Below are 112,116 nucleotides of genomic sequence, written 5' to 3'. Positions count from 1 at the left end.
GGCTTGCGTCGGGTCATGCCTCCAGAATGCCAGGTGGGACGGGGAGTCCGGGTAGGATCACCGGCGGGGAGCGAGGGGAGCGCATGACCGCCGAACGCACTGGCGCCGACGATGTCGACCGGACGCTCGCGCTGCTCTGGCGCGCCCGCGGCGGCGCGGCCGAGCCGACCCGGGGCCGCCGCCCGACGCTGACGATCGAGCGGATCGTCGCCGCGGCGATCGCGGTCGCGGACGCCGACGGGCTGGCGGCCGCGTCGATGCACCGCGTCGCCAAGGAGCTCGGCGCCGGCACCATGACGCTCTACACGTACGTCCCCGGCAAGGCCGAGCTGGTCGACCTGATGGTCGACGACGTGCTCGTCGAGCGCCGGCTGCCGGGGCCGGGCGAGCCGCGGCCCGCGGACTGGCGCGCGCAGGTGGCGCTGTACGCGGAGCGGACGCGCGAGGCGTACCGCACCCACCCGTGGCTGTGCGAGGTGTCGCGGGTCCGGCCGCCGCTGGGGCCCGGCCAGCTGGCGGGCCAGGAGTACCTGCTGTCCATCATGGACGGGCTGGGCCTGCCGCCGCGGCAGGCCGTCGCGGCGGCCAACGGGATCGGCACGTACGTCGACGCGAACGCGGCGCTGGGCGCGGAGAACACCCGCCTCGAGCGCAGCACCGGGCAGTCGACCGAAGCCTGGTGGCACCAGCGCTCGTCGTTCTGGGAGAACTACTTCGTGGTCGACGCGCACCCGGCGATGAACCGGATCTGGCTCGGCGGCGGGTTCGACGAGAGCGCGAAGGGCCAGGGGGAAGCGGCGTTCGAGTTCGGCCTCAACCGCATGCTCGACGGCATCCAGGCGCTGGTCGGCTAGCGCCGGGCGCGCCACCTCGAGCGGCGCCGTTCCTGCCGCGGCACCGACGGCTCGGCCGGCGCGTCGCGCAGGACGTCCCGGCAGACCGGGTCGAAGCGGCCGGGCGCCTCGATCATCGGCGCCGCCAGCACCACGTGCCCGCACACCGCGCGGAACCGGCCGTCGTGCCGGCCCGCCGCGAACTCGTCCTCGGTGACGGCGTGGGTGTAGCCGTCGGTGTCGCAGCGGATGTGCACCAGGAACGGCTCCACGGGGCTCAGCCCGTCGGGCTGGTCGTGGTGGACTCGGTCGGCGTGCTCGCCGAGTCGGCGGCGGTGCTGGTCGGCGCCGCGCTGCTGGTCGTCGGCGTGGTGGACGTCGTCTCCGGCGGCGGCGTGGTGGACGAGGGCGGCGGGGTCGTCGTCGGGGTGCTCGTCGGCGTGCTCGGCTTGGTGGTCGTCGGGGTGGACGACGACGGCGTGGTGGCCGGCGGCGTCGTCGTGACCGGGAGCGAGCCCGGCGGCTGGGCCACCGGCGGCGCCGGCGGGGCGGGCGCGCCGACCGGGCCACCCGCGGCGGCCGCGTCGGGCGCGTTCGGCGTGCCGATCGGGACTTGGCTGTCGGGCAGCTGGGCCACGCCGCCGCGGTAGGCCGCGGCCCACGCCATCACTGTGTCCACATAGGACTGGGAGTTGTTGTAGCGGCGGACGGCCAGGCGCTGGCCCGCGTCCGTCGAGAGGTCCAGCCCGCCCGAGCACAGGTAGCGCGCGGTGGCCAGTGCCTCGTCGTAGATGTTGTTCGGGTTCGACACGCCGTCGCCGTTGCCGTCGGAGGCGTAGCCGCGCCACGTCGACGGGATGAACTGCGTCGGGCCGACCGCGCGGTCCCAGACCGGGTCGCCGTCGTACTTGCCGCCGTCGGTGTCCGGGATCGCGGCGAACGCGCCGGCGCCGTTGAGCACCGGGCCGAGGATCGGCTCCAGGGTGTCGCCGTTGGCGTTGACGTACCCGCCGCGGGCGTGGTTCGACTCGATCCGGCCGATGCTCGCGATGAGTGCCCAGTCGAGGTGGCAGTTGGGCTGTTCCTTGGCCAGGATCGCGGCGGCGTTCTGGTAGGCCTTGAGCATGCTGGCCGGGATGCCGAGCGGCCCGGAGATGCCCGCGGAGCCCGCGCGCCCGCCGGGCACGACGAGCGGGGTGGGCAGCGGCGGCTGCGGGAGGCTGCCGTCGACGGCGACGGGCGGCATGACGATGGCGGGCTGCTGCAGCGGGGCGGCCTGGTCCGGCAGCGCGTCCCCGGCGTTGGCGACGACGACCGGCGTGGGCAGGCCGGTGGTCAGCGTCGGCAGCACGACGAGCGCCCCGCCCGCGAGCGCGGCCGCGGCCCGGCGGACCGCCCGCGAGCTCTTGCGACGTGGCCGGTGCTTCGGCATGGTCGTCCCCGCTTCCCTCGATCTTCGCTGATCGCCTCACCCGATCGGCCTCACCCACCGGTACTGACCGGTAGGAGCAAGCTATCCGATGGAACCAAACTTTGGCGAATAGCACAGCGAAATCCGGGCGGCGGAGCGAAGTTCGTCCTGATGGCACAAAACCTTCGTAGGGAATCTGTCACATTCACCAGGACTTAACGAGGTCCTCAGGAGAGTTTGTCCTGGAGGACGCCCGGAAGGGCGATCCCGCGGTGCCTTACGTCCGCGGAAAACCGCCGGACGAGTGGATCCGACGGTGTCGCGGTGAACGTGACGACCTCCCGGTGCAGAGCGGGCTTCAGCCGCCGCAGGGCGCCGGCGAACGTGCGGGTCAGCGCGGTCGTCGGGACCAGTGCCACGCCCAGGCCGGCCGCGGCGAGCTGCGCCGCCGTCGCCGCCTGCTTCGTCCGCATCACCGCGCTCAGCACGGTTCCGCGCCGCGCCGCCTCCTCGTCGAGCCAGGCCCCGAGGCCGTTGTCCGGGTGGTAGTGCACCACCGGCAGGCCGGCCAGCTCGGCCAGCGGGACCGCCGCCCGGGTGGCGAGCGGGTGGTCGGCGGCCAGTGCGACGACGACCTCCTCGCGGCCCACCACCTCCGCGTGCCCGGTCCAGTGGCTCGGCCGCGGCCCGGCCGCTACGTCCGCCTCGCCCGCGTCCAGGGCCGCTACCAGCGCGTTCGCGCTCGTCGTCTCGGTCAGCGTGATCAGCACCCCGGGGCGGTGCCGGTGCCAGGCCCGCAGCACGGGCGCGAGCAGCCCGGCGGTCATGCTCTCCGCGCACGCGATCCGCAGCGTCCCCTCGCCGCCGCCGGCCACCGCGCGGCCGGTCCGGACCACGCGGTCCGCGGCGGCCAGCGCCGCCCGCGCGTCGGCCAGTACCGCGCGCCCGGTCGCGGTCGGGCGGACCCCGCGCGGCAGCCGTTCGAGCACCGGCGTGCCCAGTTCCCGTTCGAGCGCGCCGATCTGGTGGGACAGCGCGGGCTGCGACAGGTGCAGCCGCGCGGCCGCCTCGGTGATCGACCCGGCGTCCAGCACCGCGACCAGGCACTCGAGGGCGCGCAGCGTAGGCATTCGCTGATTCTATCGCAGCCATCGAAAAGATTCGGATCGCGATGGGATGGTTCCGGCGGTGTTCCGCGCTGACTCCGGTGTGCGAAACGGAAGGAGCACGGAAATGTCGTTCGAAGGAAAGCGGCTGGTCGTCGTCGGCGGGGGTTCGGGCATCGCGCGCCGGATCGCCGCGGACGCGCATGCGGCGGGCGCGGAAGTCGTCTTGGCCGGACGGGACCCGGCGCGGATCGGCGTTCCCGGTATTCGCGCCGCATTCGCGGACTTCGGCGAAGAATCGTCGCTGAAAGCGCTTGCCGACGAGGTCGGCGAACTCGATTACCTCGTCACACTCGCGGCGGCGCCGGCGAACGGGCCCGTCTCGGCGCTTTCGCGGGACGCGGTCCTCCGGGCCTTCGACGCCAAGGTGATCGGGCCCTTGCTGCTGGCCCGGCAGTTCGCGCCGAGGTTCCGGGACGGCGGCGCGATCGCGTTGTTCTCCGGGGTCGCGGCGTGGCGCCCGGCGCGAGAGCGGGTCGTGATGGCCACGACGAACGGCGCGGTCGCGTTCCTCGCGGAAGCGCTCGCGGTCGAGCTCGCGCCGATCCGGGTCAACGCCGTCTCCCCGGGCATCGTCGACTCCGGCGCGTGGGACCGCCTCGGTGCCGGGAAGGACGATTTCTTCCGCCGCACCGCGGAAGCGATTCCGGCGCGCCGGGTGGGCCACCCGGCGGATGTCGCGGCGGCGACGCTGCAGGTGCTGGCGAATCCGTTCGTCACGGGCACGGTGCTGCACGTGGACGGGGGCGGCAGACTGGCCTGAAAACGCTGGGTGAACGAGCCTTTACAGGGGCCGGAACCATTCCTATGATCGGCCGTCCGGACGCAGTTGCCCGCGTCCGGTCGGCCCAGGTGGAGGGTTTGATGGCACGCAGGGCTCCGCGCGGCGACGCGGTCACGGTCGCCGAGCTGCTGGTCCGGTCCGCGGCGGACGGTCGTCACGGCGAGCCTGCGCGGCACCGCGAAAAACCGCAGGCGCTGCGGTCGCTGGCCCGGTTGCGGGTGTTGTCCGTGGTCGCGGGCGCGCTGGCGCTGACCGGCGGCGTCGCCACGGCGGTGTCGATGCCGGTCGAGCGCGGCGCGGGAGCGTCGTGGCCGCCGGCCGGGCTGGAACCGCCCGCGGCCCCGCTGGTGCCGTTCCCGGCGGACGTCGTCGTGCCCCCGGCCGCGCCGGCTCCGAAATCCGTTCCGGCGGTCGGTACTCCTGACGAAGCCGCCCCGCCGGTCGCGCAGCCGGTTTCGAATTCCGTAAGTGTGCCTGCCCATCGCGGCGACCTGGCGAAGGCGGTCAAGATCGTCGGAAAAGTGAAGCCGCAGAAGGTTTTGAAGGCCCCGGCGAAGAAGGCGGCGCCGGTGCGGCACGAGATCCCGGACTTCTCGGCGTGGTGGCGCGGGTGGGCGGCGCAGCAGCCGCCGTCCCACGGCCACCACGGCTGCGGGCGCCATCGCCGGTGACGTCAGAGCGGGATCTGGTACTGCATGAAGCCTTTGTCGAGCGCGACCCGGTCGTAGAGCCGCCGCGCGGTCGTGTTCGACGTTTGGGTGTGCCAGTAGACGCGGACGCAGCCCTGCGCCCGCGCCCAGCCGGCGACGGCGTCGATGAGGGCCCGGCCGGCCCCGCGGCCGCGGGCCTTGGCGTCGGTGAACAGGTCCTGCAGGTAGCAGACGTCGGCGGAGGTGGTGCTCGGGTGCGTGAAGAAGTGCGCGATGCCGACGAGTTCGCCGTCGAGCCACGCGCCGAGCGCGTGCATCCGTTCGCCGCTTTCGAACTCCCGCCAGGCGCGGTCGACGAGTTCGGGTGCGAGCGTCCTGCCGTAGAACGTGTTGTAGCCGGCGAACAGGTTTTCCCAGGCGGGACGGTCTGCCGCGGTGAGGCCCCCAGTGGTGATCATGCCCCGAGGCTAACGCGATCCGGTGGACACGCCGGACACAACTGGTCAGTAAGGTGACGAACCCGAATCAGATTCATAGAATCGTCAGCCACCAGGTCCCGATCCCGCGGAGGTTACCGATGGCGCGCACGGCGCACCGTGCCAGTGGCAGGCCCGTGACGGTGGGGGAGCTGATGCTCCGCCCGGACGTCCACGGCAGACGCCGGCCCGAGGATCTGGAGGTGCTCGAGCTGGCGTACCGGATGCGCCGCCGGGTGGGTCCGGAACCGGTGGTCGCGCAGCCGCCGCGCTCCCGGGCACTGGCGGTGGTGACGGGCCTTTGGCGGCGTAAGGGCAGGTAGGTTCACCCGGCGCGTGGCTTGCGTTCTCGCCACTCGCCTCCCGCACGGTTTTGCGGTGTAGGGGTGAGAGGCCCGCCCGGCTCTTCCTGGGGCTCGGCCAGGTCTCCCTCGGCTCCGCCGCACCTTTCCTTGCAGGCCACCCTCTCCGAGGGTGGTCTTTTTCGTGCCCGGCGGCTGCTGCCCCTCCTTGCTTCCGTTGCGCGCAGCTATCCCCGCGAGTGCGCGAAACTGCTTGAAGACGCGGTTGACGATGCACAAAACTGCACTTACCGTGTCACCTGTTGCGCACAACCGGCACAGAGGGGGAGTTCATGAGCGGAAGCTTCATGGCGGCCGAGGTCGCCAGCCAGCCCGGCTGCTGGCGCCAGGCCGGCGCGCTCGCCGCCGCGAACGCCGCGCACCTGCCGGCGCCCGGGGCGCGGGTGGCGATCGTCGGCTGCGGGACGTCGTGGTTCGTCGGGCAGGCCTACGCCGTGCTGCGCGAGGTCGCCGGGCTCGGGGAGACCGATGCCTTCGCCGCCTCCGAGTTCCCCATCGGCCGCGGCTACGACCACGTTCTCGCCCTGACCCGCTCCGGCACCACCACGGAGGTGCACACCCTCCTCGCGCGGCTGCGGACGAAGACGACCGCGATCACCGGGGTGCCGTCCGCGATCGGCGGCGCCGCCGACGCCGTCGTCGACCTCTCCGCGGTGGACGAACGCTCCGTCGTGCAGACCCGGTTCGCCACCACCGCTCTCGCCATGCTGCGCGCGCACCTCGGGGAGGACCTGGCCGAGGTCGTCGCGCAGGCGGAAAAGGTGCTGGCCGAGCCGTTGCCCCGGGAACTCGTCGACGCGGAGCAGTTCAGCTTCCTCGGCACCGGCTGGTCGGTCGGGATCGCGAACGAAGCCGCGCTCAAGTTCCGCGAAGCGTGTCTGCTGTGGACGGAGTCCTACCCGGCGTGGGACTACCGGCACGGCCCGATCAGCATCAGCGAGCCCGGCCGCGTCACGTGGATGTTCGGCCGTGCGCCGGACGGGCTCGCCGACGACGTCCGCCGCGCGGGCGGCACCTTCGTCGAGAGCGGTCTGGACCCGCTCGCCGACCTCGTCCGCGCCCAGCTCGTGGCCGGCGCGATCGCCCGGCGCAAGGGGCTGGACCCGGACCGGCCGCGCGGGCTCACGCGATCCGTCGTCCTCGCATGATCGTCACCGTGACGCCGAACACGGCCCTCGACGTCACCTACACTGTGGACAGTCTGGTGCCGGGCACCGTGCACCGGGCGCGTGACGTCCGGCGCCGCGCGGGTGGCAAGGGCGTGAACGTCGCCCGGGTGCTGCGGGCGCTCGGCGCCGACGTCCGGGCCGTCGCCACCGCGGGTGGCGCCACCGGCGCCGAGGTCGCGGCCGACCTTCGCGCCGCCGGGGTGCCCGCGGACCTGGTCGCGATCGAGGGCGAGACGCGCCGGACGACGACGGTGCTGTCCGCTGTGGACGGTTCGGTGACGCTGCTCAACGAGCCGGGGCCGCGGGTGACGGCGGCCGAGTGGCGGTCGCTGGAGGAGCGTGTCCGGCTGTCCGCTCCGGAAGTGCTGGTCTGTTCGGGCAGTCTGCCGCCGGGTGCGCCTCCGGATGGTTACGCGCGGCTGGTTGCCGGCAGAGTGTCTATTTTGGACACTTCAGGTGCGGCGCTGGTGGCTGGACTGGCCGGGCGGCCGACGGTCGTGAAGCCCAATCTGGACGAACTGCGTGAGGTCACCGGTCTCGGCCATCCGGTGGCCGCGGCGTCGCGGCTGCGTCAGGCCGGGGCGGAGGCGGTCGTCGTGTCGCTCGGTGCCGAGGGGTTGCTCGCGGTCACGGCCTCGGGCACGTGGCGGGCGACGCCGTCGAGCGCGTTGACCGGCAACAGCACGGGCGCGGGTGACGCGGCGGTCGCGGCGCTGGCGCTGGGGTTGTGTCGCGGCGAGCCGTGGCCGGAGCTGCTCCGCCGGGCGGTCGCACTGTCGGGCGCGGCGGTGCTCGGGCCGTTGGCCGGCGACGTCGACCTGGCGCACTACCACCGGGAGCTGGGCGCGGTGCGCGTCCGGCCGGAAGGGGAGTCCTGATGCCTCTGGTGAGCACGGGGGAGATCGTCGCGGAGGCGGCGTCGGCCCGGCGGGGCTGCGGCGCGTTCAACGCGATCCAGCTGGAGCACATCACGGCGATCATCGAGGGAGCGGCGCTGGCGGACGCACCGGTGATCGTGCAGCTGAGCCAGAACGCGGTGCGGTACCACGGGGCGCTGGCCCCGATCGGCGGCGCGGCCCTGGCGGCGGCCCGCGCGGCGGAGGCGCGGGTGGCGGTCCACCTCGACCACGCGGAGTCCCGCGAGCTGGTCCGCGAGGCGGTAGAGCTGGGGTTCGGTTCGGTGATGTTCGACGCGTCCAAATTGGACTACGAGGACAACGTGCGCGAGACCCGCGAGGTGGCGGCGTACTGCCACGACCACGGGGTGTGGGTGGAGGCGGAGCTGGGCGAGATCGGCGGCAAGGACGGAGTACACGCCCCGGGAGCCCGAACGGACCCGTCGGAGGCGGCGGACTTCGCGGCGGCGACGGGCATCGACGCGCTGGCGGTGGCGGTGGGGAGTTCCCACGCGATGCTGACCCGCGACGCGAGCTTGGACTTCGAGCTGATCGGGCGGTTGCGGGAGAGGGTGCCGGTGCCGTTGGTGCTGCACGGGTCATCGGGGGTGCCGGACGAGGGACTGGCCGAGGCGGTGCGGGCGGGGATGACGAAGGTGAACATCGCGACGCAGCTGAACAAGGTGTTCACGGCGGCCGCCGCGGGGGATTGGCGGGCGCACCCTGGGGAGGTGGATCCGCGGAAGTATTTGGGAGCGGGGCGGGTAGCGGTGAGGGATGAGGTCCGGCGGTTGTTGCTCGTGTTGGCGGACGTTTGAGGGGGCCGGCTCCTCTTGGGTGGGTGCGGGGAAGTAGCTCGTGGTGGGGTGGCGCAGGCTCACCGGGATTGCCGACGCGGGAGTGGGCGGCAGGTGGTGCTCGCTGGCCGGTTGTCGTTGAGGCGGTGGCGGAACTCGCCGACGGGGCGGGTAGCGGGTCGTGGTTGGGGTGCCGGTGTTGCTAGCGGGCGGTGGCGTGAGGTAGCTGCTTCTGGTTGAGGTGACGGTGATGCTTGCCGGCGAGGTGGTGTGGGAAGCCGATTGTGGTTGATGTGGTGGTGATGCTTGGCAATGGGCGGCGTGAGGCAGCCCGGGTGGGCGGGCGCTGCCGGGGGCGTGAGGGCGTGGGTGTAGGCCCGTAGCCTTGTGGCTGCGGGCCTTTCCCGTGTTCGGTTGGCTCAGGCTGCGAATGGCAGCGGTTGGTGCAGGTTGTTGCGTCTGGGTTTTCGGTGTTTGTCCAGGAATGCTGGTGGGAGGAACTCCGGGAGGCCGTCGGCGGCGATGCGGACTTCCCACCCTGAGCGGTGGAGTAGTCGGTGGTGGTGGGCGCACAGGACCAGGTTGTTCAGGTTGGTGGGGCCGCCGTCGGCCCAGTGGCGGATGTGGTGGCCCTGGCAGTGGCGGGGTGGGCGGTGGCAGCCGGGGAAGGCGCAGCCGCGGTCGCGTAAGTAGAGCGCTCGGCGTAGGCCTGCGGAGATCAGGCGGCGGAGCCGTCCCAGGTTCAGGGGTTCGCTGTTCTCGCCCAGAACCGCGGGGATGATCATGCTGTCGCAGGCGTGGATCCGGGCTTCTGCCGCCGTCATGGTGCCCGTGTCTCCGAGGGTGGCCTGGCCGACGCCGGACTTGAGGTCCTTCAGCGACACCGCGACCATGACGTGCGCCCGTTCCCCGGCCTGCATGGGCAGGTCTGGTGAGTTGAGGGCGAGATCCACTGCGTCGGAGAAGGCGTCGCCGTAGCGTTCCTGCGGGGATCGCAGGTCGGTGCCCTCGGAGGGGTTGGTGCGGCGTTCGGCTAGCGCGTCGAGCAGGGCGCTGGCGCGGGTGCCGGTTTCGTCGTCGAAGCGGCCGTGCAGCTCCCAGATCCCGGTTCGTTTGCGGCGCAGGGACAGTTCCCGGCTGGGAGTGGCGGGTTCGGTGGGGTCGGGTTCGGGGCCGTCGGGGTCGAGGTGGGCGATGATGCGGGCGCCGAGGGCGGCGACCTGCTTGTAGCCCGCGTTCGAGGCCAGGGCCAGCAGGTGCTGTTCGGCGTCCTCGCGGTGTGCGGGCGGGACCTGGGTGAGGGCGCCGATGATGGTGTCGATCATCGGGTTGCTCAGGCGGCCCTCCGCCGCTGCGGCCGCAGTTGAGGGGGCGATAGGTGCCGGGCTGTCGAGGTGATGGCCGGGGTGCAGAGAGCGGGCTCGGTTGACCATCGTCTCGGCAGCGGACTTCGGGACGTCGGCCAAGTGCTCGAGCAGTCGAGCGACCGAGCGGTAGCCGAAAAGTTCCATCACCCCGCGAGACTCGATTTCCACCAGCAGCGCACCGATCTCCGCCTCGGCAGAACGCACCACGGTGAGCGTGGTAGAGATGCGATCGGCCAGGACCATCGCATCCGCCTGCCACACCGTTTCCGTTGCCACACAACAAGGTTAGCCGAACCCGAACACATGATCACCACACGAACAGGTGATCAAAAAGAACCCCGGATCCCCCGCGAAGGCGAAGGCGACTCGATCGAGGGGTAGCGTGCGAGAGACAACCGCCGATGCAGCATACTGCTCGAAACCGCCCCCGACAGAACACGAGAATGCTCGAACTGAGGGAGTACCGTCCATGGCCCGGCACGAAAGACTCAGCACCCTCCTGGACATGCTGGGCCAGCGGGAAAAGATCGACGTCGAGGGCGTTGCCGCCGAGCTGGACGTCTCCGCCGCCACCATTCGGCGGGATCTCGACCACCTTGCCGAACAGCAGCTGCTCACCCGTACGCGCGGGGGTGCCGTTGCCAACGATCTCGCCTATGACCTTCCCCTGCGGTACAAGACCGCGCGGCACGTCCCCGAAAAGCAGCGGATCAGCAACGCCGCCGCCGCGTTTGCCGGGAAAGGCATGGTCGTCGGGCTCAACGGGGGGACCACCACCGCCGGTGTCGCGCGCTCCCTCGCCATGCGGTCCGATCTCGATGGGCGGGGGGATGCTCCCGGCCTCACCGTTGTCACCAACGCCCTGAACATCGCCCACGAGCTCGCCGTGCGGCCGAACGTCAAGATCGTCGTAACCGGCGGGGTCGCGCGGCCGCAGTCCTTCGAACTCAGCGGGCCGCTCGCCACACGGGTGCTCAGTGAGCTCACCATCGATCTGCTCTTCCTCGGCGTCGACGCCTTCGACGCCGAGGCCGGCGCGTTCGCCCACCATGAAGGCGAAGCCAGCATCAACCGGCTCATGGTGGAACGCGCCGAGCGCGTGGTCGCCGTCGCGGACGGGTCCAAGCTCGGGCGGCGCGCGTTCGCCCGGATCTGTGAGACGACCCAGGTCCACGCGCTCGTCACCGATACCGACGCCGATCCCGAGGCCGTGCGGGCCTTCGAAGCCGCCGGGGTCGACGTGCGGACCGTCTGAACCCTCAGTGCGCGAACGCCAGCGCCGCGGCCAGTGCGCGGTGGCCGGCCGCGCTCGGGTGAACGTCGCAGCCGCCCGTCGGCAGCTTCACCAGCAGGCCCGCCGCGCACGGGTCGCCGCCCGTGCGCAGGGACGCCAGGAGGAACGCCGTGAAACCGTCCGCGACCTTGCCGTGGAAGCGGCGCGTCACCTGGATCAGCGCCGAGTCCAGTGCCTTGACCTGGGCCACCTGCGTCGGATCGCGGTAGTCGAGGGAGTAGTACGACACCAGCGCCAGGTCGCCGCGGTAGACCGCGCGCACGGCTGACAGTATCGCCGCGAGGTTGCGGCTCACCTGGTTCAACGCGACCTGGAAGTCGGGGCCCGTGCAGTGGTCCGGTGTCGTGTTCTGGCACAGGAACATGTCGTTCGCGCCGATCGTCAGCGTCACGAGCCGGGTGTCGCGGTGTGTCCGCAGGTACTGCACGGCGTAGTCGATCTGGGCGCCCGCATACGAAACGTGCAGGGGATACGCCAGCCGGTAGCCGTTTTCGCAGCCGTTGCTCGGTGCGGTGACCACCAGCAGGCTGCCCGTCGTCTCGCCAGGACACGACGCGTTCGCCACCCGCAGCCCGCGCAGCGCCGCGTATTTCTCCGCGTAGCCGCTGAAGTTGGCCGCGTTCAGGTAGGCCGCGCCGGCGTTGGGCCGGTAACCGAACGCGACGGAATCGCCGAGCGCGAGGTACCCGCCGTGGCGGGCCGTCGCCTGCGCCGGCGCCGTCAGGAGCGCACTCGCCGCGATGACCACCGCAGCCATGACGAGAAATCGACGAAGCATCCTCGGCTCCCTTCCGCGCGGCATCGCGTGGCCGGAACGATTGTGCCTCGTTCCGGCCACGCGGCGGAAGCGTCAGAAGCCGATCGTCGACGGCGGCTTCGGCCCGGCGATCCGGGCTTCGGCCGATCCCGGCTCGACGGCCGCGCAGTGCGTGCCGCGCGGCGGGAGCTTGCCGGTGATCAGGTAGTCGTCGGTCGCCTTGATCACGCACTGGCTGTTCTTGGAGTACGCGCCGTGGCCCCAGCCGTCGTAGGTGAGCAGGGTGCTGCCGCTCTGCCGCGCCGCGGCCTGCGACCACGCGTACGGCGTTGCCGGGTCGTACTTGCTGCTCAGCATGAGCAGCGGCGGCGCGCCGGGCACCCGCAGGGGGTGCTGCGGGTTGCTGGTCTTGTTCGGCCAGCCGATGCAGCCGGTGACTGCCTGCCAGCCCAGCGAGTTGACCTTGACGTCCGGTGCGAGCGCCGCGGCCGTGCGGCGGTAGGCCTCGAGTTCGGCGTAGCTGTGCACCGGCAGGTTCCAGTCGTCGCAGAACACGCTCTGGAACACGGTGTTGACCGGGATGTCGTCCTTCAGCCGCGTCGACGCGGGCGGCGGGGTGCCGGCCGCCAGCGACTTGAGGACTGTCGCCAGCCTGTCCCAGGCCGGACCGTAGAAGGAGCCCTGGATCAGCCCCGCCAGCGACAGCGGCGTGACGACCTCGCCGCTCTGCGGGTCTTTCAGCTCGCCCCGCGCGGCTTTGTCCTGGAGACCGCGCATCAGCTTCGAGACGTTCCGGCCGTGCAACGCGCAGCTCGGCGTCCGGCCGCACCAAGCGACGAACTCGCCGAACTCCGCCTGCACCGATTGCGTTTCGCTGTTCAGGAACCCGAACGCCGTGAACTGCGAGTGGTCCATGTTGCTGTCCAGCACGAGCGCGCGGACCTTGTCCGGGAACAGCTCGGCGTACTGCTGGCCCATCAGCGTGCCGTAGGAAACCCCGTAGTACGTCAGCTTTTCGTCGCCGAGCGCGGCGCGGATCGCGTCCATGTCCCGCGCGACGCTCTTGGTGTCGCCGAACTGCCCCAGCTGCCCGGAAAGCCGGTTGCAGCTTTCGCCGAGCTTCCGGTTGTACGCCGCGAGCTGCTCGAACTCGGCCTGGTTGCGCGGAACCTGCGGGTGGTCGGCGATGACCTCGTCGAGCCCGCACTTGATCTGCGTGCTGTCGCCGACGCCGCGCGGGTCGAAGCCGACGGTGTCGAACCGCTTGGTGATCTCCGGCGAGAGCGACCAGCCCGCCTCGACCTCGCCGGCGCCCGGCCCGCCGGGACCGCCCGGGTCCATCAGGATCGACCCGATGCGCGCCTGCGGATCGGTGGCCTTGCGCCGCGCGAGCGCGATGGTCGCGGTGCCGCGATCCGGGTGGGCCCAGTCGATCGGCACGGTCACCGTGCCGCAGTCCACCCCCGGCGCGTCCGCGCACGGCTGCCAGTCGATCGCTGCCGGGGCCGCGTTCGCCGGCGTCGCCGCCAGCGGGCTCCCCAGTACCGCGGCCGCGGTCAACAGCTTCGCTACCCCCGCCATGCCAGCCCTTCCCCTTACCGACAGTGGTTGTCCGGCTCCAGGAAATCACCAATCGGGGGTTCGCGCCAGGTTCCCAGGTGGATCAGGCCGTGGTGTCCACTGTGGACGAACGCTCCGCGTGCCGGAGCCACGCCGTCGCCGCGGTGCCGAGCGCGCACACGACACCGAGGACACCGAAGGCCCAGCCGAACCCGGTCGCCGGGCCGACGGTCAGGCCGCGCGCCAGCACGATCACGCACAACGCGCCCCCGGCCGCGCCGCCCACGCGCATGACGATGTTGACCAACGCCGTCGCGTGGCCGAGTTCGCTCGCGCGGACGGACGCGTACGCCGCCGTCGACGCGGGCATGATCGACAGCCCGAGCCCCGCGCCGCGGACCACGAGCAGCGCCTGGATCAGCCACATCGGCGCGTCCGGGCCGAGCCACGGTAGCGGGACGGTGGCCGCCAGCACCACCACCGACCCGGTGAGCGAGACGGTGCCGCCGCCGTAGCGGTCGGTGAGGCGGCCGGCGACGAGCACGAACACGGTCGTGGCCAGGCCCATCGGCGCGAGCAGGACGCCGGCTTCGGCGGGGCCGGCGCCGAGCCGGACCTGGAACCACAGCGGCAGCACCAGGACCGCGCCGAACATCCCGGCGCCGGCGAGCAGGACCGACGCCAGCGCCGATCCCATGATCGGCCGGGCGGCCAGCCGCAGGTCCAGCACCGGGTGCCGGACGCGCAGCGAGCGCCAGGCGAAAGCCGCGAGCGCGAGGGCGCCGACGGCCGCGAACAGCGCGTTCCGCTCGGTCAGCGTGTAGACGAGCAGCGGCAGGCCGAGCGTGATCAGGGCCAGGCCGGGCCAGTCCACCGGCGGCGGCTGCCCGCGGTCGCCGCGCGGGACGTACCGCAGCGCCAGGCCGAACGCGACCAGGCCGATCGGCAGGTTGAGCCAGAACAGCACCGGCCACGAGAAGTGCGCGAGCAGGAACCCGCCGACGCTCGGCCCGACGACGGGCGCCAGCCCGACGACCAGGCCGAGCGTGCCCATCGTGCGGCCGAGCCGTTCCGGGCCGACGGCCAGGCCGATCACCGTCTGCCCGGCGGTGACCATGACACCGGTGGCCATGCCCTGCAGCGCGCGGAACGCGATCAGCGTGCCGGCGCCCGGGGCGAGGGCGCAGGCGATCGACGTGACCAGGAACGCCGCCAGCGCCCAGAGCCAGAGCCGGCCGGCGCCGAGCTTCCTGACCAGCCACGGGGTGAGCGGGAGCGCGGCGGAGAGGCCCAGGAGGAAGGCCGTCGCGACCCACTGGATTTCGATGAGGCCGACCCCCAGGTGCAGCCTCATCGATTCCAGCCCGACCGCGACGACCGAACCGTCCATGTTGCCCAGGAAACCGCCCAGCGCCATGACGCCGGAGGCGATCCAGACGGTGCGGGGGATGGGTGGGGCAGCTGTCATGGAGGCGACGGTAGAAGTTCGAGGAAGGTTGAAGTCAAGGGCCGACGTCAGCGGTTGCCCTTCGCGTACACCTCGGCGGCGTTCGCCCGCGTGACGAGCTGTGTCGGCAACATCTGCGTCTTGGCCGGCTTGGCGCAGTCGACGAGGATGCTCTTCGCCGACGCCACCGCTTCGCGGCCGCCCGTCGGATACACGAACGTCGCCGCGAGGCGGCCGGCTTCGACCGCCTTGATCCCGCCGGACGGGATCGGCAGGCCGTCGATGCCGATGAACTTCACCTTCTGGTCCAGGCCCGCGGCCTTCGCGGCGAGGTACGCGCCCTCGGCCATCGGGTCGTTCTGGGCGTAGACGGCCTGGATCTCCGGGTGTGCCTTGAAGATCGCGTCCGCCTGCTGCTGGCCCTTTTCGCGCAGCCAGTCACCGTCCACGGTGGTCACGATGTCGATGCCGCGGCCCTCGATGCCCTTCGCGAAGCCGTCCTGGCGTTCCTTGGCCGGGGTGGACCCGGCGAGCCCGCGGATCTCCGCGATCTTCCCGCCCTGGGGGAGGATCTCGTCCGCCAGGTACTGGCCGGCCTGCCTGCCGATGTCGACGTTGTCGGCGCCGATCCACTGCGTGTACGCGTCGCCGTCGACCTTGCGGTCCAGCACCAGCACCGGGATGCCCTTGTCGTAGGCCTTCTTGACGACCGCGGTCAGCGGGGTGGCCTCGTTCGGGCTGATGATCAGCAGGTCGATCCGCTGTGTCAGGAAGTTCTCGACGTCGGCGACCTGCTTGGCGTTGTCCTGCTGCGCGTCGGCGAAGTTCACGGTGAACTGCGAGACCTCGCGAGCCGCGCGGGCGATGTCGTCGTCCATCTGCTTGCGGTAGGGCTCGCTCAGGTTGGCCTGGCTGACGCCGATCGTGTACTTCCCGCCCGCCCCCTCGCAGGCCGCCGCGGACGTCGTGGCGCCCTGCCCGGAGTTCTCGTGGGTCGTCCCGCAGGCGGCCAGGAGCAGGACGAGCGCGGGTATCGCGAAGTGCTTGCCGGACATCTCTCTTCTTCCCCTCTACGGTGTCGGACGCAGCCGCTGCAGACCCGCGGCGGCCACGATGACCAGTCCCTTGATCAGGAGTTGCACGTTGGGGTCAACGCTGTTGAGCGCCAGGACGTTGTTGAGCACGCCCAGCAGCAGCGCGCCGGCGACGGTTCCGGACACCGAGCCGCGGCCGCCCGAGAGCGCCGTGCCGCCGATCACGACCGCGGCGATCGCGTCGAGCTCGTAGCCGCTGCCGTCGTTGGGGCTGCCCTGGTTCAGCTGGCCGGCGTGGATGATCCCGGCGAGCGCGGCGAGCAGCCCGCTCAGGCCGTAGACCAGCACTTTCACCCGGGTGACGGCGACGCCCGAGAGGCGCGCGGCCTTCTCGTTGCCGCCGATCGCGTAGACGTGCCGCGCGAACGCGCTGGTGCGCAGGAAGACGATGGCGGCGACAGCGACCACGGCGAAGATCACCGCCGGGATGGGCACCAGCCCGTTGAACGTCCGTTCGCCGAGCAGGGAGAACGCGACGGGCGCCTCGCCGGGGCCGTCGCCGTACGCGATCGCGACGCCCTGGCCGCCCGACCAGATCCGCGCCAGGCCGCGCGCGACCTGCAGCCCGGCGAGGGTGACGATGAACGCCTGGATGCCGAACACCGCCGACGCGATGCCTTGCAGCAGGCCGAAAACGAGCCCGGCGGCGAGCGCGACGAGCACCGCGGGCAGCACGCCGAAGCCGTCGTTCACCAGCAGCACGGCCGAGCCGACGGCGGCCAGCCCGAGCACCGCGCCGACCGACAGGTCGATCCCGCCGATCAGGATCACGAACGTCATGCCGACCGCGATGATGCCGATCTCGGCGATCGCGCGGACGACGTTGAAGAGGTTCTCGCCGCTGAGGAACACGAGGTCGCCGTCGTGGCTCGGCGAGAACACGATCGCCGCGGCGAGCACCAGGACCAGGCCGAAGAGGCTCTGGAAGCGGAACAGCACGGCCACGACGTCGCGCCGCGGCAGGAACTCGGTGGTGGTCATCGCGTTTCCCCCATCGCCGCGGCGAGCAGCTCGGCTTCGCCGGCGTCGTGCGTGTCCAGCTCCGCGGCGCCGCGGCCGTCGTGCAGGACGACGACCCGGTCGCACAGCCCGACCAGCTCGGCCGGCTCGGACGACGCGAGCAGGACGCCGATGCCGCGGGCGGCCGCGGCGGCCAGCAGCTGGTAGAGCTCGGCCTTCGCGCCGACGTCGACCCCGCGGGTCGGCTCGTCGAGCAGGAGCAGCCTCGGTTCGGTGAGCAACGCGCGGCCCAGCACGACCTTCTGCTGGTTGCCGCCGGAAAGCGTGCCGACCGGGTCGGCGAGCGCCCCTTTCACCTTCAGGTCGCCGAGGACTTTCGCGACCGTGTCGTTCTCCCGCCGCCGGGTCAGGAAACCGGCCCGCGCCAGTCTGTCCACAACGGACAGCGCGGTGTTGGCGCGAACTGAGTGGGGGAGCGCCAGGCCGGAGATCCGGCGGTCCTCCGGGACCAGCGCCAGCCCGAGCCGGACGGCGTGCCGCGGGTTCCTCGGCCGGATTTCCCGGCCACCGAGGGAAACGTGGCCGTGCCACCGGCCGGGTGTGCCGGCCCCGAACAGCGTCTCCAGCAGTTCGGTGCGCCCCGAGCCGAGCAACCCGCCGAGGCCGACGATCTCGCCGGCGCGCACGGTCAACGTGATCCCGGCGGGTTCCCGGCGGCCGGGCCGGTGCCGCCGCGGGCGCAGCGCGAAGTCTTCGAGGCGCAGCAGCTCGTCGCCGGTTTCGCCGTGCTTGACCCGGAAAAACGCCTGGACGGGGCGGCCGATCATCGCCTCCGTGACCCGCTCGACGGTCAGGTCGCGGGCGGTGAATTCGGCGGCCACGCGGCCGTTGCGCAGGACGGTCGCGCGGTCGGCGAGCCGGCCGATCTCCTCGAGCCGGTGGGAGATGTAGACGATGCCGGCGCCCGCGTCGCGCAGCTCGTCGATCACCTTGGCCATCCGCTCCACCTCGGCGCCGGTGAGCGCGGACGTCGGCTCGTCCATGACCAGCACGCGCGCGTCGAGCGCGAGGGCCTTGGCGATGGCGACGAGCTGCTGTTCGCCGGTGCGCAGCGCGCCGACGGCGCGCTTCGGGTCGAGCGCGATCCCGGTGCGGGCCAGCAGTTCGCGCGTCTCGCGGTGCATCTGCTGCCGCGCGACCGTGCCGAGCTTCGTGTGCGGCTCGCGGCCGAGGAAGACGTTGGCGGCGACGGAAAGCCCGGGGACGAGGTCGAGTTCCTGCGGGATCAGCGCGATGCCGCGGCGCTGCGCGTCGGCCGGACCGCCGAACACGACGGGCTCGCCGTCGACCTCGATCGTGCCGCGGTACCCGGTGATGTCGCCGGAGAGGATGCGCACGAGCGTCGACTTGCCGGCGCCGTTTTCCCCGAGCAGCGCGTGGACTTCGCCGGGGCGCACGGTGAAGTCGACGCCGTCGCAGGCGAGCGCGCCGCCGTAGGCCTTGCTGATGCCGGTCAGCGCGACCAGCGGGGTACCCGGCTCTTCCATGACACCCCTCGCGTCGGCGGAAGATGGGAGTAATCGATTACTCGACGCTAGGGGTGCCGCCCGGGTGTGTCAAGCGTCACTTCGGGCGGAGCTGCCCCGGACGATGAGCTGCGCGGCCATCGTCGTGGTGGTCGTCGCGCGGGAACCGTCGCCGATCCGGTCGAGCAGCAGCCGCGCGGCCAGCTCGCCCATCGCGTGGGCGGGCTGGGCGACGACGGTGAGCGCCGGCAAGATCAGCGTCGCCCACGGGGCGTCGTCGAACGACACGATCCCGACGTCGCGGCCGGCCCGCAGGCCGAGTTCCGCCAGTGCCTGCAGCACGCCGACGGACATCGTGCTGCTGGACACCAGGAGTGCGTCCGGCGGGTCGGGCCGGGACAGCAGCTGGGTCGCCGCTTCGCGGCCGCCGGCTTCGCGGAATTCGCAGCGGCGCACCAGTTTCGCCGAGTACTTCCGGCCCGCGGCGCGGAGTCCGTCGCGGTAACCGTCGAGCCGGTCGTCCGCCGTGGTGACGCCCGGCGGGCCGGCGATGCAGCCGATCCGCTCGTAGCCGTTCCCGGCCAGGTGGGTCACGGCTTCCCGGGCCGCGGCGCGGGAATCGAGGAGCACGGCGTCGCAGTCGGCCGAGTCGAGGCGCCGGTCGACCGTCACGATCGGCGTCCGGTGCGTGGTCAGGGGCCGGACGTCGCTTTCGCCCGTGGTCGGCGACATGATCACGCCCGCGAGCCGCTCCTGCGCCGCGACCTCGACGTACCGGCGTTCCTTGGCCGTGTTTTCGTCGGAGTTGCACAGCATCACCGAATACCCGGCGGCCTGCGCCGCGTCCTCGACGCCGCGCGCGATCGCGGTGAAGAACGGGTTTTCGACGTCGGAGATGATCAGCGCCAGCACCGCGGTCTCGCGGCGGCGCAGGCTGCGCGCCAGGCCGTTCGGCGTGTAGCCGAGCTCGGCCACGGCCCTGGCGACGCGCTCGGCCAGCACCGGGTCCACAGTGGACTTTCCGTTGAGCGCCCTGGACACGGTCGCGGTCGAGACGCCGGCCAGTGCCGCCACGTCGGAGATCGTCGCCACCGCGTCCTCGCCTCGTTCGTCGAAGTCCCCCTTGCCACACCATAGCGTGGTGGTAATCGATTTCCCGAGGGTGACTTGTCCCGCTTCCGCCGCCATGTTATGCATGAGTAATGCATGAGTCACGGCTGGCGAACCTGCTCGGCGCGGCGGTCCTCACCTTGTCCGACCGCATGACCGCCGCCGCGGCGAGCGCCGCCGGGGTCAGTCTCAGCGGGACGGCCGCCCTCGTCGTGCTCGCCGAGTTCCCCGGGCTCGGCGGTACCGACCTGGCGCACCGGCTCGGGATCGGCCAGCCCGCCGCCGCGCGGATGCTCGACCAGCTCGAAGCCCGTGGCCTCGTCGAACGCCAGGGCAAGCAGGGCCGCGGGGTCGCCGTCGTGCTCACCGAAGCCGGGCGAGCCGCCGCGCGGCGGGCTCTCACTGCCCGGCAGGAAGTCCTGGTCCGGGCCCTGCGGGCGGTGGCCGACCGGGATGCCCTCGAACCCGTACTGGAAGAGCTGCTCCGCGGCCTGCACGCGGAAGTCCGCTCCGGCGACCTGATGTGCCGCCTGTGCGATCGGCCAGGCTGCGTCGCCCAGCGCAAGATCTGCCCAGTGGGAGCAGCCGAACGGAGGTCCTGATGGGGAACGTCCTCGCGCTCGTCTCGGCCCTGTGCTTCGGGGTCACGCACTTCGTCAGCGGGCTGGCGTCCCGGCAGGCGCCCGGCATGACCGTCTCGCTGTACGCGCAGGTCGCGGGCACCGTCGTGACCGTCCCGCTCGCCTTCGGTAGCACCACCACCGCGTCCGCGCTGGGCTGGGGCGCCTTGTCCGGCCTCGGCACCGGGGTCGGCGTCGCCTTCCTCTACCGTGCCATGGGCAAGGGCGCGATGAGCCTCGTCGTGCCCGCCAGCGATGTCGCCGCGGTGGTGCTTCCGGTCCTTTTCGGACTGCTCCTGCTGGGGCAACGGCTTTCGCCCATTGCGCTCACCGGCGTCTGCTTCGCGCTACCCGCGTTGTGGCTGGTTTCGCGCGGCACCGGCGAAAAGCGGACGGCCGCGGGCATCCCGGACGCCTTCGTCGCCGGGCTCGGGTTCGCCGTGCAGTTCGTGGCGCTGTCGCGGATCCCGGCCGAGGCGGGGTTCTGGCCGGTCGTCGTCAGCCGCGCGGTTTCGGTGGCCGCCATCGCGGGCCTGGTCACGGCGACGCGGGTGCCGTGGCGGCTGCCCGTCCGGCTGCTCGCGCCCGCCGCGTTCGCGGGCGTGTGCGGCAGCGCCGCGATCGTCCTCTACCTGCTCGCCGCGCAGCACCAGCTGCTCGCGGTCGCCACCGTGCTGGCCGCGCTCTACCCCGCGGTGCCGGTGCTGCTCGCCCTGGTCTTCCTGCGGGAACGGCTCAGCCGCGCCCAGGTGGCCGGCCTGCTCGGCGCCGGTGCGGCGATCGCGCTCGTGTCACTGGGCTGAGCGGCGGCGGTCCGCGGCCCGCTCGCGGTAGTGCTCCAGCGCCGCCACGGACTGGGTGACCTGCTCGAAGCTGGGCAGCGCGTGCACGTTCGCCACCAGCGTCATGTCCTTGCGCGGGATGTCCATGAAGCACACCTCGACGCCGAACTCGGCCGCGTGCTCGGCCACCTGCAGCCGCCACGTGGGCAGGTCGTTCTCGTCGCCGAGCCATTCGTGCAGGTAGACGCACCACTTGCCGCGGCTGAGCTCGCCCGCGATGGCGTCCTGCCCGACCAGGTACGGCTCGGTCACGCGGTCGTCCATGACCGTTCCCGGGTACACCAAGGCACTGCTTCCCTCCTGTCCGGCGGCGACCCCTACCTCCGGAAAGCGCTCTCTCGGCTACGGCCTCCCCGCCGTGGCCGAGCAGCGCGCGTCCCGGGAGCCGCTGTCGGCCCGACCGGGACGGCGCCAACATACCGGTGGATTCGGGGCACAGCAAGCATTCCGCGCGTGCGCGGCGGCCCCGTGACGGCGAGCGTGCACCGCTCGCGTGCGGATGCACGTGCCGATCATCGGGGCCTTCTGCCAGCTGCACAATGCAAATTGCCGGCCGGGACACCCGCCCGCCGTGACCGGGCGGACGGGTGCCGAGAACCGGACGCTACCGCGTGAGCGAGGTCCGGAGGAGGTTCGGCGATCCCCCGAAGTAGGCGCCGTCGGTGACGTACACCGTGTCGCCGCGGACGGCGACCCCCGTCGGGTTGGCGAGTCCGTCCGAAGTGGACAGAATGGTCCGCACGCCGTCCCGGCCCACGGTGACCACCCGGTTGTCCTGGTTGACGGCGGCGACGACCGTGCCGCCGTGGAACGCGAAGTCGTCGACCGGGCCGAGGCCCGAGGCGACGACCCGGCCCGGTGCGCCGGTGAGCGGGAACCGGACCAGCGTGCCGCGGTCCAGATTGGACACCCAGACCGCGCCGGCGTGGACCTTGATCCCGTTGGCGCCGAAGCCGGTCACCGGCGCGAGCAGCTCACCGGTGGCGAAGGCGGTGACCTGGCCGCCGGAGACCCGCCAGACGGTCGAGCCGAACGAGTCGGCGACGAACAGGTCCCCGGTGGCCGGGTCGCGCGCGACGCCGTTCTGGAACCCGGACGGCGGCAGGGAAACAACCTTGACCGGGGTACCGCCGGGCCGGACCCGGTAGAGGCCGGTCGCCGCGGTGCCGGTCGAGACGGCGAAGTACAGGTCGCCGCCGGGGGCCCGGACGATGCCGCCGAGGAACAGTTTCCGGTGGACGACCGGGATGTCGCCGTCGGCGGGCACCGGGACGCGCGCGATGACGCTCACCCGGCCGCCGGGGGTGACCCGCCCGATCTCGCCGGTCCAGGCGAAGGTGAGGTCGGCGGAGCCGTCGGGCTCCAGTGCGATGTTCTCCGGCTGCTGTCCGGCGGCGGCGTCGAGGGGAACGATCCTCGACGCCGCCATCGCGGGTGCCGCCGGCAGGGCGAAGACGGCGGCCGCGGCCAGCACGGCGCCGATCTGCTTGATGCGCAAGGGAAACTCCGGTTCGTGAGAGGAACGGCGAAAAAGAACCCCAGATCGCCGTGCCTTCGACGGTAGGCCCGGTGCGCCCCCGGCGACCAATAGCTCAGGCTGGGGTGGCCATCGGAAAACCGATCACAGGTCGCGGGCGAAGCAGCGGGAGAGCGGTTCGCCGACGTACGGCCCGTAGGCGTCGATGGGCTCGTAGCCCTCGCGTTGGTAGAAGCGGATCGCGTCCGGCTGCCCGGTGCCCGTTTCCAGCAGGAGCCGGCCGATGCCGAGGGCGCGCGCCCGGTCCTCGAGCGCGCGCAGCACCGCGGTCGCGACGCCGGTGCCGCGGGCCGCCGGCTCGACGTACATGCGCTTGATCTCGCCCGATCCCGGTTCGAGCGGGCGCAGTCCGCCGCAGGCCACGGCTCTGCCGCCGGCGTCCCGCGCGACGAGGAACACCGCGATGGTGTCGGCGGTCGGGGCCGCGCCGGGCTCGTGGTCGTCGGTGCCGTAGCGGGCGTCCAGTTCGGCGCGCTGCGCGGCGCGCAACCGGACGGCGTCGGGATCGTCCCAGGCCACCGGCTCGATCGCGAAGGTGCAGTCGATCATCAGGTCGTACCCCCGTTCCGTAACAGTTGTTACCGTAGCAGCTGTTACGCTACCTCGGAAGGAGGTTTCCGTGCCGAAGCAGCGTGACGTCCAGGCGCAGCGGGAGCTGTTGTCGAACGCCGTCTGGCAGGTGCTGGCCGAGGACGGCCTGCCGGGGCTGACGCTGCGGGCGGTCGCCGAGCGCGCCGGCTGCACGACCGGGCTGGTGATGCACGCGTTCCCGGCGAAGAAGGCGCTGCTGCTGCACGCGCGTGACCTGCTCTACGCGCGCACCGCCGTCCGCGCCGACGCCGCCGAGGCCGCGAGCCGCGACCCGTTCGGGGCGCTGGCGGCCGTGCTGGGCCTGGCGCTCGACCTGCCGCACGGCCACCACGAGGAATCCCGGGTGTGGGTGGGGTTCCTCGCGGCGGCGCTGGCCGACGAGGACCTGGCCGAACGTCACCGCGTGGCGAACCACTCCTTCCTGGCCCGGATCCGGCGGCTGGTGGCGGCGTGCCGTCCGGAGTGGACGGACGAGCGGCTCGAGCTGACGACGAAGAGCCTGGTGGGGCTGGTGGAGGGGCTGAACGTGCTGGCCGCGGCGGACCCGGCGGCCTATCCGGCCCCGCTGCAGAGGCAAGCCCTGGCGGCCGCGCTCGGCGAACTCCGGCCCGGACGATCGTGAGCGGTCAGGCGGTTAGAACCGCCCTAAGCACTCACGACCAGCCGCGGCGGGGTGCCTCCTAGGCGGCGGGCCCGAAGCGGCGGCGGTACGCGCTCGGGCTCAACCCCGTGTGCCGGCGCAGCTGCGACCGCAGGTTGGCCGCCGTGCCGAAACCGCTCGCCGCGGCCACCCGGTCCAGGCGCAGCTCGCCGCGCTCGATCAGGCGGCACGCCAGCGACACCCGCTCCGTCGTCAGCCACGCCAGCGGCGTGGTGCCCAGCTCCGCGCGGAACTTGCGGTGCAGCGTCGCCGGGCTGGTCGCCGCGCGGGTCGCCAGGTCCGCGACCGTCAGGGGCTGGTCCAGGCGCCCCAGCGCCCACGCGAGCACCGGTGCCAGCGACGTCTCCGGCACCGCCGGTACCGGCCGCGCGATGAACTGCTGCTGGCCGCCGTCGCGGTGGCCGGTGAACACCAGGCGGCGGCTGACCGCGTTGACGACCTCCGCGCCGTGGTCGCGCCGGATGATGTGCAGGCCGAGGTCGAGTGACGCCGCGCTGCCCGCCGCCGTCAGGACGTTCCCCTCGTCGACGAACAGCACGTCCGGCTCCCACCGCACCGCGGGGAACCGCGCGGCGAACTCCGCGGCCCACTGCCAGTGGGTGGTCGCGCGCTTGCCGTCCAGCACGCCGGCTTCGGCGAGCGCGAACGCGCCCGTGCAGAAGCTGACCAGCCGGGCGCCGCGGGCGGCCGCCCGGCGGATCGCCGCGATGACCGCCGGGTCCGTCGGCACGCCGGTGTCCGGCCGGGCCGGCGCGATCAGCGTGTCCGCCGTGTCGGCCGCTTCGATCCCGGCGACGCCGGTGAGCGTGAACATGCCGAGGTTCATCCGCACGTCCGGGGTCGCGGCGCAGAGCGTGAAGTCGTACCAGGGCCGGTCGAGCTCCGGGCGCCGCAGCCCGAACAGCTCGGTCGCGACGCCCATTTCGAACGGGTTCGACTCCGCCGTCACGATCGCGACGACCCGGTGCGAGAATTCTTGCGGCATGTGCGATTCCTAGCACTCCCGCTCAGGGAACACCAGGTCGAGCATGGGACGCATGAACCCGATCGACCTGAACGAAGTCCTGGCGACCTTCGACGCCGCCTGGAGCCCGCGGATCATCACCCGCGTCAACGACTACGACATCCGGCTCGCCCGGTTCGACGGCGAGCACGTCTGGCACGTCCACACCGACACCGACGAGTTCTTCCTGGTCCTCGACGGCGAGATCGAGATCGGCGTGCGCGACCCGGACGAGCGCGTGGTCACCCTCGGGCGCGGCCAGGTCTTCGTCGTGCCGAAGGGGACGTTCCACAAGCCGTCGTCGAAGACGGGCGCGAGCGTGCTGCTGGTCGAGCCGGCCGGGACGCTCTCGGTCGGCGACGCGCACGACGAAGTCCCCGGGCACGTCGACGTCACCACCGGGCACCTGGTCTAACGTCGGGCGGATGCTGACTGTCGTACCCGTCGACGAGGCGTCCTGGGCGGACCTGGAGGCGATCTTCGGCGACCGCGGGGACCCGGCCCGCTGCCGGTGCCAGTACTTCAAGGAGACCGCCGCCGAGTGGCGGTCGGGGACCTCGGCGGACCGCGCCGAGCGGTTCCGCGCCCAGACCGCCGACCACGCCACCGGGCTCGTCGCCTTCCTCGACGGCGAGCCCGCCGGCTGGTGCGCGGTCGAACCGCGCACGGCCTACCGCCGCCTCCTGACCAGCCGCCTGGTCTGGGCCGGGCGCGACGAAGACAAGGAGGACGACGGCGTCTGGGCGGTGACGTGCTTCGTCACCCGCAAGGGCTTTCGCCGCCGCGGAGTCAGTGCCGCGCTGGCGAAGGCGGCCGTCGACTTCGCCCGCGAGCGCGGCGCCCGCGCGGTCGAGGGCTACCCGATCGCCGTCGCGCCCGGGCAGCAGGTCGCCTGGCCGGGCGAGCTGTTCGTCGGCACCGTCGGCGTCTTCGCCGACGCCGGCTTCACCGAGGTCGGCCGCCCCACCGCGCGCCGGGTGGTCATGCGGCTGACCTGCTGAGTCCTTCTGGACAACGGCGTACCCTCGGCCGCATGAAACGGACCTCCTTCGCGCAGTGGCCGTGCTCGATCGCGCGCACCATGGACCTCCTCGGCGACTGGTGGACGCCGCTGGTGCTGCGGGACGCTTTCTACGGCGTCCGCCGCTTCGACGAGTTCCAGCAGGCGCTCGGCATCGCGCGCAACACCCTCGCCGACCGGCTCAAGCGGCTGGTCGAGGAGGGGCTGCTGGAGAAGGTCGCCTACCAGACCGAGCCGGTGCGCTACGACTACGTGCTCACCGAAAAGGGGCGGGACTTCTACCCGGTCCTGCTGGCCATGACGCGGTGGGGCGACAAGTGGCTCGCCGCCGAGGCCGGCCCGCCGATCACCGTGCACCACCTCGCCTGCGGGCACGACACGCACGCCGAAATCGTCTGCGCGGAGTGCCGGGAGCCGATGACGCCGGACGACACGCGGATGCGCCGCGGCCCCGGCTTCCCGCCGCGGCTGGCCCAGCGCCCCGACGTCGAAGCGCGGTTCGCGCGGCAGGAGTGACGTTGACAGGATAGGTCTATCTACGCAACTATCGTGGTCAACGACTCGCGAGGGGAGTGCGACCACGATGGAGTGGACCGGCGCGCGGTACGCGGACAAGCCGACGGCCGAGGTCTCGACCTGGATCGACGCCGCCCCGGAGGACGTCTGGCCGGTCGTCTCGGACATCACGCTGATGCCCGAGCTGAGCCCGGAGCTCCAGTCCGTCGAGTGGTGCGAAGAAGGCCGCAAGTTCCTCGGCCGGAGCAAGCACGACGCGTTCGGCGAGTGGGAGACGACGTCGTACGTCCTCGAATGCGAAGCTCCGCGCGTGTTCGCCTGGGCCGTCGCGGACCCGGCCGAGCCGAGCGCGATCTGGAAGTTCACCCTCGAACCCGACAACGGCGGTACCCGGCTCAGCCAGTGGATGCAGATGGGCCCGGGCCGGTCCGGGCTGTCGTTCGCCATCGACCGGATGCCCGAGAAGGAGCAGAAGATCGTCTTCGTGCGGCTGCGCGAGTTCGAGACGGCGATGACCGGCAACCTCGCCGCGATCAAGGAGCGGGTCGAAAACCGATGAGGACCGCGACGACCGTCGAGTTCTCGAAGGACACGCGCACGACGCTGGATTTCGTGCTGGAGGCGGAAAAGCTCGGTCTCGACGTCTGCTGGGTCGCCGAAGCCTGGGGCGCGGACGCGCCGTCCGCGCTCGGCTACCTCGCCGCCCGCACCGACCGGATCCGGCTCGGTTCCGGGATCGTCCAGCTCGGCACGCGCACGCCGGTCGCGATCGCGCAGGCGGCGCTGACGCTGGCCGACCTGTCCGGCGGCCGGTTCGCACTGGGCCTGGGGCCGTCCGGGCCGCAGGTGATCGAGGGCCTGCACGGCGTCCCGTTCGCGAAACCGCTGACCCGCATGCGCGAGACGGTCGAGATCATCCGGCAGGCGTTCGCCGGGGAGAAGATTTCGTTCTCCGGCAAGGCGTTCGAGATCCCGCTGCCCGGCGAGGCCCGGCCGATGCGGCTGTCCACCGCGCCGAACCCCGACATCCCGATCTACCTCGCGACGCTGTCGCCGAAGCTCCTGGAGCTGACGGGTGAGGTCGCCGACGGTTGGCTCGGCACCAGCTTCGTCCCCGAAGGCGCTTCCGCGTACTTCGAACCCCTCGACGCCGGGCTCGCGAAGTCGGGCCGCACCCGTCAGGACATCGACGTCTGCCAAGGCGCCGAAGTCGCCTTCGCCGACAACGAAGACGAGCTGCGCGCGCTGGTCGGCAGCCGCAAGAAGGAACTGGCCTTCAGCCTCGGCGGGATGGGCTCGGCCACCACGAACTTCTACAACGACGCCTACAGCCGCCAGGGCTGGGCCGACGTCGCCGCCGAGGTCCGCGAGCGCTGGCAGGCCGGCGACCGCGACGGCGCGACCGCGCTCGTCACCGACGAGATGGTGCTCGGCACCACGCTGATCGGCACCGAAGAGATGGTCCGGGAGCGGCTGCGCGTCTGGCGCGACGCCGGGATCGACACGGTCCGGCTGTACCCGGCGGGCGAAACCCTCGACGCGCGTCTCACGACGCTCGGCCGCGCATTGGAGCTGATATGACCGGCGAGTGGCACCGCACCGCGTGCAGCCTCTGCTACCTCAACTGCGGCCTCGAAGTGCAGCTCGACGGCCGGAAGATCACGCGCGTCCGCGGCGACAAGGCGCACCCGCGCTCGGCGGGCTACCTGTGCCAGAAGGCGCAGCGCCTGACCTGGTACGGCGACCACGACGACCGGCTGACGACGCCGCTGCGCCGCCGCCCCGACGGCACCCACGAGCCGATCGACTGGGACACCGCGCTCACCGAGATCGCCGCCAAGCTGCGCGAAATCCGGGACGCCGACACCGAAGCCGGCCGGCCCGGCTCCTTCGCGTACGTCGGTGGTGGCGGGCAGGGCAACCACTCCGGGGGCGCGTACGGCGCGTCGCTGCTGAAGTGGATGAACTCGACGCGCCACTTCAACGCGCTGTCGCAGGAGAAGACCGGCGACTTCTGGGTCAACGGGCAGATGTTCGGCTCGACGCTGGTGCACACCGCCGAGGACGTCGAGCACTGCGACCTGCTGCTCGTGCTGGGCTGCAACCCCTGGCAGGCGCACGGGTTCAGCAACGCCCGGCACGCGCTCAACACGATCAAGAACGACCCGTCCCGCACGATGATCGTCATCGATCCGCGGCGCACGGAGACGGCGGAGATCGCCGACCTGCACCTGCCGCTGCGCCCGGGCACCGACGCCTACCTGCTGGGCGCGATCCTGGCGCTGCTGCTGGAGCGCGGTGGCGCCGACGAAGAGTTCCTCGCTTCCCGAACGGAGGGCTTCGACGAAGTCGCGGCGGTGCTGGCGAAGATCCCGGTGGACGAGTGGATCGCGCACGCCGAAGTGTCCCGTGTGGACGTCGAGAAGGCCGTCGACCTGATCCTGGCGGCCCGGGCCATGACCGTGCGCGTCGAGCTGGGCATCCAGCAGGGCAGGCACTCGACGCTCAACAGCTACCTCGAGAAACTGCTGTACCTGGTCACCGGGCACTTCGGCAGGCGGGGGACCAACAACCTGCACTCGTGGCTGCTGCCGCTGTGGGGTTCGGGCGGCGGCAAGCGGTCCGAGATCACCGGGTTCGAGTACATCGGCGGCCTGCTGCCGGCGAACACCCTCGCCGAGGAGATCCTGACCGACCACCCGAACCGCGTCCGCGCGCTGTGGGTCGAGTCGTCCAACCCGGCCAACACCTTCGCGGGCACGCGGGACGTCGAACGCGCGATCCGCGAGACCGAGCTTTCGGTCGTCGTCGACGTCGCCTACACCGAGACGGCCGCGCTGGCGGACTACGTGCTGCCGGCGGCGTCCCAGCACGAGAAGTGGGAGTTCACGCTCTTCACCTTCGAGTGGCCGACGAACTACTTCCAGCTGCGGCCGCCGTTGCTGGACCCGCTGCCGGGCACGCTGGTCGAAGCCGAGATCTACACGCGGTTGTTCGACTCCCTCGGCGTGCTGCCGCCGTCCGACGTCCTCGCGTCGCTGGCCGCGGGGCCGCGTTCGGAGCTGCAGGCCGGGCTCGGCGCGCTGGTCCAGGCGATGCCGGAGCGGGCCGCGATCCTGCCGGTGCTGCTCTACCGGACGCTGGGCGCGTCGCTGCCGGACGGCGCGGCGTCGATCGCGCCGCTGTGGGCGGGGTGCCACCGCGCGGCGAAGACGATGACCGTGCCGGTGCAGCGGGCGCTGGGCAGCTCCAACACCGGTCCGGAACTCGGCGAGGAGCTGTTCGCGCGCGTGCTGGCGGGTCCGACGCCGTTCTCGGCCCACGAGCAGGACGAGGTGTGGAGCCTGCTGCGCCGCTCGCACGTCCGGCTGGCCGTGCCGGAACTGCTCGAGTGGCTTTCTTCGCTCGACCCGGCTTCGGAACGGCCGGATCCCGCGTTCCCGTACTCCCTGCTGAACGGCCAGCGCCGGGCGCACAACGCGAACCAGATCCTGCGCGACCCGCGCTGGCGCCGCACGGATCCGGACGGCGCGCTGCGGGCGCGTCCCGAAGAGCTGGCGTCGATCGGCGCTTCGGCGGGCGACTGGGTGGCGGTCGTGACGCCGGCCGGCCGGGTGGTCGTCCGCGCCGAAGCCGATCCGGGGCTGCGGCCGGGGCAGTTGGCGCTGCCGCACGGCTACGGCATGGCCCACCCGGACGCCGACGGCCGTCGCGTGGTCAGCGGCCCGCGGATCAACCTGCTGACCGACGCGCTCGACCGCGACCCGATCGCCGGAACGCCGCACCACAAGGACGTTCCGGCCCGGCTGGAGCCGGCGACGGAGGAGGAACGAGTGCAGGCGGAGGCCGACAGCGTGCGCGTTCGTGCGACTGTCGCGAGTGGACGGTCTTAGCGTTTCGCCGGGTTTATAGTGGGACCCCTCACCCGAAGGGGGCCCATGCGCAAGATCGTTTCGAACCTGTTCATCTCGCTCGACGGCGTGGTCGAGGCGCCCGACAAGTGGTCGCTCCGCTACTGGACCGACGAGATCGGCCAGGCGGTCGGCGGCGGGATGGCCGCGGCCGACGCGATGCTGCTCGGGCGCGTCACCTACGAAGGGTTCGCGGAGGCGTGGCCCGGCCGGACCGTCGAGGACGACGAAGGCGCCGAGTTCATGAACAACGTGCGCAAGTACGTGCTTTCCACCACCTTGTCCGAAGTGAGCTGGAACAACTCCACCCTGCTGACCGGGGACCCGGCCACGGCCGTCCGCGCGCTGAAGACCGAGCCCGGCGGGGACATCATGACCAGCGGCAGCACGACGGCGGTGCGCTGGTTGCTGTCCGAAGGCCTGGTCGACGAGCTGAACCTGCTGCTGTACCCGATCGTCGTGGGCCGGGGAAGACGGCTGTTCCCCGACGAGGGGCCGACGTTTCCGCTGGTGCTCAAGAAGTCGGCGACCTTCGGCAACGGCGTCGTCCAGCTGACCTACGTCCCGGCGTGAAGCCGTTCCGCATCGAGGTCCCCGAAGCCGACCTCGAGGCACTTCGCGTGCGGGTGCGCCGGACGCGCTGGCCCGAGGCCGGACCGGACGACTGGAGCCAGGGCACGCCGCTGGGATACCTGCGTTCTCTGTGTGACTACTGGGCTTCCGGCTACGACTGGCGTGCGCTGGAAGCGCGGGTGAACCGGTTTCCGCAGTACCGCACGGAAATCGACGGCCTGGACATCCACTTCCTGCACGTGCGCTCGCCCGACCCGGCGGCGCTGCCGCTGATCCTCACGCACGGCTGGCCGGGGTCGTTCCTCGAGTTCCTCAAGGTGATCCCCCTGCTGTCGGCGGAGTTCCACCTGGTGATCCCGTCGCTGCCGGGGTACGGCTTCAGCGGCAAGCCGTCGGCTCCGGGCTGGGGGATCGAGCGGATCGCGTCCGCGTGGGCGGAGCTGATGGCTCGCCTGGGCTACTCGCGGTACGGCGCCCAGGGCGGCGACTGGGGCACGTCGATCACGACGTCGCTGGCCCAGCGGGACGCGGCGCACCTGGCGGGCATCCACCTGAACCCGCCGATCGCGGCTCCGGACCCGGCGACGTTCGACGACCTGACTCCCGCCGAGCGGGACGCGCTTTCCGCGTTGGACCACGCGAAGCGCTGGGAGGACGGGTATTCGGTGCTGCAGTCGACGCGTCCGCAGACGGTCGGCTACGGCCTGGTGGATTCCCCGGCCGGGTTGTGCGGCTGGCTGGTGGAGAAGTTCCACGCGTGGTCGGACGGCTTCCCGTTCACCCGCGACGAGCTGCTGGACGACGTGACGCTGTACTGGCTCACCGGCACGGCGGCTTCCTCGGCGCGGTTGTACTGGGAGAGCATCCGCAAGGTGCAGAAGTGGTTCTCGGAGGCCACGGACGACACGGTCGACGTCCCGGTGGGGTGCTCGATCTTCCCGAAGGAGATGCCGCGGCCGTCGCGTCGGTGGGCGGCCAAGCGGTATCGGGACATCCGGCACTGGCACGAGCTGGACCGCGGCGGCCACTTCGCGGCTTATGAGCAGCCGGAACTGTTCGCCGAGGAAGTGCGCACGTTCTTCCGGCTGGTCCGCTAGCGCCAGGACTTCAGGTGATCGGGTGCTCCGGCGGCGCGAGGACCCGGTACTCGCAGGCGCGGTCGTGCGGGAAGTAGTAGTGGACCATCGTCCGGAAGCCGGCCGCGGCGAGCACGTCCAGCGCGGCCCGCAGCAGGATCCGGTGCGTCTCGATCGAGTAGGCCAGCAGCTCAGTCCGGTTCTGGGCGAGGAGATCGTCTTTGTACTCCTTCGCGTTCTGGAGCGGGCTGTGCCACGTGAGCGTGACGCCGTAGGGCGGCAGCGTGAGGTTCAGGGCGATGTGGACGCCGGGCGTGGGATCGAACAGCCGCGTTTCGATGGTCGCGGCGATGCCCACGCGCGTCAGCTCGGCGTGGACTTTCCCGGCCAGATCGCTCCAGGCCGCGATCGCCTCCGGCGGCGCCAGGGTGACGATTTCGTCCGGATCCGCCAGCCGGTCGACGGCGAGCGGGTCGATCACGAGCGATGCGCCCGGCGTGCCGCGGTCCTCCGCGCGGATCCGCTCGACGAGCGCGGGGCGCCACGGCGGGTCGACGTCGACGGTCATCCACTCGGGAGCGCCGGCGGGCCAGGAGGTGAACAGCAGGACGCACACGCGCCGCAGGCGAAGGCCCAGCGAGGGCCACAGTTCCCGCACCGACTCGAGATCGAGGGCGGCGCGCAGGAACATCGCGATGACGGTGTGCCGGTCCGGGTCGCCGGGGCCGTCGAGCACGTCGTCGAGCACGGCCAGCACGCGGAGGCGTTCGGCGGTGCCGACGTCCGCGAACGCACGGCCCAGCGAGATGACCCGGATGCCCCGCGGCAGGCCTTCCTCCGCCGGGCCGCCGGGTGGGTAACGCTCGCGCCAGCTCCGCACCTGCGCGGCGTCGAACCCGGCGAGGTGCTCGCTCGCCGCCAGCAGCGCACCCCACCAGGCCGGAACCTCGTTGGCCGTCATCGCTTCCGCCGCTCAGTCGAAGGGGATTTCCGGCGGGCCCAGGACCCGGTGGACGCGCGAGCGGCCGTACCGGAAGTCGTACCGCACCGCGGTCTTGAACCCGGCCGCGGCGAGCACGTCCAGCGCCGCGCGCGCGAAGAGGTTCCGGACGTCGTCCACGTAATCGCCCAGGTACCCGGGGTCGGTCCCGCTGAGGGCCCGGTACCGTGCCGATTCGCCGTCGAAGGGGTTCCATTCCAGGAAGACGCCGGCGGGTTCTTCGGCGCTCACCGACAGCACGACTCCCGTCGGCGCCGGGCGGGCGCCGCGGGGAACCACCGTCGCGGGCAGGCCGCAGTGTTCCAGTTCGGCCCTGGCCCGCTCCGCGAGTTCCGGCCAGGACGCGGGATCCGCGTCGGCGACGGGCCGGTGCCCGGAGATCAGGTCCAGCTCGCGTCGCACCCGCTCGCCTACTTCGGCGGAGTGCGGCAAACCGGCGAGGGGCCACAGGAACGTCAGGGCGATCGCGCGGCGGTGCGGCTCGCTTTCGTCGCCGAGCAGGTCGTCCAGCACCGCCAGGACCCGGCCACGCTCGGCGTCACCGACCGCGGGGTCGGCGGCGAACCCGCGGGCCAGCTCGCCGACCCGCAGGTAGAACTGCGCGCCGGGCCCGAACCCGTGTTCGTTCCCCTCGGGTGGCTCCACGGCGGCGAGGTGTTCGCTCGCCGCCACCATCCGCTGCCACCAGCCGGCCACCCCCATGATCGGCAGCTTAGCGGCGCACGTCAGTTGACCTGCCTCGACTGGCCCTGCCAGAACGGTTCCCGCAGCTTGAACTTCTGGATCTTCCCGGTCGCCGTCCGGGGCAGCTCGTCCAGGAACTCCACCCGCTTCGGGCACTTGTACCCCGCCAGGTACTCCCGGCAGTGCTTGATCAGCTCTTCCGCGGTCACCTCCGAAGAGGTCACCACCAAGGCCGTCACCAGCTCACCCCACTTCTCGTCCGGGATGCCGATGACCGCGGCCTCGCGGACCGCCGGGTGGGAGTTCAGCGCGTCCTCCACCTCGATCGACGACACGTTCTCGCCGCCCGAGATGATCACGTCCTTCTTGCGGTCGGCGATCGTCAGGTAGCCGTCTTCGAACGAACCGCCGTCGCCTGTGTGGAACCAGTTGCCTTCCTGCACCCGCGCGGTCTCCGCCGGGTTCTCCCAGTAGCCGTCGAGGTTGTGGTTCGACTGGGCGAGCACCTCGCCGTCGGTGTCGACGGCGATCCGGACGCCCAGCGCCGGCGCGCCCGCGCGGCCGAGCAGGCGGGCCTGCTCGTGCGGGTCCAGGTCGGCCCACTCGCTGCGCATGCGGTTGACCGTGAGCAGCGGTGCCGTCTCAGTCAGTCCGTAGATCTGGATGAACTCCCAGCCCAGCTCCGCGCGCACCCGCTCGATCGTGCGCGTCGGCGGCGGGGCGCCGGCCACCACGATCCGGACGCGGTCGCGGCCGGGGATCTCGCCGTCCCACGTCGCGGCGCCGTCCAGCGCCGCCGTGACCACCGCCGGGGCGGCGCACAGGATCGTCACGCCGTGCTCTTCGATGCGGCGCAGGATCTCGGTGCCGTCGACCTTGCGCAGCACGATGTGCCGCCCGCCCAGGCCGGTCACCGCGTACGGCATGCCCCAGCCGTTGCAGTGGAACATCGGCAGCGTGTGCAGCAGGACGTCGTTGTCGCTCAACGTCGTGTGCAGGCCGAACACGGCCGCGTTCAGCCAGATGTTGCGCTGGGTGAGCTGGACGCCCTTCGGCCGCGCCGTCGTGCCGGAGGTGTAGTTGATGGTGGCCGTCGCCGACTCGTCGCCCGCCCACGGCCGCGGCGTCCCCTCGCCGCCCCAGATCGCCTCGTCGTCGCGGCCGAGGACGAAGACGTGCTTCGCCGTCACCGTGTCCAGCAGGTGTTCCAGCTCGGGGTCGACGATCAGCACCTCGGCACCGGAGTGCTCCACGATGTACTTGACTTCGGCGGCCGCGAGCCGGAAGTTCACCGGCACCAGGATCCGGCCCCACCCGGACACGCCGAAGAACGACACGAGCAGCCGCGCGGCGTTGTGCGACACCATCGCGACGCGCCCGCCGACCGGCACGCCCAGCGCGTCGAGGTTGGCCGCCTGCGCCCGGGCCCGCCGCGCCACCTCGGCGTAGGTGAGCGAGCCCCAGCTGGGCGCGGGCTGGTTCGGCTCGTCGACCACCGCGACGCGGTCCGGGTACACCGTTTCCGCGCGGTCGAGGAAGTCCCGGACACCCAGATCGAAGTACATGTCCCCGATGATGACCCTTCGCAGGTGCTCGCACCAGTCCGATGTGGTTCGCTGGAGCGTGATGGACTTCGACACGGTGGCAGGCGAGCTCTACGGGGGTGACCTCGCGGAGTTCGTCAACGCGCGCAACGCGGCGGCGAAGGCCGCGAAGGCCGAGGGGGACGCCGAGCTCGCGGCGAAGATCCGCGAGCTGCGGAAGCCGACCACGGCCGCCGCGATCGTCAACCGACTGGCCCGGGAAGACGCCGCCGAGCTGCGCGAACTGGCCGAGCTGGGCGACGAGCTGCGTGACGCGCACACCCGGCTGGCCGGCGACGAGCTGCGGGCGCTGACCCGGCGCCGCGGCGACCTGGTGCGGCGGATCATCCGCGGCCTGCCGTCGATGAGCGACAGCGTGTCCCGCGAAGTCGAGGCGACCCTGGAAGCCGTGGCGGCCGATCCGGACACCGCGGCGCTCGCCCTCGCCGGGCGGCTGACCTCGGTGGCGCACCAGGACACCGACCAGTGGTTCACCCTCGCCGCGACCGCCGCCCCGCCGTCGACCGCCAAGCGCCCGGCGCGGATGGTGGAAAAAGCCGAACCGGCCACGCCGAAACGGCCCGAAAAGGACCGGCGGCAGGCCGAAGCGGACCGCAAGGAACGCGAACGGGCCCGCGCCGAACGCGAGCGCCTGCGCAAGGAAGCCGCCGAGCTGGCCAAGGAACGCGCGGTGGCCGAGCGCGACCTCGTCCGCACCGAACGCGCGGCCGAGCAGGCGACCGCCCGCGTCGAAGACCTGCGTACCCGCCTCGCGGAGGCCGAAGAACGCGCCGAGCGGGCGACGGCGGAGTTCGAAGAGGCCGAGGAAGCCTTCGACCGGGCCGACAAAGCCGCCACCGCCGCGCAGAAAGCCGCCGACGCCGCCCGCTGATTCCGTGCTACCGTACGAATGCGCCCCGGATGGGCCTACGCACGGAGGTAGTGGCTACTCAGCCCCCTTGGCTCGACACGTTCTGCTTTCCCGGCAGAAGTGTGCCCTCCGCGCGCTCGTCCCGTGTCGCTCCACGGCCTCCGGCGATCACTACATCGCCAAAGGAGCAGCTTGATCCACCTCACCACGACCGGCGCCCGCACCGGCCGGCCACACCGCGTTCTGCTGGGAGCCCTGGACATCGACGGCCGGCTGGTCGTCGTCGCGTCGGCGATGGGCTCGCCGAAACACCCCGACTGGTACCACAACATCCGCCACAGTCCTTCGGTGACAGTCGAAACCGGCACCGAGACGTTCGCGGCGACGGCCGTGCTCCCACCGGACCGCGACGAGCTGTTCGCCGAGATCGTCGCGCGGGAACCGGGGTTCGCGGCCTACCAGGCGCGAACGTCCCGGCTCCTGCCCGTCGTCGAACTGCGCCGCACCTGAGCGGCGTCACCGCGTTCAGAGCAGCACTTCGGCCAGCCGCCGGTGGTTGTCCGCCTCCACCTCGGCCGACCGGCCGATCACCTGGACGGCCACGTGGTCGGCGCCGGCGTCCACATGGGACCGCAGTCCCTTCGCGACGTCCTCCGGTGTCCCGTGCAGCGCGAGGTCGTCGATCAGCCGGTCGCTGCCGCCGCCGGTGACGTCGGCGTCGGTGTACCCGTGGCGCAGCAGGTTGTTCACGTAGTTGCGCAGCCCGAGGTAGGGCTCGCGGATGAAGGCGCGGCCGATTCCGCGGGCCTCCTCGGGGGCGCCGAGGACGACTTTCTGTTCCGGCGCCAGGATCTTGCCCGCGCCGAGGACCGACCGCGCGTGCCGCGTGTGCGCGACCGGCACCAGGTAGGGGTGCGCGCCCGCGGCGCGGTCCCTGGCCAGCTTCAGCACCCGGTCGCCCAGGGCGGCCAGTACCCGGGCCTCGGCGGGCACGCCGGCCGCGTCGAGCCGGTCGAGGTAGCCGACGAGCGTGTCGTACGGGCTGTGGTAGCCGGTGACGGACTCGGGGTGGCCGACGCCGATCCCGAGCAGCAAGCGCTTTCCGTACCGGTCGGCAAGCCGGTGGTACGACTCGGCCAGCGGCTCGGGCGCGTCGGCCCAGACGTTCACGATCGCCGTCGCCACGGTGATCCGCTCGGTCGACGCCAGGAGGTCCTCGACGAACGCGAGGTCGCTGATCGACGCGCGGCCGGTACCGATCCACGCCGTGCCGTAGCCGAGCCGGTCCGCCGCGATGGCGTGCTGCCTGCGCGTCACGTCGTCGCGGTGCGGGGACAGGAAGACGCCGTAGGTGCCGAGGTTCACTACACTTGTCATACGACTCAATGTAGCAAATGTAGCGCGGTCAGCTCGACAGGCGGTGCAGCCACTCGCGCAGCATCTGCCGCTCGGTCGGGGTCAGGGCGTCGACGTCGTCGGCCAGCCGGGTCGACAAAGCGACCGCGAGCGCGCCCACTGACGAACCTTCGGCCGGCCGCTCGGCGAGCAGCCCGGCCAGCACCGACTCGCGGACCTGCGTCGACATCGCCAGGTCACGGCTCTCTTCGGGCTGCGCGATCAGGCTGAGCGTGACGCCGCTGTTGGCCGCCGCGAACTGCCGCGCGGCCTCCTCGGGCTCGACCCGCAGCCGGCCGTCGCGCGCCAGCGGCGTGAACAGCTCCAGCAACATCGCTTCGGCACTGGAGGTCAGGTTGCACGGCACGCCGGGCTCGATCTGGCCGTAGAGCAGCACGTAGAACCGCGGGTTCTCCAGGCCGTATGCGACGTGCCGGTCCCAGCCGGCGCGGATCCGGTCGACCGGGTCGCCGCCCGGCGCCGGAGCCTGCACGTACTGCGTGAACCCGTAGTTGACGACCGCGTCGAGCAGGCCCTGCTTGCTGCCGAAGTGGTGGTAGAGCGTGGGTGCCTGGACGCCGGCGCGCTCGCAGATCGCCCGCGTCGACACCGGCCCGCCTTGTGCCTCGTGCAGGAGCTGCCCGGCCGCCAGCAGCAGGCGGTCGCGGGTGCTGGTGGCGTTGCTCGATCGTCCGGCCATGTAGCAATTGTAACGCCGGTCTGTAACGTCAGGACCGCAACCGCAGCTGCACCCGGCGCAGGCCGACGAACGCGTTCAGCACCGCCGGGTCCGTCGTCGCCGCGTCCGGGCGCACCGACCGGTAGCCGTCCAGCAGCGCCTCGCGCAGCTCGTCGCGCTGCGGCAGGTGCTTGAGCTCGTCGAGCGCCACGGCGAGGTCGTACGCGTAGTGCCCGTACCCGCAGTCGTCGAAGTCGATGGCCCGGACGCGCCCGCGGTGGAACAGGTAGTTCACCTGGCGCAGGTCGCCGTGCACCAGGCCGAAGACGTCGGCGCCGCACCCCAGCCCGGCCCGCACCGCGCGGACCCGCTCGACGGCGCCGCGGACGCGTTCGTCGCCGCCCGCCAGCGCCACCGCCCGGTCGAGGACCGCGTCGGAGAAGCCGTCCACCTGCGACCGGCCGAACTCGGTGAGGTCGTCGACGCGCCCGCGGTCGAGGCCGTTCATCCGGGCGCCGTGCAGGTGCAGCCGCGCGGTGAACTCGCCGACCGCGTACAGCTGCGGCGCGCCGAGCCGTTCGTCGACGAACCGGCCGTCGACCCAGTGGCAGAGCACGCAGGTCCGCGGTTCCGGCACCGCCGGGTCGGCGACCACGGTGACCAGGTCCCGCGTGCGCGTCGGCACCGGCCGCGGCACGACGAGGTCCGTTTCCTTGCGCAGCATGGAAAGCCACGCCATCTCGGCCCGCACCTGCGCGGCGCCCGGGCCGTCCGCGCGCTCCACCCGCAGCACGTACCGGTGGCCGTCGGCGCCGTCGACGCGGAACGTCGTGTTGCGCCCGCGGCCCAGCGGGGTCAGCCGGGCGACCGGCACGTCGTAGCCGGTCAACGCCGCTTCGGCGAGCCGGCGCAGGCGCCGGGTGCGGCCCGAGCGGTCCAGCTCGGCGAACGGCCGGTCGTTCGCCGTCGAGCCGGCCATGGCCCACGTGCTCAGCTGATCGACCGTTCCGGCTCGCGGGAGTGCGCGACGAGCTCGATGGTCGGCGTGTGGCGGCCGCCGCCCAGCCGTTCGACCCCGCGCAGGCCCTCGACCAGCCGCTCGACCTCGGTGTCCGGCCGCACCCCGAAGCGCATGAACTGGCTGGTCATGCCGATCTTGTTGCCGCACTGGCGCACCAGCAGGTGGTGCTCGGTGAGCAGGTGGTCGCACAGCTCGGCGCCGTCGACCGAGCCGGGCAGCTTGACGAGCAGGAAGTTCGCCTGTGACGGGAACACCGTCAGCTCCGGGAACTGGTTCAGCTGCGAGTTCATCATGAACCGGTCGAGGGCGAGCTTCTTGAGGCTTTCCTCGTACTCCGCGCGGTGCTCGGCGAGCATGAAGATCACGGTTTCGGCGAGCGAGTTCAGGTTCCACTTCGGCAGCGCGGCCGACAGCTTGCGCGTCAGCGCCGGGTTCGAAACCTGGTAGCCGAACCGGATCCCGTGCAGCCCGAAGTTCTTTCCGAGGCTCTTCAGCACGATGACGTTGGGCCGCACGACGGCTTCGGCGGCCACCGACGGGTCCCGTTCGACCTCGACGAAGTCGATGAAGGACTCGTCGATCACCACGAGGTCGAGGTCCTCGAGGGCGTCCATGAACCGGAGCACCTCGCGCCGCGGCAGGTAGCCGCCGTCCGGGTTGTTCGGGTTGCACAGCACCGCGACCCGGGAGCCCCGGCGCTTGATGAACTCGACGTAGTCGTCCACGCGCAGCTCGAAGTTGTCGGATTCCTTGAGCAGGAACATGTCCACGCGCTTGCCGGTCTCCAGCGGCTGGTCGGTCCAGCGGCCGAACGTCGGGATCGGCACCGCGACGCTGGCGTCGACCAGCAGCCGGTCGATCCAGGTGATCAGCTCGGTCGAGCCGTTGGCGAGCGAGATCGTCGACGGGTTGAGCCGCAGCACACTCGCCAGCTGCGCGGTGATCGCGCCGGCGTCGCTCGGGTAGAACTTGAGGATTGTGCGGAGGTTGCGCTCGAGCTCGCCGAACATCTCGTCGGTCGGGAAGTACGGGTTGCAGGGGATGCAGAAGTCCGCGAGATCGTCCGCGTGCCGGCCCATCGCGCGCGCCACGGAGAAGAACGACGGGCTGTGCGCCGCGCTCTGCTGGAAAAGGCCTCTGGTGGTCATACCGTGCCGCACGCGTGGTCTCCGTCCGCCGCTTTACCGGCCCCTTGCCTTCCCGATGGGGATACGTGTGAATCGGACGGGCGGTTCAACGCCGGACAGCGCGTAGATCCCGGTACCGGCCAGTGCCGCCGCGGCCAGGACGGACAGGGCGAGCACCGGCAGCGGTGCGGCGAACGGTGGGACGCCGGTGAAGGACTCGACGCCGATGACCGCCGTGAGCACGGCATCGGCGGCGACCGCGAGCTTCACGACCAGCAGCCGGTGGGTCTCGGGCCAGCGGGTGAAGCGCAGGACCCAGGCCAGTGCGGGCAGCACGAGGATCGCGTGCATCGCGACCGCGTGCAGCGGTTTGAGGGAACCGGCGGTCGTGTACGCGAGCTGCGGGTCGCCGCCGCGTGCCGCGACCACGCCGCGGCCGATCATGACCGCCCCGGTGGCCAGCGCGACCAGCAGCACCACCAGGCCCGCGCGGACCGCCAGACGCAGGCTCGCCGCTTCCGGCCCGGGTTCGACCAGGGCCGCGGCGGTGAAGCCGATGACGACGAGCACGAGCACGCCGCCGCCCGCGGCGAGCGACATGGACACGGCGGTGTCGAACGGCGTCTCGAAGTTGAAATGCGACGGCACCCCGCGCCAGGCCTGCATGCTCACCAGCACGACTTCGGCGACGCTCGCGGTGGTGAACGCGCCGAGCAGGACCGTGCGCAGCCGCGGGCGGACGGTGAGAAAGGACGTCGCCCAGGCGACCGACGCGAGCGTCAGCCCGAACGACAGGCCGAACGTGACGGCCTTGCGCATCGACAGCGGGCCCAGCCACGAGCCGCCGGAGCCGATGAGCACGATCGCGTGGACGACGCCGCTGGTGAACAGCGCCGCGCCGACGGCGTAGGCGATCCGTTCGGCTCGCCGGCCGTCGTGCCAGATCCGGGTCAGTGCGTTCATGGGACGAAGTGTCGCCTCGGGGAGCGGGTCGCCGCGTCGGCCCGGTGACGGCACCGCGGCGTACGACGACGGGCGTACGGCAATGGGGAAGAAAAGGGGAAAAGCATTGGTAAAGGAATTGCGGTGTTCTTGACCGAAAACGGGGGAAACGCGTGTGGCGCGACACTCGCCAGGCGGATGCGCCGGGGCCGAAAGGGTTCTACCATCGAATCATGTACCTAGCCCTGCTGACCTACACGGCGCCCCAGACAGAAGTCGACTACGCGCTGCCGGACCATTCGGAATGGTTGCGCAAACAATTCACGAAGGGGGTCTTCCTCCTTTCCGGAAAGGGGAACGGTGCGGCCGACCAGGTGATCCTCACGCGGTCGGTGCTGCGCGGCAAGCTCGACGCGGTGCTCGCCAGCGACCCGTTCGTCGTCCAGCGGCTCGCCCGCTACGAAGTCATCGAATTCACCGCCACGCGCACCGCGCAGGAGCTGCTGGCGATCAACGAGGCCATCGCCTCCTGAAGAGTTCCGCGACGGCCGGGTGGCCCGGCGACGAGGCCCCGCCACCTGCCGGCAAACCGGCTCCCCTGCTCCCTCGCTTATGATCGCGAGGCACGGACGTCCAGCAGGGAGAGCGCGATGAAAACCCCCGACCTCGTCTTCCGGGGCCGCCGGTTGAGCAGGGACCGCGCGCTGGTGCTGGCCGCGATCCAGGTGCTCCCGGAGCCCGACGCGGCGCGGGCGGCGGTCGTGAGCGCCGTCGAGGACGGCGCCGACCTCGTGGGTTTCGCCGGCACCGGCGTCGAATCCCTGATCTCGTGGGCGCGGGGCAAGTTCCCCGAGCTGTTCCTGGCCGTCGACACCGCGGACGCGGACGTGGCGGCGGCCGGCTGCGCGGCCGGTGCGGACCTGATCGTCGCGCGGGCCGACCTCACCGACGTCGCGGCGCGGTTCGGCGCCGGTTACGCCGGCTCGTCGAAGGCCGCCCTGCCCGGGTTCGTCCTCGACGTCGGCGTGCTGCGGTCGGCGCCGTCCCTGCCCGAGGACGTCCCGGTGCTGCTGGAGGTGGCCGGTGACGGGACCCCGGCCGGCCTGGCGCTGGCGGCGCTCGCGGCGTCGGCGGGCGCGGCGATCATCCGGACCCGGCACGTGCGCGCGACGCGGCACGTGGCCGAGATGGCGGCGAGCATCGCGGGCACGCGCCCGCCGGCGAAGGCGCTCCGATGGGAGTGATCCGGCAGATCTGGCCGGTCGAGCGCGGCCTCGACGACCACGACCTGGAGCAGCTGTACCGGTACCCGGACGGCCGGCGCTGGGTCGCGGTCAACTTCGTGTCCAGCGCGGACGGCGCGATTTCGGTCGAGGGCCGGTCGGCGAGCCTGTCGACCCCGGCCGACCGGATCGTCTACCGGCTGGGCAACGACCTCGCCGACGTCGTGCTGGTCGGCGCGGGCACGGCGATGGCGGAGGGCTTCGAGGGCATGCGCCCCGACGAGCGCACGGCCGAGCGCCGGCGCCGGTTCGGCCTCGCCCCGATCGCCCCGGTCGCGGTGGTGACGACCGGGCTGTCGCTGCCCCCGGACGCCCCGGTGATCACGAAGGCGGCGGTCCCGACGCTGGTGTTCACGTCCGAGGCGGCGCCGCTTTCGCTGCGTGGGGAATGGGCGGCGAACGGCGCCCGGGTGATCACGGCCGGCTCGACCGGCGTCTCGGCCACGCGGGTGGTCGAGACGTTGGCGGCCGAAGGGCTGGGCCGCATCGACTGCGAGGGCGGGCCCCGGCTGTTCGGCTCGCTGATCGAGGCCGGCGTCGTCGACGAGTTCCGCCTGACGGTGGCACCGTTCCTGGTGGCGGGCGCGGCGAGCCGGGCGGCGGCCGGCGCGGCGATCGACCCGGCGTCGCTGGAGCTCGCCTCGGTGCTCACGGACGGCGCCAGCGTGCTGCTGCGGTACCTCAGTCCGCAGTAGGCAGCCGGTCGCGGCGGCGGGCCAGGGAGGCGGTCTCGGCAATGTTGCCGGCCAGCTCGATGGCCTTGTCGTAGGCCGCGCGCGCTTCGGCACCGCGGCCCAGCCGGCGCAGCAGGTCGGCGCGGGTGGCGTGGAACGGGTGGTAGCCGGCCAGCTGGGGCTCGAGCTCGTCCACCGCCGCGAGCGCCACCTGCGGGCCGTCGAGCTCGGCGACCGCGACGGCGCGGTTGAGCGCGACGATCGGCGAAGCGTCGATGCGGACGAGCTGGTCGTAGAGCGCGAGGACCTGCGCCCAATCGGTGTCGCGCATGTCGCGGGCGGACGTGTGCACGGCGTTGATCGCGGCCAGGATCTGGTAGCGGCCCGGCGGCACGCCACTGGCGAGGCGCTCGCGCACCAGCCGGTGGCCCTCGGCGATCAGCGCCGTGTCCCAGTCCTCGCGGTCCTGTTCGTCGAGCGCGACCAGTTCGCCGGCCGCCGAGACCCGCGCGGGCCGGCGGGCCTCGGTGAGCAGCATCAGCGCCAGCAGCCCGGTCACCTCGCCGTCGTCCGGCAGCAGGGCGTGGACCACGCGGGTGAGCCGGATCGCTTCGGCGGTCAGGTCGTGGCGCACCGGATCGGTGTCCGGGCCGGTCGCCAGGTAGCCCTCGTTGAACACGAGGAAGAGGACGGTCAGCACCCCGGAGACGCGGGCCGGGAGGTCGGCGGCGGACGGCACGCGGTAGGGGATGCCGGCTGCCTTGATCTTGGCCTTCGCGCGGGTGATCCGCTGCCCCATGGTGCTCTCCGCGACGAGGAAGGCGCGGGCGATCTCGGGCACGGTCAGGCCGCCGACCATGCGCAGCGTCAACGCCACGCGGGCTTCCACCGCCAGCGCCGGGTGGCAGCAGGTGAAGACCAGCCGGAGCCGGTCGTCGTCGATGGCGCCGAGGGGTTCGGGCGGGTCGTCGTCGTACCCGAGCTCCGCCTCCTTCTGCTTGTCGTCGCGCTTGCTCTCGCGCCGGATCCGGTCGATGGCCCGGCGCTGCGCGGTGGTGGTCAGCCAGGCGCCGGGGTTCGGCGGCACGCCGTCGCCGGGCCACCGTTCGACGGCGATCGCGAACGCCTCGGCGGCCGCCTCTTCGGCGATGTCGAGGTCACCGAAGCGCCTGGTCAGTGCGGCGACCAGCCGGGCCCACTCGGCGTGGTGGGCCCGGGTGATCGCGGCCGCGACGTCGTTCACTGGAATGGCCGGACCTCGATCTTGCGATCGCAGACCTTCGACGCCTCGGCGGCGAGCTCGAGCGCGACGTCCAGGTCGGGGGCCTCCCACACCCAGACGCCGGCGAGGTACTCCTTGGACTCCAGGAAGGGCCCGTCGGTGACGACCGCCTGCTCGCCCCGGTTGTCGATCACGGTGGCCGCGTCGGTGCCGGCGAGCCCGCCCGCGAAGACCCAGTAGCCCTCGGCGATCAGGCGGTCGTTGAACTCGCTGATCAGGGGCTGCCGGTCGGTGCTGCCGGGATTGTTCTGGTCGTCGATCACCGAAACCAAGTAACGCATGCTCGTTCTCCTGTGCTGGTCTTCGGATCAGGGTGCCACGGCCCGCACTCGGTGTGGAACGTGACGCGCCCGGGGCCGCGACCTCTCAGCCGGCCGGCTCTTCGACGACCGACGACCCACCCGGCTGTCGGCGATTGGCGTTGAACCGCGCTTTCTTCTGCCGGTTCCCGCACGTGTTCATGTCGCACCACCGGCGGGTGCGGCTCTGGCTGGTGTCGAAGAAAGCGGCTTGGCACGTAGGCGACGCGCACAAAGCCAGTTTCCCGTCCCGTTCGCCCGCGATGATGCTGATCGCGTCGGCGGCGATCACGCCGAGGGCGTCCTCCACACAGGACGCCGAGCCGAGCCGCCAGCGCCGTTCGCCATCGGGGGTCAGGACGGCCGCCGCCCGGCCGCCGGTGCTGCGGTCGTTGATGACCCGGACCGCGGCGGCGGGAAGCGGTTCCCCGGTCGCGGCCGCCGTCGCGGCGGCGTGGATCGCTTCCCTCAGCTCCCGGGCGAGTTCGAGCTGGGCGGGCGTGCACGACTCCACGGCGAGGCCGTTCACCGCCAGCCAGTCGGCGAGCCGCTGCGGCGTCGGAATGCGCTCCACGGAGTTGCCGCGGCGCTCCGACAGCGTCCCCGTGAAGCTCGTCGCCAGCACGCTGCCCAGCCGGAAGCCGGGGAACTCGGACCGCATGGAACCACCTTAGCAGGTTGCTCCCGCGCATCGAGCCGTGTTAGAACCGTCTAAGCCGGTTCCGCGACAGCCAGGAGGAGTCATGCCCGACGTGCACGCTTTCGAAGCCCACGCGACCGACGCCGACCTCGACGACCTGCGCGCGCGGCTGGCCGCGGCCCGGCTGCCGGAGGCCGAGACGACCCGGCGCCGCTGGGAACAGGGCGTTCCCCTCGCCGACCTCGTCGAGCTGGTGGAGTACTGGCGCACCGGGTACGACTGGCGGGCGTTCGAAAGGCGACTCGACCGGATCGGGCAGTTCCGCACGACCATCGACGAGCTGGGAATCCACTTCCTGCACCGCCGCTCCGCGCGCGCGGACGCCACCCCGCTCCTCTTGACGCACGGCTGGCCGGGCAGCGTCGCCGAGTTCGTCGACGTGATCGACGAGCTGGCGGACCCGGAGGACGCGGACGCGCCGGCGTTCCACGTGGTGGCCCCGTCCTTGCCGGGCTTCGGGTACAGCGACAAGCCGGCCACCACCGGCTGGGGAACCGAAAAGATCGCGGCCGCCTGGGTCGAACTGATGGACCGGCTCGGCTACCGCGCATTCCTGGCCCACGGCGGCGACTGGGGAGGCGTGATCACCACGATCCTCGGCGGCCGGTTCCCGGAGCGCGTCCTCGGCATCCACACGACGACCGCGCAGGCGCCGCCCGGCCTGACCACGGACGGGCTGACGGCGACCGAGCGCCGGTGGACCGAGCAAACCCGCGACTTCTGGCTCCACCGCGCCGCTTACGCGAAGCAGCAGGCGACCCGGCCGCAGACCATCGGCTACTCGCTCGTCGACTCACCGGTCGGGCTGCTCGCCTGGATCCTCGACAAGTTCGCCGAGTGGACGGCCACTTCGGACAGTCCATTCGAGACTGTCTCCCGAGACCGGGTCCTCGACGACGTCACCCTGTACTGGCTGACGCGCACCGGCGCGTCGGCCGCCCGGATCTACCACGAAAGCCACGACTCGCTCGACCCCGCACTCCGGGTCGACGTCCCGTCGGCGATCAGCGTGTATCCGCGGGACATCGAGAAGTGCCCGCGCCCCTGGGCGCGAGAGCGGTTCCGGCGGATCGTCCACTGGGGGTCGCCCGAAACCGGGGGACACTTCCCGTCGCTGGAGGTTCCCGGGTTCTTCGTGCAGGACCTGCGAGAAGGCCTCGCGGCCGTGCTGGCCGCCGATCGGTGGACTCCGGTGGGCTAATCGAACGGGGTCGCTTTCGCGGCATCGAGGGCCGCGTGGACGCGCTGCCAGAACGCCCGGAAGTCCGCGTCCGCCTCCTGGTTGCCCGACTGCATGGCCGCGAGGCGGTTGAGGGTCCCGAAGTACTCCGGGGTGAGCAGCAGCGAGAACTCCCACCTGTCTTCCCCGGAAGAAGCGCGGAGGGCTTGGTCGCGTCGCTTCGTCAATTCCCGCGAGACCATCCGCAGGTTCAGGAGGGCTTCGGCGTCCGAAGCGCCGTCGCTCGCCATGAACTCGATGAGGTCGTTCACCAATGAGGCCAGGGAGTCGTAGTCCTGCACCGAGAGCACGAACTCGTGCTGCTGCACGGCGATCTGCACCCCGGCAACGTCCTCGACGGCGGCCCGGCCCGCGGCCTGATCGCGATCGATCCCAAGGCGTGCGTCGGCGATCCGTGCTTCGACGCCGTCGACTACGTCGTGGCCGGTGCCGGGCACGAGGGGGTCGAGACCCGGTGCCGGCGGGTGGCGGCCGCGGCGGTCCGGCGGTCGACGAACTGCTCGCCCTGAGCCGGTGACCGCCGCTCAGAACAGGGTCGCGGGCTCGACCGGCTCCGGCTCGGGCAGGGCCTCGAGGCCGGGCACCAGCGCTCGCACGTCCTCGTGGAACCGGCGGGCGAGCGCCGGCGCGCCGGCGTTGTCCGGGGTGTGCACGAACACCGTCGGCGAGCGGCCCTCGCGCAGCCAGCCGGCCACCACCTCGGTCCACGGCCGCCACCCCTCGACCGTCTCCGCGACCGAATCCCGGCCCAGGTAACGGACGATCGGCCGGTCGGTCAGTGCCCGCGTCCGCCGTGGCAGCCGGGGCTTCTTGGCCCAGGCGTCCTGTTCGGCCTCGCCGGCCGGCGGCCGCTGGAAGAAGACCGTGGTGTCGAACGGCACCCACTCGGCGTCCGCGGCGGCGAGCGTCTGCTCGAGCAGCGACGTCGAGCCGGCGTCGGTGAAGAACCCGGGGTGACGCACCTCCACCGCGCGCCGGCGGCCGGCGGGGAGGCGGCGCAGGAAGCGCCCGAGGGCCTCGACGTCCGACGGGCCGAACGAGCCGGGCAGCTGGGTCCACAGGACGGTCCGGTCGCCGAGGGGTTCGAGCGCGTCCAGGAACGCCCGCATCTCGGTTTCGACCCCGGCGAACCGGCGCTCGTGCGTGACGACCTTGGGCAGCTTGACCACGAACCGGAAGTCCGGGCCGGTCTGCTCCGCCCAGCTCGCGACGGTGGTCCGCGCGGGAGTGGCGTAGAAGGTGGTGTTGCCTTCGACGGCGTTGCACCAGCCGGCGTAGGCCCGCAGGCGCTCCTTGGCCGGCAGCGACGGCGGCAGGAACTTTCCGGGCCACGCCTTGTGGGTCCACATCGCGCAGCCGACGTGCAGGCGGGCTCCCATCAGAGCAACCGGCGGAAGTGCTGCGCCATCTCCAGCCCGCGCGCTTCTTTCCGGGTCAGCCAAGCGAAGTCGTCGTGCTCCGCCGGGTTCAGCACTACGTCTCCCTCGCCGTCTTCCTCCACTGTGTACACGAAACCGTGGATCTCGATCGCGCGTCCCGCCACGTCCGGCCACGCGGTGCGGGACAGCTCGCCCGTCACCTGGACCTTCAACCCCGTCTCCTCCACCACTTCCCGGATCGCCGCCGCCTCGAAGTCCTCGTCCGGCTCGACCGTTCCGCCGGGCAGCTCCCAGCGGCCGGCGAGGAACACGCCCGGCCCGCGCCGGAGGAACAGCACCCGGTCGCCGCGGGCTATCCAGCAGTACGCCAGGTACTTGGTCTCCGTCATGCGCCCGATTCTCGCTCAGTTGGTCTTCGACGTCGGCAGGTGGGCGCCGAGGTACCCGACGTACACCGTGCCCGTGCGGTCGGTGTCGTCGAGGAAGTGCAGCCGCGGTGCCGGCGCCTTGAAGCGCTCCAGGGCGATGTGGGCGCCGAAGTACTCGCGGCCCGCCGGGTTCGTGCGCGGGTCGACGCGGAACGTGCGCGCCTGGCGGAGCCGTTCGTTCGTGGTCACCGTGTCCGACTCCGCCAGCGCGATGATGTTGGCGCTGATCAGCGAACCCGGCTGGCCGGTGCGGGCGAACGCGAGCACGTCCGACAGCTCGGGCCCGGGGTCGTGGCCCGCGTCGAGCAACGTCGTCCGTGCGCCTGCGTACGCATCGAGGGTGCGCAGCGCGTCCCACGCCTTCCGGCGCCACGCCGTGGCTTTCGGGTGGTGGTCGAGGATCGCGGCGGGTGCCGGCTCGGCCGTGATCGCGAGGTGCTTGAGCGTCGCCTCCGCCGCGCCGATCAGCTCGGCGAAGCTCGGGAACTCCTCGGGCGGTCGCTCGGCTGCGGCGACCTCGTCGTCGGCGCCGTGGTAGCGGGCCAGCGTGCCCGCCAGCAGCCCGTTCACGCGTCTGAGCTCGTCGCGCTCGGCTTCGGTCTCCTCGAACGCGCGCGCGTAGTCGTCCACCGCCCCCTGCAGCTGCGCGAGCTGCGTGCGCAGGCACCCGACGTCGACCGCGGCCAGCTCGTCGAGCCGGCGGCGGAGCGCCTTCGCCTCGCCCGCGTGCCGGTCGCGCTCCTCGGCTTCGGCCTTCGCCTTCTTGCGCAGGATCGTGATCACGCCCCGCGCCTCGGCCAGCTCGCGCTCGGCGCGGCCGAGCTTCTCGGTCAGCTCGGCGTCCGGCCCCCGAACCGGTGCGTCGAACGGATTCGCGGCGTACCAGGCCTGCACACTCGGCACCTCGGCCCATTCCCCGGGCAGCGGCGTCCGGCCGCGGGTCTGCAGCAGCCGCGTGATCGCCCCCTGCAGCGCCTCGCCGGGCACCGGGCTCGCAGTCTCGACGAAGTCCGGCAGCTGGTCGCACGGCGGCGCGTACAGCCGGGCGCCCTGCGGTACCTCGTAGCCGAGGGGCACGTGCTGGTTGAGCGTGCGGCGGAAGCGGTCGTCGACGTCGAACACGTTGACCAGGCCGGGCCAGCCGTCGACCGGAACCGTCGGCGGTTCGGTGAGCACCAGCACCGCCGACGTCCGCCAGTCCGCCACCAGCGCCTCGCCCAGCAGTTCCGCGACGCGGTCGCACTCCTCGCGAGACCACCCGCGCATCGCGAGAACCGGGGCTTCGATCGGGATTTCGTCGCTCCCGCTGGCGCCGAGCTCCTCCAGCCCGATCCGCTGCGCCGGCGCTTCGTGGCAGCTGCGCCACGGCCGCGTGCACGCGGCGGCCAGCAACCACGCGACGCGGTCTTCGCCGGCGTGGTAGCACAGGGAAAGCAATACCTGAACGGAGTAGCGGCCTCGATCGTCGGTCCAGCCGAACTCGAGGTCGCACCGGCGCGATCCGCCGTCGTCGGACGAGCCGAGGTCGGCGACCGTGTAGTCGTCGTGCTGCCGCTGGCGGGTGATGAGCCTGCTGCGCAAGGCGTCCAGGGGGCGTTTCCCCTCGGTGGGGACCAGTCCGTGGTGCCAGATCCGGTGCACCCCCACAGGACTCAACTCCGTTCGCCGGAAACAGGACCTCAGGCGAACATAGCGGATCCTGTGACCGGACGAACGCGGGGCGTCACGTCATGCACGCGTCCAGAGGCAGAAGGGGTGCCCGGCCGGGTCGAAGCAGACGCGGACGTCTTCCTGGGGCTGGAAGTCCGCGACGACGGCACCCGCGGCGGTCGCTTCCGCCGTCGCCGCGGCGAGGTCGTCGACCTCGATGTCGAGGTGCAGCTGCATCTGCTGGGCACCGCCGGCCGGTGGCCACACCGGCGGGATGTGGTCGCGCTCCAGCTGGAACGACAGCCCGGCGCTGCCGTCGTCGGGACGCAGCGTCACCCACTCCGGCTCGTCGGTCTTGATCGGCCAGCCGAGCAGCTTCGAGTAGAACTCGGCGAGCGCACGCGGTTCCGGCGCGCCGAGCACGGTGGAGGTCAGCTTCATGATCCGGTGGTACCCGCCGGGACGGGTCTTCTACCGGGCCGGCCCCGGCTGCGTGTCGAAGTAGGCGACGGGCGGGCCGACGCCGTGCCACGACGACGTCGCGAACACCGCTGCTCCCGACAAGGCGAGCAGCGCGGTGAGGACGGCGAGCGTGGCGCCGATCCGGCCCGGGCCGGGCCGCGTGCGCGCGCCGGCGCAGACGCCGAAGACCAGCGCCAGCACGCTGATCGGCAGCAGCGCGAACCACAGCGCGCCGAGCACCAGCACGAAGGCCTGCGTGACCCAGGAGAACGTCCACGCCGCCACGACCGGCGGGCGGACGATGAGCCAGGCCGCCCAGGTCGCGACGGCGAGCGTGAGCCCGGCGGCGCCGATCGCGAGCGACGCGATCGCGAGGCCGCGGCCGGGCCGCGTGGTTTCGATCGGTTCCCCCATGCCGGGAACATCCCGGCCGGGCGCCCCGGTGTTACGCGGAATACCGCCGGGCCGCGCGGGTTGATCCCAGGCACAGGCTGAAGATCACTGAGGGAGCCGCCATGTCGTCCGAACACATCCAGGGGACCGTCGCCGACGGGTTCGAGTCCGTCCGCGAGGAGTTCGCCGCCGTCGCGATCGACGAGGGCGGTGACTACGCCGCCCAGCTCGTCGCGCACGTCGGCGGCGAGCGCGTCGTCGACCTGTGGACCGGCCCCGAAATGACGGCCGACTCGCTGACCGGGGTCTTCTCCTCGACCAAGGGCGCGGCGCACCTGGTGGTCGCGCTGCTCGTCCAGGACGGCGTGCTCGACCTCGACCAGCGGGTCAGCCACTACTGGCCGGAGTTCGGCGCGGCGGGCAAGGCCGCGATCACGCTGCGGGAGCTGCTCGCGCACCGCGCCGGTGTCGTGGGCGCCGACGAGGGCTTCACGGCGGAGGAGCTCGCCGACGACCGCGTGATCGCCGAGCGGCTCGCCCCGCAGCGGCCGTACTGGCGTCCGGGCACGGCGTTCGGCTACCACGCGCTGGTGATCGGCGCCCTGACCGGCGAGGTCGTCCGCCGGGTGACCGGCCGCAGCATCCAGGAGCACTACGAGGAGCGCGTCCGGCAGCCGTTCGGGCTGGACTTCCACCTGGGGCTGCCGGAGGAGCTGGAGCCCCGGTTCCTGACGACGCAGCCGATGCTGCCGACGCCGGAGCAGCTGGCCGAGCTGGCGGCCGGCGCGACGGGCGCGGACAGCATCACGGGCATCGCGTTCAACCGCAACCACCCGAAGGCACCGGAGCTCTGGGACCTCCCGAACATCAAGGTGGTCCGGCAGCTGAGCCCGGCTTCGGTCGGCGGCGTGGCCTCGGCGCGCGGGTTGGCGGGCATGTACGTGGCGGCGCTCGAGCTGCTGACCCCCGACACGGCCGCCGAGTTCGCCCAGGTCCACTCCGTGGGGGAGGATCTGGCGACCCGCAACCGCAACGCGTTCGGCCTCGGGTTCGCGGTGGTGTCGGACGACTACCCGGTGCTGGGGCAGGGGGCGTTCGGCCACAGCGGCGCCGCGGGGTCCCAGGCGTTCGCCGACCCCCGGAGCGGGCTGGCCTACGGGTACAACCGCCGCCGGTTCGCGTTCCCCGGCGGGGCCGCCCCGGAAAACGCGCGGCTGGTGCGCGCGGTCCACGGGGCGGTGACGGCGCGGCGGTCCACAAAGGACTGAGCCGGAGGTGGCTCTCCGTGGCCGGGCGATCACCCCGGCCCGGACGGCCCCGGCGGCCGCTCCGCCACCCGGTCCGATGCACGTCCATCGTGGACGTCGTTACAGAGTTCACTCGTTAGGACGTTCCGATCGGGACGTTTGACCTGATCACGGGCTTGGCTCTGACTTTCCGTAGCGAAAACCCTCCCGATCACTCCTCCGTTGTGAAACTATTGGGCCGTTCGCGGGGAGAGGGCCCCGCGAGGGGGACTCACCGTCACGGCCAGCGTCCCCATGCAGATCCCCAGGGGAGAGGAGATCGACCATGTCGACGCCCACGGACACCAAGCCCGAAGAAGCTCCGGAGCCGACCGAGGAGCCGGCCCCCGTCGTCGAATGGACCGACGAGGACGGCAAGGTTCACAAGGACCACCCGGCCCACATCGAGTGCAGCGGCAGCTGCTACGAGTAGGACCCGAGCTTGACCGATTCGTGATCGCCCGCCTGCCGATCTTCTGCCGGTAGGCGGGCTTCTTTCTGCTACGGACTGTGCTGTCATAGGAGAGTGCCTGTGACAAACCTGGACCCGGTCGAGGCCATCGAGAGGGTCCGAGCGCTCCAGCAAGCAGCCTCCGACGCTTCCTGCGTGGCTCGCTTCCACGAAGGCGTCCGCCTGCTCAAGCGGGGCATGGCACTCCTCGACGCGGTGCACCCCGTCGCCGAGGAACACCGCAGCGACTGGCTGGTCGCGCGGATCCGCCTGTCGAGCCTGCTGGTCGCGCTCCGGTCGGAGATCAGCGGCGACGTCGCCGCCGGCCTGGCCGGCCTCGACGACGTGCGCTTGCTGATCAACGCCGTGGAAGAGCCCCTGCTGCACGCCGAGCTGAGCGGCGCGCTCAACCACAACTACGCGATGCGCCTGAAGACCGTCGGGCGCAACGAGGACAGCCTCAAGTACTTCGAGGCGGCGCTCGAGCACAAGGAATACCGCCTGGCGCGCGCCGAAGACCCCGGCTCGCTCATGGGCACCTACGTGCTGAGCCTGTCGTCGCGGGGCTGGGTGCACACCCTGCTCGGCAACGTCGGCCAGGCCCGCGACGACCTCCGCCGGGCGGTCGAGCTGGCCGAGAAGTACGAGCTCCACGCCCTCGCCGGCGACGTCCGGCGCAACCTGGGCACCCTCGCGCTGCGGACCGGGGACGTGCCGGAGGCGCTGCGGCTGTTCGAGGAGAGCGAACGGACCTACCGCACGATCGGCGCGGACCCGCCCGCCGTGCTGGGGCGGGAACAGGCCCAGGCGCTGCTCGCCGCCGGGCTGGCCGAGGAAGCCAGCGACCACCTCGACGAGGTGCGGGTGATGATGGAGAAGGAGGTCAGCGTCGCCCGCGAGCTGGCGACCGTCGAGCTGCACCGCGCCACCGCCGCGTTGATGACCGACGATCTCGACCTGGCCCGGGAGACCGCGGCGTCCGCGCGCCGGCGGCTGCAGCGGGTGGGGTGCCAGACCTGCCTGGCGAACGCGACGGTCATCGGCCTCAAGGCCGACACCCTGGATGCCCTGCGCGGCGGCGTGGTTCCCGTCGGCCTGCCGACGCGGGCCCTGCGGGCCGCGGAGAAGATGCAGCTGCCGCGCCTGGCCGACCAGGCCGCCACGGCACGCATGCTCGCCGTCCGGCTCGACATCCGCCGCGGCAACCTCAAACGTGCCGCCGAGACCCTGCGGAAGGTTCCCCGCCCCGGGCAGCTCACCCCCATCGACTACCGCATGCTGCGCCGCCTCTGCCGGGCCGAACTCGCCGTCGCCCAGGGGAGCCGGGCGAGAGCACTCACCGAAATCCGGTCCGGGCTCACCGAGCTCGACGCCGTCCGCGACCGGATGGGCGGGCTCGACCTCGTCTCCGGCACCGCCCTGCACGGGCAGGAACTCGCCGATCTCGCCGTCAAGCTCGTGCTCGAACGCAACGACGCCCGGCGCCTGTTCGTCTGGCTCGAACGCACGCGCGCGCAGACCTACCGGTACGAACCGCTGTCGGCCGGGACCGATCCCGAGCTCGCCGCGCGCGTCGCCGAAGTGCGCGGCCTCGGGCAGGCCATCCAGGAGGCCCAGCACGACGGGCACCCCATCGCCGGCCTGCGCGCCAAGTACAACGAACGCCTGCGCGAGGCCCAGCGGCTCGGCTGGCACACCGGGCGCTGGGGCCGGCCGCGGCCGGTGGCCGGGCTCACCGAGGTCTTCGACCGGCTCGGCGACCGGGCCATGGTCAGCTTCGCCGCGTCCGGCGACGAGCTCGTCGCCGTCGTCGTGGCCGGGGGCGAGTGCCGGCTGGTGCGGCTCGGGTCCGCCGGGGCCGCCGCCGAGTCCGCGCGCGTGCTCAACGTCGACCTCGACGCCCTCGCTCCCGACAACCTGCCCGAACGGCTGGCCGAGGTCGTCATGGCGTCGGCGCGCAAGCAGGCCGACAAGCTCGACACCCAGCTCATCCAGCCGCTCGCCGACACGATCGGAGACCGGGAGCTGGTCATCGTCCCGACCGGGCCGCTCTACGCCGTGCCGTGGGGTGTCCTGCCGGGGCTGCGCGGGCGGCCCACCGTCGTCGCGCCGTCGGCGACCGCCTGGCTCGCCGCCGAGCTGACGAAGTCGCCGCGCGCCCGCAAGATCGTGCTCGTGCGCGGGCCCGGGCTGGCCGGTGCCCGTGGTGAGCTGGAGAAGCTCACCACGCACTACCGCACCGCGACGACCATGACCGGCGCCAAGGCCACCGTGAAGTCCGTGCTGCGGGCGATGGACGGCGCCAAGCTCGCCCACTTCGCCGCGCACGGCGCACACGAGCCGGAGAACGCGCTGTTCTCCCGCCTCGAACTCGCCGACGGTTCTCTCTTCGGGCACGAGATGGCCGGGCTGCGGCAGCCGCCGCGGCAGGTCGTCTTCGCCGCGTGCGAGCTGGCGCTCAACCGGATCCGGCCCGGCGACGAAGCCCTCGGCTTCGCCAGCGCGTTGCTCGCCAGCGGTTCGCGCACGGTCATCGCGCCGCTGTCGCGCGTCGGCGACCTGGCCTCGGCGGCCGCGATGGACGACTACTACCGCGCGCTGGCCGTGCGGGACAGCCCCGCGCTGGCGCTCGCCGACGCGATCGCGGTCGACCCCTTCCGCCGTCCCTTCGTCTGCTTGGGATCAGGCTGACGACGCCGGGGGCGACCACACGAGCCGCGGGTCCGTCTGCACGAAGCTGCCGAGCAGGTGGTCGACGCGGGTCAGGACGTCGAGGTCCAGCCGGACACCGGCGGCCTTCGCGTTCTCGGTGACCTGCTCCGGCGTGCTTGCACCGACGACCGCCGACGCGACCGTCTGGTGCTGCAGCGTCCACGCCAGGGCGAGCTGCGCCATGGTCAGTCCCGCGTCGTCGGCGACGCCGCGCAGCATTTCGACCCGCTCCAGCAGCTCCGGCAGCAGCAGCGGCCGCGCGTGCGGCTTAGCGGCCGCGCGCGAGCCCGCCGGGACCCGCCCGTCCCGGTACTTGCCGGTCAGCACACCCTGGGCCAGCGGCACCGACGCGAACTGCCCGACGCCGATCCGCTCGCCCACCGGCATCACCTGCGCCTCGGCCACCCGCCACAGCATCGAATAGTGCGGCTGGTTGCTGATCAGCGGGACGTCGTACCGCTCGGCCGCATCGTGCGCCTGCAGCAGCTGCTCGGCCGTCCACTCCGCCGTGCCGACGTACCGGATCTTCCCCTGCCGCACCAGGTCCGAGAGCGCGAGGAACGTCTCCGCGACCGGGGTCCGGTAGTCGAAGCGCAGCAGCTGGTAGACGTCGACGTGGTCGGTGCGCAGCCGCCGCAGCGAGCCTTCCAGCGACGCGATCACGTGCTTGCGGCTCAGCCCGGCGTCGTTCGGACCCGGTCCCTCGGACCAGAAAACCCCGGTGCACAGCACGAGATCGTCCCGGCGCACGCCGGCGAACGCTTGGCCGAAAGCGGTTTCCGCCGCGCCGCCGTCCCACGCCGCCGCGGTGTGGAACGTCGTGACGCCGGCGTCCAGCGCCGCGGCGACGCAGCCGGGAGCGTCGTGCGTCAGCCAGTTGCCGTAGGCGATCTCGCTCACGGCGAGCCCGCTCGCGCCGATCCTGCGGTATTCCACGCCTCAGCCTCCCTGGACGGCCATCTCGTCGATCCACGCGTCGACCGCGCCGGCCTTGCGCAGGAACGCTTCCCGCACGGAAGCGTGCGGAAGGATCAGGAACTCCTCCGCGCCGAGCCCGGCGACGACCGCTTCGGCGACGTCTTCGGGTTCCAGCAGCGGTGCGGCCGCGGCGATGGCCAGCGCGGCCGGGTGCCCGGCGGCGATGCCGGGTTCGAGCAGCGCCGTGCGGACGCCGAGCGGGCACAGCGCGCTGACGCGTACCCCGCGTGGCCGGTAGGTGATCGCCAGCCACTCGGCGAGGCCGACGGCCGCGTGCTTGGTGACCGAGTACGGCGCGTCGCCGGGCGTGCCGAGCAGGCCGGCGCCGGACGCCGTGATCAGCAGGTACCCCTCGCCGCGGGCGAGCATCGCGGGCAGCACGACCTGCGCGGCGTGGACGTGCTGCATGACGTTGATCTCCCACGACTTCGCCCACTGCTCGTCCGCCGCGTGGACGCCGGTGCCGAAGGCCGCGCCCGCGTTGGCGCAGAACAGGTCCACCTCGCCGAACTCGGCGCGGGCCGCCGCGACCAGCGTCTTGAGGTCCTTTTTGGACGTCGCGTCGGCGGTCACGGCGATCGCGCGCCCGCCCGCGTCGGCGATCACGTCCGCCACCCGGCCGGCGCCGGCGGCGTCGACGTCGGACACGACGACCCCCGCCGCGCCTTCCGCGGCGAAGCGGCGGGCCATCGCCGCCCCGATCCCGTGCGCCGCGCCGGTCAGCACGACCACCCGTCCGGTCAGTTCCACAGGGGCTCCCGTATTTTTCGAGCCATTGTTACGCAGGTGAGTGAATGGTATTTCTCGTTTAGAAGCTGCATGATAAAAGTGCTGGTCAGCGCCATGATCGTGCCGTGTTCCACAGTTTCGCACCTTAGCACGAGTATTGCTTTTTACGGGTCTGGTGCGTTATTCCTGTGATTGGTCTCGTGAAGATCACCCCACCCCGCACAGGAGGTCCGCCGATGGCCGAGCTCGTTCCGCCGTCGCACGCTCGACGGCAGCGGTGCCTCGGCATCGGCGACCCCTGCGCGGTGGCCGCCGTCGCGCGCGGCGGGGGTCTCGGGGTGCTCGACGGCGCCGACCCGGCCGACCTCCGGCTGGTAGCGGCGCGGGTCCGGGTGCCCTACGGCGTGCGCACGGAGGGCCCGGTTCCCGAGGGCGCCGCGTTCGCCGTCCGCACGAGGGCGCCGTGGACCGGCGCGCTCGCCGAAGTGCCCGATCTCGCCACGGCGGCGGAGGCCGTCGCCGGGGGCGCGTGCGGACTTCTCGCGCGGGCCGGGGAACTGAGCGACTTCGTTCTGCTGCAACAGCTTCTCGCGGCCTTCGACGTCCCGGTGTGGGGGAGCGTTGCCGGACCGCGGACGGCGGTGGGGGCGCTGGCCGGCGGCGCGGCCGGAGTGCTTCTCGAGTCCACAGTGGAAGCGGATGTCCGCCGGGTCGTCGGTGCCGGGGTTCCCGTCCCGACGGCACCGGACCGGCTGTGCCGGACGCTGGGCAGCGCGCTGCCGGTCGTGCAGGGGCCGATGACGCGGGTGAGCGACCAGCCCGGGTTCGCGGCCGCGGTCGCCGACGCGGGCGGGTTCCCGTTCGTCGCGGTGGCCACGGCGAACGGCGCGCGCACCACGGACCTGCTGACCCGCACCGCCGAGCGGCTGGGCGACCGGCCGTGGGGCGCGGGGATCCTCGGCTTCGTGCCCGACAACCTGCGGGCGGAGCAGCTCGCCGCGATCCGGGCCGTCCGGCCGCGGTGCGTGCTGATCGCGGGCGGGAAACCCGGCCAGGTCAAGGCGCTGGAAGCGGACGGGATCGCGACGTTCGTGCACGTGCCGTCGCCGGTCCTGCTCGGCCAGTACCTCGACGCCGGGGTCCGCCGGTTCGTCTTCGAAGGCGCCGAATGCGGCGGGCACGTCGGCCCGCGCTCCAGTTTCGAGCTGTGGGAGGAACAACTGGCCGTGCTCGGTGCGGCGAAGGACGTCGAGGTGCTGTTCGCCGGCGGCATCCACGACACCCGGTCCGCGGTGATGGTCACCGCGATGGCGGCTCCGCTCGACGCCGTCGGCGTCCTGATGGGCACCGCCTACCTGTTCACCGAGGAAGCCGTGACGCACGGCGCGATCACCGGCCTGTTCCAGGAGCGGGCGCTTGCCGCCGGCGCGACGGTCACCCTCGAAACCGCGCCGGGGCACCGCACGCGCTGCCTGCCGAGCCCGTACACGGCGGAGTTCGAGCAGGTCAAGGCCGGCTTGCGGGACGTGCCGGCGCAGGAGGCCTGGCAGCGGCTGGAAGAGCTGAACACCGGACGGCTGCGCGTCGCGAGCAAGGGCGTCCGCCGGGACGGCTCGCCGCTGGACGAAGAAACCCAGCTGGCCGAGGGGATGTTCATGGCCGGGCAGGTCGCCGTGCTGCGCGACCGCCGGACGACGATCGCCGAGCTGCACCGGGAAGTCACTTCGGGGAAAACCTTTTCCCGGCAGGCGGAACCGGAGACGCGGGACAGCCGGGACATCGCCGTCATCGGGATGGCCTGCACGTTCCCCGGGGCGCCCGACCTGGAAGCGTTCTGGTCGAACGTCCTGCGCGGCGAGGACGCCGTCACCGAGGTCCCGCCCCAGCGGTGGGACCCGGCCGTCTACTTCGGACAGTCGACGTCGAAGTGGGGCGGGTTCCTGCCGCCGGTGGCCGTCGACCCCCTGGACTACGGCATCCCGCCGTCGGCGATGGGCAGCATCGACCCGGCCCAGCTGGTGTCGCTGGAGACCGCGCGGCGGGCGCTGGCCGACGCCGGGTACGCCGAGCGCGAGTTCGACCGCGAACGCACGAGCGTCGTGTTCGGCGCGGAGGCGGGCGGCGACCTCGCCAACGCGGGCACGCTGCGTTCGCTGCTCGAGGGTTACCTGGACGAGGTGCCGCCCGAGCTGCTCGCCCAGCTCCCGGAGCCGACCGAGGACACGTTCCCCGGCACGCTGGCCAACGTCATCTCCGGCCGGATCGCCAACCGGCTCGACCTCGGCGGCGCGAACTACACGGTGGACGCGGCCTGCGGGTCGTCGCTGGCCGCGCTCGACCTCGCCGCGAAGGAACTGCGCGCGGGAACGAGTTCGCTGGTGCTGTGCGGCGCGGTCGACCTGCACAACGGCATCCACGACTACCTGATGTTCACGTCGGCCGGCGCGCTCTCGCCGACGGGCCGTTGCCGCCCGTTCGACGCGGCGGCCGACGGCATCGCGCTCGGCGAGGGGGTGGCGTGCCTGGTCTTGAAGCGCCTGTCCGACGCCGAACGCGACGGCGATCGCGTGTACGCCGTGGTCAAGGGCGTCGGCGCGGCGAGCGACGGCAAGGCTTTGGGGTTGACCGCGCCGCGTCCGGAGGGCCAGCACCGGGCGTTGGAACGGGCTTACCAAGACGCTGGAGTGTCCCCTGTGGACGTCGGGCTGGTCGAAGCGCACGGAACGGGCACGGTGGTCGGCGACGCGACCGAGCTGCGCACGTTGACGGAGTTCTTCTCGTCGGCGGGGGCCACGCCGGGATCGTGTGTGCTGGGGTCGGTGAAGAGCCAGATCGGCCACACGAAGTGCGCGGCGGGACTGGCGGGGCTGATCAAGGCGGCACTGGCGCTGTGGCACGAGGTGGTGCCGCCGACGCTGCACCTGACCACGCCGAACGCGGCCTGGGACGCGTCGACGAGCCCGTTCACGTTCACGACTTCGGCGCGGCCGTGGGCGGATCCGGCCAGGCTGGCGGGGGTGAGCGCGTTCGGCTTCGGCGGGACGAACTTCCACGCGGTGCTGGCCGCCGGCCCGGTGGCCCCGGACCGCCGGCACGGGTTGAGGGACTGGGCCCCGGACGCCGAAGCGGCTTTGGCGGACCTGCGGCGAGTGGTGGCCGGGCGGCCGGCGCGGCGCGCCGGCGGTGGCCCGGCCGGGTTCCGGCGGGCAGATGCCGAACCCGGCAAGGTCGGCGCAGGACCAGCCGGCCCGGCCCGGTCCGGAGAGTTCGGCGCGGTGGGGCAGCCCGGGGTCCGCGGTGGCGAGGCTGGTGCCGGGCGGTCCGAGCCCGGCCATGCCGGGCCGGCCGGGTTCCGGCGGTCCGCTGCCGACCCCGGCAAGGTCGCCTTCCTCTTCCCCGGCCAGGGCAGCCAGCGCCCCGGCATGCTCGCCGAGCTCTTCGTGCACTTCCCCGAACTCGCCGACTACCTCCGGCTCGCCCCCGACGTCGCCGCGAAAGCGTTTCCCCCACACCCCTTCGACGCCGCCGAAGCCCAAGAACGCGCCCTCACCGACACCCGTGTGGCGCAACCCGCGCTCGGGCTCGTCGAGACCGCCGTCGCCAAGCTCCTGGAAGAAACCGGCGTCCGGCCGGACTTCCTCGCCGGGCACAGCTACGGCGAACTCGTCGCGCTGTCGGTCGCCGGGGCCTTCGACACCGAAACCCTCCTCCGCGTCAGCCGGGCCCGCGCGAACTCCATCGCCGACGTCGCCGAGCCCGGGACCATGGCCGCCGTCAAGGCGTCGCGGGACCTGCTCACCCCCACCCTGATCGGCCCGGATGTCGTTGTCGCCAACCACAACGCGCCCGAACAAGTCGTCCTTTCCGGACCGGTCGCCGCCGTCGAACGGGCGATCCGGCGGCTGCGCGAAACCGGCGTCACCGCTCAGCGGATCCCCGTCGCCTGCGCCTTCCACAGCCCGCTGGTCGCCAAGGCCGGCGACCTCTTCGCCCACGAACTCACCCACGAGCACCTCGGCGAACCACGGCTGCCCGTGTGGTCGAACCGCACCGCGAAACCGTACGCGGGCGACGTCAAAGGCGAACTCGCCGCGCAGATCGGCGCCCCCGTGCGGTTCCTCGACCAGATCGAAGCGATGTACGACGCCGGCGCGCGCACGTTCGTCGAAGTGGGTCCGGGCCGGGTGCTCACGAGGCTCGTCAAGGAGATCCTCGGCGACCGCCCGCACACCGCCGTCGCGTGCGGCCCCGACCTCAAGGCCTTCCTCACCGCACTGCGAAAGCTCGCGGACGCCGGTGTCGACGTCCGTACCGAGCGCCTTTCCAGGACCAAGCCCCCGGCACCGTCCCCGACCGCCTGGGCCGTCGACGGGCGGTCCGCCCGCGCCCCCGGCGCCGAGGCGCCCGCCCTGTCCCCGGCCCGACGAATCCCCAGAGAACACGGGAGTTCTGCCATGACCCAGCCCGCTCCCGGCCGCGACCAGGCGGTCGTCGACTTCCTGCGCACCACCCGCGAGCTCGTCGCGGCGCAGCGGGAAGTCATGCTCGGCTACCTCGGCAGCGCCCCCGCGCCCGTCGTGGCCGCCGAACCCGTCCGGCTCCCGGAACCCCAGCCCGAACCCCAGCCCGAAGCCCGACCGGAACCCGTAGCCGACGTCCTCACCACCGTGATCGGCGTGATCAGCGAACGCACCGGCTACCCGGCCGAAATGATCGCCGGCGACCTCGACCTCGAAGCCGACCTCTCCATCGACTCGATCAAGCGCACCGAGATCGCCGGGACGCTGCTGGGCCGCCTCGGCCTCCCCGCCGACGACCGCACCGACCAGCTCAGCCGCGACCGCACCGCGAACGCACTGACCGCGCACCTGGAGAGCTGGCTGAACCCCACGCCGGCGGCGGCCGCGCCCACGCGGTACCGGCTCGAGCGGGTGCCCGTGCCGCTCGACCCCGACCCCGGCCGGCTGCGCGGCAAGTCCGTCGCGATCATCGGCGACGACGAGTCCGTGCGCGCCGCGTTCGTCGGAGCCGGCTCCGAGATCGTCACCGAGGACGCCGACATCACCGTCGTGCCGGCCACGACCGCCCCGGAAGTGTTCACCCACCTCAAGAGCGCCAAGGGCACGGTGCTCGTCGCGGCGCAGCCGGGAACACCGGGCCTCCGCGGCCTGGTCCGCTCGGCCGCGCTGGAACGCGACGGCGTGACGCGGCTCGTCGAGGTCACGCAGGACGTCGCGAAGACCCTGGTCGACGAAGCACTCAGCGACGGCCCCTCGGTCGTCGGCCACGACGACGCCGGCCGGTTCACGATCGAGCCGCGGCCGGCGGACCTCCCGTCGATCGCCTACTCCGGCGCCGGGCCGGGCGGCGGCGAGCTGGCCGCGCTCGGCCTCGGCCCGGACTCCGTCGTCCTGCTGGTCGGCGGGGCCCGCGGGATCGCCGCCCGCGCGGCGATCGCGTTCGCCGCCTCCGGCTGCCGGCTCGAACTCGCCGGACGGACGCCGTGGCCGGGCGAGCCGGACGACCTGCCGGAAGACCCCGCGGCGATGCGCGCGGTACTGGCCGGCCGCGGCGGCTCGGTCGCCGAGATCGAACGCCGCGTGCGGACCGTGCTGGCCCAGCGCGAGATCGGCCGCACCCTCGACGAGATCCGCGCCGCCGGCGGGGACGCGGGGTACACCGCACTCGACGTGCGCGACCCGGACGCCGTGCGGCGCCTCGTCAAGAACCTGCCCAGCCGGCTCGACGGCGTCGTCTTCGCCGCGGGCGTCATCGACGACAAGCTCATGGCGGACAAGGACGAGGCGTCGTTCCGCACCGTGTACGACACCAAAGTGGACGGTGCCAGGATCCTGCTCGACGCGCTCGACACCGAACCCGGGTTCGTCGCGTTCTTCGGCAGCATCGCCGCCGTGCTCGGCAACCGCGGCCAGACCGACTACGCCGCCGCGAACGACGCGCTGGAGGCGCTGAGCCGCAGCCGGGCCGGCCGCGCGGTGACCGTCCACTGGGGACCGTGGGCCCCTACGGCCGACCACGGCGGCATGGTGTCGCCGGAACTCGCGCGCGAGTACGAGCGCCGGGGCATCAGCCTGCTCGACGCGGACGCGGGCACCGCCGCCCTGCTCCGCGAACTCGCCTACGGCACGGACCGCGCGGTGCTCTACACGGCGTCGCTGTGGTGAGCCAGGAGCCGGTCGCCATCGTCGGCATGGGCGTGTTCCTGCCCGGCGCGTCCACAGTGGACCAGTACTGGCGCAACGTCGTCGGCGGCGTCGACGCCGTCACCGAGATCCCCGCGCACCGCCGGGACCCGGCGTTCCACGGCCACGACGGCACCGCGCCGGACCGGACCCACGGCCGCCGCGGCGGGTTCGCCCCCGAGTTCATCGAGTTCGACCCGGTCGCCCACGGCGTCCCGCCGACGTCCCTGGAGGGCACCGAGCCGGACCAGCTGACGGCACTGGCCGTCGCCGTGCACGCCGTCGACGACGCCGGTGGTCTCGGCCGGCTCGGCGACCCCGAACGGATCGGCGTCGTGCTCGGCCGCGGCGGCTACCTCTCGCCCGGGCTGCGGGGCTTCGACCAGCGGGTCCGCACGGTCCGCCAGATCACCCGCACGGTCGGCGAGCTGCTGCCGTCGGCCGGCCCGGACGTCCTCGACCGGCTGCGGACGGCGCTGCTCGAACCGCTCGGGGAGTTCCGGCCGGAGACCGCCGCCGGGCTGGTGCCGAACCTTGCCGCGGCCCGCGTCGCCAACCGGCTCGACCTCGGCGGCCCGGCGTACACAGTGGACGCCGCGTGCGCGTCCTCCCTGGTCGCGGTCGACCACGCGATCGGCGAGCTGACCCGGCGCCGCTGCGACGTCGTCCTGGCCGGCGGCGCGCACCAGACGCACGACGACACGCTCTGGTCGCTGTTCACGCAGCTCGGTGCGCTCTCGCCGAGCCAGCGGATCAGCCCGCTTTCGCGCGAAGCCGACGGCATGCTCATCGGCGAGGGCACCGCGCTCGTCGTGCTCAAGCGGCTGGCCGACGCCCGGCGCGACGGCGATCGCGTGTACGCCGTGGTCCGCGGCAGCGGGACGTCGAGCGACGGGCGCGGGGCGAGCCTGCTCAGCCCGTCCGTCGCCGGGCAGACCCTGGCGCTGCGGCGGGCCTGGGAAGGGCGGGACCCGGCGGAGATCGGCCTGCTGGAGGCCCACGGCACGGCCACGCCGGCCGGCGACGCCGCCGAGCTGACCACCGTCGCCGACGTCTTCGGCCAGGCCGGGGGGACGCGGTCGGTGATCGGCTCGGTCAAGTCGATGATCGGGCACACACTGCCGACGGCCGGGGTCGCCGGCCTGGTCAAGGTGGCGCTCGCGCTGCACCACGGGGTGCTGCCGCCGACACTGCACTGCGCCGACCCGAACCCGCTGCTGGACAAGACCCGGTTCCGGGTGCTGGCCGAGGCCGAAGAATGGGGTGCGCTGCCGCGGGTCGGCGCGGTCAACGCGTTCGGGTTCGGCGGCGTCAACGCGCACGTCGTGCTGGAGGCGGGCGTTGACGCCGCACCGAAGCGGCGGGTGCGCGTCGACGAGCCGGAACGCGTGCTGCGGCTGGCCGCGAACACGCCCGAAGAGCTGCTGGCGCGCCTCGACCGGCCCGGCGAAGGCGACGGCGACGGGCTCTGCCGGATCGGGATCGTCGGCCCCGACGAGCGCAAGCTCGCCACGGCCCGCAAGGTGCTCGCCAAGGTGGCCGCGACGGGCAAGCCGTGGCACGGCGGCGGGGACGTGTGGTGCTCGGTCGACCCGCTGCTGCCGTCCGGCAAGATCGCGTTCGTCCACCCGGGACTGGAGGACGGCGCCGAGCCGCGGATCGACGACGTGGCCGCGCACTTCGGGCTCGACCGTCCACAGTGGTCGACGGCGACCGTGCTGGACCGCGCGACGAGCGTGTCCGCGACCGGGCTGGTGCTCGACCAGGCTTTGCGGCGGCTCGCGATCCGGCCGGACGCGCTCGCCGGGCACAGCGTCGGCGAGTGGACCGCGATGCAGGCCGCCGGGATGTACCGGGCGGCGCCGGACCTGCCGGCCCGCTACTGGCCCGACGGCTTCGAGCTGCCCGACGCGGATTACCTGGTGCTCGGCTGCCCGGTGGAGCGGGTGACCGAGCTGCTGCCGGACGACCTGGTCGTCTCGCACGAGAACGCGGCGAAGCAGACGATCGTGTGCGGCCCGCCGGAGTCCGTCGCGAAGTTCGCCGAGACCTGCCGGGGCACCGGGATCGTCGCCCGGACGCTGCCGTTCCGCTCCGGCTTCCACACGCCGCTGATGCGCCCCTACCTCGCGCCGTTCGCGCGGCTCGCCGCCGACCTGGACCTGCGGGAGCCCACGCTGCCGGTGTGGTCGGCGACGACCGCGCGACCGTACCCGGCGGAGCCGGATGCCGTCCGGGAGCTCTACCTCGTGCACCTGATCCGCCCGGTCCGGTTCCGGGCGCTGACCGAGGCCTTGCACGACGCCGGGTTCCGCGCGTTCGTGCAGGTCGGCGCCGGGCAGCTCGGCTCGTACGTCACCGACACGCTGGGCGAACGGCGGCACCTGGTCGTCGCCGCCGCGTCCGGCACCCGGCCCGGGCTCGCGCAGCTGCGGCGCGTCGCGACCGCGTTGTGGGTCGAAGGCGGCAGCCCGGACTTCGAAGCGCTCGAACCGCGGCGGATCCGGCTCACCACCGGCAACTCCCTGCTGTCGCTGGGGGAATCGGCCCGCGGCCTGCTCGACGACCGCGCCCTGCCCGAGCTGCCTGCCGGGGTGCCGGACGCGATCGTCGCCGAGTTCACCGCGCTGCTCACCGAAACCCGGCAGACGGCGGCGGACGTCGTCGCGGCGGCCGCGCGCCGGCGCGTCGAATCCACTGTGGACGTCTCGCTGGCGGCGATGCCGTACCTGCGCGACCACCGGTTCTTCCGGCAGCGGGACGGCTGGCCCGACGAGTCCGACTTCCGGCCGGTGGTGCCGGCGACGACGCTGGTGGACCTCGCGTGCCGGGCCGCCGAACGCGCCTGGCCCGGCACGACGGCGGTCGCGGTGCGGGACGCGGTGTTCTCCCGCTGGCTCATCGCGTCGCCGGCGCAGCGGGTGCCGCTGTCGATGAGCCGCGAGGGCGACGACGTGACCGTCGAGATCGGACCGTACGCGCTGATGACCGTCGAGCTGGGGACGTATGCGCCACCGCCGTCGCGGACCGCGGTGCCCGGGCCGGAGACCGAGCCCCCGCTGAGCGCGGCCGAGATCTACGCGCGACGCGAGATGTTCCACGGCCCCTCCTACCAGGGCCTGGCCCGGCTGACCGGGCTCGGTGAGCAGCACATCCGCGGCGAGCTGGTCGTGCCGGAAGCGCCGGGCGGGCTGCTCGACAACGTCGGCCAGCTGCTCGGCTGCTGGCTGATGGCGACCCGGCCCGACGGCCTGCTCGCCTTCCCGCGCTCGATCGGCAGGCTCACCTGGCACGGGCCGGAACCCGCGCCCGGCACGCGGCTCGAGTGCCTCGTCCGCGTCCGGCTGCCGCGGCCGGACGTGCTGGAAATGACCGCCGAGCTGGCGCGCGACGGCCGGGTGCTGGCGAGCGTCGAGGGCTGGCGGGACGTCCGGTTCCCCTGCGACCGCGCGGCCCACCGCGTCTACGCGTTCCCGGCGGAGAACCTCCTGGCGGAACGGCGGGACGACGGTTCGGTCACGGTCACCGACCGCTGGCCGACGGTCGCCGCGCGGGACATCTACGCGGGGATCTACCTCAGCGCCTCCGAACGCGCGGAGTTCGCCGCCGTGCCCCCGCGGCGGCAGCGCGGCTGGCTGCTGGAACGCATCGCCGCCAAGGACGCCGTCCGGGCCCGGCTCGCCGAACCCGTCTACCCGGCGGAAATCCGCGTCCACGCCGACGGCCGGGTGTCCGGCCGCGGCCGCGCACTCCCGGGCTTCGCCGTCACGGTCGACCTGACCGGGGACACCGCCACCGCACGACTCAGGAGCACGCCATGACCATCGACCACGCGTCCGCCGTCTTCGACGTCGTCGCCGAGCTGCTGACCCAGCTCACCGGCGACACCGACGTGCTCGGCATCGAGATCACGCCGGACACGACGTTCCACGAGGACCTGCAGCTGGAGAGCATCGACCTGGTGACCTTCGCGAGCATCCTCGCCGAGCACTTCGGCGCTGACGTCAACCTCGCCGAGTACCTGGCGGAGAAGGACCTCGACGACGTCATCGGCCTGACCGTCGGTGACATCGCCCGGTTCGTGGGGGAGCGCACGTGCCCACGATGACCGTGAACGGGCTGCGCACCAACGTGCAGCTCGTGCCCGCCGGCGGCACCGAGACCGTGGTCTTCCTGCACGGCATGGGCACCGACAGCCTGGCGAGCTTCTACCTCACGCTGGCGCCACCGGTCGCGGCGGCCGGCATCGACGTGATCAGCTACGACCTGCGCGGGCACGGCAAGACCGAGCGCCCGGAGCGCGGCTACACCCTCGGGGACTTCGTCGCCGACCTCGACGACCTGCTGCGGCAGCTGGGCGTCGACCGGCCGGTGCACCTGGTCGGCAACAGCTTCGGCGGGACGCTCGCCTACAGCTACGCCGTGGCCAACCCGTCCCGGGTCCGCAGCATCGTGTGCATCGAGTCCGAGCCCGCGACCGAGGTGTGGGCGGAGAAGATGAGCCAGATCCTCGCGCACACCGTGCGGTTCCTGCAGGTGGAGGAGAGCTTCGACTGGATCGAGGCGAACTTCGGCGCCCACCACCGGCGGCTCGCGCGGATGGCGGCCGAGCGGATCACGTCGACGAAGATGGCCGAGGAGGTACCGCTCGGCCCGCTGCTGACGTGGGAGCAGGTGGCGGCGATCGGCTGCCCGGTGCTGTCCATTTTGGGCAGTCACGGCTACCAGGCCGACGACCTCGAAGCACTGACGTCGCTGCTGCCGCACGGCGAGCTGCACGTGTTCGAGGGACAGGGGCATTCGGTGCTGGTGGAGCAGCACCGGGAGGTGCGCGAGCTGGTGCTCAAGTGGGTCGAACGGCACGCGGCGTGAGGTTCCTGCTGGTGGTGCCGCCGCTGGCCGGGCACGTGGCGCCGTTGCGCGGGGTGGCTTCGGTGCTGTCCGCGCGGGGCCACCAGGTCGCTTGGTGCGGTCCGTGCCCGGAGCTGTCCACTTTGGTCTCCGGTCCGGTTTTCCCGGCCGGGGACTCCAAACCGTTCTCGGTGGCTTTGCGGCCGACCGAGCTGCGCGGGTTCGCCGCGCTGAAGTACCTGTGGGAGTCGTACCTGGTTCCCCTGGCCGACGCGATGGTGCCGGGGGTGGCCTCGGCGGTTGCTTCGTTCGCGCCCGATGTGGTCGTGGTGGACCAGCAGGCGATGGCGGGGGCGCTGGTGGCGGCGCGGTGCGGGCTGCCGTGGGCGACTTCGGCGTCGACGTCGACCGAGCTGGCCGACCCGCTGGGCTCGTTGCCGAAGATCGCGTCCTGGGTGGGTGCGTTGCAGGCCGGGCTGCGGGCCCGCCACGGCGTGCTGCTCGGCGACTTGCGGTTCTCACCGCACCTGGTGCTGGCGTTCACGACCCGGGCGCTGGCCGGCGAGTCGCGGCTGGCGGTACCGGTGTCGTACGTCGGCCCGGCGCTGCCGTCGTCTTCGGATGACTGGTCCCCTGTGGACGATCGGCCGCTGGTCGTGGTGACGTTGGGGACGTCCAATGCCTCGGCGGGCGCCCGGTTTCTGGCCGAGAGCGTGGACGCGCTGGCCGGAATGCCCTCCGTGCAGGGGCTGGTGGTGGACCCGTCGGGCAGCTTGATCAGCGAAAGCTGCGCGCTGGCCCGGCGGATCCCGCAGGTGGCGGTGTTCGCGCACGCGTCGGTGGTGGTCTGCCACGGCGGGCACAACACGGTGTGCGAGGCGCTGTCGGCGGGGGTGCCCCTGGTCGTGGCCCCGATCCGGGACGACCAGTCGATGCTGGCCCAGCAGGTCACCGCCGCGGGCGCGGGCGTGCGAGTCCGCTTCGACCGAGCGAAGGCGGCGGACATCCGCAGGGCGATCGAGTCGGCGGAGCAGTACCGGCCCGGGGCGGCGAGGATCCGCGAGTCGTTCGAGGCCGCGGGCGGCGCGGAGGAAGCGGCGACCCACCTGGAGTCGCTGGGCTAGGCGCGGCTGCGGAACGTGCGGGCCGCCAGCGTCGAGCCCGCCACCGCCGCCACCGCGGCGATCACCAGGGCCGTCAGCACCGACCAGCCGATCGGCCGCGCCAACGCCAAGGCGCGGGTCGCGTCGATCGCGTACGTCAGCGGGTTCACCGCCGACACCGCGCGGACCCACGCCGGCATCGTGTCCAACGGCATGTACGCGCTCGAGGAGAACATCAGCGGGAACATCACCACGAACGACGCCGCCTGCAGGGTCTCCGCCTTGCGCAGCCACGTCGTGATCGCCACGAACACCCAGCTCAGGCACCAGCCCACCACGAGCGTCAAAACCAGCGCAAGCCCCAGGCCGAGCACCCCGCCCGCCGGGCGGAACCCCAGGAACACCACGCTCGCCAGCGCCGTGACCACCAGCTGGACGCCCAGCCGCGCGGAGTCCGCCACCGTCCGGGCCACCAGCACCGAGAACAGCGATATCGGCAGGCACCGCAGCCGGCCGGTGAAGCCGCCGTAGATCTCCGCCAGCAGGCCCGCGCCCGAGCTCATCGCCGTCGTCATCGCGATGTTCACCAAGGTCGCCGGCACCAGGAAGTTCACGTAACCCTGGTACGCCGCCACACCCGGCAGCGCGCCGACACCGCTGAACACCTGGCTGAACAACAAGAGCAGCACCACCGGCTGCAACAGTCCGAAGAAGACCAGCCGCCGGTCGCCGAACGCCGTGCGCAGCGATCTCGCCGCCAGCACGCGAACCTGGGTCCAGAAGCCGGATTCGGGCCAGGCCGCCGGGTCGGCCAGCGCGGCCACCGCCGCGCGGTGGCGGGCCTGCGTCACGACGCCACCGCCGTCCGGTGCAGCGAAAGGTAGACGTCGTCGAGCGTCGGCTCGGTCACCGTCAGGTCCCGCAGCGGGGCGCCGGCCGCGTCGAGCGCGCGGACCAGCACCGGGATGTCGCCCGGGCCGCTCAATGGCACGGAGAGCACCAGCCCGGTGCGGCCGGCCGCCAAACCCAGGCGTGTCAACGCGTCCACCGCGCGCCGTAGCGCCAGTTCGGTGCCGAACGTCAGCGTCGCCGTCCGGTTGCCGAGCCGCGCCTTGAGCTGCGACGGCGTCCCCGACACCGTGATGTGCCCGAGCCCGAGCACGACGACGTGGTCGGCCAGCCGGTCGGCTTCTTCGAGGTACTGGGTGGTCAGCACGACGGTGGTGCCCCGGGCGGCGAGGCCTTCGACGACCGACCACAGCCCGGACCGGCTGACCGGGTCGAGGCCGGTCGTCGGCTCGTCGAGGAACAGCACCTGCGGCGCGCCGACGAGGCCCGCGGCGAGGTCGAGCCGCCGCCGCATCCCGCCGGAATACGTGCCCGCCGGCCGGTCGGCCGCGTCTTCCAGGCCGAACGCCGCGATCAGCTCGGCCGCGCGTGCCTGCGCCTGCCGCGGTTTCGCGCCCAGCAGCCGGGCGATCAGCACCAGGTTGCCGCGCCCGGACAGGGCGTCGTCGACCGCGGCGAACTGCCCGGTGACGCCGATCCGCCGCCGGACCGCGCGCCCGCGCTGCACGACGTCGTAGCCGCACACGCGGGCGGTGCCCGCGCTCGGCCGGACGCGAGTGCTGAGGATGTCGATCAGCGTGGTCTTCCCGGCGCCGTTGTGGCCGAGGACCGCCAGCACCGTCCCGCGGGCGACCGACAGGCTGATCCCGGCGAGCGCGGTGACTTCGCCGTACCGCTTTGCCAGGTCCGTCACGGCGATGACCGGCTGGTTCATGGCCGCTCCTTTCCCTGCTTGCGAAAAGGTATCGGGAAACGGCCGGTGCGAGCAAGAAGATCGCCGCCATTCGCCGTGCGCGTGACAATTTCCGCGTGCCCGGATAGCACGCACGTGACAAGCGCTGACCTGCGTGACCGTTCGCGGCGAGGCCGATCCCCTGCGCGTGACAAAGAATCCGGACCTGCTTGTTAACCCGGTTTTACGGAGGTACTTTTCGCTGAAATTACCCCCATTCCCCGAGGTGACGATCCGTGAAGTTTTCGTGGAAGTCGAGAAAGCCCGCCTACGGCCTCGCCGTCGCGACCGTCGCGGGCGTCGCGGCGACCGTCGCGCTGGTCGGGGCGGGGCCGACCCAGGCCGCGCCGGTGAGCCTGACGCTGAACTACAACTGCCCGTTCCCCTTGATCGGCGACCAGGTGCTGTCGGTGAAGATCGACACGAACCTGCCGGACAACGCCGTGGCGGGTGCCTCGTCGACGCCGATCACGTTCGACGTCGACGTCACCGTGCCGGAGACCGCGACCGAGGGCCTGGCGCTGGTCGGCGCCACGTCGCTCGACGGCTCGGCGAAGGCCGCGGCGGTGCTCAAGTACCCGGTCGACAAGACGCTGAACCTGAACCTGCCGCTGACCATCGCCTCGACGCCGGTGCCGCCGTCGGGCGCGTTCCACGTCAAGAGCAGCGGCAAGGCGCCGGCCGTGACGTTCCCCAGCCCGGGCACCGCGTCGGTGACGGTCGGGAACTTCAGCACCACGATGACCCCGCGCACCGCGGACGGCCAGCCGACCGACCTCGGCACGTTCACCTCGGACTGCGTCGCGGTCCCCGGCCAGAACCAGCAGCTGGGCACGTTCGAGATCAAGCCGGCGGGCGGCACGACGACGCCGACCACCCCGACGACGCCGACCACGCCCACGACGCCGACCACCCCGACCACGGAGCCGACGACCCCGACGACCGAGCCGACGACTCCCACCACGGAGCCGACGACTCCGACGACGGAACCGACCACTCCGACCACGGAGCCCACGACCCCGACGACGGAACCGACGACTCCGACGACCGAGCCGACGACTCCGACGACGGAGCCCACGACCCCGACGACGGAACCGACGACTCCCACGACCGAGCCGACGACTCCGACGACGGAGCCCACGACCCCGACCACGGAGCCGACGACTCCGACGACGGAACCGACCACTCCGACCACGGAGCCGACGACTCCGACGACGGAACCGACGACTCCCACCACGGAGCCGACCACGCCGACGACCCAGCCCACGACCCCGACCACCACCCCGCCGGGCGGCATCGAGGTCAAGTACACGGTCAAGGGCAAGTCGACGATCAAGCAGCTGCACGCCACCCTGCCGCTCGGCCCGGGCACCCTGGACGCCAAGCTCGACGCCGCGTCCGGCAAGTTCGGCGCCCAGCTCGCCCTGCCCAAGTCCGACGTGGACTTCCGCGTGTTCGGCTTCATCCCCGCGTCCGCGACGGTGAAGCTCAGCCAGGTCGGCGCGATCAACGGCACCCTCACCGGCGGCGCGGTCGAGGCGAACGCGCAGGTGGACGTCCAGCTCACCAAGGTCCGCGTGTTCGGCTTCCCGATCCTGTCGTCGAACTCCTGCCACACGGTGAAGCCGGCGGACGTGCCGCTGACGTCGGCGGCCGGGTTCGACCCGCTCAAGGGCGGCAGGCTGACCGCGACCTACGGGATCCCGCAGTTCACCGGCTGCGGTTTCCTGACCGGCCTGATCACCGGCATCACGTCCGGGCCGGGCAACAAGCTGGAAGTGAACCTGACCAAGAAGTGAAGTTGTGACGCGGCGCGGAAAAACCGCGCCGCGCACCACTGAGCGGCATGACAAGAAACGCGGATTCCTTGTGTCGCAACAGGAATCGTGAGTAACTACGAACCATGAGGAACTACGGATGTCAGTGCTGACACGCGCGGTGCCGCTCCTGCTCGTGCTGGCGCTGACCGCGTTCTCGCTCGGCGCCGCGCAAGCCGCGCCGGGCGAGAACGCGCCTCAGCCCCAAGCGGCCACGCAGATCCCGTTCGGGTTCACCCTCGGGGACGCGCAGCAGCCGACCACGAGCCACGTGGCCAAGCTCGGCTCCGACATCGCCTTCCCGCCGGGCACCTTCGACGGCGCGCTCGGCGGCCTCACCAACACCGTGCCCATCAGCGGAAAGCTGACCATCCCGCCCACGAACGGCTACTTCGTCGCGTTCCGGTTCATGGCCACTACCGGGCGGGTCGAGATCATCCCGGACGGCGACGCCACCGGCACGGCCACCGTGAAGACCGGCAAGGACACCAACTGCAAGGCCACGCAGACGAACATCTGCGCCGACACCGACGTCACCGCGAAGGTGTTCATCAAGCTTTCCGACGCCAAAGTGGACGGCAAGACCCTCGACGTCGGTTCGAACTGCCGGACGGCCCAGCCCGCGTCCGTGACCATCAAAGCGCTGGTACCCATCTCGCTGCCGGCCCCGCCGGTGAAGGTGACGTCGACGTTCACCGCACCGCCGTTCGCCGGCTGCGTCGGGCACGAGGACGTGAGCCGGCTGCTCACCGGCCTGGTTTCGGGGCCGGGCAACACCTTCGTCTCGAACCTCACGTTGCGGTGCTTCAGCAGCGGGTGCAAGGCATGACCACCCTGCTCACGGAGGCGCCGAAGCGAGCCGCGAACGGCCTGCGCGAGTTCGGCCGCATGTGCGCGATGGGCCTCGACATCATCCTCGCGATGTTCCGCCGCCCGTACCAGGTCCGCGAGTTCGTCCAGCAGTTCTGGTTCATCGCCAGCGTGTCCATCACGCCGGCGATCCTCGTCTCGATCCCGTTCGGCGCGGTGATTTCGCTGCAGCTCGGCTCGCTCACCAGCCAGATCGGCGCGCAGCAGTTCAACGGCGCGGCGAGCGTCCTGGCGGTCGTGCAGCAGGCCAGCCCGATCGTGACGACGCTGATCATCGCCGGCGCCGGTGGCAGCGCCATCTGCGCCGACCTCGGCGCCCGCAGCATCCGCGAGGAGATCGACGCGATGGAGGTGCTCGGCGTCTCGCCGATCCACCGGCTGATCGTGCCGCGGGTGCAGGCCGCCGTCGGCGTGTCCGTGCTGCTGAACGGCCTGGTCAGCGTGGTCGGCGTGCTCGGCGGCTACTTCTTCAACGTCATCGTCCAGGGCGGCACGCCCGGCGCGTACCTGGCCAGCTTCAACGCGCTCGCGCAGCTGCCCGACCTCGTCGTCAGCTCGGTGAAGGCGGTGATCTTCGGCTACCTCGCCGGGGTCGTCGCCTCCTACCGCGGCCTCAACCCGAAGGGTGGCCCCAAGGGCGTCGGCGACGTCGTCAACCAGTCCGTCGTCATCACCTTCCTGCTGCTGTTCTTCGTCAACACCGTGCTGACCGCGCTGTACCTGCAGCTCGTCCCCGCGAAGGGAACCTGAGTGGCCATCCTCGGCAAACCCGGCGACCGGCTGTTCGACCTCGGCGACCAGCTGCTCTTCTACGTCCGCGCGATCGCGGCCGTCCCGCTCGCCGTCACGCGCTACTTCCGCGAAGTCGTCCGGCTGCTGGCCGAGGTGACGTTCGGCAGCGGCGCGCTCGCGGTGATCGGCGGGACGATCGGCGTGATGGTCGGGCTCTGCGTGTTCACCGGCGTCACCGTGGGCCTGCAAGGGTTCAGCGCGCTGAACCAGATCAACATCTCGGCGATGACGGGGTTCCTGACCGCGTACTTCAACACGCGCGAGATCGCGCCGCTCGTCGCCGGGCTCGCGTTGTCGTCCACCGTGGGCAGCGGGTTCACCGCGCAGCTCGGCGCGATGCGGATCTCCGAGGAGATCGACGCCCTCGAAGTGATGGCCGTGCGGAGCATGCCGTACCTGGTCACCACCCGGATCGTCGCCGGGTTCATCGCGATCATCCCGTTGTACGTCATCGGGTTGCTGATCTCCTACCTCGGCTCGCGGCTGACCACGGTCGTCTTCTTCGGACAGTCCGGTGGTACCTACGACCACTACTTCACGTTGTTCCTGCCGCCCGGTGACGTGCTGTGGTCGTTCGGCAAGGTGCTCGTGTTCAGCGTCGGCGTGATCCTGACGCACTGCTTCTACGGCTACCGCGCCTCCGGTGGGCCGGCCGGGGTCGGTGTCGCGGTCGGCCGGGCCGTGCGGACGTCGATCGTGCTGATCAGCGTCCTCGACCTGTTCCTGTCCCTGGCCATCTGGGGTGCCACGACGACGGTGAAGGTGTCGGGATGAGCCGGTTCGGCACGCAGCTCGCCGGGGTCGCGTTCCTCGGCGTGCTCGTCCTGCTCGGCTACCTCGCGGTCGCCATCTACGACAAGGACTTCGACGACTCGGAACTGGTGACGCTGCGCGCCGACCGCGTCGGCAACCAGCTCGCGCCGACGGCCGAGGTGAAGGTCAAGGGCGTCCCGTTCGGCGAGGTCCGGGCCGTGCGCAGCACGCGCACCGGCGCCGAGATCGACCTCGCGCTCGATCCGGCGAAGATCGGCCTGCTGCCGGAGAACGTCTCCGCGCGGCTGCTGCCGAAGACGGTGTTCGGCGAGCGGTACGTCAACCTCGTGCTCCCGGACCGTCCACAGGGGAAACTGCGAGCGGGGGACGTCATCGGGCAGGACCACTCGGCCAACGCGATCGAGCTGGAGCGCGTGCTCGGCGACCTGCTGCCGCTGCTGCGCGCGGTCCAGCCGCAGAAGCTGAACAGCTCGCTCGGCGCGATTTCCCAAGCCCTCGACCACCGGGGGCAGCCGATCGGCGACAGCATCGTCAAGCTGCAGGACCTGCTGGCTCAACTGAACCCGCTGATGCCGCAGTTCAAGGCGGACATCACCGGCCTGGCGAACGCGGCCGACGTCTACACCACCGCCGCCCCGGACATCCTGCAGGCGCTGAGCGACCTGTCGACGACCGCGAAGACCATCGTGGACACCCGCGCGGACCTCGACAACCTGTATTCGAGCGTCACCAGCGCCACCGGGCACCTGAACGACTTCCTGCGCAAGAACAAGGACAACATCATCGGTGTCTCGGCGGAGAGCCGGCCGTCGCTGGAGCTGCTGGCGCAGTACTCGTCCGAGTTCCCGTGCCTGTTCGACGCCGTCAACCGGCTCAAGCCGCTGATGGAGAAGGCACTGGGCAAGGGGACGAACGAGCCGGGCCTGCACGTGACGCTCACCGTGCAGGACCCGCGCGAGAAGTACGTGCCCGGCCGTGACAACCCGCGTTACGACGCCACCGGCGGGCCGAAGTGCTACGGCGGCGGGGCCGCGGCGCCGGGCGCCACGGACGGCGACCTCGGCCCCGCCAACTCTCCGGGGGAACGTCGGCTCGTCGCGGAGATCCTCAAGCCGGCGCTGGGCGACGTGCCCGACTGGAGCAGTGTCCTCATCGGACCGGCGCTGCGCGGAACGGAGGTGACCGTCCGATGAGGAGCGTGGTGGCCCCCGCCGTCAAGGGCCTGATCTTCTTCCTGGTGACCGCGGTCGCGACCGGGATCCTCGCGATCACGATCGCCAACTCCAGCGTCGGCGCGACGATCGGGTACACCGCCCGGTTCACCGACGCGACCTCGGTCAACCCCGGCGACGAGGTCCGGATGGCCGGCGTCCGGATCGGCCAGGTCGAGGACGTGAAGGTGGTCGAACACCGGCTGGCCGACGTCGATTTCTCCGTCGACCGCACGCACCGGCTGACGGCGTCGGCCTCGATCACCATCCGCTACCGCAACCTCGTCGGCCAGCGGTACCTTTCGGTCGACCCGGGCGCGACGGACACCTCGCCGACCCTCGCCGAAGGCGCCCAGATCCCCCTCGAGCGGACCAAGCCGGCGCTCGACCTGACCGCGTTGTTCAACGGCTTCAAGCCGCTCTTCCAGGCGCTGTCGCCCAACGACGTCAACCAGCTGTCGTTCGAGATCATCCAGGTCCTGCAGGGCGAAGGCAGCACGATCGAGAGCCTGCTCCGGCACACCGCCTCCCTGACTTCCACGTTGGCCGACAAGGACGCCGTGATCGGCCAGGTCATCGGCAACCTCAACACCGTCCTCGACACCGTGAACGCCCAGGGCGACCAGTTCGACGCGCTCGTCGACACGACCGCGCAGCTCGTCACCGGCCTCGCCGCGGATGCGAAGCCGATCGGCCAGGCCATCGGCGGGCTCGGCGAGCTGACCACGGCGACCGCCGGGCTGCTGCAGCAAGGACGGCAGCCGCTCAAGGACAGCATCACCGCGCTCGGCGACCTGTCGAAGAACCTGGCCGACAACACCCCGGTGTTCCAGCAGTTCATCGACAACCTGCCGAAGAAGCTCGACCGGATCGGCACGCTCTTCTCCTACGGCTCGTGGGCGAACTTCTACCTCTGCTCGGTGGAGACCGACGCGAAGCCGGCGCCGGGCGGGCCCCCGCCGGGCATCCCCGTGACCGCTGCGAGGTGCCGGTGAAACCGCCCCGGATCAAGCCGTTCCGCTCCCGCAACCCGATCGTCGTGGGCGCGGTGACCGCGCTGGTCATGGCCCTGGTCGGCGGGGCCACGTTCTTCTCCGACGACCTGCCGATCGTCGGCGGCGGCACGACGTACAAGGCCGAGTTCCACGAGGCCGCCGGGCTCAAGCCGAACGACGAGGTCCGCGTGGCCGGCGTGAAGGTCGGCGAGGTCACCGACGTGCGGCTGGCCGGCGACCACGTCGAGGTGCTGTTCCGGGTCAAGGACACCTGGATCGGCAACCGGACGACCGCGGCGATCAAGATCAAGACGCTGCTGGGCCAGAAGAACCTCGTCCTCGACCCGGTCGGCAACGGCGAGCTGAACCCCGACCAGCCGATCCCGCCCGAGCGCACCAGCTCGCCCTACGACGTCACCGAGGTGTTCAACGACCTCGCGAGCACGGTCGGGGCGATCGACACGAACCAGCTCGCGCAGGCGTTCCGCGTGCTGTCCGACACGCTGGGCGCGTCGGCGCCGCAGGACGTGCGGACCGCGTTCGACGGCATCGCCGCCCTGTCGCAAACGCTTGCCTCCCGCGACGACGAGCTGGTGAAGCTGTTCCAGAACACCAACCAGGTGTCCAAGACGCTCGGCGAACGCTCCGACCAGATCCAGGCGCTGATCCGCGACGGCAACACGCTGCTCACCGAGCTGAACGCCCGCAAGGACGCCATCGCGCAGCTGTTCACCGGCATCAAGAACCTCTCCATCCAGCTGCGCGGGCTGGTCGCGGACAACCAGAAGACGCTCGGCCCGGCGCTCGACCAGCTCGACCGCGTCGCGACCGTGCTGCAGCGGAACCAGGGCAAGCTCGAGGACAGCCTGCGCCTGGCCGGCCCGTTCTACCGGCTGCTCGGCAACGCCGTCGGCAACGGCCGCTGGATCGACACCTACATCTGCGGGCTCATCCCCACCGGCACGACGCCGGGCAGCTGCCTGCCACCGAAGAACGGGGGACGCTGATGGCCCACCAGCTCGTCGACCTGGGAGCACAGGCACGCCGGCGAACGCGGATGCGGGCACTCACACTCGGTGTATTGCTCGCGCTGGTGGTCTCGGCGGCGTGGCCGATCGCGACCGCCCCCGCCGAGCGCACGCTCACCGCTTACTTCGCCGCCGCTGTCGGCGTCTACCCGAACTCCGACGTCCGCGTCCTCGGCGTCGCCATCGGCTCGGTGTCCAAAGTGGAGCCGAACGGCACCGACGTCAAGGTGACGATGACGCTCAAGCCCGATGTCCAGCTGCCGGCCGACGCCGGAGCCGTCGTCATCACCCCGAGCCTGGTCGCCGACCGGTACGTGCAGATCACGCCCGTCTACCGCGGCGGCCCGCGGCTGGCCGACGGCGCGTCGATCCCGCGCGAGCGCACCGCGACCCCGGTCGAGGTCGACGACCTGCTGCACAGCCTGAACCAGCTGATGACGGCGCTCGGCCCGCAGGGCGCCAACAAGGACGGCGCGGTCAGCGAAGTGCTGACCAAGTCGGCCGAGTACCTGAACGGCAACGGGCAGACCATCGGCACGGCGATCAAGAACCTCGGCGAGTTCGCCCGCGCCGCGAGCGACTCCAAGGACGACCTCTTCGGCTCCGTCGACAACATCAGCAAGTTCACCGCGATGCTCGCCGCGAACGACGGCCAGGTGAAGCAGGCCATCTCGCAGATCGCGTCGCTCAGCAAGGTCCTGGCCGACCAGCGCGACCAGTTCTCCGGCGCGCTGACCGAGCTGACCCAGGCGCTGACCGTCGTGCAGGGGTTCGTCAAGGACAACCGCGGCAAGGTCCAGTCCGATGTGGACAAGCTCGCCGACGTCACGAAGGTGCTCGTGAACCAGAAGGACTCCCTCGCCGAAGCGCTCAGCGCGGCCCCGAACGCCCTGACCAACCTGCTGGGGGCCTACGACAAGGCCAACGGGACCATCGACGGTCGCGGCAACCTCCTCGAGTTCCCGGAGCCGAAGTGAAACGCCTGGTCAAGCTCGCCGCGGTCGTGACGGTCGCGCTGGTCACCACCGGCTGCGGCCGCGGGGTGAGCGTCTACGACATCCCGCTGCCCGGCGGCGCCGCGCTCGGCGACCACCCGATCCACGTCACCGCGAGCTTCACCAACGTCCTCGACCTCGTGCCGCAGTCCGGGGTCAAGGTCAACGACGTCCCGGTCGGCCAGGTCGTCAAGGTCGAGCTGGCGCCGGACGGGCACAGCGCCGTCGTGGACCTGCTGCTCAACGGCGACGTCGACCTGCCGGGCAACGCCGTCGCTCGGCTGCGGCAGGCCAGCATCCTCGGCGAGAAGTTCGTCGAGCTGGCCCCGCCGGACGACGCGACGCCGTCCGGCCGGCTCCTCGACGGCGCGAACATCCCCCTGGACCGGTCGACGCTGACCCCGGAGATCGAGGAGGTCTTCGGCGCGCTTTCCCTGCTGCTCAACGGCGGTGGCGTCGCGCAGGTCCAGAACATCAGCCACCAGCTCAACGAAGCCCTCGGCGGCCGGGAAACCGCGGCGCGCAGCCTGCTGTCCAGTTTGGACGCCTTCGTGAAGGGGCTGGACGAGCACCGCACCGAGATCACCCGCGCGATCGAGAGCGTCAACAAGCTCGCGCAGACGCTCAACGCGCACACCGGCCAGATCACCACGACGCTCAACGGCCTCACCCCCGGCATCGGCGTCCTCAACCAGCAGCGGGAAGCGCTGGTCGGGATGCTCAAGTCGCTGGACGGCCTGACCTCGGTCGCCGTCGACACGGTGAACAAGAGCAAGGACGACCTCGTCGCCGACCTGAAGGCCCTCGAACCGCTGCTGCGGCGGCTGGCCGACTCCGGGGACAAGCTGCCGAAGGCGATGGAGATGATCTTCACCTTCCCGTTCCCGGACGCCGCGCTCGACACGATCCGCGGCGACTACCTCAACGGGTTCCTCAAGGTGGGCCACTGATGCTGACCCGGTTCGTGCGCGTCCAGGTGACGCTCTTCGTGGTCATCGCGGTCCTCGGCGTCGCCTACGTCGGGGCCACCTACGCCGGGCTCGACAAGGTGTTCTTCGACCGCGGCTACACGGTGAAGGCGCAGTTTCCGACCGGCGGCGGCATCTTCACCAACGCGGAGGTTACCTACCGCGGCGTCCCGATCGGCCGCGTCGGGGAGCTGCGGCTGACGGCGGCCGGGATGGAAGCCGACCTCGAGATCGACTCCGGCACCGCGCCCGTCCCGGCCGACACCGAAGCCGTCGTCGCCGACCGGTCGGCCGTCGGGGAGCAGTACGTCGACCTGCGGCCGCGCACCGACGGCGGGCCGAAGCTGCACGACGGTTCGGTGATCACGCAAGCCGACACGAAGATCCCGCTGCCGGTGGACGTCGTCTTGTCGACAGTGGACTCGTTCGCCAACTCGGTGCCCAAGCCCGCGTTGCGCACGGTCGTCGACGAGCTGTACGACGCGACGACCGACGCGGGGCCGGCGCTCGACCAGCTCGTGGGCCGCGGCATCGAGTTCGTGCAGGCCGCGAGCGCGCACGTCGCGCCGCTGACCCGGTTCGTCACCGACGCGCACACCGTGCTCGACACCCAGGTCCAGCAGGCCGACGCGATCCGCGAGTTCGGCGTCAACGCGAAGCTGCTCGCGTCCACGCTGAAGCAGTCCGACGGCGACCTGCGCACGCTCATCCCGGCGGTCCCCGCCGCGGCGAACGAGGTCGGGGCGCTCATCCGCGACTCCGGACCCCAGCTCGGTGTGCTGCTGGCGAACCTGCTGACCACGGCGGACGTCCTCGACGCCCGCCGGGACGGGCTGCGGCAGCTGCTGATCACCGCGCCGCAGGCGGTCGCCGCGGGCAGCGCGGTGGTCCGGCCGGACGGCGCGCACTTCGGGCTGTCGCTGACCTTCTTCGACCCGCCGCCGTGCACCACCGGGTACACGACGCCGTACCGCGACGGCCTCGACACCTCGACCCGCCCGCTCAACACGGCCGCGCGCTGCGCGCTGCCGAAGGGCGATCCGACGAACGTGCGGGGTTCGCAGAACGCACCGGGAGGACGGCCGTGAGGATTGTCGTGTGGCTGGCCGCGGTCATGGCGACCGTCGCGGCCGGCTGGTCGGGGTTCGGCTGGTGGCAGGCGGCGCACGACGACGGCGTCGCGCGGGCGGTCGTCCGCGAGGACGCGCTCGCGGCGGGCCGGACGGCCGTCGCCGGACTGACCACTTTGGACTACCGGCAGGCGGCGCTGGGGTACCAGCACTGGCTCGACCTCTCCGGCGGTGCGCTGCACGACGAGCTGGCCGCCGACCGCCAGGGCAGTCTCGACCGGATCGCGCAGGCCAAGACGGTCACCACCGGCAAGGTGACCGACGCGGCGGTGACCGAAGTGGACACCGGCGCGGGAACGGCGAAGCTGATCGCGTCGGTCGAGCTGGTGGTGGCGCCCGAAGGCGGCGAGGCCGTGACGAAACGCAACCGGTTCCAGGCCGACCTGACCCGCGGGCCCGACGGCTGGCGGGTCACCGGGCTGGGCCAGGTCCCGACGGGGGAGACGCCGTGAAGACAGCGACGAAGAAACGCACGGTGAAGGTCGCGGGCCGCCACCACGAGCCCGGGGACCAAGACCCTCGTGAGGGTTCGGACGGGTTGGCACCCGCCTTGTCACTCACGACCACTGGGCCACGGCGGCGGGCGAGGGTGGTGCTCGCGGCGGTGGCGGTGCTCATGACCGGGCTGGCGGTGTGGTTCAGCCTCGAAGCGCGGAGCACGAACGCCGTCGTCGCGCACAACACCGCGCTTTCCGACGTGGCGGGTACGGCCGACGCCGGGAAACAGATCAGCGCCGCGCTCGGCACGCTGTTCTCCTACCGCTACGACGATCCGGCCAAGAACGAACAGGCGGCGAAGGACCTGCTCGCCGGCCCCGCCCGCGCGCAGTACGACCAGCTCTTCGGCCAGGTCCGCAAGCTGGCCGCGGACCAGAAGCTCGTGGTGACGTCGACGGCCGTCGCGTCCGGCGTGAAACTGCTCGACGGCGACCGCGCGGCGCTGCTGGTGTTCCTCGACCAGACCGGCACCCGCGGTGACGGGCAGCAGAGCACCGGGGCGGCCCAGCTGAGCGTCACGGCCGAGCGGGTGGCCGGGAAGTGGCGGGTCACCGGGATGTCCGCCGCGTGATTGTCACGTTGACAACAGGCGTTGCCCGCGTCGCAGTGAACGGAATGACAAAGTATTTACGCGCATTCCCGGTTCGTTGACACGGATTCAACGCGGGAAATACGGTGAATCACCGATCCGCCGCGAGAAATGCGCGAGGAATCCATGCTCACGAGTTCGATCGTCGATATCGTCGAAGAACCGAGGGAATTCGCCGCCGACGCGGCGCCCGCGGACCTCGGTGGCGTGCGGTGAACGACCCCGACGAGCTGCGGCGGTGGCTCACCGAGCGGATCGCCGGGCTCGCCGGCCTCGCGCCGGACCTGGTCGACGCCGGGGTTCCGCTGGCCGAGCTGGGGCTGTCCTCACGGGACGCGGCTTCGGTCGCTGCCGAGCTGGGGGAGCTGCTCGGCCGCGAACCCGACCTGGGCTTGCTCGCGCGGTACCCGTCGATCACGGCATTGGCGGCGGCACTCGCCGACGCCCGGCCGCGACCCCGGGCCGTCGAGCCGGTCGCGGTGCTCGGTATCGGCTGCCGGCTGCCCGGAATCGAGTCGCCCGAGGGGTTCTGGGACGCGCTGCGGTCCGGCGTCTTCCCGGCGGGCGCTTCCCTCGCCGGGTTCGACGCGGCGTTCTTCGGCATCGACGTGGCCGAGGCGGCGGCGATGGACCCGCGGGAACGGCTGCTGCTGGAGACGACGTGGGCGGCGTTCGAGCACGCGGGCATCGCACCGGGCACGCTGCGCGGCAGCCGGACGGGCGTGTTCGCCGGGGTCTCGGCGGGGCCGTCGGCGATCGCGAGCGGGGTGTCGGACCGGTTCGGCCTGCGCGGGCCGAGCCTGGTGGTGGACGCGGAGGACACGGCATCGTCGGCGGCCGTCCACCAGGCGGTGCGCGCGCTGGCGGCGGGTGAGGCCGACGTGACGGTCGCGGCGGGGGTGCACGAGCAGGCCGTGGCGGTGGTGGTGCTGAAGCGCCTGGCCGACGCCCGCCGCGACGGCGACCGGGTACTGGCGGTGATCCGCGGCAGTGCGGTGGGTGCCGCCGGGGCGGCGGCGCGGGAGCAGGTCCTGGCGGATGCGCACGCGGTGGCGGGTTCGGACCCGGCCACTGTGGACTACGTCGAGACGCGGGGGACGCGGGCGGAGGTCCGGGCACTGGAGGCGGTGCCGGCCCGCAACCGGGACGAGCGCCGGCCACTGCTGTTCGGCTCGCCGGCGGCGGGGGTCGGTGGCCTTGAGGCCGTGGCGGGGATCTTCGGGTTGGTCAAGGTGGTGCTTGCGCTGTGGCACAACCGGATCCCGCCGACCGGGCCCAGTGCCGGCCCGGAGAGCGATCGCCTGTCCTTGACGGCGGAGGGAACCGACTGGCCGCGCTATGGCGGCACCGCGCGCGCCGGGGTTTCCGCTTTCGGTCGCACCGGGGCTCACCTCGTGCTCGAGGAATGGCCGAAACCGCTCACCCCCGCCGCGCCGGGCTCGCGCTGGAGCGGGCGGCCGCAGATCTTCGCGTTGTCCGCCCATTCCGAATCGGCGCTGCGCCGCCGTGCCGGTGACCTGGCCGGCTGGCTGGCCGGACCCGGCCGCACGATCGCGCCTGGGGACCTTGCCGCAGCACTGGCCCGGCGCCGGGAGCACTTGCGGTTGCGAGCTGCCGTGGTGACGTCGTCCCGGTCGGCTCTCGTTGCGGGATTGCGCGCGCTCGCCGAGGGGCGCACCACCGCCGATGTCGTGCGGGGCACGGCCGAGGGTGAGTTGTGGGGTGCGGTGTTCGAGGGGCGGCTCACCACCGAAGGCGGACCTTCGCGTCCGGTCTCCCAAGGCCAGCGTACCGCCGGGCGCGCACTCCCGCGTCCGGTCTTCGTCTTCTCCGGCCCGGGCTCGCAATGGCCCGCGATGGGGCGGCGCATGCTCGGCGCCGAACCGGAGTTCCGGGCCGCCGTCGCCGCGCTGGAGCCGGTTTTTCTCGCCAAAGCCGGGTTCTCGCTGCGGCGCGCCCTGCGCCGGCCGCTCGGTGACCCTACCGTGGTGGCGCCGCTCGTCTTCGGCATGCAGGTTGCCCTCGCGGACTGGTGGCGGGCGCACGGTGTCGAACCCGCCGCCGTGCTCGGGCACTCGACCGGTGAGGTCGCCGCCGCCGTCGTCGCCGGTGCGCTGGACGTCGATGACGGCCTCGACATCGTCGTCACCTCGGCGCACCTGCTCGCGGAGCTGCCGCCCGGCCCGATGGCCGTCGTCGAACTGCCGGCCGACGAGGTGCGCGAGCCCGGCCTCACCGTTGTCGAATACGCGTCGCCGACGCAGTGCACCGTCGCCGGCAGTGCCGAGGACATCGCCGCCATCGTGTCGCGGGTGGACGGGCTCGGCCGGCTGGCGCGGCGGGTCGACGGCACCGGCCACACCGCCGCCGTCGAGCCGGTTCTCGGCCGGCTTCGCGCCGCCCTCGGTCGGCTGCGGCCCCGGCCGCCCGCGACGAAGTGCTACTCGAGCGCGGTCGACGACGCGGTGCCGGTGTTCGACGTGGACCACTGGGTGGCCACCCTGCGCCGGCCGGTCCGGTTCACCCAGGCGGTCGCCGCCGCCGTCGCCGACGGGCACCGCTGGTTCGTCGAGGTCTCGCCGCACCCGATCGCCCTGCCCGCCGTCGAGCAGACCGCCGCCGGTGTCCGGACGCTGGCCAGCCTGAGCCGCCGCGACGGCGAGGAAAACGCTTTCGCACGCTCCCTCGCCGAACTGCACGCCGCCGGCCACCCGGCGGTGCTCCACCGCCGCTACCCGGAGGCGCCCGTGCTCGACCTGCCCCCGCCGCCGTGGGACCACCGGACGTTCCGCCCGCCCCGGCGCGCGACGAGCCACCCGCTGCTCGGCACCCGCGTCGAAGTGCCCGGCGAGGACCGGCACCTGTGGCAGGCGGCGATCACCCCGGACGCGGCCGAAAACCGGTGGCACGACGTCCCGGTGTTCCCGGCGACCGGGTTCCTGGAACTGTTCCTGGCCGGCGCGCGGGAGCTGTTCGGCACCGGCCGCGTCCGCGTCGACGGCCTCGAGGTCCACCGGGTGCTCGCGGTGACCGCGGAAACGGTGCTCAGCACGGAAATCCGCGTCGACGGCACCGCCGTGGTGCGGGCGAAGGCGGGCGCGCGCTGGGTGCGGCACGCGACCGCGTGGGTTTCGGCCGACACCGATCCGGCACCGGCCGTACTGTCCGAAGTAGACGGATTCGTGAAGCCGTCGCCGCCGGGGTACGCCCTGCACCCGGCCCTGGCCGGCGCCTGTCTGGACGCCCTGAGTCCCGGCGAGGTCACCGGGATCGGCCGGGTCCGGCTGCTCGGCGACCCGGCCCGGGGCGGGCGAGCACGGACCGACGGCAGCGAAGCGGTCCAGCTCGTCGCCGGGGACGGCGAGGTCGTCGCCGACTTCGCCGGCGTCCGCTTCCGGGCTCCCGGTGCCGCGCCGCTGGCCGCCCGCGCGTTCGGCACGACCTGGCCCGAGGTACCGCTGCCGCCGGTCCCGCCGGGAGCACCGGGTTCGTGGCTGCTGCTGACCGACGAGCACCCGGCCGCGCTGGGCCGGGCCGTCGCGCTCGCCCTCGCGCTGGCCGAAGCCGGCGACGAAGCTCTTTCCCTGCCGCAGGACGACCTCGGCGAGCTGCCGGGCTTCCTCGCCGAACGGCCGGTCCGCGGCGTCGTCTTCCTCGCCGGCGCACCGCACGCCTACCGCGATCCCGAGGAGGCCCGCGACCTGCTGCAGACCGTCCGCTCGGTGGCCGCCCGCCTCGGACCGGACGTCCGGTTCCACCTCGTGACGCAGTCGAGCGGCGAGCCGGGGCTGGCGTTCCTGCGCGGGCTCGTGCGGGTGCTCGCCGTCGAGTGCCCGGGATTGCGGGCCACGCTCGTCGACTGGGACACCCGATCCGACGTGGACGCACTGGCGCGCGAACTGCGATCCGACGCATCCGACGACGACGTGCGCTGGCGCCACAACGTCCGGTACGCGGCACGGCTGGTCCGCGTCCCGCTCGTCGACGGTGGCACGACCGGCCCGGGTGCCTACGTGATCACCGGCGGCTTCGGCGCGCTGGGCCGCGTCACCGCGCACTGGCTGGCGGGCAATGGTGCGACGCGTATCGTCCTGTGTGGACGTACCAGCGGCACGGTCGAACTGTCCGAAGTGGACGTGGTCGTCGTCGAAGGGGATATCGCGGCGCCCGGCGTCGCGGAGCGGCTCGTCGAAGCGGCCACCGCGGATGGCCTGCCGTTGCGGGGAATCGTGCACGCGGCGAGCGTCCCCGGCGACGACGTCGCGGCGGTGTGGCGCCCCAAGGTCCTCGGAGCGCAACGCCTGCACGAAGCGACTGCCGACACGCCACCGGACTGGTGGCTCAACTACGCGTCGACGGCGGTGCTGTTCGGCGAGCCCGGCCGGACGGCCCAAGCGACGGCGGACGCGTGGCTGGACGCGTTCGCGGCTTGGCGCCGGTCGCGGGGCCTCCCCGCGACGACGGTGCACTGGGGCGCCGCCTCGGAGGCCGTCGAAGCCCTGCCGGCCGTGCTCGCCTCGGATCGGCCGTCGGTCGGGATCGCGCGCTTGGACGCGAGCCGGGACCTCGTCCGGCGGCCGTACTTCGCGGTGGTACTGGACGGCGTCCCGGTGGTCGCCACCCCGCGCGATCGGCTGGCGGACATCGTCGCCGGGCTCCTCGGCCGCGCGGCACCCTCGGACGTGCCGCTGGTCGAGCTGGGACTGGACTCCCTGACGGCGATGCGCGCGCGGGCCGCGGTCGAGCGGGAGTTCGGCGTGGAGCTGCCGGTGCCCCTGCTGCTGGGTGGGGCGCGCCTCGACGACCTCGCCGGGTACGTGACGGGCACGCCGGTCCCCGTCCGGGGCCAGCGGCCGGGCACACCGCTGGTGCTGTTCGGCGAGCCCGGGGTGTACCGGCCGCTGCTCGACCACCTCGACGAGGTGCCGTCCTACGTCCTTGACGTGTCCGATGTGGACACCGGCGTGCAGAGGCTGCGCGAGGTGCTGCCGTCCGGGCCGTACCGGCTGGGCGGCTGGGCCGCAGGCGGTGTGCTGGCGGTCGAGACCGCGCGGCGCCTGACCGCACGGGGGGAGCGGGTCGACGTCGTGGTGCTCTTCGACGCCGAAGCGCCGGAAACCACCGAACCGTACGCGGGCCGGGTAGTGCTCTACCTGGCCGAGGACGCGGCCGCACCCGGCTGGGCGGCGTGCTGCACGGATCTGCACGTCGAGGCCGTGCCGGGGAACCACCGGTCGCTGCTCGACGCGCCGCACGTGGCGCGCCACCTCGCCGCCGAGCTCGCCGGGCGCACCAGCCCGGGCATCACGCCGGTTTAGGTCAGCGTCGCGCGCAGCGCGAGGATCATCTCGAAGCGGTCGTCCGGATCCCGCAGGTGGTCGGCGAACAACGCCTCCAGCTCCTGGGCGCGGGCGCGGACCGTCTGCGGGTGGATCGCCAGCCGGTCGGCCACCTCACGGACGTTGCCGCACGTCTCCAGCCACGCCAGCAGCGTTCCCGCCAGCCGGTTGTACTGCTTCGGGTTCAACGCCGTCAGCGGCGCCAGCCGGCGCCGGGACACTTCCGTCGCCAGGAACGGTTCCTTGCGCAGCCACAGCGTCGCCAGGTGGTCTTCGCACCAGGTCAGGGGCTCGTCCGGGAGGACGTCGGGGACCAGCCGCAACGCCTCCTGCGCCGTCGCCAGCGAGCGGGCCGCCTGCCGCGGGGGCACCGGCGGGCCGACCGCCGCCCGGTGCCCCGCCAGCGCGGCCGTCAACGCGGCGCGGTCCGAAGGCGCCGGCAGCACCAGCCGTGGCGTCCCGTCTTCGAAGTCCTCCAGCGCGCCGAGCCCGGTGACGTCCACGGGCCCGGCCAAGGCCACCGCGACCAGCCGGTGCGGCAACGGCCAGTCCGCCGCCGTCGCCGCTTCCTGGACCGTCCGCGACGGCGACGGCGGGTCCGCCAGCAGCAGGTCGAGCAGCCGTCGCCGACGCCGTTCCAGCGCGCCCGCGGCCCGGGCCTGCGCGGCCGCGTGCCCTTCGATCGACAACGCCGACAGCTCGTCGATGTAGGCGAAGATCGCCTCGGCCAGCAGGCACAGCGTCGCCGACGGCACGCCCGCCCGCGTCCCCACCTCGGCCATCCGCCGCCAGGTGACGCGCGCGCCGACCCGGTAGGCCGCCTGCAGGACGTCGAGGTTGCGGCCCTGCGCGAGCTCGTGCACGCCGAGCCCGACGAACACCTTCCGCCGCGAGTCCGGGATCGGCCCCGACGCGGCGATCCGGTCGATGAACTGCAGGATCGCCGCCTGCACGCCCGCCCGCAGCGCCTTGCCGAAGGCGCCGTCGAGCGGCCGCGCGTAGTCCGGGATGGTCCGCTGGATCTCGCGCAGCACTTCGTCGGCGACGTCGAGCATGCGCGGCCGGAACACCGCGGCCAGCTCGCGGGGGAGCATGGCCCACAGCTGTCCCGGCCTGCCGTCGCCGCTCAGCATCGGCCCGAACGTCGTTTCGCCGGACGGTCCCGTCACGGAAACCCCACCTCGTCTTTGAAGGGAGTCAGGAGCCGAGCAGGGCCTCCGCCCGCAGCGCGATCTCCATGTCGAGCCGGTCGTCGGCGTTGTTGAGCCGGTCGCCGAACAGGTCGATGAGCTGGTGCATGCGGTAGCGCACGGTCTGCGGGTGCACCTTGAGCTTCTTCGCGATTTCCGGCGCGCTGCCGCGGGACTGCAGCCAGATCAGCAGCGTCTCGCCGAGGCGTGCCCGCTGCTTCGGGGTGAGGTCGTTGAACGGCTCCAGGCTCCGCGAACACAGCTCGCGGACCAAGAACTCGTCGGAGAGCAGCCACAGCGTGGACAGGTGGTCGGTGCAGCGGGTGACCGGCGCGTCCGGCAGCACCCCGCGTTGCACGAGCTTCAATGTCCGGCGCGCCCACAGCAGCGACCGCGGCGCGTCGGTGAGCCGGACGGTCGGGCCGATCACCGCGCGCCAGCCCGGCAACCGCTCGCCGAGGTTCTTCAGGTGCTTTTCCGCGTCGCCGGTGACCAGGCACGGCTCGCCGCCCTCGAGGTCGACGAGGACGTCGGGGTGCAGGTCCGGCGCGGCGAGGCTGTGCTGGTCGGCGCGCGGTTCGAGGGCGACGACCGTGACTTCGGCCGGCAGCGCCCACTGCGCGGTCGCGGCCTGCGCGCTGATGGTCTGCGGCGCCGACGGCGGGTCGGCGAGCAGCAGTTCCAGCAGGCGTCTCCGGCGCCGCGCCCGGGTGCCGGCCGCGCGGGTCTGCGCCGCCGTGTAGCCCTCGATCGAGAGCGCGGAGATCTCGTCGACGTAGGCGAAGATCGCCTCGGCCGACGTGCAGAGCGTGTCCGCGGCGACGCCGGCGGCCTGCCCGAACTCCGAGATGTGCCGCCACGCGACGCGACCGCCGACGCGGTAGGCCGTTTGGAGGCAGTCGAGGCTGCGGCCCTCGTTGAACTCGATCTTGCCGAGGTTGCGGAACACGGTCGTCCACGTCTCGAGCGGCACGGCACCGGGGGTGCCGACACTGTCGAGGCACTGGATGATCGCCTGCCGGACACCCTGCGTGATGATGTGCCCGAACGCGCCTTCGAGGGGCTGGCGGTACTCGGGCACCGCCCGCTGGACCTCCTGCAGGATGGCGCGGGCCAGCGGGTCGACCCGCGGCTTGAAGCGGATCGCCAGCTCACGGGGCAGCGACGCCCACAGCCCGATGGCGCCGGAAGCGCGCACGGGCCGGGGTTCCGCCGGGCTGCGGGGAGCGGGCGGGTAGGCGGTCCGGGGCCGGTCGGCCGACACGGACTGGTGCCGGTAGGCCGGTCCGGAAGGGCGTTCTCCGGGGTTGGGCCGTCCCGCCCGCAGGGCGGGGGCGGCGAACCCGGTGTCCACGTCGGTCATGTGTTTTATCCTTGCTGGCAACAAAACTGGCCTCTTCGTCGTCGAAGCCGGTCCGGATTTTGTGGCTCAGGCAACATAATTTCGCGCGAACCGCAGTGTCAACGGGTTCTCCGCTGACTTTGCGGTAACCCGTCCGGACTACACCCGAACGGGTGGAACGGCGTGATGAGAGGTGACACTTCCGCTTCCGGCGGATGGTGCGCGGATGACAACTTTTCCGCGGGGTGTTTCCGGGGGCTCACCACCCGGCCGTCAGCCGCGCGACGACGTCGTCGCGCGTGAGCCGCGCGGGTTCGGTCGTCGTGACGAACTCCCGCAGGAGCAGGCAGAAGCCGGCCGGATCGGCCACGTGCGGAAAGTGTTTCATGTTTTCGTGCACGGTCAAGCGGCTGTTCGGCAGCAGCTCGGCCGCCCGGCGGCCGTGGGCGGCGGGGATGAGCGGGTCGCGGCCGCCCCAGACCAGCAGCACCGGCACGGCTTCCGCCAGGTAGAGCTTCTCCAGTGCGCTCGCGCGCTGGCCGCGCAGGTCGATCAGGCCGCGCGCGATGGCGAAGAACGCCCGCCGCCGCGCGGGGTCGGCGAGCGAGCCGAAATGCCTTGCCAGCTCACGTGTTTCAGTTTTCAACGATCCACCGAGCCGGCGCCCGAGCCGGGCCGCGGCGCGCGCGATCGCCAGCGTCACCCGGTTCACCGCGCAGGCCACGACGGCCCGCGCGCCCGGCAACGCCGTGGCGCGCAGCACCGGGCTCACCTCCGGGCCGAGCCCCGCGCTGGCGACCAGGGCGAGCCGGTCGCACATTTCCGGGAACTGGTAGGCGAACTGCAGCGCGACGCCGCCGCCGAGCGAGTGGCCGACGACGGTGGCGTGCCGCACGCCGGACACCGCCAGCACGTCCCGCACGGTGCTCGCCAGCGCGCCGAGGCCGTAGTCCGCGCGCGGTGCCTCGGATTCGCCGTGGCCGGGCAGATCGGGCGCCAGCACGCGCTTGCCGAGCGCGGCGCACCGCGCCAGCAGTGGGGCCCAGGTCTCGGCGCTGCCCGCGATCCCGTGCAGCAGCACGACCGCTTCGTCGTGCGCACCCGTCGCGGGCAGGTGCTCGTGCAGCCGGATCCGGCGGCCGTGGAGGGTCAGCGTGTGCGTCTCGAGTGTCATCGGCGGCCCTTTCTCGCGGACCCGAAAATAGGGCATCCGACTACTCGCGACTGATGTGTCGCACGCCACTTCGCGGGAATGCGGGTGCGGGTGACAAGAACCGCAGGCGAAAGGCGATCGCGGGTGCGGGTTTCGCCGGTTCACCCGGTAATGCGTATCGACATTCCGCCGGTATCCGCGTATTCCTCGAAGGCATGGTCGCAATGACGCACCGGACGCGCTGATGTCCTGCCGCGCGAGTTTCCACCCCTATTCGCGGGAGCCCCGCCCGCCGCGGCCGGTGCGGCGCCCGTGGCGGCGCGTGCTGCCCCAGCCGGTGCGCGCCCTCGACCGCGCCCTCAGCGCTCCCGCTCACCGTCCGGCCGGTGCGCGCGCATGAGCCGCTGAGCCCGCAGGGCCAGCTGCATGCCGAGGCGGTCGTCGGCGTCCTTCAGCCGGTCGCCGAACAGCTCCTCCAGCTGCCGCAGCCGGTTGCGCACGGTCTGCGGGTGGACGCCGAGGCGCTGCGCGATCTCCGGCGCCCCGCCGCGCGTCTCCAGCCAGGCCAGCAGGGTCTCGCCGAGCCGGTCACGCTGCTTTTCGCTGAGCGAGGCGAACGGGTCGAGGCTCTGCCGGGCCAGCTCGGCGGCCAGGAAGTCCTCCGCGAGCAGCCAGAGCGTGGCCAGGTGGTCGCGGCACCAGATGATCGGGCCGGGCACGTCGGGCCCGGACAGCAGCAGCGCCCGCCGGGCGGTGCGCAGCGCGGCCGGCGCGTCGGCGAGCGGCACGGTCGGCGACACCGCGGCCCGCCAGCCGTCCAGCTTGGCTTCCAGCGGCGCGAGGTCCGCGTCCGGGTCGCGGGTCAGCAGGTGCGGCTCGGGGCCGTCGAGATCGGCCAGGACACCGTCGCCGAGAAGGTCGGCGGGGAAGCCGGCGGCGTCGGGGCCGCGTTCGAGGGCGACCATCGCGGCAGTCTCGGGCAGTGGCCAGCCGGCGCCGCCGGCCAGCTCGGCGATGCTGCTCGCGGCACCTTCCGGGGCCTGCACGATCAGCTCGAGCAGCCGGCGCCGCCGGACCGGGACGGCGCCTTCGGCGTCCGCCTGCGCCTGCTGGTAGCCCTCGATCGCGGTGGCGCAGAGCTCGTCGACGTAGGCGAAGATGGCTTCCGCGGCGACCGAGATCACGGCCGGGTCGACCCCGGCGGCGACGACGCCGGGGTGCATCGCCCGCCAGGCCACCCTGGCCCCGATCGTGGCGCTGTCCTGCAGGGCGTCGAGGCTGCGGCCCTCGGTGAACTCGATGCGGCCGCGGCCGCGGTAGAAGTCGATCCAGTGGTCGTGGGCCAGCTCCGGTTCGCCCATCGAGTCGACGCAGTGCTGCACGGCGAACTCGACGCTCTTGACCAGGACCTTCCCGAACACGCCCTTGAGCGGCCTGCCGTAGGCCGGGACCGTGCGCTGCACCTCCTGGATCATCGCGGCCGCGGCGCGCCCGACGTGCGGGCGCAGGCCCGCGCCGAGCGCGCGCGGCAGCGAGGCCAGCAAGCGGAAGCTGCGGTACTCGACCACCGATCCCCCTTCGAGTCGGTCCGGGCGGAGCAGAGCGTATCCGACGGTTGTGTCACTGAAAAATCAACGAGGTGTTCCCGGAAAGGGTGACGCGATGACGTCCTTTTGACACGGACGGGTGGGCGTCCTACGCTCCGTGTCAGATGGTGGGGGCTATTTCCGAGTGTCGATTAATCCGGTGGAGGACCGAATTCCCCATGCGCGGTTCTCCTGCTTCCGACGGCTCGGTGTGGGCCCGGCTGCCCCACGAGCTCGGCGACGCCGTGCGCCCGCGGATCCCGGAGATCGCGCGGGCCTGCATCGACGGCATCGCCGCCGAGATTCCGGAATATTCCGCGAGTTTCGGCCGCGGACCCACGCGCGTCGCGGCGATCGAGCAGGCGCGGCGCGGGATCGAGCGGGACATCGACCGCGTCGGCACGCCCGCGATGTGGCAGGCCGACCGGCTGGCCGAGTTCCGCGGGCACGGGCGTGCGGCGTTCCACAATGGCCTGAGCCGCGAGGCGGTGCAAGCGGCCGTGCGCGTGTCGAGCCGGGTGACGTGGCGCTGGATCGCCGACATCGCGCGGGAAGCCGGCCTGTCCGGCGACGTCCTGTACGGCGCGGCGGAAGGCATGTTCGCCGACGTCGAGACGTCGATGGCGGCGGTCGCCGAGGGTTACCGCGCGGCCGAAGCGGCGATGTCCGGCACGGGCGAGCGTCACCGCCGGTTGCTGCACGCGCTGCTCGCCGGCCGCACACCGGCCGAAGTGGACGGTCTGCTCGCGGCGTCGGGCCTGCCGGTGCCGTCCTGCGTGGCGGCGGTGGCGTTCCGCGCGTTGCCGGGCGCACCGGAGTTCCCGCCGGGGTTGCTGCCGGAACACGTCCCGGCCGACCCGTCGGGCGACCCGCCGGCCGCGCTGACCCCGGCCCCGGACACGGATCTGGCGGAGCTGGCCCGCTTGCCCGCCGGCTGGACGGCGGCGGTCGGGCCGCTGGTGCCCCCGTCGGCGGCGCCCGAGTCGTTCCGGGTGGCGCGCCGGGCACTGGACTTGTCGGCCCGCGGCTTGCTGGACGCCCCGGGGCCGGTGGTGTGGTGCCGCGACCACCTGACGACGTTGCTGCTGCTGGCGGACGAGTTCCTGGTGGCCCAGCTGGCGTCGACGACGCTGGCGCCGTTGGCGGGGCTGCCGGAGCGGCGGCGCGAGCAGCTGGCGGAGACGTTGCTGGCGTTGGTCCGGACCCGCGGGAGCGCGCCGGAGCTGGGGAGGATGCTGGAGCTGCACCCGCAGACGGTCCGGGCGCGGTTGAAGAAGCTGGGCGAGCTGTTCGGGGCTCGGCTCGACGATCCCGGCGAGCGGCTGCGGCTGGAGCTGGCGCTGCTGGCGGAACGGGCGTTGCCGGCCGGGGAGTGAGCGGCGCGGCGGCGAGACCGCGCCCTCGTGCACGCCGTCCTACGGCACTTCGACGACCGTCCCGTCACGCCGACCGCCTCGCGGGCCGGGTAGCCGCTCTACGACCAGCTCGGGTTCACCACCCTGGGTGACTCTCAATGGTGGCGTTGACGTCGGGAACACCCACCGGCGGTAACCGAACCAGCGGAACGCCGTCCCGGACAACGTCCCCAGCACCATCCCCGCCACGAAGTCCGCGACCTCCTGCGCCACGAAGCCCACGTGCGGGACCGACAGGTGCAGCACGTACCGCGACACCAGCGGCGGCACCAGGTTCACCGCCACCGCACCCGCGTTGACCACGAAGAACAGCGCCGCCTCGCGCACGCGGCGGTGGCCGCCGCGGCCGGCGAACGACCAGCGGCGGGACAGCAGGTACGCGAACGCCGTCGAGGCCACCGTCGCGCAGAAAAGCGCCGTCACCGGTTTCTCGCGGAACACGGTGAGCTTCAGGCTGTAGTCGCCCAGTAGGGTGACCCCGTACGCGGCCAGGCCGACGACGGCGAAGCGGAACAGCTCTCGCGGCATGGTTCCTCCAGGGAGACGCCGACAGGGTGGAGGTCTTTCGATGGCACGCACGGGCGGTGAGGGCGACATCCCCTCGGTCGCCGAGCTGGTGAACCTCTCGCAGACGAAACCGCTGATGATCCGCGGTGACCTCGACGCGATGCTCACCAGGGAAGAACCGGCGCCCGAACCCCAGCCCGATCCGCTGGCCATCCTCGACGCCGAGCTCGCGGCGCCGGAACCCGAGGACGAACGCCCGCTCGAAGCGCCGCCCGCCGAGTCCCGCCGCACCAAGCCGTACGTCCTCGCCGCGGGCGCCGCCGTCGCGCTCGGGCTGGCCGCCGTCGTGCTGTTCCAGCCGCAGCAGGTCGGCGGGACGGCCACGCCGCCGCCGGGCGCGACCGCCCCCGCCGCGCCGCCGGCCTCGAGCGACGCGGTGGAGACGATGAGCGCCACGGCCGAGCCGCCCCCGCTCACCGCGGAGGTGCACGACTCGCCGGTCCGGACCACGAACCCGCCGGCCGCCGCCGGGCGCAAACCCGCGCGCCCCTCGACGACGGCACCACCCGTCGAAGACCAGTGGCAGCAGTACGTCAGCTCGGTGATCAGCTCGTGGCAGCAGCACCCGCACGGCAGGCAGAACCGCTGATCAGCAGTTCGTCGTCGCCGGTTTCCCGGCGATCCGGTCCTCGACGAACGCCAGCACGTCGGCGTTGCCGGTGTAGACCAGCGTGATGTGGTCGGTGTCGTAGGTCTTCCACGTCACCGCCACCCCGGCCGCGCAGTACGCCTTGTGCAGCGCGTCGGCCTGGGCGAACTGAACCAGCTGGTCGCCGGTGGCGTGGTACTCGAACACCGGGACGCGCGGCGGGGTGCCGCCGAGCTTGTTCTCGTTCAGCCGCGCCACCCACGCGGGCTTGATGTAGCCCGGGCCGGTCGTGTAGTCCGCGATCTTCTGGTTCGCGTACGTCGTGAGCAGCTCGAACGTGCACGCGCTCTGCTTCATCTCGGCCAGCTTCGCGCGGCCGTTGTCGCTGAGGAACGAGTCCAGCTGCAGCTCCGGGTAGGCCTGGTCGAGACCGAGCAGGGCGTAGGCGAACACGCCGAACCCGAACTTGCCGTCGAGCTGCAGCGTCACCTGGACCAGGTCGGCGGGCACCCCGCCGGCCGCGATCCCGACGAGGTTCAGCTCCGGCGCGTACGTCGGCTGCAGCTCCCCGGCCCACGCCGCGGCGCCGCCGCCCTGGGAGTAGCCGCGGAAGACGACCTTGGCCGTCGAAGACAGCCCGGCCGCGGGGAGCCGCTGCGCCGCGCGGACGCCGTCGATCACCGCCGGGCCCTCCGAGCGGCCCACGACGTAGGTCGTCTTCGGCGTGCTCTGGTAGCCCTCGTAGTCCGGGACCGTGACGGCGTACCCCGCGTCGAGGAGGTCGTCGAGGCCGGGCTGCTCGTAGAACGCGCCGATGTCGATCATCTTCGACGGCGTGCAGCCGAACGCCGGCCCGTGCGTGCCGGGGTCGAACGAGACGATCGGCGCCGTCGCGCGGTCGGCGGTCTTCGGCACCAGCACGGTCCCGGTGACGGCGTCGGGCTGCCCGAGCGCGTTCGTCGACAGGTACATCACCTGCCACGCGTCGACGGAAGCCTTGCGCGGACCCGCGTTCGACGGCCGCCAGCGGATGACGTCACCCGGCTTGCCCGCGGGCAGCGGCGACGGCGGCGTGTAGAACGCGTCGCCGGCGGGGCCGGGGTCCGGGGCCGCGGACACCGCCGACGCCGCGGGCGCGACCCCGGCGGCGAGCACCAGCGCCACGACGGCGGCGAGCACGCGGCGGGCGGTCACGAGCCCGTCCCGTAGACGCGCTTGCAGGTCGCGGACTCGCTGAAGGCCAGGTTCAGCTCGGGGTTCGCCTTGAGGTCCTTGATCGGCCCCTCCGGATCGGCGAGCTGGCCCATCGTCGCGTCGGCGTCGGAGATGACCTTGCGCAGGCTCGGCTGGTCGGTCACCTTCGCCTGCTCCATCTTGGACTTCGTCTGCGCGAGCTTGGTCTTCGTCTCGGTGAGGTTGCCGGTCGCCTTGTCCACAGCGGACTGTCCATCCGGGACGGGCGGGACGCCGGCGGTGCGCAGGCCGCCCGCCATGTCGTCGAGGGCCGAACCGAGTCGGCCGAGGAAGTCGACCATCGCGTCCCGGGTCTTCACCGGGTCGGCGTCGTCGACGGCCGGCGGCTGCGACAGCTTCGCCGAGCCCGCGGCCACGCCGGTGCACACCTTGTCGACCCAGGCCAGCGCCGCGGGATCGGCGTGCCTGCCGGGGTCGGCGGGGGCGTCCGAGCCGCACGCGGAGCACGACAGAAGCGCGGCCGCCGCCATTGCGAGCACCGCGCTGTGCATTCTTTTCATGGGTTTCGAAGCTACGCGGCGCGGTTGCGGGCGAGCAAGGCGAGAATGGCCGATTGGCATGTGCGTCAACATTTCGCCCGCGGTGTTTGTCACGCTCGTCAGCGCTTCGGTGGTGGCCCTGTGCTGGGGAAACCTTCCTCGGCCTGCTAGGAACCCGAGCCGGGTGGCGTGCCGGGGTGACAATTTGCGGTGCCCGGGTTGCCTTTTCACCGAAAGGCCTTGATCGGCGCCATCGGCGGTCGTTAGCTTACGGTCAGGTCGCGATTCTCGAATAGCGCGGGCCGTTTCGTATCACTGTTGATACACGGAAGGACCATCGTGAGTCACCCAAGAGGCAAGAAGAAGACGGTCGCGGCCGCCGCGGCCGTGGGCGCGGTGGGGCTCGTCGCCACCGCGCTGGTCGTCGGGGCGCAGGCCAGCGCCGCCGACCCGATCTCGCTGACGCTGAACTACCACTGCACGTTCCCGCTGGTGGGGTCCCAGTCGCTGAAGGTGGTGATCAACACCGACCTGCCGACCACGGTGAACACCGGGCAGCCGACCGGCGCGTTCGACATCAAGGCCGTGTCCACGATCAACGCGGACACCGTCTCCGGTCTGAGCCTGATCGGCGCCACGACGCTGGAGGGCACCGCCACCGCCGCCGCGACCGTCGCGGCGCCGAGCCTCAACCTGCCGGTCAGCGTCCCGATCACGCTGGACAAGACGAACATCCCGGCGTCCGGTGAGATGAACATCAACGCGGCGGGCAAGACGCCGTCGCTGACGTTCACCCAGGCCGGCCAGGCGAAGATCACCGTCGGCGACCTGAACCTCAAGGTCACCCCGCGCAAGGCCGACGGCTCGGTCACCGGCATCACGCCGGACGGCACGATCGACGCGCCCTGCACGCAGGACAGCGGCCAAAACAACACCCTGGCCACCATCACCATCAACGGTGGCGGCACGACGACGCCGCCGCCCACCACGACCACCCCGCCGGTCACGACGCCGCCGACGACCACGCCGCCGGTGACGACCCCGCCGACCACGACCCCGCCCGGTGGCGGGATCAAGTACTCCTTCGGCATCACCGGCCAGACGGCGCTGAAGTCCCTCGGCAGCACCGCGCCGATCACGGGCTCGTTCGACGCCGACGTCAACCTGTCGGCCAAGACGTTCACCGGCAACCTGCAGCTGAACCCGACGCACACCGACTTCAAGCTGTTCGGCTTCCTCCAGGGCAGCTCGGACGTCAAGGTCGTGCAGAACGGCCCGCAGACCGGTGAGCTGGTGGGCACCGGCTTCAAGGCGCACATCAAGTTCGACACGTTCCTCACCACGGTCAACCTGTTCGGCATCCCGATCAGCACCGACCCGAAGTGCGGCACGACGACCCCGTCGACCAGCGAGATGACCACCGGCGCCGACTTCGACCTGCTCAAGGGCGGCAAGCTGTCGGGCACCTACTCGCTGTCCGCGCTGCAGAACTGCGGCTCGTTCAACGACATCATCAGCGCGTTCGCCAAGAGTGACGGCAACACGCTGGACCTCGTGCTCACCAAGAAGTGACCCGATCTGCCGGCCCCCGTCGCGCCGCGGCGGGGGCCGGTGCCACGTCCTGCGAAAGGGAAGTGCCGTGCGGACCGTCCGGTCGTTGCTCGCCGCCTGCGTGCTCGTTTTCGCCGTCGCCGCGCCGGCTTCGGCGTCGACCCCGGTCGACAAGCAGCTGAGTTTCACCTGCCCGTTCCCGTTGATCGGGCTGCAGAAACTGGCCGTCGAGGTCAAGGCGTCGTTCGAGGTGCCGTCCGCGCCGGGCGGCACGTTCACGACGGCGGACCTCGCGGTGGCGGTGACCGTGCCGGACAAGTCCACCCGCGGCCTGGCGCTGGTCGGCGCGGCGAGCATCGAAGGGACGGCGTCCGCAGGGGTGACGCTGGCCAACGGTCCGCTGACGCTGCCGCTCGCCCTGCCGCTGACCGTGGCGAAGACGGCGGTGCCGGCGTCGGGCCCGTTCACCACGAACGCGTCCGGCTCGGTCCCGCCGGTCCAGCTGCCGAACGCGGGCAGGACGACGCTGACGATCGGCGGGTTCAGCGCGCGGCTCACGCCGAAGAAGGCCGACGGCTCGTTCACCGGGCTCGGGTCGTTCACCTCGGACTGCACGCTGGACCCGGGACAGGACCCGGTGCTGCTTTCGTTCGACCTCGGCACGGCTTCCCGCGACTACGCCGTGACCGGCTCGACGACCCTCAAGGCACTGGGGACGACGGCGCCGGTCACCGGATCCTTCACGGGGTTCACCCCGGCGTTCGACCGGACGCGGGCGGAGTTCAAGGTGTTCGGGTTCGTACCCGGGACAGCCGACCTGCAGTTCGGTCCGGACGGCCCGCAGACCGGCGAAATCACCGGTGACGGTTTCGTCGCGCACGCGAAGCTGGCGCTGGCCCTGCCCCAGGTGACGTTGTTCGGGCTGCCGGTCGCGGACGCGGGTTGCCGGGCGAGCGCGCCGATCCCGGTCGACCTGCGGTCCGGAAGCGGCTTCGCGCCGGCCACGGGTGGTCCGGTGACCGGCACCTACGCGATCCCGGCGCTGACCGGGTGCGGCACGTTCACGGCGTACCTCAGCTCGCTGGTCCAGGGCGAGGGCAACGCGTTCGCGCTGACGCTGACCCCGCGCTGAAGCAATCTCCCCGCGTTGTCGATTTCGCCGTTCCCCGCGTGACGGAGTAGGAAAGGACCGACGACCGGGAGGAACGGACATGGCGCAGTACGCGGTGCTCATCTACGAGCGGGTGCCCGCCGAGGACCTGCCCAAGGAGATCATGGAGCGGCACATCGGCCTGCCGGAACTGATCGCCGCGAAGGGCGGCAAGGTGACCGCCGGCCTGGCCCTGCAGCCCAACGAGACCGCCACGGCCATCCGCGGCGACCTCGTCACCGACGGGCCGTTCGTGGAGACGAAGGAAGTGCTCGCCGGCGTCTACCTGCTGGAGGCCCGCGACCTCGACCACGCACTGGCCTGCGCGAAGCTGACGCCGATCGTCGAGGGCGGCGTCGAGGTGCGGCCGCTCGTCGACTTCCAGGTCGTGGCGGACTGACCTCGGTCGCGGACGCCGTCGCCGAAGCGCACCGTCGTGAGTGGGCCTACGTGCTCGCCGCGACGGTGCGGGTCACCCGCGACCTCGACGAGGCCGAAGAGGCCGTCCAGGACGCCTACCTCCAAGCGCTGAAACGCTGGGCCGGCGACGGCGTCCCGGACCGGCCCGGCGCCTGGCTGACCACGGTCGCGCGCCGGACCGCCCTCAACGGCGTCCGGCACCGGGAAGTGCTGCGGCGCAAGCTGCCGCTGCTCGTCGAACCCGACGTCGCCGAGCCGCCGGAGCCCGCCGGGCCGATCCCCGACGACCGGCTCCGGCTCGTCTTCACCTGCTGCCACCCCGCGCTCGCGCAGGAAGCCCAGATCGCGTTGACGCTGCGGCTCGTCTGCGGCGTCGCGACGGCCGACATCGCGCACGCCTTCCTGGTGCCCGAGCCGACGATGGCCGCCCGGCTCACCCGCGCCAAGAAGAAGATCGCCGCGGCGCGGATCCCGTACGCGGTGCCCGCCGCCGAGGACCTGCCCGCGCGCGTGTCCGTCGTGCTGACCGTGCTGCACCTGCTCTACGCGGCGGGTCACACCGCGCCGTCCGGGGACGACCTGGTCCGCGACGAGCTGACCGGCCGCGCGCTGGACCTGGCGCGGATGCTGCGCGCCCTGCTGCCCGCCGACACCGAGGTCGCCGGGCTGCTCGCGCTCCTGCTCGTCCAGCAGGCCCGCCGGGCCACCCGGACCGACGCCGCCGGGCGCCTGCTGCGGCTGGAAGACCAGGACCGGACGCGCTGGGACCCGGCGATGATCGCCGAGGCCGACCGGCTCGTCGTCGAGGCGCTGCGCAACGGCCCGCCGGGGCGGTTCGGCGTCCAGGCCGCGATCGCCGCCCTGCACGCCCAGGCCCCCAGCTACGGCGAAACCGACTGGCCGCAGATCCTGACCCTCTACGACGTGCTGCTGCGCCTGTGGCCCTCGCCCGTGGTGGCGCTCAACCGCGCGGTCGCCGTCGCCATGGTGAGCGGACCCGAAGCCGCCCTCGCCGAGATCGCCCGGCTGGAGGCCGACGGCAGGCTCGCCGGCTACCGGTACCTGCCCGCCACCAAGGCCGAGCTGTTGCACCGCCTCGGCCGCGACGCCGAAGCGGCCGACGCCTACCGCGCCGCGCTCGCGTTGAGCGAAAACGCCGTCGAGCAGGAGTTCCTGGCCGCGCGGCTCAGCGGCGCCTGACGAAGAACGGCGAGGCGTCGGCGCGGAACATCCGGACGAAGCCGGTGATCGACAGGACCACCACGGCCAGGAAGAACACCACCTGCAGGATGTCGCCGGTGTTCTGCTCCTCCGTGGTCAGCGCCGAGAGCAGCTGCACCAGCACGTTGAGGGTGCCCAGCGCACCGAGCACCGCCAGCAGGATGCGCGTCCAGTTGACGCCGCGGTACACGCCGTACACCAGCAGTGCCCACAGCCCGCCGAGGACGAGGAACGCGACCACCGCGACCGGGGTGGGGAGCAGGCTGTTCGTGGACTGGGTGAGCACGGTGCCGTCGGGCAGCCGGACCGACCGCGACGACGTGAACCGGACGGTGCCGGCGACGTGCCCGCCGAGCAGCTGGCTGAGCAGCGAGCCGAGGAACCAGCACGCGACCGCGCCCCACCAGGCGAAGGCGGCGAGCCGGACCGTCGCCGGCCGCTCGGGCCGGACGGGCTGGGCGTACGGCGGTGCGGCCGGGAACTGGCCGTAGGGCTGGGGCTGTGGTGGTGGGACCGGCGAAAACCCTTCGCCGCCCCCCTGCGTCTCCGACATGCGCGGAGCATAGGCCGGGATCGTCCGGTTCCGGCACGGTCACGACCCGAACCGTTACCGGCCCGGTGTCACACCGGAGTGCTATAAAACGCTACCTCCGTGGGACCGGTTTCGCGGCCGTAGGCGGCCGCGGCCGGGGCCGCTAGGGTGATCGTCTGGATGTGCTGGGCTCGCGAGCAGCCGAACGGGAGAAGCCGGTGACCGCCGCGCACGACTCATCGTGGGACTCCGGCACCCGCTTGCGCGTGCTGCTGATCGAGGACGACGACGGCGACGCGCTGCTCGTCGAAGAGATGCTGGCGGACACGTCCGTGCCGTTCTCGCTCGAACGCGTCGAAACGCTCGCCGCGGCGCTGGCCGGCCCGCTCACCGCCGACTGCGTCGTGCTCGACCTGCAGCTGCCCGACGCCATGGGCTTGAGCGGGCTGACGAAGATCGCCCAGCACGCGCCCGGCGTCGCGGTCGTCGTCCTGACCGGGCAGCACGACCAGGCCACCGGCGTCGCCGCGGTCGCCGCCGGCGCCCAGGACTACCTCGTCAAGGACCAGGTGGACGGGCCGCTGCTGGTGAAGGCCCTGCGCTTCGCCCGCGAACGCAAGCGCGCCGAGCAGGTCGAGCAGCAGTTCCTGCAGCAGCAGCTGCTGGCGCGGGAGAACGCGCGGCTGGAACGCGGCCTGCTGCCCGTCCCGCTGCTGCGCGACCCGCACCTCGAACTGGCCTCCCGCTACCGCCCGGGCCGCAACGGTTCCCTGCTGGGCGGCGACTTCTACGACGCGATCGAGCTCGCCGACGGGACCGTGCACATGATGATCGGCGACGTCTGCGGCCACGGCCCGGACGAGGCCGCGCTCGGCGTCGCGCTGCGGATCGCGTGGCGCTCGCTCGTGATGGCGGGCCTGCCGATGCCCGACGTGCTGAGCATGGTCGAGCGGGTGCTGGTGCACGAGCGGATCGAGCCGCTGTTCGCCACCGTCTGCATGGTCGTCGTCGCGCCGGACCGAAGATCCTTGCGGCTGTCGCTGGCCGGCCACCTGCCGCCGTTGCTGCTCACCCCCGGCGACGGCCACCTCCTCTCCGGCGAACGCCTCGGCGTCCCGCTCGGCATCGTCGAAGGCACCAAGTGGGAGGCCCTCGAGGTGCCGCTCGAACCGGGCTGGTCGCTGCTGCTCTACACCGACGGCGTCTTCGAGGGCCGCGTCGGCGCCGGGGCCGAACGGCTCGGCCACGAGCGGATGGCCGCCATCGTCCTGGAGATCCAGCACGAGACCGGGCTGGCCGGCACCGACCTGCTCGACGAGCTGATCGCCCGCGCCGAGCGGCTCAACTCCGGCCCGCTCGACGACGACGTCGCCCTCGCCCTGCTCAGCCACGACCCGACAGGACCGGCCGATGAGCACTGACGCACGTGGCTGGACGATCCGCCGCTGGCTGAGCCTGTTCGCCGTCGTCGAAGCCGCACTGCTGCTCGCCGCGGTGGCCGGTGGCGTGATCGCGCTGAACAACCTGACCGAGGCCCGCAACAGCCTCCTCGACGTCATCGGGCCGCAGCGGCTGGCCGCGACGCAGCTGTCGACGGCGTTGCTGAACCAGGAGACCGGCATCCGCGGCTACCAGCTGGGCCGGCGACCGGACTTCCTCGCGCCCTACACCGACGGCCGGCAGGCGGAGGGCGACGCGGTCAGCCAGCTGCGCCAGCTCGGCGCCGTCCCCGGCACCCAGGCCGGCGACGACCTGGAGGCGGTCCTGCGGGCGGCCGTCGCCTGGCAGGCCGTGGCCGCCCCCGCCGTCGAACCCGGCGCGGGGCCGCCCACCCCGGCGCAGATCGAGCGCAGCCGGATGCTGTTCGTCGCGGTGCGCCAGGCCCTGGGCACCCAGTTCGACCACCTCACCGCCGTCCGCGACGCCGGCCGGGCGGACCTCGACTCCGCGGCGAGGCTGCTGACCGCGATGCTCGTCGCCATCGCCGTGCTGCTCGTGCTCCTGTTCGTGGTGCTGTCGCTGGGGCTGCGGCGGATCATCACCCGGCCGATCCTGCGGCTGGCGGGCGAGGTCCGCCAGGTCGCCGACTCCGACGTCCGGCACCCGGTGCACGTCAGCGGTCCGCGCGAGATCGCCCAGCTCGGCGCGGACGTCGACGCCATGCGCCGCCGGATCCTCGACGAGGTCGCCGAGCTCGAACGGGCGCACGCGCTGCTCGACCGGCGCACGCGCGAGCTGGAGCGGTCGAACGCCGACCTGGAGCAGTTCGCGTACGTCGCTTCGCACGACCTGCAGGAGCCGCTGCGGAAGGTGGCGAGCTTCTGCCAGCTGCTCCAGCGGCGCTACGAGGGCCTGCTCGACGAACGCGGCCAGCAGTACATCGAGTACGCCGTCGACGGCGCGAAGCGGATGCAGGTCCTGATCAACGACCTCCTGGCGTTCTCCCGGGTCGGGCGCAAACCCGGCGAGCACGTCGTCGTGGACGCCGGCGAGCTCGTCGACGACGCGCTCGCGAACCTGGAGGTCGCGCTGTCGCTCAGCGGCGGCAAGGTCGACCGTGGCGAGCTGCCGGAGGTGCGCGTCGAGCCGGTGCTGATGACGGCGGTGTTCCAGAACCTGATCGGCAACGCGCTGAAGTTCCGGGGCGAGACACCACCCGAGGTGCGCGTCACCGCGGACCGCGACGGCGACGACTGGGTTTTCGCCGTGTCGGACAACGGGATCGGTATCGACGCGGAGTACGCCGAACGGGTTTTCCAGCTGTTCCAGCGGCTGCACACCCGCAGCGCGTACCCGGGCACCGGCATCGGCCTCGCGCTGTGCCGGCGGATCGTCGAGCACCACGGCGGCCGGATCTGGCTCGACACCGAGGCCGAGGACACCACGTTCCGCTTCACGCTGCCCGCGGCGACCGAGGACGGTGAGGACGCATGACGGACCCGCCCGTGCCGATCGACATCCTGCTCGTCGAGGACGATCCCGGTGACGTGCTGATGACCCGGGAAGCCTTCGAGCACCACAAGATCCGGAACGCGCTGCACGTCGCGAGCGACGGCGTCGAGGCACTCGAGTTCCTCAACCGCCGCGGGCGGTTCGCGGCGGCGCCGCGGCCGGGGCTGATCCTGCTCGACCTCAACCTGCCCCGCAAGGACGGTCGCGAGCTGCTCGGCGAGATCAAACAGGACCCGGGGCTGCGCACCATCCCGGTGGTCGTGCTGACGACGTCCGAAGCGGAGGAGGACATCGTCCGCAGCTACGACCTGCACGCCAACGCCTACGTCACCAAGCCGGTCGACTTCGAGAAGTTCGTCGAGGTGGTCCGGAAGATCGACGACTTCTGGGTCACGGTGGTCAAGCTGCCGCACCGGTAGCCGTTTGCCGGGGAGTGGGGCACGATAAGGGATCGTGACCTCATCATCCCGGGACCTTCCCGCCGTCGAGCTGGCGGTCACGCTCGACTGGCGGGACACGGCCGCGGTGCTGCGCGTGGCCGGGGAGATCGACCTGCTGAGCGCGCCGGAGTTCGAGGAAGTCGTCGAGGCCGTGCTGGCCGACGAGCCGCGGACGCTGGTGGTCGACCTGCGCGCGGTGACGTTCTTCTGCTCGGCGGGCCTGCAGGTGCTCGCCGCGGCACACCGTAGGCTGCCCGAGCGCGCACTGCGGGTGGTGAGCGACTCGGCGGTGACGTCGGGACCGTTGAAGACGACCGGGCTGGACACGTGGATCGGCATCCACGCGACGGTCGACGAAGCGCTGAACCAGTGACGGGCCCGGAAAGGCGACCGATGGACGAACCCCCGGGACCGTTCCGCTGCCACGGCGTGCAGGCGGTGCCCGAAGCCCTGCGCCGGCTGCGGCACGAGCTGACGGCGTGGGTCCTCGCGGCGGGCGTCGAGGAGGCCAGGGCCCAGGACATCGTGCTGGCGAGCTACGAGGCACTGGCGAACGTCGCCGACCACGCCTACGACGGGACGGGTTCGGGAGTGGTGGACCTCGACGCGGCGGTGCACCCGGACCGGATCGAGGTGGTCATCAGCGACCACGGCAAGTGGCGGACCCCGGTGGTCGACCCGCGCCCGGTTTCCCTGCGGGGGCGCGGATTGCTGCTGCTGCGGGCGAGCGCCGACCGCGCGGACATCGCGTCCGGCGAGTCGGGGACCGTGGTGACGCTGGCGTGGGACCTGGACCCGGTCCGTCCCTAGCGCCCCAATGTGGCCTTCGGTGCGTCAGACGCACCGAAGGCCACATTGGGTGCGTCAGACGCAACCAAGGCCACATTGGGGCGCTTGGGCTAGCTGTGCACGATCGCGCCGGTCTTCGGGTCGAGCGTGACCTTCTTCGCTTCCGGCCACCAGAAGTCGAACATCCCGTTCATCGAGCCCGCGCGGGTGTCGAAGGACGAGTCGCCGATCCGGCCGGTGAACCAGTTGTCCTCGATGAACTTCAGCACCGAGGTCTGGTCCGTCTGCGTGTGGTCGACGTGGTTCACCTTGCTGTACGGCGAAACCACCAGCAGCGGCAGCCGCGGGCCGTAGCCGCAGCGGTCGGCGTAGCCGCCCAGCTTCGTCGGCTTGGCCGTGCAGACGGCCTGGTCCTGCGAAGCGTCGTGCGAGCCGTTGACGATCGGCGACGACACGTGGTCGTACCAGCCGTCGGAGTCGTCGTAGGCCAGCACGATCGCCGTCGACTTCCACTCCGGGGACTGCTGGATCCTGTTGATCTCGCTGACGACGAACTGCTGCTCGTCCAGCGGGTCCGAGTAGCCGGCGTGGCCGTCCTGGTACTCCGGGGCCTTCAGGAAGCTGACCGCGGGCATCGAACCGGCGCCCAGCGAGTCGTTGAAGTCGGAGATGTCGTACTGGTGGTTCGCGCGGTCGGTCTGGCCGATCGCCCGCACCGACGACGGCGCGAGGTGCTTCGGGTTCGCCGTCGACGGGTAGTACTGGAAGGGCTCGTGGTGCGGGCTGTAGTCGACGACCGCGTTGCCACCGACGTTCGTGTGGGTCTGGCCGCAGACCGCGTACCCGTTGGCCTCCCCGGTCGGGCGGAAGCCGCCCTGGAACCAGCCCCACGTCACGTGGCGCTGGTTGAGCAGGTCACCGATGTTGCGGCCGTGCATGGTCGCGAGGTTGTCCTTGCTCGTGTGGTTCTTGCCCGAGCAGTCGTCCCACGCCGGGTCCGGGTCGTTGATCATCGTGCCGATGCCGTCGGCGTCCGGCGACTGCACGGCGTAGGCGTCGCTGACCGGCTCGTGCGTCACCGGGTCGACGGCCTGCACGCCGTGGGTGTTGCCCGAGATGAGGTCGATCGCGCCCGGGCTGGACGGGCCGAACACGGTGTTGAACGAGTTGTCGTTCAGGGCGTAGTGCTGCGCGTAGTTCCACATGCCGGTGACGGTGTTGCCGTCGTAGTAGTCCATCACCAGGCCGGGTTCGCCGAACAGCACGGGCTGGCCGGTGCACTTGTCCGTCTCGGTCTTCTCGACGAACTTGTCCATCTTGCCGCCGTTGAAGGCGGCCTGCTCGGCGCCGTAGTTGTGGTTCTGGTCGCAGGTCATCGCCTGCTGGGGCGTGAGCCGCTTCGGGTTGTACGCGTTGGGGTTGTCGGTCAGCAGCTTCTTGTCGAGGCCGTTGACCTTCGGGGTGTTGCGCGCGGCGGTGAACGGGGTGCCGTCGGTGTTGGCCGCGTTCGGGTAGGTGCCGAAGTAGTGGTCGAACGAGATGTTCTCGCCGAAGATGACCACGACGTGCTTGATCGGCGTCGCCGTGGGGATCCCGTGGGCGGGGAACAGGTTCAGCGGCTGGGCGTCCGCGGCGCTCGACGCGGAGCCGGTGACGATGGCCAGCGCGGCCACCGAGGCGAGGGCCCCGGCGCCGAGCAGGCCGCGCCGTCGCCGGCGGGTTCTCTTGTCCACAGTGGATGTTCCTTTCGTGGTGGGTTTCGCCGGTCAGGCGAGCAATGCGCGGCCGAAGTGGTCGTCCGGCCCGGTGACGCCCGGCAGCGCGAAGAAGTAGCCGCCGCCGAACGGGGAGATGTAGTCGGTCAGGGGTTCGCCGGCCAGCCGCGTCTGGACCGCTTCGAACTGCCGCTCCAGGTCCTGCTGGTAGCAGACGAAGACCAGGCCCATGTCGAGGTTGCCGTTGCTGTCGAGGCCGCGGTCGTAGTTCACCGCGCGGCGCAGGATCCGGCTGGCGTCGGTCTCCGGCGTGCGCGGGTTGGCCTTGCGGATGTGGCTGGTCAGCGGGATGACGGTGCCGATCGGGTCGTCGGCGTAGCGGGGGACGTCGGTCTCCTCGGTGCCGTCGAGCGGAGCGCCGGTGTCGCGGCGGCGGCCGAACATGTTCTCCTGCTCGGCCAGCGAAACCCGGTCCCAGAACTCGACCAGCATCCGGATCAGCCGGACGACCTGGTAGCTGCCGCCCGCGGTCCACGCGGGGTCGCCGGATGTCCACACGAGACGGTCGAAGTCGGCTTCCTCCGGGTTGGCGGTGCCGTCCTTGAATCCCATCAGGTTCCGGGGCGTCCCGGCCGGCCGCGGCGGGGAGCTGAAGCCGTTGATCTTCCAGCGCGGCTGCATGCCCCCGCGCGTCGCACGGGCGATGTCGCGCAGCGCGTGCAGCACGGTGTCGGTGGAGTTCGCGGACAGGGTGAGGCTGAGGTCGCCGTGGCACTGGGCCGGGTCGAGGGCGTCGTCCGGGAACGTCGTCATCGGCTTCAGCTTGGCGGGCTTGAGTTTCGCGAGGCCGTAGCGGTCGTCGAAGAGCGACGCGCCGACCCCGAGGACGACACCCAGGTCACCGCCGGGGACGACGGGGCCGAGCACTCCGGAGTCGGCGGGGGGCGCGGTGATGCCGAGCGCGGCGGGCGCACCGCCCCCGGTGAGGAACCGTGCCCGGTCGGTGACGGCGCGGAAGAGGTCGGTGAGCTCGGCTTTCGACTCGGCGACGACGTCGAAGGAGGCGACGATCGTCTGGGTGGGCGGCTTCCGCAGGATGGCGGCTTGGTGCGGCCCGTGAAAGGGCACGGGTGCGGTGCTGTCGGTGACGGCGGAGGACGCGCCGAGGCCGGCCCCGGCGGCAACGGTGAGCCCGGCGCCCATCGCGGCGCGGCGCAGGAAGGAGCGGCGCGGCAAGCCGGTTTGGTCGCTCACGAAACCCTCCTCGGCTCGGCGATCGCGGCGATCGGCGCCAGCAGCTCGGTCAGCTCGCTCACATCGGCGTTCAGCTTCTGCCTTTCCTTCTGCGGCAACTGGGCCAGCGGGGTCCAGCTCCCGTCCGGCCGGTGCGCGGCGTCCAAAAGCGACTGCGTGCGCGTCAGCCAGCTGTCCACTTTGGACAAGTCGGGGTACCGCGGCGCGAGCAGCGGGCGGAGGACGTCCAGCACCGCGCGCGTGCCGTCGAGGTTGGCGCGGGCCGTGGCCAGGTTGGTGCCGCTGCCGTAGTCCGTGCGGCCCGTCAGTTCGAACTGCAGGGTGTTCTCCATGATCTCGTGCGCGCGCAGGCCGAGGTCGTTGCCGTCGACCTGGCTGTCGCCGAAGGACGCCTGCAGCGCGTGGGCGTCGGTGTCCAGCCGGTCGGCGACCGCGCCCAGCGCACCCAGGTCCTCGCCGTGCCAAAGGCCCTGCTCCAGGCGGTGGAAGCCGGTGAACCCCGGGTCGGACGTGCCGTCCGGGAGGCCGTCGGCGGTGCCGTTGAGCGCGCCGTCGGAGTCGCCGAACGCGTCGTACGCCGCGCCCAGCCGCTCGTACGTCAGGTGGGCCGTCAGCCACGCGGCTTCGCTCGCCGCGCGGTCGCCGCCGTGGACGGCGTTCTTCAGCGCGCCCGTGTTCGCGACCAGCTCGCCGAGGCCCGTGGTGACGTGCTGCTGGTACGCCTTGAGCGGCCCGAGCAGGTCGTTGTGCGTCACCGGGGCGACGCCCGGGCCGGTCCGGTCGGCACCCCCGCTGACCTGCACGGCGGGCCCGACGATCGCGCCGGCGTCCTCGGGCAGGCAGCGGAACGCGTAGCTGCCGTTGCCGAGGTTGACCTGCAGCGGCCGGGTGGTCGCCGGGCCGAGGCCCTCGACCTCGCCGTAGATCACGCCGGTCGCCGGGTCGATCAGGTCGACCTCGGCGGTCACCGACCCGGTGTTGTGCAGGCGGAACGTCTGCGGTCCCGGCTTCGGGTCCGCCCAGCCGGTGCCGCAGGCCGAGCGCGACACCGCGATTTCGGGATCCCCGGCCGCCGCGCTGTCCGGCCAAAACGCGACGACGGCTCCCGCCGCGGCGGCCACGACCACGGCCGCGACGATCCAGCGGGTACGCACTGACCCCGGCACGCACACTCTCCCGTCACTCGATCGGACCATCACCGATCACGGATTATGCGAGCCTATCGCCCGGAAAACCGCATCGGATGCCGTCGAGAGGAGGGAATTCACCGGGACTTCAGCCGGGCGCCCACGAAAGGGGGAGGAATCAGACGATCGCGTGTGCCAGATCTGTCTGGTTGGACGGATTGGTCCGGTTGCTCACGCTGCCGGCAGCGGCGAACCGGTCTCCAGCAGCGTCTTCAGGCTGGACAGCAGCGCGGGCCAGCCCTGGCTGCACATCGCCATGGCGGTGCTGCCGGGTTCGAAACCGTCGTGCCGGACCGTCAGCTTCACGGTGTCCCCCTGCGGTTCCAGCGTGAACGTGACCTTCGACCGGCCTTCCCGCTGCAGTTTCGCGAGCGTTTCGGCGTCGATCCCGTTCCCGTCCGCCCATTCCTGGGTGAACGTGTGCCAGGTGTAGGAAAGGCGGCGGTACGGGTCCGCTTCGAGGACGACCTGGTCGGGGTGGCTCGTTTTCGCGCCGCTTTCCGCCCAGACCATCGGCGAACCCTTTTTCCAGTCGGTTTCGAAAGCGACACCCCAGTACTGGCGGGTGAACGCGGGCTCGGTAAGCGCTTGCCAGAGCTTTTCCGGGGTGGTGCTGATATAGGTGGTGTACACGAATTCGTTCATCGGTTCGGACTCCAGGGCTCGTTTCAGATCGGCGAGCGCGCCGGCTCGTTGCCGGTCGAAGCGGGTCAGCCAGCGCTCGCCGATCGCGGTGATCGGCGCGGCGTCGAGGTAGTGCAGCTTTTCGCGGCCGCGCCGGGTGGCGGTGACCAGCCCGGCCGCTTCGAGCACGGCCAGGTGCTTGCTGACCGACTGGCGGGCCATGTCCAGCCCCGCGCACAGCTCGCGCAGGGTCAGGCCGCCCCGCTCGTTGAGCACGTCCAGCAGCCGGCGGCGGCTGGGATCGGCCAGCGCCTTGAACACCTCGTCCATCGCGCCCTTCCCATGACATGCAGCCGTTCGGCTGCCCGCCTGCGACAGCGCGGACGACGAAGAGACATCGGCCCTCACCTGGGGGGCGGGGGCGGGGGGGGGCGCCGGCCCCCCCCCGGGGACAAGGGGCACCCGCGCGGAAGTGGGGGGGGCC

At 72.2% G+C, this 112,116-nt stretch carries 107 protein-coding genes and 1 pseudogene (1 of these 108 only partly in view); 58 read left to right on the top strand and 50 right to left on the bottom strand.

All coding sequences use genetic code 11. The features are described from left to right. A protein-coding gene (locus tag AB0J40_RS42380; protein ID WP_364465394.1) for a DUF1992 domain-containing protein crosses the window boundary here: on the bottom strand, window positions 1-17 show its 5' portion. The gene continues 397 nt to the left of window position 1, outside the view; the window shows 17 of its 414 coding nt (coding positions 1-17); its start codon is at window positions 15-17; its stop codon lies beyond the left edge, outside the window. A 66-nt stretch (window positions 18-83) separates the two neighbouring features. Here AB0J40_RS42380 and AB0J40_RS42375 point away from each other — a divergent pair, with 66 nt between their 5' ends. Beyond that, a complete protein-coding gene (locus AB0J40_RS42375) occupies window positions 84-854 on the top strand; it encodes a TetR/AcrR family transcriptional regulator (protein ID WP_364465392.1) in 771 nt (256 codons plus the stop codon). Here AB0J40_RS42375 and AB0J40_RS42370 read toward each other — a convergent pair. From AB0J40_RS42370 to AB0J40_RS42360, 3 genes are all read right to left on the bottom strand, one after another. Next, window positions 851-1,105: a hypothetical protein gene (locus AB0J40_RS42370; RefSeq protein WP_364465390.1), complete on the bottom strand. Its 255-nt coding sequence runs from the start codon at window positions 1,103-1,105 to the stop codon at window positions 851-853. The two genes, AB0J40_RS42375 and AB0J40_RS42370, sit on opposite strands and share 4 nt — an antisense overlap. 5 nt (window positions 1,106-1,110) lie before the next feature. Further along, the gene (locus AB0J40_RS42365; RefSeq protein WP_364465388.1) at window positions 1,111-2,265 is read right to left on the bottom strand and encodes a lytic murein transglycosylase; all 1,155 of its coding nucleotides are present in this window, start codon (window positions 2,263-2,265) and stop codon (window positions 1,111-1,113) included. A gap of 206 nt (window positions 2,266-2,471) precedes the next feature. After that, window positions 2,472-3,374 carry a LysR family transcriptional regulator gene (locus AB0J40_RS42360; RefSeq protein WP_364465386.1) on the bottom strand — a complete coding sequence of 301 codons (903 nt, stop codon included), beginning with the start codon at window positions 3,372-3,374 and terminating at the stop codon, window positions 2,472-2,474. 103 nt (window positions 3,375-3,477) lie between these two features. On the opposite strand from AB0J40_RS42360, the gene AB0J40_RS42355 reads away from it, so the two are divergent. Together AB0J40_RS42355 and AB0J40_RS42350 are read left to right on the top strand one after the other, a co-directional pair. Then, entirely contained in the window at window positions 3,478-4,173 is a 696-nt protein-coding gene (locus AB0J40_RS42355) for an SDR family oxidoreductase (RefSeq protein ID WP_364465384.1), read from the top strand. Window positions 4,174-4,274: 101 nt separating this feature from the next. After that, entirely contained in the window at window positions 4,275-4,865 is a 591-nt protein-coding gene (locus AB0J40_RS42350; RefSeq protein WP_364465382.1) for a hypothetical protein, read from the top strand. Between the two features lie 2 nt (window positions 4,866-4,867). On the opposite strand, the gene AB0J40_RS42345 is transcribed toward AB0J40_RS42350, so the two are convergent. Beyond that, the gene (locus tag AB0J40_RS42345) at window positions 4,868-5,302 is read right to left on the bottom strand and encodes a GNAT family N-acetyltransferase (RefSeq protein WP_364465380.1); all 435 of its coding nucleotides are present in this window, start codon (window positions 5,300-5,302) and stop codon (window positions 4,868-4,870) included. Window positions 5,303-5,457: 155 nt separating this feature from the next. Between AB0J40_RS42345 and AB0J40_RS42340 the strand changes: the two genes are divergently transcribed. From AB0J40_RS42340 to AB0J40_RS42325, 4 genes are all read left to right on the top strand, one after another. Beyond that, the gene (locus AB0J40_RS42340; RefSeq protein ID WP_364465378.1) at window positions 5,458-5,643 is read left to right on the top strand and encodes a hypothetical protein; all 186 of its coding nucleotides are present in this window, start codon (window positions 5,458-5,460) and stop codon (window positions 5,641-5,643) included. A gap of 311 nt (window positions 5,644-5,954) precedes the next feature. Beyond that, complete coding sequence (locus AB0J40_RS42335; protein ID WP_364465376.1) at window positions 5,955-6,830, top strand: sugar isomerase; 876 nt, start codon at window positions 5,955-5,957, stop codon at window positions 6,828-6,830. Beyond that, the gene (locus AB0J40_RS42330) at window positions 6,827-7,729 is read left to right on the top strand and encodes a 1-phosphofructokinase family hexose kinase (RefSeq protein ID WP_364465374.1); all 903 of its coding nucleotides are present in this window, start codon (window positions 6,827-6,829) and stop codon (window positions 7,727-7,729) included. Before AB0J40_RS42335 ends, AB0J40_RS42330 begins: the two co-directional genes overlap by 4 nt. After that, complete coding sequence (locus AB0J40_RS42325) at window positions 7,729-8,565, top strand: class II fructose-bisphosphate aldolase (protein WP_364465372.1); 837 nt, start codon at window positions 7,729-7,731, stop codon at window positions 8,563-8,565. The genes AB0J40_RS42330 and AB0J40_RS42325 overlap by 1 nt, the downstream gene beginning before the upstream one ends. Before the next feature lie 398 nt (window positions 8,566-8,963). Here the strand turns inward: AB0J40_RS42325 and AB0J40_RS42320 are convergent, their stop codons facing one another. Further along, window positions 8,964-10,154, bottom strand: a complete 1,191-nt coding sequence (locus AB0J40_RS42320) for a DUF222 domain-containing protein (protein ID WP_364465425.1) — start codon at window positions 10,152-10,154, stop codon at window positions 8,964-8,966. A 226-nt stretch (window positions 10,155-10,380) separates the two neighbouring features. Here AB0J40_RS42320 and AB0J40_RS42315 point away from each other — a divergent pair, with 226 nt between their 5' ends. Further along, entirely contained in the window at window positions 10,381-11,166 is a 786-nt protein-coding gene (locus AB0J40_RS42315) for a DeoR/GlpR family DNA-binding transcription regulator (RefSeq protein ID WP_364465370.1), read from the top strand. A 4-nt stretch (window positions 11,167-11,170) separates the two neighbouring features. Here AB0J40_RS42315 and AB0J40_RS42310 read toward each other — a convergent pair whose 3' ends face one another. From AB0J40_RS42310 to AB0J40_RS42280, 7 genes are all read right to left on the bottom strand, one after another. Continuing rightward, entirely contained in the window at window positions 11,171-11,962 is a 792-nt protein-coding gene (locus AB0J40_RS42310) for a GDSL-type esterase/lipase family protein (protein ID WP_364465368.1), read from the bottom strand. A gap of 93 nt (window positions 11,963-12,055) precedes the next feature. Further along, window positions 12,056-13,543: an alpha/beta hydrolase gene (locus AB0J40_RS42305; RefSeq protein ID WP_364465366.1), complete on the bottom strand. Its 1,488-nt coding sequence runs from the start codon at window positions 13,541-13,543 to the stop codon at window positions 12,056-12,058. Window positions 13,544-13,625: 82 nt separating this feature from the next. Further along, window positions 13,626-14,990 (bottom strand): MDR family MFS transporter, encoded by a 1,365-nt coding sequence (locus tag AB0J40_RS42300; RefSeq protein WP_364465364.1) that lies wholly within the window; start codon window positions 14,988-14,990, stop codon window positions 13,626-13,628. 47 nt (window positions 14,991-15,037) lie between these two features. Beyond that, the gene (locus tag AB0J40_RS42295) at window positions 15,038-16,024 is read right to left on the bottom strand and encodes a substrate-binding domain-containing protein (RefSeq protein WP_364465362.1); all 987 of its coding nucleotides are present in this window, start codon (window positions 16,022-16,024) and stop codon (window positions 15,038-15,040) included. A 15-nt stretch (window positions 16,025-16,039) separates the two neighbouring features. Then, window positions 16,040-17,044, bottom strand: coding sequence for an ABC transporter permease (locus tag AB0J40_RS42290; protein ID WP_364465360.1), 1,005 nt, complete (start codon window positions 17,042-17,044; stop codon window positions 16,040-16,042). Continuing rightward, entirely contained in the window at window positions 17,041-18,570 is a 1,530-nt protein-coding gene (locus tag AB0J40_RS42285) for a sugar ABC transporter ATP-binding protein (RefSeq protein ID WP_364465358.1), read from the bottom strand. Before AB0J40_RS42285 ends, AB0J40_RS42290 begins: the two co-directional genes overlap by 4 nt. 69 nt (window positions 18,571-18,639) lie before the next feature. Continuing rightward, a complete protein-coding gene (locus tag AB0J40_RS42280; RefSeq protein WP_364465356.1) occupies window positions 18,640-19,641 on the bottom strand; it encodes a LacI family DNA-binding transcriptional regulator in 1,002 nt (333 codons plus the stop codon). 110 nt (window positions 19,642-19,751) lie between these two features. Here AB0J40_RS42280 and AB0J40_RS42275 point away from each other — a divergent pair, with 110 nt between their 5' ends. Together AB0J40_RS42275 and AB0J40_RS42270 are read left to right on the top strand one after the other, a co-directional pair. Beyond that, window positions 19,752-20,261: a MarR family winged helix-turn-helix transcriptional regulator gene (locus AB0J40_RS42275; protein WP_364465354.1), complete on the top strand. Its 510-nt coding sequence runs from the start codon at window positions 19,752-19,754 to the stop codon at window positions 20,259-20,261. Continuing rightward, window positions 20,261-21,082: a DMT family transporter gene (locus AB0J40_RS42270; protein ID WP_364465352.1), complete on the top strand. Its 822-nt coding sequence runs from the start codon at window positions 20,261-20,263 to the stop codon at window positions 21,080-21,082. Before AB0J40_RS42275 ends, AB0J40_RS42270 begins: the two co-directional genes overlap by 1 nt. Here the strand turns inward: AB0J40_RS42270 and AB0J40_RS42265 are convergent. The 3 genes from AB0J40_RS42265 to AB0J40_RS42255 all read right to left on the bottom strand — a co-directional run bounded on the left by AB0J40_RS42265 (window position 21,071) and on the right by AB0J40_RS42255 (window position 23,207). After that, window positions 21,071-21,385: a hypothetical protein gene (locus AB0J40_RS42265; RefSeq protein WP_364465350.1), complete on the bottom strand. Its 315-nt coding sequence runs from the start codon at window positions 21,383-21,385 to the stop codon at window positions 21,071-21,073. The two genes, AB0J40_RS42270 and AB0J40_RS42265, sit on opposite strands and share 12 nt — an antisense overlap. Before the next feature lie 340 nt (window positions 21,386-21,725). Continuing rightward, window positions 21,726-22,619, bottom strand: a complete 894-nt coding sequence (locus tag AB0J40_RS42260) for a hypothetical protein (RefSeq protein ID WP_364465348.1) — start codon at window positions 22,617-22,619, stop codon at window positions 21,726-21,728. A gap of 123 nt (window positions 22,620-22,742) precedes the next feature. Then, complete coding sequence (locus tag AB0J40_RS42255; RefSeq protein WP_364465346.1) at window positions 22,743-23,207, bottom strand: GNAT family N-acetyltransferase; 465 nt, start codon at window positions 23,205-23,207, stop codon at window positions 22,743-22,745. A 70-nt stretch (window positions 23,208-23,277) separates the two neighbouring features. Between AB0J40_RS42255 and AB0J40_RS42250 the strand changes: the two genes are divergently transcribed. Further along, the gene (locus AB0J40_RS42250; protein WP_364465344.1) at window positions 23,278-23,871 is read left to right on the top strand and encodes a TetR family transcriptional regulator C-terminal domain-containing protein; all 594 of its coding nucleotides are present in this window, start codon (window positions 23,278-23,280) and stop codon (window positions 23,869-23,871) included. Between the two features lie 58 nt (window positions 23,872-23,929). Here AB0J40_RS42250 and AB0J40_RS42245 read toward each other — a convergent pair whose 3' ends face one another. Further along, window positions 23,930-24,895, bottom strand: a complete 966-nt coding sequence (locus tag AB0J40_RS42245; RefSeq protein ID WP_364465342.1) for a helix-turn-helix domain-containing protein — start codon at window positions 24,893-24,895, stop codon at window positions 23,930-23,932. A 43-nt stretch (window positions 24,896-24,938) separates the two neighbouring features. On the opposite strand from AB0J40_RS42245, the gene AB0J40_RS42240 reads away from it, so the two are divergent. From AB0J40_RS42240 to AB0J40_RS42205, 8 genes are all read left to right on the top strand, one after another. Continuing rightward, window positions 24,939-25,328, top strand: a complete 390-nt coding sequence (locus AB0J40_RS42240; protein ID WP_364465340.1) for a cupin domain-containing protein — start codon at window positions 24,939-24,941, stop codon at window positions 25,326-25,328. A 10-nt stretch (window positions 25,329-25,338) separates the two neighbouring features. Next, complete coding sequence (locus tag AB0J40_RS42235; protein WP_364465338.1) at window positions 25,339-25,914, top strand: GNAT family N-acetyltransferase; 576 nt, start codon at window positions 25,339-25,341, stop codon at window positions 25,912-25,914. A gap of 32 nt (window positions 25,915-25,946) precedes the next feature. Beyond that, window positions 25,947-26,450, top strand: a complete 504-nt coding sequence (locus AB0J40_RS42230; RefSeq protein ID WP_364465336.1) for a helix-turn-helix domain-containing protein — start codon at window positions 25,947-25,949, stop codon at window positions 26,448-26,450. Between the two features lie 67 nt (window positions 26,451-26,517). Beyond that, the gene (locus tag AB0J40_RS42225) at window positions 26,518-27,009 is read left to right on the top strand and encodes an SRPBCC family protein (protein WP_364465335.1); all 492 of its coding nucleotides are present in this window, start codon (window positions 26,518-26,520) and stop codon (window positions 27,007-27,009) included. After that, entirely contained in the window at window positions 27,006-28,031 is a 1,026-nt protein-coding gene (locus AB0J40_RS42220) for an LLM class flavin-dependent oxidoreductase (RefSeq protein WP_364465333.1), read from the top strand. The genes AB0J40_RS42225 and AB0J40_RS42220 overlap by 4 nt, the downstream gene beginning before the upstream one ends. Then, window positions 28,028-30,343, top strand: coding sequence for a molybdopterin-dependent oxidoreductase (locus AB0J40_RS42215; RefSeq protein ID WP_364465331.1), 2,316 nt, complete (start codon window positions 28,028-28,030; stop codon window positions 30,341-30,343). The genes AB0J40_RS42220 and AB0J40_RS42215 overlap by 4 nt, the downstream gene beginning before the upstream one ends. 45 nt (window positions 30,344-30,388) lie before the next feature. Beyond that, window positions 30,389-30,934: a dihydrofolate reductase family protein gene (locus AB0J40_RS42210; RefSeq protein WP_364465329.1), complete on the top strand. Its 546-nt coding sequence runs from the start codon at window positions 30,389-30,391 to the stop codon at window positions 30,932-30,934. Next, window positions 30,931-32,031: an epoxide hydrolase family protein gene (locus AB0J40_RS42205; protein WP_364465327.1), complete on the top strand. Its 1,101-nt coding sequence runs from the start codon at window positions 30,931-30,933 to the stop codon at window positions 32,029-32,031. Before AB0J40_RS42210 ends, AB0J40_RS42205 begins: the two co-directional genes overlap by 4 nt. 10 nt (window positions 32,032-32,041) lie before the next feature. On the opposite strand, the gene AB0J40_RS42200 is transcribed toward AB0J40_RS42205, so the two are convergent. The 3 genes from AB0J40_RS42200 to AB0J40_RS42190 are packed head-to-tail and all read right to left on the bottom strand — an operon-like array spanning window position 32,042 to window position 35,259. Beyond that, on the bottom strand, window positions 32,042-32,971 hold the full coding sequence (locus tag AB0J40_RS42200; protein WP_364465325.1) for a hypothetical protein: 930 nt from the start codon (window positions 32,969-32,971) through the stop codon (window positions 32,042-32,044). A 12-nt stretch (window positions 32,972-32,983) separates the two neighbouring features. Beyond that, a complete protein-coding gene (locus tag AB0J40_RS42195) occupies window positions 32,984-33,712 on the bottom strand; it encodes a hypothetical protein (protein WP_364465323.1) in 729 nt (242 codons plus the stop codon). A gap of 23 nt (window positions 33,713-33,735) precedes the next feature. After that, a complete protein-coding gene (locus AB0J40_RS42190) occupies window positions 33,736-35,259 on the bottom strand; it encodes an AMP-binding protein (protein WP_364465321.1) in 1,524 nt (507 codons plus the stop codon). A gap of 61 nt (window positions 35,260-35,320) precedes the next feature. On the opposite strand from AB0J40_RS42190, the gene AB0J40_RS42185 reads away from it, so the two are divergent. Together AB0J40_RS42185 and AB0J40_RS42180 are read left to right on the top strand one after the other, a co-directional pair. Next, window positions 35,321-36,169, top strand: coding sequence for a hypothetical protein (locus tag AB0J40_RS42185; RefSeq protein ID WP_364465319.1), 849 nt, complete (start codon window positions 35,321-35,323; stop codon window positions 36,167-36,169). A 171-nt stretch (window positions 36,170-36,340) separates the two neighbouring features. Further along, complete coding sequence (locus AB0J40_RS42180) at window positions 36,341-36,658, top strand: nitroreductase/quinone reductase family protein (protein WP_364465317.1); 318 nt, start codon at window positions 36,341-36,343, stop codon at window positions 36,656-36,658. Window positions 36,659-36,673: 15 nt separating this feature from the next. On the opposite strand, the gene AB0J40_RS42175 is transcribed toward AB0J40_RS42180, so the two are convergent. From AB0J40_RS42175 to AB0J40_RS42155, 5 genes are read right to left on the bottom strand one after another with little or no spacing between them, the layout of a single operon-like run. Then, the gene (locus AB0J40_RS42175; RefSeq protein ID WP_364465315.1) at window positions 36,674-37,525 is read right to left on the bottom strand and encodes a TIGR03620 family F420-dependent LLM class oxidoreductase; all 852 of its coding nucleotides are present in this window, start codon (window positions 37,523-37,525) and stop codon (window positions 36,674-36,676) included. A gap of 28 nt (window positions 37,526-37,553) precedes the next feature. Then, the gene (locus AB0J40_RS42170; protein WP_364465313.1) at window positions 37,554-38,243 is read right to left on the bottom strand and encodes a TetR/AcrR family transcriptional regulator; all 690 of its coding nucleotides are present in this window, start codon (window positions 38,241-38,243) and stop codon (window positions 37,554-37,556) included. Between the two features lie 28 nt (window positions 38,244-38,271). Next, window positions 38,272-39,201: a phosphotransferase gene (locus AB0J40_RS42165; RefSeq protein WP_364465311.1), complete on the bottom strand. Its 930-nt coding sequence runs from the start codon at window positions 39,199-39,201 to the stop codon at window positions 38,272-38,274. An 11-nt stretch (window positions 39,202-39,212) separates the two neighbouring features. Continuing rightward, the gene (locus tag AB0J40_RS42160; protein ID WP_364465309.1) at window positions 39,213-40,391 is read right to left on the bottom strand and encodes a histidinol-phosphate transaminase; all 1,179 of its coding nucleotides are present in this window, start codon (window positions 40,389-40,391) and stop codon (window positions 39,213-39,215) included. Window positions 40,392-40,424: 33 nt separating this feature from the next. Beyond that, entirely contained in the window at window positions 40,425-41,333 is a 909-nt protein-coding gene (locus AB0J40_RS42155) for a hypothetical protein (protein ID WP_364465307.1), read from the bottom strand. Between the two features lie 212 nt (window positions 41,334-41,545). On the opposite strand from AB0J40_RS42155, the gene AB0J40_RS42150 reads away from it, so the two are divergent. The 3 genes from AB0J40_RS42150 to AB0J40_RS42140 all read left to right on the top strand — a co-directional run bounded on the left by AB0J40_RS42150 (window position 41,546) and on the right by AB0J40_RS42140 (window position 43,290). Further along, complete coding sequence (locus AB0J40_RS42150; RefSeq protein ID WP_364465305.1) at window positions 41,546-41,845, top strand: hypothetical protein; 300 nt, start codon at window positions 41,546-41,548, stop codon at window positions 41,843-41,845. 117 nt (window positions 41,846-41,962) lie between these two features. Beyond that, a complete protein-coding gene (locus AB0J40_RS42145; RefSeq protein WP_364465303.1) occupies window positions 41,963-42,556 on the top strand; it encodes a dihydropteroate synthase in 594 nt (197 codons plus the stop codon). Further along, the gene (locus AB0J40_RS42140) at window positions 42,553-43,290 is read left to right on the top strand and encodes a dihydrofolate reductase family protein (protein WP_364465423.1); all 738 of its coding nucleotides are present in this window, start codon (window positions 42,553-42,555) and stop codon (window positions 43,288-43,290) included. The genes AB0J40_RS42145 and AB0J40_RS42140 overlap by 4 nt, the downstream gene beginning before the upstream one ends. On the opposite strand, the gene AB0J40_RS42135 is transcribed toward AB0J40_RS42140, so the two are convergent. From AB0J40_RS42135 to AB0J40_RS42125, 3 genes are all read right to left on the bottom strand, one after another. After that, window positions 43,277-44,512 carry a sigma-70 family RNA polymerase sigma factor gene (locus AB0J40_RS42135; protein ID WP_364465301.1) on the bottom strand — a complete coding sequence of 412 codons (1,236 nt, stop codon included), beginning with the start codon at window positions 44,510-44,512 and terminating at the stop codon, window positions 43,277-43,279. The two genes, AB0J40_RS42140 and AB0J40_RS42135, sit on opposite strands and share 14 nt — an antisense overlap. Further along, complete coding sequence (locus tag AB0J40_RS42130; protein ID WP_364465299.1) at window positions 44,509-44,832, bottom strand: YciI family protein; 324 nt, start codon at window positions 44,830-44,832, stop codon at window positions 44,509-44,511. The genes AB0J40_RS42135 and AB0J40_RS42130 overlap by 4 nt, the downstream gene beginning before the upstream one ends. A gap of 85 nt (window positions 44,833-44,917) precedes the next feature. Further along, window positions 44,918-45,511, bottom strand: a complete 594-nt coding sequence (locus tag AB0J40_RS42125) for a CGNR zinc finger domain-containing protein (protein ID WP_364465297.1) — start codon at window positions 45,509-45,511, stop codon at window positions 44,918-44,920. An 82-nt stretch (window positions 45,512-45,593) separates the two neighbouring features. On the opposite strand from AB0J40_RS42125, the gene AB0J40_RS42120 reads away from it, so the two are divergent. Beyond that, on the top strand, window positions 45,594-46,751 hold the full coding sequence (locus AB0J40_RS42120) for an epoxide hydrolase family protein (protein WP_364465295.1): 1,158 nt from the start codon (window positions 45,594-45,596) through the stop codon (window positions 46,749-46,751). Here AB0J40_RS42120 and AB0J40_RS42115 read toward each other — a convergent pair. After that, window positions 46,748-47,110: a hypothetical protein gene (locus AB0J40_RS42115; protein WP_364465293.1), complete on the bottom strand. Its 363-nt coding sequence runs from the start codon at window positions 47,108-47,110 to the stop codon at window positions 46,748-46,750. The genes AB0J40_RS42120 and AB0J40_RS42115 overlap by 4 nt on opposite strands. Between AB0J40_RS42115 and AB0J40_RS42110 the strand changes: the two are divergent. Continuing rightward, a pseudogene (locus AB0J40_RS42110) lies at window positions 47,084-47,248 on the top strand (aminoglycoside phosphotransferase family protein); the annotation flags it as partial. The gene AB0J40_RS42115 and the pseudogene AB0J40_RS42110 overlap by 27 nt on opposite strands. Before the next feature lie 66 nt (window positions 47,249-47,314). Here AB0J40_RS42110 and AB0J40_RS42105 read toward each other — a convergent pair. The 5 genes from AB0J40_RS42105 to AB0J40_RS42085 all read right to left on the bottom strand — a co-directional run bounded on the left by AB0J40_RS42105 (window position 47,315) and on the right by AB0J40_RS42085 (window position 51,123). Beyond that, entirely contained in the window at window positions 47,315-48,139 is an 825-nt protein-coding gene (locus AB0J40_RS42105; RefSeq protein ID WP_364465421.1) for a DUF72 domain-containing protein, read from the bottom strand. Between the two features lie 29 nt (window positions 48,140-48,168). Further along, entirely contained in the window at window positions 48,169-48,558 is a 390-nt protein-coding gene (locus AB0J40_RS42100) for an NUDIX hydrolase (RefSeq protein WP_364465291.1), read from the bottom strand. Between the two features lie 15 nt (window positions 48,559-48,573). Beyond that, window positions 48,574-50,244, bottom strand: coding sequence for a hypothetical protein (locus AB0J40_RS42095; protein WP_364465289.1), 1,671 nt, complete (start codon window positions 50,242-50,244; stop codon window positions 48,574-48,576). Between the two features lie 81 nt (window positions 50,245-50,325). Next, window positions 50,326-50,688 carry a VOC family protein gene (locus tag AB0J40_RS42090; RefSeq protein ID WP_364465287.1) on the bottom strand — a complete coding sequence of 121 codons (363 nt, stop codon included), beginning with the start codon at window positions 50,686-50,688 and terminating at the stop codon, window positions 50,326-50,328. A 30-nt stretch (window positions 50,689-50,718) separates the two neighbouring features. After that, window positions 50,719-51,123 (bottom strand): hypothetical protein, encoded by a 405-nt coding sequence (locus AB0J40_RS42085; protein ID WP_364465285.1) that lies wholly within the window; start codon window positions 51,121-51,123, stop codon window positions 50,719-50,721. Between the two features lie 101 nt (window positions 51,124-51,224). Between AB0J40_RS42085 and AB0J40_RS42080 the strand changes: the two genes are divergently transcribed. From AB0J40_RS42080 to AB0J40_RS42070, 3 genes are all read left to right on the top strand, one after another. Further along, window positions 51,225-52,370: a serine hydrolase domain-containing protein gene (locus AB0J40_RS42080; protein WP_364465283.1), complete on the top strand. Its 1,146-nt coding sequence runs from the start codon at window positions 51,225-51,227 to the stop codon at window positions 52,368-52,370. A 304-nt stretch (window positions 52,371-52,674) separates the two neighbouring features. After that, complete coding sequence (locus AB0J40_RS42075; protein WP_364465281.1) at window positions 52,675-52,821, top strand: hypothetical protein; 147 nt, start codon at window positions 52,675-52,677, stop codon at window positions 52,819-52,821. A gap of 99 nt (window positions 52,822-52,920) precedes the next feature. Beyond that, window positions 52,921-55,530: a CHAT domain-containing protein gene (locus AB0J40_RS42070; RefSeq protein ID WP_364465279.1), complete on the top strand. Its 2,610-nt coding sequence runs from the start codon at window positions 52,921-52,923 to the stop codon at window positions 55,528-55,530. Here the strand turns inward: AB0J40_RS42070 and AB0J40_RS42065 are convergent. Together AB0J40_RS42065 and AB0J40_RS42060 are read right to left on the bottom strand one after the other, a co-directional pair. Beyond that, window positions 55,522-56,487, bottom strand: coding sequence for an aldo/keto reductase (locus AB0J40_RS42065; protein WP_364465277.1), 966 nt, complete (start codon window positions 56,485-56,487; stop codon window positions 55,522-55,524). The genes AB0J40_RS42070 and AB0J40_RS42065 overlap by 9 nt on opposite strands. Before the next feature lie 3 nt (window positions 56,488-56,490). After that, complete coding sequence (locus AB0J40_RS42060; RefSeq protein WP_364465275.1) at window positions 56,491-57,279, bottom strand: SDR family oxidoreductase; 789 nt, start codon at window positions 57,277-57,279, stop codon at window positions 56,491-56,493. A 215-nt stretch (window positions 57,280-57,494) separates the two neighbouring features. Here AB0J40_RS42060 and AB0J40_RS42055 point away from each other — a divergent pair, with 215 nt between their 5' ends. The 5 genes from AB0J40_RS42055 to AB0J40_RS42035 are packed head-to-tail and all read left to right on the top strand — an operon-like array spanning window position 57,495 to window position 69,436. Beyond that, window positions 57,495-63,443: an SDR family NAD(P)-dependent oxidoreductase gene (locus tag AB0J40_RS42055; RefSeq protein WP_364465273.1), complete on the top strand. Its 5,949-nt coding sequence runs from the start codon at window positions 57,495-57,497 to the stop codon at window positions 63,441-63,443. Further along, window positions 63,440-67,282, top strand: coding sequence for a beta-ketoacyl synthase N-terminal-like domain-containing protein (locus tag AB0J40_RS42050; RefSeq protein WP_364465271.1), 3,843 nt, complete (start codon window positions 63,440-63,442; stop codon window positions 67,280-67,282). Before AB0J40_RS42055 ends, AB0J40_RS42050 begins: the two co-directional genes overlap by 4 nt. Beyond that, the gene (locus AB0J40_RS42045; protein ID WP_364465269.1) at window positions 67,279-67,569 is read left to right on the top strand and encodes a phosphopantetheine-binding protein; all 291 of its coding nucleotides are present in this window, start codon (window positions 67,279-67,281) and stop codon (window positions 67,567-67,569) included. Before AB0J40_RS42050 ends, AB0J40_RS42045 begins: the two co-directional genes overlap by 4 nt. Further along, the gene (locus tag AB0J40_RS42040) at window positions 67,557-68,333 is read left to right on the top strand and encodes an alpha/beta hydrolase (RefSeq protein WP_364465267.1); all 777 of its coding nucleotides are present in this window, start codon (window positions 67,557-67,559) and stop codon (window positions 68,331-68,333) included. The genes AB0J40_RS42045 and AB0J40_RS42040 overlap by 13 nt, the downstream gene beginning before the upstream one ends. After that, a complete protein-coding gene (locus AB0J40_RS42035) occupies window positions 68,330-69,436 on the top strand; it encodes a glycosyltransferase (protein WP_364465266.1) in 1,107 nt (368 codons plus the stop codon). Before AB0J40_RS42040 ends, AB0J40_RS42035 begins: the two co-directional genes overlap by 4 nt. Here the strand turns inward: AB0J40_RS42035 and AB0J40_RS42030 are convergent. After that, window positions 69,433-70,266: an ABC transporter permease gene (locus tag AB0J40_RS42030; RefSeq protein WP_364465264.1), complete on the bottom strand. Its 834-nt coding sequence runs from the start codon at window positions 70,264-70,266 to the stop codon at window positions 69,433-69,435. The genes AB0J40_RS42035 and AB0J40_RS42030 overlap by 4 nt on opposite strands. Beyond that, window positions 70,263-71,198, bottom strand: a complete 936-nt coding sequence (locus AB0J40_RS42025) for an ATP-binding cassette domain-containing protein (RefSeq protein ID WP_364465262.1) — start codon at window positions 71,196-71,198, stop codon at window positions 70,263-70,265. The genes AB0J40_RS42030 and AB0J40_RS42025 overlap by 4 nt, the downstream gene beginning before the upstream one ends. 254 nt (window positions 71,199-71,452) lie before the next feature. Between AB0J40_RS42025 and AB0J40_RS42020 the strand changes: the two genes are divergently transcribed. The 13 genes from AB0J40_RS42020 (at window position 71,453) to AB0J40_RS41960 (ending at window position 88,201) form a co-directional block, all read left to right on the top strand. Then, complete coding sequence (locus AB0J40_RS42020; protein ID WP_364465260.1) at window positions 71,453-73,015, top strand: DUF6801 domain-containing protein; 1,563 nt, start codon at window positions 71,453-71,455, stop codon at window positions 73,013-73,015. 118 nt (window positions 73,016-73,133) lie between these two features. After that, entirely contained in the window at window positions 73,134-73,862 is a 729-nt protein-coding gene (locus AB0J40_RS42015; RefSeq protein WP_364465258.1) for a hypothetical protein, read from the top strand. Next, complete coding sequence (locus AB0J40_RS42010; protein WP_364465256.1) at window positions 73,859-74,653, top strand: ABC transporter permease; 795 nt, start codon at window positions 73,859-73,861, stop codon at window positions 74,651-74,653. Before AB0J40_RS42015 ends, AB0J40_RS42010 begins: the two co-directional genes overlap by 4 nt. After that, window positions 74,654-75,469, top strand: coding sequence for an ABC transporter permease (locus AB0J40_RS42005; protein WP_364465254.1), 816 nt, complete (start codon window positions 74,654-74,656; stop codon window positions 75,467-75,469). Then, window positions 75,466-76,662, top strand: a complete 1,197-nt coding sequence (locus AB0J40_RS42000; RefSeq protein ID WP_364465252.1) for an MCE family protein — start codon at window positions 75,466-75,468, stop codon at window positions 76,660-76,662. The genes AB0J40_RS42005 and AB0J40_RS42000 overlap by 4 nt, the downstream gene beginning before the upstream one ends. Beyond that, the gene (locus tag AB0J40_RS41995; RefSeq protein ID WP_364465250.1) at window positions 76,659-77,675 is read left to right on the top strand and encodes an MlaD family protein; all 1,017 of its coding nucleotides are present in this window, start codon (window positions 76,659-76,661) and stop codon (window positions 77,673-77,675) included. Before AB0J40_RS42000 ends, AB0J40_RS41995 begins: the two co-directional genes overlap by 4 nt. Continuing rightward, complete coding sequence (locus AB0J40_RS41990; protein ID WP_364465248.1) at window positions 77,672-78,682, top strand: MCE family protein; 1,011 nt, start codon at window positions 77,672-77,674, stop codon at window positions 78,680-78,682. The genes AB0J40_RS41995 and AB0J40_RS41990 overlap by 4 nt, the downstream gene beginning before the upstream one ends. Next, the gene (locus AB0J40_RS41985; protein ID WP_364465246.1) at window positions 78,682-79,680 is read left to right on the top strand and encodes an MCE family protein; all 999 of its coding nucleotides are present in this window, start codon (window positions 78,682-78,684) and stop codon (window positions 79,678-79,680) included. Before AB0J40_RS41990 ends, AB0J40_RS41985 begins: the two co-directional genes overlap by 1 nt. Further along, window positions 79,677-80,648, top strand: coding sequence for an MCE family protein (locus AB0J40_RS41980; protein WP_364465244.1), 972 nt, complete (start codon window positions 79,677-79,679; stop codon window positions 80,646-80,648). Before AB0J40_RS41985 ends, AB0J40_RS41980 begins: the two co-directional genes overlap by 4 nt. Continuing rightward, window positions 80,648-81,754, top strand: a complete 1,107-nt coding sequence (locus AB0J40_RS41975) for an MlaD family protein (protein WP_364465242.1) — start codon at window positions 80,648-80,650, stop codon at window positions 81,752-81,754. The genes AB0J40_RS41980 and AB0J40_RS41975 overlap by 1 nt, the downstream gene beginning before the upstream one ends. Beyond that, window positions 81,751-82,248 (top strand): hypothetical protein, encoded by a 498-nt coding sequence (locus AB0J40_RS41970; protein ID WP_364465240.1) that lies wholly within the window; start codon window positions 81,751-81,753, stop codon window positions 82,246-82,248. Before AB0J40_RS41975 ends, AB0J40_RS41970 begins: the two co-directional genes overlap by 4 nt. A gap of 140 nt (window positions 82,249-82,388) precedes the next feature. Then, window positions 82,389-82,865, top strand: a complete 477-nt coding sequence (locus AB0J40_RS41965) for a hypothetical protein (protein ID WP_364465238.1) — start codon at window positions 82,389-82,391, stop codon at window positions 82,863-82,865. 230 nt (window positions 82,866-83,095) lie between these two features. Then, window positions 83,096-88,201 (top strand): acyltransferase domain-containing protein, encoded by a 5,106-nt coding sequence (locus AB0J40_RS41960; protein ID WP_364465236.1) that lies wholly within the window; start codon window positions 83,096-83,098, stop codon window positions 88,199-88,201. On the opposite strand, the gene AB0J40_RS41955 is transcribed toward AB0J40_RS41960, so the two are convergent. The 4 genes from AB0J40_RS41955 to AB0J40_RS41940 all read right to left on the bottom strand — a co-directional run bounded on the left by AB0J40_RS41955 (window position 88,198) and on the right by AB0J40_RS41940 (window position 93,475). Beyond that, window positions 88,198-89,391, bottom strand: a complete 1,194-nt coding sequence (locus AB0J40_RS41955) for a helix-turn-helix domain-containing protein (protein WP_364465234.1) — start codon at window positions 89,389-89,391, stop codon at window positions 88,198-88,200. The two genes, AB0J40_RS41960 and AB0J40_RS41955, sit on opposite strands and share 4 nt — an antisense overlap. Window positions 89,392-89,419: 28 nt before the next feature. Further along, window positions 89,420-90,610 (bottom strand): helix-turn-helix domain-containing protein, encoded by a 1,191-nt coding sequence (locus tag AB0J40_RS41950; protein WP_364465419.1) that lies wholly within the window; start codon window positions 90,608-90,610, stop codon window positions 89,420-89,422. A gap of 403 nt (window positions 90,611-91,013) precedes the next feature. Beyond that, window positions 91,014-91,928: an alpha/beta fold hydrolase gene (locus tag AB0J40_RS41945; protein WP_364465233.1), complete on the bottom strand. Its 915-nt coding sequence runs from the start codon at window positions 91,926-91,928 to the stop codon at window positions 91,014-91,016. A 338-nt stretch (window positions 91,929-92,266) separates the two neighbouring features. After that, window positions 92,267-93,475 (bottom strand): helix-turn-helix domain-containing protein, encoded by a 1,209-nt coding sequence (locus tag AB0J40_RS41940; protein WP_364465231.1) that lies wholly within the window; start codon window positions 93,473-93,475, stop codon window positions 92,267-92,269. Window positions 93,476-93,672: 197 nt separating this feature from the next. Between AB0J40_RS41940 and AB0J40_RS41935 the strand changes: the two genes are divergently transcribed. After that, complete coding sequence (locus AB0J40_RS41935; protein WP_364465229.1) at window positions 93,673-94,869, top strand: helix-turn-helix domain-containing protein; 1,197 nt, start codon at window positions 93,673-93,675, stop codon at window positions 94,867-94,869. 39 nt (window positions 94,870-94,908) lie between these two features. On the opposite strand, the gene AB0J40_RS41930 is transcribed toward AB0J40_RS41935, so the two are convergent. After that, on the bottom strand, window positions 94,909-95,436 hold the full coding sequence (locus AB0J40_RS41930) for a GtrA family protein (protein WP_364465227.1): 528 nt from the start codon (window positions 95,434-95,436) through the stop codon (window positions 94,909-94,911). A gap of 40 nt (window positions 95,437-95,476) precedes the next feature. On the opposite strand from AB0J40_RS41930, the gene AB0J40_RS41925 reads away from it, so the two are divergent. Beyond that, window positions 95,477-96,064, top strand: coding sequence for a hypothetical protein (locus AB0J40_RS41925; RefSeq protein WP_364465225.1), 588 nt, complete (start codon window positions 95,477-95,479; stop codon window positions 96,062-96,064). On the opposite strand, the gene AB0J40_RS41920 is transcribed toward AB0J40_RS41925, so the two are convergent. Together AB0J40_RS41920 and AB0J40_RS41915 are read right to left on the bottom strand one after the other, a co-directional pair. After that, entirely contained in the window at window positions 96,065-97,258 is a 1,194-nt protein-coding gene (locus tag AB0J40_RS41920) for a lipase family protein (RefSeq protein WP_364465223.1), read from the bottom strand. It abuts the gene before it with no gap. Beyond that, window positions 97,255-97,818 (bottom strand): hypothetical protein, encoded by a 564-nt coding sequence (locus AB0J40_RS41915; protein WP_364465221.1) that lies wholly within the window; start codon window positions 97,816-97,818, stop codon window positions 97,255-97,257. Before AB0J40_RS41915 ends, AB0J40_RS41920 begins: the two co-directional genes overlap by 4 nt. Window positions 97,819-98,136: 318 nt before the next feature. Here AB0J40_RS41915 and AB0J40_RS41910 point away from each other — a divergent pair, with 318 nt between their 5' ends. The 4 genes from AB0J40_RS41910 to AB0J40_RS41895 all read left to right on the top strand — a co-directional run bounded on the left by AB0J40_RS41910 (window position 98,137) and on the right by AB0J40_RS41895 (window position 102,118). After that, window positions 98,137-99,369 (top strand): DUF6801 domain-containing protein, encoded by a 1,233-nt coding sequence (locus AB0J40_RS41910; RefSeq protein WP_364465219.1) that lies wholly within the window; start codon window positions 98,137-98,139, stop codon window positions 99,367-99,369. 67 nt (window positions 99,370-99,436) lie between these two features. Further along, a complete protein-coding gene (locus AB0J40_RS41905; protein WP_364465218.1) occupies window positions 99,437-100,480 on the top strand; it encodes a DUF6801 domain-containing protein in 1,044 nt (347 codons plus the stop codon). Window positions 100,481-100,559: 79 nt separating this feature from the next. Continuing rightward, the gene (locus AB0J40_RS41900; RefSeq protein WP_364465216.1) at window positions 100,560-100,898 is read left to right on the top strand and encodes a YciI family protein; all 339 of its coding nucleotides are present in this window, start codon (window positions 100,560-100,562) and stop codon (window positions 100,896-100,898) included. Between the two features lie 50 nt (window positions 100,899-100,948). Next, a complete protein-coding gene (locus AB0J40_RS41895) occupies window positions 100,949-102,118 on the top strand; it encodes a DUF6596 domain-containing protein (RefSeq protein ID WP_364465214.1) in 1,170 nt (389 codons plus the stop codon). Here the strand turns inward: AB0J40_RS41895 and AB0J40_RS41890 are convergent. Beyond that, complete coding sequence (locus AB0J40_RS41890) at window positions 102,105-102,692, bottom strand: hypothetical protein (protein ID WP_364465212.1); 588 nt, start codon at window positions 102,690-102,692, stop codon at window positions 102,105-102,107. The genes AB0J40_RS41895 and AB0J40_RS41890 overlap by 14 nt on opposite strands. Before the next feature lie 197 nt (window positions 102,693-102,889). Here AB0J40_RS41890 and AB0J40_RS41885 point away from each other — a divergent pair, with 197 nt between their 5' ends. Genes AB0J40_RS41885 through AB0J40_RS41865 form a run of 5 tightly spaced genes read left to right on the top strand, consistent with a single transcriptional unit; the run spans window position 102,890 to window position 106,873 of the window. Continuing rightward, window positions 102,890-104,092, top strand: a complete 1,203-nt coding sequence (locus AB0J40_RS41885; protein WP_364465210.1) for a SpoIIE family protein phosphatase — start codon at window positions 102,890-102,892, stop codon at window positions 104,090-104,092. Further along, window positions 104,082-105,605, top strand: a complete 1,524-nt coding sequence (locus tag AB0J40_RS41880; RefSeq protein ID WP_364465208.1) for an ATP-binding protein — start codon at window positions 104,082-104,084, stop codon at window positions 105,603-105,605. Before AB0J40_RS41885 ends, AB0J40_RS41880 begins: the two co-directional genes overlap by 11 nt. After that, window positions 105,602-106,042 (top strand): response regulator, encoded by a 441-nt coding sequence (locus AB0J40_RS41875; RefSeq protein ID WP_364465206.1) that lies wholly within the window; start codon window positions 105,602-105,604, stop codon window positions 106,040-106,042. The genes AB0J40_RS41880 and AB0J40_RS41875 overlap by 4 nt, the downstream gene beginning before the upstream one ends. 34 nt (window positions 106,043-106,076) lie before the next feature. Next, on the top strand, window positions 106,077-106,436 hold the full coding sequence (locus AB0J40_RS41870; protein WP_364465204.1) for an STAS domain-containing protein: 360 nt from the start codon (window positions 106,077-106,079) through the stop codon (window positions 106,434-106,436). 20 nt (window positions 106,437-106,456) lie between these two features. Beyond that, window positions 106,457-106,873: an ATP-binding protein gene (locus AB0J40_RS41865; protein WP_364465202.1), complete on the top strand. Its 417-nt coding sequence runs from the start codon at window positions 106,457-106,459 to the stop codon at window positions 106,871-106,873. An 89-nt stretch (window positions 106,874-106,962) separates the two neighbouring features. On the opposite strand, the gene AB0J40_RS41860 is transcribed toward AB0J40_RS41865, so the two are convergent. The 4 genes from AB0J40_RS41860 to AB0J40_RS41845 form a co-directional block, all read right to left on the bottom strand. Further along, window positions 106,963-108,585, bottom strand: a complete 1,623-nt coding sequence (locus tag AB0J40_RS41860; RefSeq protein WP_364465200.1) for an alkaline phosphatase family protein — start codon at window positions 108,583-108,585, stop codon at window positions 106,963-106,965. Between the two features lie 33 nt (window positions 108,586-108,618). Further along, window positions 108,619-109,770: a Dyp-type peroxidase gene (locus AB0J40_RS41855; protein WP_364465417.1), complete on the bottom strand. Its 1,152-nt coding sequence runs from the start codon at window positions 109,768-109,770 to the stop codon at window positions 108,619-108,621. 47 nt (window positions 109,771-109,817) lie between these two features. Further along, window positions 109,818-110,975: an EfeM/EfeO family lipoprotein gene (locus AB0J40_RS41850; RefSeq protein WP_364465415.1), complete on the bottom strand. Its 1,158-nt coding sequence runs from the start codon at window positions 110,973-110,975 to the stop codon at window positions 109,818-109,820. 204 nt (window positions 110,976-111,179) lie between these two features. Next, on the bottom strand, window positions 111,180-111,962 hold the full coding sequence (locus AB0J40_RS41845; protein WP_364465413.1) for a metalloregulator ArsR/SmtB family transcription factor: 783 nt from the start codon (window positions 111,960-111,962) through the stop codon (window positions 111,180-111,182). Window positions 111,963-112,116: the final 154 nt, after the last annotated feature.

The sequence above is a fragment of the Amycolatopsis sp. NPDC049691 genome, from assembly GCF_040675005.1.
GTDB lineage: Bacteria > Actinomycetota > Actinomycetes > Mycobacteriales > Pseudonocardiaceae > Amycolatopsis.
This window is presented reverse-complemented; position numbering and strand designations above follow the sequence as displayed.

Excerpts from the sequence above, each read along its gene's own strand:
- AB0J40_RS42375 (WP_364465392.1), top strand. The coding sequence starts at position 84 with ATGACCGCCGAACGCACTGGCGCCGACGATGTCGACCGGACGCTCGCG.
- AB0J40_RS42365 (WP_364465388.1), bottom strand. The coding sequence starts at position 2,265 with ATGCCGAAGCACCGGCCACGTCGCAAGAGCTCGCGGGCGGTCCGCCGG.
- AB0J40_RS42360 (WP_364465386.1), bottom strand. The coding sequence starts at position 3,374 with ATGCCTACGCTGCGCGCCCTCGAGTGCCTGGTCGCGGTGCTGGACGCC.
- AB0J40_RS42355 (WP_364465384.1), top strand. The coding sequence starts at position 3,478 with ATGTCGTTCGAAGGAAAGCGGCTGGTCGTCGTCGGCGGGGGTTCGGGC.
- AB0J40_RS42350 (WP_364465382.1), top strand. The coding sequence starts at position 4,275 with ATGGCACGCAGGGCTCCGCGCGGCGACGCGGTCACGGTCGCCGAGCTG.
- AB0J40_RS42345 (WP_364465380.1), bottom strand. The coding sequence starts at position 5,302 with ATGATCACCACTGGGGGCCTCACCGCGGCAGACCGTCCCGCCTGGGAA.
- AB0J40_RS42335 (WP_364465376.1), top strand. The coding sequence starts at position 5,955 with ATGAGCGGAAGCTTCATGGCGGCCGAGGTCGCCAGCCAGCCCGGCTGC.
- AB0J40_RS42330 (WP_364465374.1), top strand. The coding sequence starts at position 6,827 with ATGATCGTCACCGTGACGCCGAACACGGCCCTCGACGTCACCTACACT.
- AB0J40_RS42325 (WP_364465372.1), top strand. The coding sequence starts at position 7,729 with ATGCCTCTGGTGAGCACGGGGGAGATCGTCGCGGAGGCGGCGTCGGCC.
- AB0J40_RS42320 (WP_364465425.1), bottom strand. The coding sequence starts at position 10,154 with ATGGTCCTGGCCGATCGCATCTCTACCACGCTCACCGTGGTGCGTTCT.
- AB0J40_RS42315 (WP_364465370.1), top strand. The coding sequence starts at position 10,381 with ATGGCCCGGCACGAAAGACTCAGCACCCTCCTGGACATGCTGGGCCAG.
- AB0J40_RS42310 (WP_364465368.1), bottom strand. The coding sequence starts at position 11,962 with ATGGCTGCGGTGGTCATCGCGGCGAGTGCGCTCCTGACGGCGCCGGCG.
- AB0J40_RS42305 (WP_364465366.1), bottom strand. The coding sequence starts at position 13,543 with ATGGCGGGGGTAGCGAAGCTGTTGACCGCGGCCGCGGTACTGGGGAGC.
- AB0J40_RS42300 (WP_364465364.1), bottom strand. The coding sequence starts at position 14,990 with ATGACAGCTGCCCCACCCATCCCCCGCACCGTCTGGATCGCCTCCGGC.
- AB0J40_RS42295 (WP_364465362.1), bottom strand. The coding sequence starts at position 16,024 with ATGTCCGGCAAGCACTTCGCGATACCCGCGCTCGTCCTGCTCCTGGCC.
- AB0J40_RS42290 (WP_364465360.1), bottom strand. The coding sequence starts at position 17,044 with ATGACCACCACCGAGTTCCTGCCGCGGCGCGACGTCGTGGCCGTGCTG.
- AB0J40_RS42285 (WP_364465358.1), bottom strand. The coding sequence starts at position 18,570 with ATGGAAGAGCCGGGTACCCCGCTGGTCGCGCTGACCGGCATCAGCAAG.
- AB0J40_RS42275 (WP_364465354.1), top strand. The coding sequence starts at position 19,752 with ATGCATGAGTCACGGCTGGCGAACCTGCTCGGCGCGGCGGTCCTCACC.
- AB0J40_RS42270 (WP_364465352.1), top strand. The coding sequence starts at position 20,261 with ATGGGGAACGTCCTCGCGCTCGTCTCGGCCCTGTGCTTCGGGGTCACG.
- AB0J40_RS42265 (WP_364465350.1), bottom strand. The coding sequence starts at position 21,385 with ATGGACGACCGCGTGACCGAGCCGTACCTGGTCGGGCAGGACGCCATC.
- AB0J40_RS42255 (WP_364465346.1), bottom strand. The coding sequence starts at position 23,207 with ATGATCGACTGCACCTTCGCGATCGAGCCGGTGGCCTGGGACGATCCC.
- AB0J40_RS42245 (WP_364465342.1), bottom strand. The coding sequence starts at position 24,895 with ATGCCGCAAGAATTCTCGCACCGGGTCGTCGCGATCGTGACGGCGGAG.
- AB0J40_RS42240 (WP_364465340.1), top strand. The coding sequence starts at position 24,939 with ATGGGACGCATGAACCCGATCGACCTGAACGAAGTCCTGGCGACCTTC.
- AB0J40_RS42235 (WP_364465338.1), top strand. The coding sequence starts at position 25,339 with ATGCTGACTGTCGTACCCGTCGACGAGGCGTCCTGGGCGGACCTGGAG.
- AB0J40_RS42230 (WP_364465336.1), top strand. The coding sequence starts at position 25,947 with ATGAAACGGACCTCCTTCGCGCAGTGGCCGTGCTCGATCGCGCGCACC.
- AB0J40_RS42225 (WP_364465335.1), top strand. The coding sequence starts at position 26,518 with ATGGAGTGGACCGGCGCGCGGTACGCGGACAAGCCGACGGCCGAGGTC.
- AB0J40_RS42220 (WP_364465333.1), top strand. The coding sequence starts at position 27,006 with ATGAGGACCGCGACGACCGTCGAGTTCTCGAAGGACACGCGCACGACG.
- AB0J40_RS42215 (WP_364465331.1), top strand. The coding sequence starts at position 28,028 with ATGACCGGCGAGTGGCACCGCACCGCGTGCAGCCTCTGCTACCTCAAC.
- AB0J40_RS42210 (WP_364465329.1), top strand. The coding sequence starts at position 30,389 with ATGCGCAAGATCGTTTCGAACCTGTTCATCTCGCTCGACGGCGTGGTC.
- AB0J40_RS42200 (WP_364465325.1), bottom strand. The coding sequence starts at position 32,971 with ATGACGGCCAACGAGGTTCCGGCCTGGTGGGGTGCGCTGCTGGCGGCG.
- AB0J40_RS42195 (WP_364465323.1), bottom strand. The coding sequence starts at position 33,712 with ATGGGGGTGGCCGGCTGGTGGCAGCGGATGGTGGCGGCGAGCGAACAC.
- AB0J40_RS42190 (WP_364465321.1), bottom strand. The coding sequence starts at position 35,259 with ATGTACTTCGATCTGGGTGTCCGGGACTTCCTCGACCGCGCGGAAACG.
- AB0J40_RS42185 (WP_364465319.1), top strand. The coding sequence starts at position 35,321 with ATGGACTTCGACACGGTGGCAGGCGAGCTCTACGGGGGTGACCTCGCG.
- AB0J40_RS42175 (WP_364465315.1), bottom strand. The coding sequence starts at position 37,525 with ATGACAAGTGTAGTGAACCTCGGCACCTACGGCGTCTTCCTGTCCCCG.
- AB0J40_RS42170 (WP_364465313.1), bottom strand. The coding sequence starts at position 38,243 with ATGGCCGGACGATCGAGCAACGCCACCAGCACCCGCGACCGCCTGCTG.
- AB0J40_RS42165 (WP_364465311.1), bottom strand. The coding sequence starts at position 39,201 with ATGGCCGGCTCGACGGCGAACGACCGGCCGTTCGCCGAGCTGGACCGC.
- AB0J40_RS42160 (WP_364465309.1), bottom strand. The coding sequence starts at position 40,391 with ATGACCACCAGAGGCCTTTTCCAGCAGAGCGCGGCGCACAGCCCGTCG.
- AB0J40_RS42155 (WP_364465307.1), bottom strand. The coding sequence starts at position 41,333 with ATGAACGCACTGACCCGGATCTGGCACGACGGCCGGCGAGCCGAACGG.
- AB0J40_RS42150 (WP_364465305.1), top strand. The coding sequence starts at position 41,546 with ATGTACCTAGCCCTGCTGACCTACACGGCGCCCCAGACAGAAGTCGAC.
- AB0J40_RS42145 (WP_364465303.1), top strand. The coding sequence starts at position 41,963 with ATGAAAACCCCCGACCTCGTCTTCCGGGGCCGCCGGTTGAGCAGGGAC.
- AB0J40_RS42130 (WP_364465299.1), bottom strand. The coding sequence starts at position 44,832 with ATGCGTTACTTGGTTTCGGTGATCGACGACCAGAACAATCCCGGCAGC.
- AB0J40_RS42125 (WP_364465297.1), bottom strand. The coding sequence starts at position 45,511 with ATGCGGTCCGAGTTCCCCGGCTTCCGGCTGGGCAGCGTGCTGGCGACG.
- AB0J40_RS42120 (WP_364465295.1), top strand. The coding sequence starts at position 45,594 with ATGCCCGACGTGCACGCTTTCGAAGCCCACGCGACCGACGCCGACCTC.
- AB0J40_RS42105 (WP_364465421.1), bottom strand. The coding sequence starts at position 48,139 with ATGTGGACCCACAAGGCGTGGCCCGGAAAGTTCCTGCCGCCGTCGCTG.
- AB0J40_RS42100 (WP_364465291.1), bottom strand. The coding sequence starts at position 48,558 with ATGACGGAGACCAAGTACCTGGCGTACTGCTGGATAGCCCGCGGCGAC.
- AB0J40_RS42090 (WP_364465287.1), bottom strand. The coding sequence starts at position 50,688 with ATGAAGCTGACCTCCACCGTGCTCGGCGCGCCGGAACCGCGTGCGCTC.
- AB0J40_RS42085 (WP_364465285.1), bottom strand. The coding sequence starts at position 51,123 with ATGGGGGAACCGATCGAAACCACGCGGCCCGGCCGCGGCCTCGCGATC.
- AB0J40_RS42080 (WP_364465283.1), top strand. The coding sequence starts at position 51,225 with ATGTCGTCCGAACACATCCAGGGGACCGTCGCCGACGGGTTCGAGTCC.
- AB0J40_RS42075 (WP_364465281.1), top strand. The coding sequence starts at position 52,675 with ATGTCGACGCCCACGGACACCAAGCCCGAAGAAGCTCCGGAGCCGACC.
- AB0J40_RS42055 (WP_364465273.1), top strand. The coding sequence starts at position 57,495 with ATGGCCGAGCTCGTTCCGCCGTCGCACGCTCGACGGCAGCGGTGCCTC.
- AB0J40_RS42045 (WP_364465269.1), top strand. The coding sequence starts at position 67,279 with ATGACCATCGACCACGCGTCCGCCGTCTTCGACGTCGTCGCCGAGCTG.
- AB0J40_RS42025 (WP_364465262.1), bottom strand. The coding sequence starts at position 71,198 with ATGAACCAGCCGGTCATCGCCGTGACGGACCTGGCAAAGCGGTACGGC.
- AB0J40_RS42015 (WP_364465258.1), top strand. The coding sequence starts at position 73,134 with ATGTCAGTGCTGACACGCGCGGTGCCGCTCCTGCTCGTGCTGGCGCTG.
- AB0J40_RS42010 (WP_364465256.1), top strand. The coding sequence starts at position 73,859 with ATGACCACCCTGCTCACGGAGGCGCCGAAGCGAGCCGCGAACGGCCTG.
- AB0J40_RS42000 (WP_364465252.1), top strand. The coding sequence starts at position 75,466 with ATGAGCCGGTTCGGCACGCAGCTCGCCGGGGTCGCGTTCCTCGGCGTG.
- AB0J40_RS41995 (WP_364465250.1), top strand. The coding sequence starts at position 76,659 with ATGAGGAGCGTGGTGGCCCCCGCCGTCAAGGGCCTGATCTTCTTCCTG.
- AB0J40_RS41985 (WP_364465246.1), top strand. The coding sequence starts at position 78,682 with ATGGCCCACCAGCTCGTCGACCTGGGAGCACAGGCACGCCGGCGAACG.
- AB0J40_RS41975 (WP_364465242.1), top strand. The coding sequence starts at position 80,648 with ATGCTGACCCGGTTCGTGCGCGTCCAGGTGACGCTCTTCGTGGTCATC.
- AB0J40_RS41945 (WP_364465233.1), bottom strand. The coding sequence starts at position 91,928 with ATGACACTCGAGACGCACACGCTGACCCTCCACGGCCGCCGGATCCGG.
- AB0J40_RS41935 (WP_364465229.1), top strand. The coding sequence starts at position 93,673 with ATGCGCGGTTCTCCTGCTTCCGACGGCTCGGTGTGGGCCCGGCTGCCC.
- AB0J40_RS41930 (WP_364465227.1), bottom strand. The coding sequence starts at position 95,436 with ATGCCGCGAGAGCTGTTCCGCTTCGCCGTCGTCGGCCTGGCCGCGTAC.
- AB0J40_RS41925 (WP_364465225.1), top strand. The coding sequence starts at position 95,477 with ATGGCACGCACGGGCGGTGAGGGCGACATCCCCTCGGTCGCCGAGCTG.
- AB0J40_RS41915 (WP_364465221.1), bottom strand. The coding sequence starts at position 97,818 with ATGAAAAGAATGCACAGCGCGGTGCTCGCAATGGCGGCGGCCGCGCTT.
- AB0J40_RS41900 (WP_364465216.1), top strand. The coding sequence starts at position 100,560 with ATGGCGCAGTACGCGGTGCTCATCTACGAGCGGGTGCCCGCCGAGGAC.
- AB0J40_RS41890 (WP_364465212.1), bottom strand. The coding sequence starts at position 102,692 with ATGTCGGAGACGCAGGGGGGCGGCGAAGGGTTTTCGCCGGTCCCACCA.
- AB0J40_RS41880 (WP_364465208.1), top strand. The coding sequence starts at position 104,082 with ATGAGCACTGACGCACGTGGCTGGACGATCCGCCGCTGGCTGAGCCTG.
- AB0J40_RS41875 (WP_364465206.1), top strand. The coding sequence starts at position 105,602 with ATGACGGACCCGCCCGTGCCGATCGACATCCTGCTCGTCGAGGACGAT.
- AB0J40_RS41865 (WP_364465202.1), top strand. The coding sequence starts at position 106,457 with ATGGACGAACCCCCGGGACCGTTCCGCTGCCACGGCGTGCAGGCGGTG.
- AB0J40_RS41855 (WP_364465417.1), bottom strand. The coding sequence starts at position 109,770 with ATGGGCGCCGGGCTCACCGTTGCCGCCGGGGCCGGCCTCGGCGCGTCC.
- AB0J40_RS41845 (WP_364465413.1), bottom strand. The coding sequence starts at position 111,962 with ATGGACGAGGTGTTCAAGGCGCTGGCCGATCCCAGCCGCCGCCGGCTG.